General features: G+C 38.2%; 113 protein-coding genes, 2 pseudogenes and 3 riboswitches. Of the genes and pseudogenes, 69 read left to right on the forward strand and 46 right to left on the reverse strand.

Going from position 1 to position 115,343, the window contains the following annotated elements; translation table 11 throughout:
* Both rpsB and AAX15_RS02840 read right to left on the reverse strand, forming a co-directional pair.
* Nucleotides 1–552, reverse strand: a 552-nt coding sequence (gene rpsB / locus AAX15_RS02835; RefSeq protein ID WP_046939055.1) for a 30S ribosomal protein S2, incomplete at its 3' end; no start/stop codon positions are given.
* Between the two features lie 177 nt (nt 553–729).
* A complete protein-coding gene (locus tag AAX15_RS02840) occupies nt 730–1,494 on the reverse strand; it encodes a class I SAM-dependent methyltransferase (RefSeq protein ID WP_046939056.1) in 765 nt (254 codons plus the stop codon).
* A 236-nt stretch (nt 1,495–1,730) separates the two neighbouring features.
* On the opposite strand from AAX15_RS02840, the pseudogene AAX15_RS09585 reads away from it, so the two are divergent.
* A pseudogene (locus AAX15_RS09585) lies at nt 1,731–2,008 on the forward strand (IS3 family transposase); the annotation flags it as partial.
* Nucleotides 2,009–2,169: 161 nt separating this feature from the next.
* Here AAX15_RS09585 and raiA read toward each other — a convergent pair.
* From raiA to arcA, 3 genes are all read right to left on the reverse strand, one after another.
* Nucleotides 2,170–2,493, reverse strand: coding sequence for a ribosome-associated translation inhibitor RaiA (gene raiA / locus AAX15_RS02845; protein ID WP_005640177.1), 324 nt, complete (start codon nt 2,491–2,493; stop codon nt 2,170–2,172).
* 233 nt (nt 2,494–2,726) lie between these two features.
* Nucleotides 2,727–4,097, reverse strand: a complete 1,371-nt coding sequence (locus AAX15_RS02850; protein ID WP_046939057.1) for an alanine/glycine:cation symporter family protein — start codon at nt 4,095–4,097, stop codon at nt 2,727–2,729.
* 111 nt (nt 4,098–4,208) lie between these two features.
* A riboswitch (glycine riboswitch) is annotated at nt 4,209–4,319 on the reverse strand.
* A gap of 198 nt (nt 4,320–4,517) precedes the next feature.
* The gene (arcA, locus tag AAX15_RS02855; protein WP_005627543.1) at nt 4,518–5,228 is read right to left on the reverse strand and encodes a two-component system response regulator ArcA; all 711 of its coding nucleotides are present in this window, start codon (nt 5,226–5,228) and stop codon (nt 4,518–4,520) included.
* A gap of 190 nt (nt 5,229–5,418) precedes the next feature.
* Between arcA and AAX15_RS02860 the strand changes: the two genes are divergently transcribed.
* From AAX15_RS02860 to adk, 12 genes are all read left to right on the forward strand, one after another.
* Entirely contained in the window at nt 5,419–7,158 is a 1,740-nt protein-coding gene (locus tag AAX15_RS02860) for a protein-disulfide reductase DsbD (protein ID WP_046939058.1), read from the forward strand.
* A 111-nt stretch (nt 7,159–7,269) separates the two neighbouring features.
* Nucleotides 7,270–7,674 (forward strand): DoxX family protein, encoded by a 405-nt coding sequence (locus AAX15_RS02865; RefSeq protein ID WP_046939059.1) that lies wholly within the window; start codon nt 7,270–7,272, stop codon nt 7,672–7,674.
* 181 nt (nt 7,675–7,855) lie between these two features.
* Nucleotides 7,856–9,454, forward strand: coding sequence for a bifunctional phosphoribosylaminoimidazolecarboxamide formyltransferase/IMP cyclohydrolase (gene purH, locus AAX15_RS02870; RefSeq protein ID WP_046939060.1), 1,599 nt, complete (start codon nt 7,856–7,858; stop codon nt 9,452–9,454).
* Nucleotides 9,455–9,634: 180 nt separating this feature from the next.
* Nucleotides 9,635–10,924, forward strand: a complete 1,290-nt coding sequence (gene purD, locus AAX15_RS02875; protein WP_046939061.1) for a phosphoribosylamine--glycine ligase — start codon at nt 9,635–9,637, stop codon at nt 10,922–10,924.
* A gap of 124 nt (nt 10,925–11,048) precedes the next feature.
* Nucleotides 11,049–12,314: a serine hydroxymethyltransferase gene (glyA, locus tag AAX15_RS02880; RefSeq protein ID WP_046939062.1), complete on the forward strand. Its 1,266-nt coding sequence runs from the start codon at nt 11,049–11,051 to the stop codon at nt 12,312–12,314.
* A complete protein-coding gene (locus AAX15_RS02885; protein WP_046939063.1) occupies nt 12,311–12,607 on the forward strand; it encodes a DUF1294 domain-containing protein in 297 nt (98 codons plus the stop codon). Before glyA ends, AAX15_RS02885 begins: the two co-directional genes overlap by 4 nt.
* 107 nt (nt 12,608–12,714) lie before the next feature.
* Entirely contained in the window at nt 12,715–13,335 is a 621-nt protein-coding gene (gene coaE, locus AAX15_RS02890) for a dephospho-CoA kinase (RefSeq protein ID WP_046939064.1), read from the forward strand.
* On the forward strand, nt 13,328–13,534 hold the full coding sequence (gene yacG / locus AAX15_RS02895) for a DNA gyrase inhibitor YacG (protein WP_046939065.1): 207 nt from the start codon (nt 13,328–13,330) through the stop codon (nt 13,532–13,534). The genes coaE and yacG overlap by 8 nt, the downstream gene beginning before the upstream one ends.
* Nucleotides 13,535–13,650: 116 nt before the next feature.
* Nucleotides 13,651–14,898, forward strand: a complete 1,248-nt coding sequence (gene rhlB, locus AAX15_RS02900; protein WP_046939066.1) for an ATP-dependent RNA helicase RhlB — start codon at nt 13,651–13,653, stop codon at nt 14,896–14,898.
* A gap of 43 nt (nt 14,899–14,941) precedes the next feature.
* On the forward strand, nt 14,942–15,958 hold the full coding sequence (gene galE, locus AAX15_RS02905; protein ID WP_046939067.1) for a UDP-glucose 4-epimerase GalE: 1,017 nt from the start codon (nt 14,942–14,944) through the stop codon (nt 15,956–15,958).
* Nucleotides 15,959–16,101: 143 nt separating this feature from the next.
* Nucleotides 16,102–17,379 (forward strand): MFS transporter, encoded by a 1,278-nt coding sequence (locus tag AAX15_RS02910; protein WP_080950411.1) that lies wholly within the window; start codon nt 16,102–16,104, stop codon nt 17,377–17,379.
* A gap of 84 nt (nt 17,380–17,463) precedes the next feature.
* Nucleotides 17,464–18,108 carry an adenylate kinase gene (gene adk, locus AAX15_RS02915; protein WP_005625977.1) on the forward strand — a complete coding sequence of 215 codons (645 nt, stop codon included), beginning with the start codon at nt 17,464–17,466 and terminating at the stop codon, nt 18,106–18,108.
* A gap of 67 nt (nt 18,109–18,175) precedes the next feature.
* Here adk and acrB read toward each other — a convergent pair whose 3' ends face one another.
* The 6 genes from acrB to AAX15_RS02945 form a co-directional block, all read right to left on the reverse strand.
* Nucleotides 18,176–21,256 (reverse strand): multidrug efflux RND transporter permease subunit AcrB, encoded by a 3,081-nt coding sequence (acrB, locus tag AAX15_RS02920; protein ID WP_046939069.1) that lies wholly within the window; start codon nt 21,254–21,256, stop codon nt 18,176–18,178.
* Nucleotides 21,257–21,273: 17 nt separating this feature from the next.
* Nucleotides 21,274–22,470 carry a multidrug efflux RND transporter periplasmic adaptor subunit AcrA gene (gene acrA / locus AAX15_RS02925; RefSeq protein ID WP_046939070.1) on the reverse strand — a complete coding sequence of 399 codons (1,197 nt, stop codon included), beginning with the start codon at nt 22,468–22,470 and terminating at the stop codon, nt 21,274–21,276.
* A gap of 30 nt (nt 22,471–22,500) precedes the next feature.
* Nucleotides 22,501–23,064 carry an efflux transporter AcrAB transcriptional repressor AcrR gene (gene acrR / locus AAX15_RS02930; RefSeq protein ID WP_046939071.1) on the reverse strand — a complete coding sequence of 188 codons (564 nt, stop codon included), beginning with the start codon at nt 23,062–23,064 and terminating at the stop codon, nt 22,501–22,503.
* Nucleotides 23,065–23,260: 196 nt separating this feature from the next.
* Complete coding sequence (locus AAX15_RS02935) at nt 23,261–24,253, reverse strand: amidohydrolase family protein (protein ID WP_046939072.1); 993 nt, start codon at nt 24,251–24,253, stop codon at nt 23,261–23,263.
* A gap of 197 nt (nt 24,254–24,450) precedes the next feature.
* A complete protein-coding gene (locus AAX15_RS02940; protein WP_046939073.1) occupies nt 24,451–26,208 on the reverse strand; it encodes a DUF3413 domain-containing protein in 1,758 nt (585 codons plus the stop codon).
* Between the two features lies 1 nt (nt 26,209).
* Nucleotides 26,210–26,428: a YejL family protein gene (locus tag AAX15_RS02945; protein ID WP_046939074.1), complete on the reverse strand. Its 219-nt coding sequence runs from the start codon at nt 26,426–26,428 to the stop codon at nt 26,210–26,212.
* Between the two features lie 128 nt (nt 26,429–26,556).
* Between AAX15_RS02945 and yejK the strand changes: the two genes are divergently transcribed.
* The 4 genes from yejK (at nt 26,557) to cpxA (ending at nt 30,194) form a co-directional block, all read left to right on the forward strand.
* Nucleotides 26,557–27,573, forward strand: a complete 1,017-nt coding sequence (gene yejK / locus AAX15_RS02950; protein ID WP_046939075.1) for a nucleoid-associated protein YejK — start codon at nt 26,557–26,559, stop codon at nt 27,571–27,573.
* 64 nt (nt 27,574–27,637) lie between these two features.
* On the forward strand, nt 27,638–28,051 hold the full coding sequence (bamE, locus tag AAX15_RS02955; protein ID WP_005634176.1) for an outer membrane protein assembly factor BamE: 414 nt from the start codon (nt 27,638–27,640) through the stop codon (nt 28,049–28,051).
* A 54-nt stretch (nt 28,052–28,105) separates the two neighbouring features.
* Nucleotides 28,106–28,792 carry a response regulator gene (locus AAX15_RS02960; protein WP_046939076.1) on the forward strand — a complete coding sequence of 229 codons (687 nt, stop codon included), beginning with the start codon at nt 28,106–28,108 and terminating at the stop codon, nt 28,790–28,792.
* A 4-nt stretch (nt 28,793–28,796) separates the two neighbouring features.
* Complete coding sequence (cpxA, locus tag AAX15_RS02965) at nt 28,797–30,194, forward strand: envelope stress sensor histidine kinase CpxA (RefSeq protein ID WP_046939077.1); 1,398 nt, start codon at nt 28,797–28,799, stop codon at nt 30,192–30,194.
* A 39-nt stretch (nt 30,195–30,233) separates the two neighbouring features.
* Here the strand turns inward: cpxA and epmA are convergent, their stop codons facing one another.
* On the reverse strand, nt 30,234–31,205 hold the full coding sequence (epmA, locus tag AAX15_RS02970; RefSeq protein ID WP_046939078.1) for an elongation factor P--(R)-beta-lysine ligase: 972 nt from the start codon (nt 31,203–31,205) through the stop codon (nt 30,234–30,236).
* 216 nt (nt 31,206–31,421) lie between these two features.
* Between epmA and frdA the strand changes: the two genes are divergently transcribed.
* The 4 genes from frdA to frdD are packed head-to-tail and all read left to right on the forward strand — an operon-like array spanning nt 31,422 to nt 34,762.
* Nucleotides 31,422–33,221 (forward strand): fumarate reductase (quinol) flavoprotein subunit, encoded by a 1,800-nt coding sequence (gene frdA, locus AAX15_RS02975; RefSeq protein ID WP_046939079.1) that lies wholly within the window; start codon nt 31,422–31,424, stop codon nt 33,219–33,221.
* Nucleotides 33,214–33,984 (forward strand): succinate dehydrogenase/fumarate reductase iron-sulfur subunit, encoded by a 771-nt coding sequence (locus AAX15_RS02980; RefSeq protein WP_005639269.1) that lies wholly within the window; start codon nt 33,214–33,216, stop codon nt 33,982–33,984. The genes frdA and AAX15_RS02980 overlap by 8 nt, the downstream gene beginning before the upstream one ends.
* Nucleotides 33,985–33,994: 10 nt before the next feature.
* Nucleotides 33,995–34,405: a fumarate reductase subunit FrdC gene (frdC, locus tag AAX15_RS02985; protein WP_046939080.1), complete on the forward strand. Its 411-nt coding sequence runs from the start codon at nt 33,995–33,997 to the stop codon at nt 34,403–34,405.
* Between the two features lie 12 nt (nt 34,406–34,417).
* Nucleotides 34,418–34,762, forward strand: a complete 345-nt coding sequence (frdD, locus tag AAX15_RS02990) for a fumarate reductase subunit FrdD (protein WP_005631316.1) — start codon at nt 34,418–34,420, stop codon at nt 34,760–34,762.
* Nucleotides 34,763–34,867: 105 nt separating this feature from the next.
* Here frdD and mtgA read toward each other — a convergent pair.
* The 11 genes and pseudogenes from mtgA to AAX15_RS03045 all read right to left on the reverse strand — a co-directional run bounded on the left by mtgA (nt 34,868) and on the right by AAX15_RS03045 (nt 44,788).
* Nucleotides 34,868–35,607: pseudogene (mtgA, locus tag AAX15_RS02995) on the reverse strand (monofunctional biosynthetic peptidoglycan transglycosylase).
* Entirely contained in the window at nt 35,594–35,899 is a 306-nt protein-coding gene (gene trpR / locus AAX15_RS03000) for a trp operon repressor (protein ID WP_005629736.1), read from the reverse strand. The pseudogene mtgA and the gene trpR overlap by 14 nt, the downstream one beginning before the upstream one ends.
* A gap of 37 nt (nt 35,900–35,936) precedes the next feature.
* Nucleotides 35,937–37,718 (reverse strand): transglycosylase SLT domain-containing protein, encoded by a 1,782-nt coding sequence (locus AAX15_RS03005; RefSeq protein WP_046939082.1) that lies wholly within the window; start codon nt 37,716–37,718, stop codon nt 35,937–35,939.
* A 25-nt stretch (nt 37,719–37,743) separates the two neighbouring features.
* On the reverse strand, nt 37,744–38,040 hold the full coding sequence (locus AAX15_RS03010; protein ID WP_005636808.1) for a YciI family protein: 297 nt from the start codon (nt 38,038–38,040) through the stop codon (nt 37,744–37,746).
* Between the two features lie 15 nt (nt 38,041–38,055).
* Nucleotides 38,056–38,535, reverse strand: a complete 480-nt coding sequence (gene yciA, locus AAX15_RS03015) for an acyl-CoA thioester hydrolase YciA (RefSeq protein WP_005636811.1) — start codon at nt 38,533–38,535, stop codon at nt 38,056–38,058.
* Nucleotides 38,535–39,092: a septation protein A gene (locus AAX15_RS03020; protein WP_005636812.1), complete on the reverse strand. Its 558-nt coding sequence runs from the start codon at nt 39,090–39,092 to the stop codon at nt 38,535–38,537. The genes yciA and AAX15_RS03020 overlap by 1 nt, the downstream gene beginning before the upstream one ends.
* A 5-nt stretch (nt 39,093–39,097) precedes the next feature.
* Nucleotides 39,098–39,832 (reverse strand): hypothetical protein, encoded by a 735-nt coding sequence (locus tag AAX15_RS03025; RefSeq protein WP_046939083.1) that lies wholly within the window; start codon nt 39,830–39,832, stop codon nt 39,098–39,100.
* 160 nt (nt 39,833–39,992) lie between these two features.
* Entirely contained in the window at nt 39,993–41,003 is a 1,011-nt protein-coding gene (mglC, locus tag AAX15_RS03030; RefSeq protein ID WP_005645969.1) for a galactose/methyl galactoside ABC transporter permease MglC, read from the reverse strand.
* 18 nt (nt 41,004–41,021) lie between these two features.
* On the reverse strand, nt 41,022–42,542 hold the full coding sequence (gene mglA / locus AAX15_RS03035) for a galactose/methyl galactoside ABC transporter ATP-binding protein MglA (RefSeq protein ID WP_005633425.1): 1,521 nt from the start codon (nt 42,540–42,542) through the stop codon (nt 41,022–41,024).
* Between the two features lie 65 nt (nt 42,543–42,607).
* Nucleotides 42,608–43,603, reverse strand: a complete 996-nt coding sequence (mglB, locus tag AAX15_RS03040) for a galactose/glucose ABC transporter substrate-binding protein MglB (RefSeq protein WP_005628316.1) — start codon at nt 43,601–43,603, stop codon at nt 42,608–42,610.
* Between the two features lie 186 nt (nt 43,604–43,789).
* Nucleotides 43,790–44,788 carry a substrate-binding domain-containing protein gene (locus tag AAX15_RS03045; RefSeq protein WP_046939084.1) on the reverse strand — a complete coding sequence of 333 codons (999 nt, stop codon included), beginning with the start codon at nt 44,786–44,788 and terminating at the stop codon, nt 43,790–43,792.
* Between the two features lie 211 nt (nt 44,789–44,999).
* On the opposite strand from AAX15_RS03045, the gene galT reads away from it, so the two are divergent.
* From galT to pnuC, 16 genes are all read left to right on the forward strand, one after another.
* A complete protein-coding gene (galT, locus tag AAX15_RS03050; RefSeq protein WP_046939085.1) occupies nt 45,000–46,043 on the forward strand; it encodes a galactose-1-phosphate uridylyltransferase in 1,044 nt (347 codons plus the stop codon).
* Between the two features lie 70 nt (nt 46,044–46,113).
* Entirely contained in the window at nt 46,114–47,268 is a 1,155-nt protein-coding gene (gene galK, locus AAX15_RS03055) for a galactokinase (protein ID WP_046939086.1), read from the forward strand.
* 9 nt (nt 47,269–47,277) lie between these two features.
* Nucleotides 47,278–48,300 carry a galactose-1-epimerase gene (galM, locus tag AAX15_RS03060; protein WP_046939087.1) on the forward strand — a complete coding sequence of 341 codons (1,023 nt, stop codon included), beginning with the start codon at nt 47,278–47,280 and terminating at the stop codon, nt 48,298–48,300.
* A 127-nt stretch (nt 48,301–48,427) separates the two neighbouring features.
* A complete protein-coding gene (corC, locus tag AAX15_RS03065; protein ID WP_046939088.1) occupies nt 48,428–49,327 on the forward strand; it encodes a CNNM family magnesium/cobalt transport protein CorC in 900 nt (299 codons plus the stop codon).
* 122 nt (nt 49,328–49,449) lie between these two features.
* Nucleotides 49,450–50,988: an apolipoprotein N-acyltransferase gene (lnt, locus tag AAX15_RS03070; RefSeq protein WP_080950412.1), complete on the forward strand. Its 1,539-nt coding sequence runs from the start codon at nt 49,450–49,452 to the stop codon at nt 50,986–50,988.
* Between the two features lie 39 nt (nt 50,989–51,027).
* Nucleotides 51,028–51,822 carry a phospholipid ABC transporter ATP-binding protein MlaF gene (gene mlaF / locus AAX15_RS03075; RefSeq protein WP_046939090.1) on the forward strand — a complete coding sequence of 265 codons (795 nt, stop codon included), beginning with the start codon at nt 51,028–51,030 and terminating at the stop codon, nt 51,820–51,822.
* Nucleotides 51,819–52,604 (forward strand): lipid asymmetry maintenance ABC transporter permease subunit MlaE, encoded by a 786-nt coding sequence (mlaE, locus tag AAX15_RS03080; protein ID WP_046939091.1) that lies wholly within the window; start codon nt 51,819–51,821, stop codon nt 52,602–52,604. The genes mlaF and mlaE overlap by 4 nt, the downstream gene beginning before the upstream one ends.
* Nucleotides 52,605–52,613: 9 nt before the next feature.
* Nucleotides 52,614–53,120 carry an outer membrane lipid asymmetry maintenance protein MlaD gene (gene mlaD / locus AAX15_RS03085; protein ID WP_046939092.1) on the forward strand — a complete coding sequence of 169 codons (507 nt, stop codon included), beginning with the start codon at nt 52,614–52,616 and terminating at the stop codon, nt 53,118–53,120.
* 28 nt (nt 53,121–53,148) lie between these two features.
* Nucleotides 53,149–53,793 carry a phospholipid-binding protein MlaC gene (mlaC, locus tag AAX15_RS03090; protein WP_192877144.1) on the forward strand — a complete coding sequence of 215 codons (645 nt, stop codon included), beginning with the start codon at nt 53,149–53,151 and terminating at the stop codon, nt 53,791–53,793.
* Nucleotides 53,794–53,803: 10 nt separating this feature from the next.
* Entirely contained in the window at nt 53,804–54,130 is a 327-nt protein-coding gene (locus AAX15_RS03095) for an STAS domain-containing protein (RefSeq protein WP_046939094.1), read from the forward strand.
* A gap of 11 nt (nt 54,131–54,141) precedes the next feature.
* Nucleotides 54,142–54,399, forward strand: coding sequence for a BolA family protein (locus AAX15_RS03100; protein WP_005628347.1), 258 nt, complete (start codon nt 54,142–54,144; stop codon nt 54,397–54,399).
* Nucleotides 54,400–54,409: 10 nt separating this feature from the next.
* Nucleotides 54,410–55,684, forward strand: a complete 1,275-nt coding sequence (gene murA, locus AAX15_RS03105; protein ID WP_046939095.1) for a UDP-N-acetylglucosamine 1-carboxyvinyltransferase — start codon at nt 54,410–54,412, stop codon at nt 55,682–55,684.
* Between the two features lie 302 nt (nt 55,685–55,986).
* Nucleotides 55,987–56,760 (forward strand): amino acid ABC transporter substrate-binding protein, encoded by a 774-nt coding sequence (locus AAX15_RS03110; RefSeq protein ID WP_046939096.1) that lies wholly within the window; start codon nt 55,987–55,989, stop codon nt 56,758–56,760.
* Nucleotides 56,744–57,460, forward strand: a complete 717-nt coding sequence (locus AAX15_RS03115) for an amino acid ABC transporter permease (RefSeq protein ID WP_046939097.1) — start codon at nt 56,744–56,746, stop codon at nt 57,458–57,460. Before AAX15_RS03110 ends, AAX15_RS03115 begins: the two co-directional genes overlap by 17 nt.
* A 9-nt stretch (nt 57,461–57,469) precedes the next feature.
* Nucleotides 57,470–58,237, forward strand: a complete 768-nt coding sequence (locus AAX15_RS03120) for an amino acid ABC transporter ATP-binding protein (protein ID WP_046939098.1) — start codon at nt 57,470–57,472, stop codon at nt 58,235–58,237.
* A 165-nt stretch (nt 58,238–58,402) separates the two neighbouring features.
* On the forward strand, nt 58,403–59,080 hold the full coding sequence (pnuC, locus tag AAX15_RS03125; RefSeq protein ID WP_046939099.1) for a nicotinamide riboside transporter PnuC: 678 nt from the start codon (nt 58,403–58,405) through the stop codon (nt 59,078–59,080).
* 163 nt (nt 59,081–59,243) lie between these two features.
* On the opposite strand, the gene pssA is transcribed toward pnuC, so the two are convergent.
* Complete coding sequence (gene pssA / locus AAX15_RS03130; RefSeq protein ID WP_046939100.1) at nt 59,244–60,611, reverse strand: CDP-diacylglycerol--serine O-phosphatidyltransferase; 1,368 nt, start codon at nt 60,609–60,611, stop codon at nt 59,244–59,246.
* Nucleotides 60,612–60,757: 146 nt separating this feature from the next.
* Here pssA and AAX15_RS03135 point away from each other — a divergent pair, with 146 nt between their 5' ends.
* A complete protein-coding gene (locus AAX15_RS03135; protein WP_046939101.1) occupies nt 60,758–61,813 on the forward strand; it encodes a tRNA/rRNA methyltransferase in 1,056 nt (351 codons plus the stop codon).
* Nucleotides 61,814–62,063: 250 nt separating this feature from the next.
* Nucleotides 62,064–65,156, forward strand: coding sequence for a YadA-like family protein (locus AAX15_RS03140; protein WP_046939102.1), 3,093 nt, complete (start codon nt 62,064–62,066; stop codon nt 65,154–65,156).
* Nucleotides 65,157–65,198: 42 nt separating this feature from the next.
* Here the strand turns inward: AAX15_RS03140 and AAX15_RS03145 are convergent, their stop codons facing one another.
* Nucleotides 65,199–65,897, reverse strand: coding sequence for a tRNA1(Val) (adenine(37)-N6)-methyltransferase (locus AAX15_RS03145; protein WP_046939103.1), 699 nt, complete (start codon nt 65,895–65,897; stop codon nt 65,199–65,201).
* Nucleotides 65,898–65,966: 69 nt separating this feature from the next.
* Here AAX15_RS03145 and srmB point away from each other — a divergent pair, with 69 nt between their 5' ends.
* Complete coding sequence (gene srmB, locus AAX15_RS03150) at nt 65,967–67,292, forward strand: ATP-dependent RNA helicase SrmB (RefSeq protein WP_046939104.1); 1,326 nt, start codon at nt 65,967–65,969, stop codon at nt 67,290–67,292.
* Nucleotides 67,293–67,410: 118 nt separating this feature from the next.
* On the opposite strand, the gene rdgC is transcribed toward srmB, so the two are convergent.
* On the reverse strand, nt 67,411–68,319 hold the full coding sequence (rdgC, locus tag AAX15_RS03155; protein ID WP_046939105.1) for a recombination-associated protein RdgC: 909 nt from the start codon (nt 68,317–68,319) through the stop codon (nt 67,411–67,413).
* A 65-nt stretch (nt 68,320–68,384) separates the two neighbouring features.
* Between rdgC and proC the strand changes: the two genes are divergently transcribed.
* From proC to AAX15_RS03225, 14 genes are all read left to right on the forward strand, one after another.
* Entirely contained in the window at nt 68,385–69,200 is an 816-nt protein-coding gene (proC, locus tag AAX15_RS03160; RefSeq protein WP_046939106.1) for a pyrroline-5-carboxylate reductase, read from the forward strand.
* Entirely contained in the window at nt 69,200–70,366 is a 1,167-nt protein-coding gene (locus tag AAX15_RS03165) for a 3-phenylpropionate MFS transporter (RefSeq protein ID WP_046939107.1), read from the forward strand. Before proC ends, AAX15_RS03165 begins: the two co-directional genes overlap by 1 nt.
* 30 nt (nt 70,367–70,396) lie before the next feature.
* On the forward strand, nt 70,397–71,290 hold the full coding sequence (xerD, locus tag AAX15_RS03170) for a site-specific tyrosine recombinase XerD (RefSeq protein WP_046939108.1): 894 nt from the start codon (nt 70,397–70,399) through the stop codon (nt 71,288–71,290).
* A 186-nt stretch (nt 71,291–71,476) separates the two neighbouring features.
* Nucleotides 71,477–73,114 (forward strand): glutamine hydrolyzing CTP synthase, encoded by a 1,638-nt coding sequence (gene pyrG, locus AAX15_RS03175; protein ID WP_046939109.1) that lies wholly within the window; start codon nt 71,477–71,479, stop codon nt 73,112–73,114.
* A 190-nt stretch (nt 73,115–73,304) separates the two neighbouring features.
* Nucleotides 73,305–74,615, forward strand: coding sequence for a phosphopyruvate hydratase (gene eno, locus AAX15_RS03180; RefSeq protein WP_046939110.1), 1,311 nt, complete (start codon nt 73,305–73,307; stop codon nt 74,613–74,615).
* An 83-nt stretch (nt 74,616–74,698) separates the two neighbouring features.
* On the forward strand, nt 74,699–75,118 hold the full coding sequence (locus AAX15_RS03185; protein WP_046939111.1) for a DUF2251 domain-containing protein: 420 nt from the start codon (nt 74,699–74,701) through the stop codon (nt 75,116–75,118).
* Between the two features lie 12 nt (nt 75,119–75,130).
* Nucleotides 75,131–75,712, forward strand: a complete 582-nt coding sequence (locus tag AAX15_RS03190; protein WP_046939112.1) for a DUF1190 domain-containing protein — start codon at nt 75,131–75,133, stop codon at nt 75,710–75,712.
* Complete coding sequence (locus tag AAX15_RS03195) at nt 75,713–76,894, forward strand: glutathionylspermidine synthase family protein (RefSeq protein WP_046939113.1); 1,182 nt, start codon at nt 75,713–75,715, stop codon at nt 76,892–76,894. It abuts the gene before it with no gap.
* 284 nt (nt 76,895–77,178) lie between these two features.
* The gene (gene focA / locus AAX15_RS03200; protein WP_046939114.1) at nt 77,179–78,033 is read left to right on the forward strand and encodes a formate transporter FocA; all 855 of its coding nucleotides are present in this window, start codon (nt 77,179–77,181) and stop codon (nt 78,031–78,033) included.
* A gap of 48 nt (nt 78,034–78,081) precedes the next feature.
* Nucleotides 78,082–80,394 (forward strand): formate C-acetyltransferase, encoded by a 2,313-nt coding sequence (gene pflB, locus AAX15_RS03205; protein WP_046939115.1) that lies wholly within the window; start codon nt 78,082–78,084, stop codon nt 80,392–80,394.
* Between the two features lie 82 nt (nt 80,395–80,476).
* Nucleotides 80,477–80,767, forward strand: a complete 291-nt coding sequence (locus AAX15_RS03210) for a putative quinol monooxygenase (RefSeq protein WP_005636456.1) — start codon at nt 80,477–80,479, stop codon at nt 80,765–80,767.
* 212 nt (nt 80,768–80,979) lie between these two features.
* Nucleotides 80,980–81,861, forward strand: a complete 882-nt coding sequence (locus AAX15_RS03215) for a hypothetical protein (protein ID WP_046939116.1) — start codon at nt 80,980–80,982, stop codon at nt 81,859–81,861.
* A 13-nt stretch (nt 81,862–81,874) separates the two neighbouring features.
* Nucleotides 81,875–82,615, forward strand: coding sequence for a pyruvate formate lyase 1-activating protein (gene pflA / locus AAX15_RS03220; RefSeq protein ID WP_046939153.1), 741 nt, complete (start codon nt 81,875–81,877; stop codon nt 82,613–82,615).
* Between the two features lie 31 nt (nt 82,616–82,646).
* Complete coding sequence (locus tag AAX15_RS03225; RefSeq protein WP_046939117.1) at nt 82,647–83,129, forward strand: surface-adhesin E family protein; 483 nt, start codon at nt 82,647–82,649, stop codon at nt 83,127–83,129.
* Nucleotides 83,130–83,175: 46 nt separating this feature from the next.
* On the opposite strand, the gene dsbB is transcribed toward AAX15_RS03225, so the two are convergent.
* Both dsbB and nhaB read right to left on the reverse strand, forming a co-directional pair.
* The gene (dsbB, locus tag AAX15_RS03230; RefSeq protein ID WP_009500889.1) at nt 83,176–83,709 is read right to left on the reverse strand and encodes a disulfide bond formation protein DsbB; all 534 of its coding nucleotides are present in this window, start codon (nt 83,707–83,709) and stop codon (nt 83,176–83,178) included.
* Nucleotides 83,710–83,718: 9 nt separating this feature from the next.
* On the reverse strand, nt 83,719–85,263 hold the full coding sequence (gene nhaB / locus AAX15_RS03235; RefSeq protein ID WP_046939118.1) for a Na(+)/H(+) antiporter NhaB: 1,545 nt from the start codon (nt 85,261–85,263) through the stop codon (nt 83,719–83,721).
* A gap of 125 nt (nt 85,264–85,388) precedes the next feature.
* Between nhaB and fadR the strand changes: the two genes are divergently transcribed.
* The 4 genes from fadR (at nt 85,389) to ruvX (ending at nt 87,895) form a co-directional block, all read left to right on the forward strand.
* Entirely contained in the window at nt 85,389–86,114 is a 726-nt protein-coding gene (gene fadR / locus AAX15_RS03240; protein WP_046939119.1) for a fatty acid metabolism transcriptional regulator FadR, read from the forward strand.
* A gap of 61 nt (nt 86,115–86,175) precedes the next feature.
* Nucleotides 86,176–86,913: a 16S rRNA (uracil(1498)-N(3))-methyltransferase gene (rsmE, locus tag AAX15_RS03245; protein ID WP_046939120.1), complete on the forward strand. Its 738-nt coding sequence runs from the start codon at nt 86,176–86,178 to the stop codon at nt 86,911–86,913.
* Nucleotides 86,910–87,470 (forward strand): YqgE/AlgH family protein, encoded by a 561-nt coding sequence (locus AAX15_RS03250; protein WP_046939121.1) that lies wholly within the window; start codon nt 86,910–86,912, stop codon nt 87,468–87,470. Before rsmE ends, AAX15_RS03250 begins: the two co-directional genes overlap by 4 nt.
* Nucleotides 87,470–87,895, forward strand: coding sequence for a Holliday junction resolvase RuvX (gene ruvX / locus AAX15_RS03255; RefSeq protein WP_046939122.1), 426 nt, complete (start codon nt 87,470–87,472; stop codon nt 87,893–87,895). The genes AAX15_RS03250 and ruvX overlap by 1 nt, the downstream gene beginning before the upstream one ends.
* A gap of 141 nt (nt 87,896–88,036) precedes the next feature.
* Here the strand turns inward: ruvX and trhP are convergent, their stop codons facing one another.
* From trhP to efp, 9 genes are all read right to left on the reverse strand, one after another.
* The gene (trhP, locus tag AAX15_RS03260) at nt 88,037–89,416 is read right to left on the reverse strand and encodes a prephenate-dependent tRNA uridine(34) hydroxylase TrhP (protein WP_046939123.1); all 1,380 of its coding nucleotides are present in this window, start codon (nt 89,414–89,416) and stop codon (nt 88,037–88,039) included.
* A gap of 233 nt (nt 89,417–89,649) precedes the next feature.
* Nucleotides 89,650–90,330 (reverse strand): thiamine phosphate synthase, encoded by a 681-nt coding sequence (gene thiE / locus AAX15_RS03265; protein WP_046939124.1) that lies wholly within the window; start codon nt 90,328–90,330, stop codon nt 89,650–89,652.
* A gap of 10 nt (nt 90,331–90,340) precedes the next feature.
* Nucleotides 90,341–91,150, reverse strand: coding sequence for a bifunctional hydroxymethylpyrimidine kinase/phosphomethylpyrimidine kinase (gene thiD, locus AAX15_RS03270; protein WP_046939125.1), 810 nt, complete (start codon nt 91,148–91,150; stop codon nt 90,341–90,343).
* Nucleotides 91,143–91,937 (reverse strand): hydroxyethylthiazole kinase, encoded by a 795-nt coding sequence (thiM, locus tag AAX15_RS03275; protein ID WP_046939126.1) that lies wholly within the window; start codon nt 91,935–91,937, stop codon nt 91,143–91,145. Before thiM ends, thiD begins: the two co-directional genes overlap by 8 nt.
* Before the next feature lie 15 nt (nt 91,938–91,952).
* The gene (gene tenA, locus AAX15_RS03280) at nt 91,953–92,600 is read right to left on the reverse strand and encodes a thiaminase II (protein WP_046939127.1); all 648 of its coding nucleotides are present in this window, start codon (nt 92,598–92,600) and stop codon (nt 91,953–91,955) included.
* Nucleotides 92,601–92,609: 9 nt separating this feature from the next.
* The gene (locus tag AAX15_RS03285) at nt 92,610–93,554 is read right to left on the reverse strand and encodes an ABC transporter substrate-binding protein (RefSeq protein WP_046939128.1); all 945 of its coding nucleotides are present in this window, start codon (nt 93,552–93,554) and stop codon (nt 92,610–92,612) included.
* 25 nt (nt 93,555–93,579) lie between these two features.
* Nucleotides 93,580–94,317, reverse strand: coding sequence for an ABC transporter permease (locus AAX15_RS03290; protein ID WP_046939129.1), 738 nt, complete (start codon nt 94,315–94,317; stop codon nt 93,580–93,582).
* On the reverse strand, nt 94,314–95,039 hold the full coding sequence (locus AAX15_RS03295) for an ABC transporter ATP-binding protein (RefSeq protein ID WP_046939130.1): 726 nt from the start codon (nt 95,037–95,039) through the stop codon (nt 94,314–94,316). Before AAX15_RS03295 ends, AAX15_RS03290 begins: the two co-directional genes overlap by 4 nt.
* Nucleotides 95,040–95,113: 74 nt before the next feature.
* A riboswitch (TPP riboswitch) is annotated at nt 95,114–95,205 on the reverse strand.
* Nucleotides 95,206–95,420: 215 nt separating this feature from the next.
* A complete protein-coding gene (gene efp / locus AAX15_RS03300; RefSeq protein ID WP_005635150.1) occupies nt 95,421–95,987 on the reverse strand; it encodes an elongation factor P in 567 nt (188 codons plus the stop codon).
* A 37-nt stretch (nt 95,988–96,024) separates the two neighbouring features.
* Between efp and epmB the strand changes: the two genes are divergently transcribed.
* From epmB to rlmD, 5 genes are all read left to right on the forward strand, one after another.
* Entirely contained in the window at nt 96,025–97,041 is a 1,017-nt protein-coding gene (epmB, locus tag AAX15_RS03305) for an EF-P beta-lysylation protein EpmB (RefSeq protein WP_046939131.1), read from the forward strand.
* 84 nt (nt 97,042–97,125) lie between these two features.
* Nucleotides 97,126–98,472, forward strand: a complete 1,347-nt coding sequence (gene oapA / locus AAX15_RS03310; protein ID WP_046939132.1) for an opacity-associated protein OapA — start codon at nt 97,126–97,128, stop codon at nt 98,470–98,472.
* Between the two features lie 47 nt (nt 98,473–98,519).
* Nucleotides 98,520–98,924 carry a hypothetical protein gene (locus tag AAX15_RS03315; RefSeq protein ID WP_046939133.1) on the forward strand — a complete coding sequence of 135 codons (405 nt, stop codon included), beginning with the start codon at nt 98,520–98,522 and terminating at the stop codon, nt 98,922–98,924.
* A gap of 2 nt (nt 98,925–98,926) precedes the next feature.
* A complete protein-coding gene (gene recO, locus AAX15_RS03320; RefSeq protein WP_046939134.1) occupies nt 98,927–99,637 on the forward strand; it encodes a DNA repair protein RecO in 711 nt (236 codons plus the stop codon).
* Nucleotides 99,637–100,950 carry a 23S rRNA (uracil(1939)-C(5))-methyltransferase RlmD gene (rlmD, locus tag AAX15_RS03325; RefSeq protein ID WP_046939135.1) on the forward strand — a complete coding sequence of 438 codons (1,314 nt, stop codon included), beginning with the start codon at nt 99,637–99,639 and terminating at the stop codon, nt 100,948–100,950. Before recO ends, rlmD begins: the two co-directional genes overlap by 1 nt.
* A gap of 443 nt (nt 100,951–101,393) precedes the next feature.
* Here rlmD and AAX15_RS03330 read toward each other — a convergent pair whose 3' ends face one another.
* A complete protein-coding gene (locus AAX15_RS03330; RefSeq protein ID WP_046939136.1) occupies nt 101,394–101,939 on the reverse strand; it encodes a YggT family protein in 546 nt (181 codons plus the stop codon).
* Entirely contained in the window at nt 101,939–102,886 is a 948-nt protein-coding gene (gene corA / locus AAX15_RS03335; RefSeq protein ID WP_005641340.1) for a magnesium/cobalt transporter CorA, read from the reverse strand. Before corA ends, AAX15_RS03330 begins: the two co-directional genes overlap by 1 nt.
* Nucleotides 102,887–103,378: 492 nt before the next feature.
* On the opposite strand from corA, the gene AAX15_RS03340 reads away from it, so the two are divergent.
* Nucleotides 103,379–103,990, forward strand: a complete 612-nt coding sequence (locus AAX15_RS03340) for a hypothetical protein (protein ID WP_046939137.1) — start codon at nt 103,379–103,381, stop codon at nt 103,988–103,990.
* Between the two features lie 24 nt (nt 103,991–104,014).
* Here AAX15_RS03340 and AAX15_RS03345 read toward each other — a convergent pair whose 3' ends face one another.
* The 3 genes from AAX15_RS03345 to serB all read right to left on the reverse strand — a co-directional run bounded on the left by AAX15_RS03345 (nt 104,015) and on the right by serB (nt 106,104).
* Entirely contained in the window at nt 104,015–104,515 is a 501-nt protein-coding gene (locus tag AAX15_RS03345) for a hypothetical protein (RefSeq protein WP_046939138.1), read from the reverse strand.
* A 135-nt stretch (nt 104,516–104,650) separates the two neighbouring features.
* Nucleotides 104,651–105,142 carry a YajQ family cyclic di-GMP-binding protein gene (locus AAX15_RS03350; protein WP_005629625.1) on the reverse strand — a complete coding sequence of 164 codons (492 nt, stop codon included), beginning with the start codon at nt 105,140–105,142 and terminating at the stop codon, nt 104,651–104,653.
* A gap of 17 nt (nt 105,143–105,159) precedes the next feature.
* The gene (gene serB, locus AAX15_RS03355) at nt 105,160–106,104 is read right to left on the reverse strand and encodes a phosphoserine phosphatase (protein WP_046939139.1); all 945 of its coding nucleotides are present in this window, start codon (nt 106,102–106,104) and stop codon (nt 105,160–105,162) included.
* A 56-nt stretch (nt 106,105–106,160) separates the two neighbouring features.
* On the opposite strand from serB, the gene AAX15_RS03360 reads away from it, so the two are divergent.
* The 5 genes from AAX15_RS03360 (at nt 106,161) to AAX15_RS03380 (ending at nt 110,733) form a co-directional block, all read left to right on the forward strand.
* Nucleotides 106,161–106,799 (forward strand): YtjB family periplasmic protein, encoded by a 639-nt coding sequence (locus tag AAX15_RS03360; RefSeq protein WP_046939140.1) that lies wholly within the window; start codon nt 106,161–106,163, stop codon nt 106,797–106,799.
* A gap of 110 nt (nt 106,800–106,909) precedes the next feature.
* Complete coding sequence (gene tkt / locus AAX15_RS03365) at nt 106,910–108,907, forward strand: transketolase (protein ID WP_046939141.1); 1,998 nt, start codon at nt 106,910–106,912, stop codon at nt 108,905–108,907.
* Nucleotides 108,908–108,969: 62 nt separating this feature from the next.
* The gene (locus tag AAX15_RS03370) at nt 108,970–109,638 is read left to right on the forward strand and encodes a CsgG/HfaB family protein (RefSeq protein WP_046939142.1); all 669 of its coding nucleotides are present in this window, start codon (nt 108,970–108,972) and stop codon (nt 109,636–109,638) included.
* A gap of 10 nt (nt 109,639–109,648) precedes the next feature.
* Nucleotides 109,649–110,059, forward strand: a complete 411-nt coding sequence (locus AAX15_RS03375; RefSeq protein WP_046939143.1) for a DUF4810 domain-containing protein — start codon at nt 109,649–109,651, stop codon at nt 110,057–110,059.
* Nucleotides 110,056–110,733, forward strand: coding sequence for a DUF799 domain-containing protein (locus AAX15_RS03380; RefSeq protein ID WP_046939144.1), 678 nt, complete (start codon nt 110,056–110,058; stop codon nt 110,731–110,733). The genes AAX15_RS03375 and AAX15_RS03380 overlap by 4 nt, the downstream gene beginning before the upstream one ends.
* Nucleotides 110,734–110,786: 53 nt before the next feature.
* Here the strand turns inward: AAX15_RS03380 and bioB are convergent, their stop codons facing one another.
* The 4 genes from bioB to thiB form a co-directional block, all read right to left on the reverse strand.
* Nucleotides 110,787–111,791, reverse strand: a complete 1,005-nt coding sequence (bioB, locus tag AAX15_RS03385) for a biotin synthase BioB (protein WP_005634466.1) — start codon at nt 111,789–111,791, stop codon at nt 110,787–110,789.
* Between the two features lie 120 nt (nt 111,792–111,911).
* Nucleotides 111,912–112,559: a thiamine ABC transporter ATP-binding protein gene (thiQ, locus tag AAX15_RS03390; protein ID WP_046939145.1), complete on the reverse strand. Its 648-nt coding sequence runs from the start codon at nt 112,557–112,559 to the stop codon at nt 111,912–111,914.
* Entirely contained in the window at nt 112,543–114,159 is a 1,617-nt protein-coding gene (gene thiP / locus AAX15_RS03395) for a thiamine/thiamine pyrophosphate ABC transporter permease (RefSeq protein ID WP_046939146.1), read from the reverse strand. The genes thiQ and thiP overlap by 17 nt, the downstream gene beginning before the upstream one ends.
* 4 nt (nt 114,160–114,163) lie before the next feature.
* Nucleotides 114,164–115,162, reverse strand: coding sequence for a thiamine ABC transporter substrate binding subunit (thiB, locus tag AAX15_RS03400; RefSeq protein ID WP_046939147.1), 999 nt, complete (start codon nt 115,160–115,162; stop codon nt 114,164–114,166).
* 51 nt (nt 115,163–115,213) lie between these two features.
* Nucleotides 115,214–115,301, reverse strand: a riboswitch (TPP riboswitch).
* Nucleotides 115,302–115,343: the final 42 nt, after the last annotated feature.

Genomic DNA, 115,343 nt, shown 5'->3' on the forward strand with positions numbered 1-115,343 from the left:
AAATACAGGAATACCTAGGTTGTTTGCTTCTTTAACTGCGATATGTTCATGGTCTGCACCGATAACAAATAATGCATCTGGTAAGCCGCCCATATCTTTGATACCGCCAAGGCTTAATTCAAGTTTTTCCATCTCACGGCTACGCATTAACGCTTCTTTTTTGGTTAATTTATCAAAAGTACCGTCTTGAGATTGGGTTTCTAAATCTTTTAAACGTTTAATTGATTGACGAACGGTTTTCCAGTTAGTCAACATACCACCTAACCAACGGTGGTTTACGTAATATTGCTGACAATCTAATGCTGCTGCTTGAACTGCTTCAGACGCTGCACGTTTTGTACCAACGAATAATACTTTACCGTTGTTGCTAGCAATGCGAGTTAATTCCGCTAAAGCTTCGTTGAATAAAGGTAAAGTTTTTTCTAAGTTGATGATGTGAACACCGTTACGAGCACCAAAAATGAAAGGTTTCATTTGTGGGTTCCAGTAACGAGTTTGGTGTCCGAAGTGTACGCCTGCGTTGATCATGTCGCGCATTGAAACTTGTGCCATAATATTTTCCTTTTGTTGGGGTTGAGCCTCCACATATCAGCTAATCGACCGTTTGGCACCCCGATTAAGCCTTGTTGATATGTGTGTGTTGTTAGTAATTAAAAAGCTGCTTTTGAAAGGCAAAAACAGCGGGGCGATTTATACCATAAAGTGCGGTTAAAAACCAGTTTATTTTGTTTATTTCTCCACTTTTCTTGCTTTGACAAATAACAATGGTGGGCGGTGCGATAAATCTTTAAATTCATTATGCCATTGCGGTTGATCGGCAAGCATTGGTTCTTCCATTTGCTCGATTTGAAACCCTGCGAAAATTAAATTATTGATAATTGTCGCAGTTGTTCGATGATAGGTTTGAAAAGGCTGTTTGAACCAATTTCTATTGCGTTCACCCTCTTCTCGATAATGATTTAAACGATAAGCAACTTGCTGTTTTTTGTCATTTTTTTCCCAGCGTTCACCTTCTTTGTGGCAGGTGATTATCGGGTGTTCTTGTGAGAAAACCAATATGCCATTAGACGAGAGTTTGTTATGGATGGTTGATAATAAGGCTGGGAAATTTTCAATATAATGAAAGGCAAAAGAGCTAGTAATTACATCGAAATGACGTTCTGGTAACTCAGCTAATTTTTCCATTGGTAAGTGATATAAGGAAAAACGCCCTGAAAATTCACCGCACTTTTGCAGATCTTTTTCAGCTTGTTCAAGCATTTTTTCGGAAAGATCGGTTCCTATCACTTTAGCCGAGCCTCGTTCTAGGTAAAGTTGTAAATGCTCTCCGGTGCCACAGCCTAAATCGAGTAATTTTTTCCCTTTTAAATCAGGCAATAATGAGAGCATAGTAGGTTTTTCAATAATTTCATTCAGACTAATTGGATTTGCGCGGAGTTTCTGATAAAGCTCAAAGAAGTTTTCTTGGTCATAAACGCTAGTTTTATTATTCATCTCGTATCCTATATTACAAATAAAAAGGAGAATATTGATCTGGTGCCCCCAAATTTATATTAGACAACTAACTGATTAAAGTGTAGATTTTTTATGACTAACTACAAGCAACTCTTCAAACAATAAGTGCTCAATGTTTATCTTCAATGCAGTAAAAATCATTCTCTCCCCTAAGGCATCTTAAACGTCCCGAACAAACATTACATCGTTGAATGTAAACAATTTAATCTTGGTAGAATCAATGGTTACAAGTCTTTGAAAGACAAGGTATAAACAGCTTAATGCCTAAAAGGTATCCAACGGACTAAAATGCTACTTAAGTCCAAAATACGAGAAGAAACGTTGGAATTAGAGAAGCTCAAACTTTATGCGGAGAATGCTATTCTAGAAAAGTTATAAGTCTCAAATAACAGAAAAAGCCACAATCGTCAAAGCATTAAGGATGGACTTTCTAATTCAGATATTGCTTGATTTAACGGCGTTAGCACTCAATGTTTTCTTTTGTCATGAAAAGTGGATATTCATTATTACCACCATGAGAGTATTCAGTGTAAACTAAAAAACTAAGCCCTGTGAATCACAGAGCTTAGTCCTTGATTTAATAACTTAACTTTTTTTGGTAGGGATAAAATTTCACCGCTCTTTTGCTTTTCTTTGTTTAGTTTATTTTCAATACTAGTTTTCAAACGAATCTTTTAAGCGTTCATCTGCTCGTCGAGATTCACTTTTATGTTGAAGTTTATTAAGCTGGCGCTCTAATTTTTCTTCAACTTCATTAATTGCTTTATACATATCATCTGAGGTTGCACTTGCCAATAAATTGCCCAGTGGCGTGCCAATAGATGCCTCTACAGTAAATCCATTCGGTACTTTGTTTAAAACAAAATGGGGGTTAATTAACTGTGTTTGCCATTTACCTAATTTCGCGAGTCTTTCCTCCACGTGTTCACGAATTGCAGGGGTGATTTCCATTTGTTTGCTGGTGATATTAAGTGTCATAGCATTTACCTCTTTGTTGCGTGATTTATAGTTTTCTTTAACTACAAAATAGCTTTCTTAATTCGGGTTTTCAAGGGCTTTAAGAGAAAATGTCAAAGTAATTTTTAAAAATATGATCTATGTCTAATTTCTGAAAAAAGCTGCTTTTCTTTCCAAGATAAGTTGTTAAGATGGGAAATTGTGATAAGAAAAAGGTGTGGATATTGACTGTATCTACACCTTTTTTCATTTGATTATTCTACGATTTCATCTTGATCGTGATGATTTATTTTCAATCGTTGGAAATAATCTTTTGTTTCTTCAATCACAACTTTTCGCAATCCAATGAGTGCGATGAGATTTGGAAAGGCCATTAAACCATTTACGATATCGGCGATAATCCAGATTAAATTTAAGTGTAAGAATGAGCCTAACCCCACCAACACAATATAAGCTAAACGATATAATTTTACGCCACGAATACCAACGAGGTAAACAAAGCACCGTTCACCGTAGTAACACCAGCCTAAAATAGTTGTGAATGCAAAAAATAATAAACCGACGGTTACAATCGTTGCGCCAATTGATGTCCCTAAACCTTGTGCAAAGGCGTAGTTTGTGACTGTAGCACCCGCTAATTCAGGATTGCTCCACGCTCCAGTTAATACCAATACAATCCCAGTCATTGTACAAACGATGATGGTATCCAAGAATGTTCCTGTCATAGAAATTAAACCTTGACGGACAGGTTCACGAGTTTGTGCTGCTGCGGCTGCAATTGGTGCGCTTCCTAAACCTGATTCATTGGAGAAAATACCTCGAGCGACGCCTGATTGAATAGCCTTCATTACGGTAAAGCCAACAGCCCCGCCTAGCGCAGCCTGCGGATCAAAAGCACTATAAATAATTAATGAGATCGCATCTGGTACTTTTTCTATATTTAAAAGGATAATAACCAGTGAAGTAGTGACGTATAAAATCGCCATAAACGGTACAATTACCGATGATGCGGTTGCGATACGTTTTACACCACCAAGAATGATTAAGCCGACTAAAAGCGTCACAATAATTGCAGTAACTAAAACAGGAATATTAAAAGTATCTTGCATTGCATGGGTAATCGCATTGACCTGAGGGAATGTACCGATTCCGAAAAAGGCAACCATTACACCCAATAATGCAAATAATTTTGCTAGCCACTTGATACCTAGACCGCGTTCAATGTAATACATTGGACCGCCAGCCATAAAGCCATTTTTATCGCGAACACGGTATTTAACTGCGAGTAAACATTCGGCATATTTTGTTGCCATTCCTAACAAGGCGACTAGCCACATCCAAAAAATGGCACCAGGTCCACCAGCTTGTACAGCAGTTGCAACGCCCACAATATTTCCAGTTCCGATTGTTGCTGCTAATGCGGTACAAAGTGCGGCAAAAGATGACACATCGCCTTTTCCGCCTTTATCTTTTTTAAATAAATAACCCAGCGCACGTGGTAAATAGCGAATTTGAATAAAGCCTAAACGTAAGGTTAAGTAGAGCCCTGTGCCCGATAAGAGTATGAGTAGCGGAGCGCCCCAAATAAAGCTATCAATAGCTGAAAGAATTGACTCAATTGTCATGTGATTCCTCGTCGTTTAAATCAAAAATAAACACGACAAGAAGACGAAAAGATACAATGGAAAAGAAAGTGCGGTGAAAAGATAGATAATTTCCACACTTACGATAGATTGTCTTTTGCCCCTGTCCTTTTGCCTGAGCGTTTGAAAAACGATTGAAAAATTAACCGCTCTTTTGCGCCTTCGGCGTCCATTTCTAAAATGGATCTCTCCAAGGGTTCGTCCAGTAACAGTCCCTGCCATCGCACCTGAAAGATTTTACATCGTCGGTGTGGGGTCAATTCCCCGCTCTCCAGCTACCTTCATCCGAACTCACTTTTCATTGTGACAATCACAATTAAAGCGTATGGATTCTATCAAAATGGGAAATTAATTTCAAAAAGGAATTTTAAAATAGTCTCTCAGTTGATAGAAATAATGACTTTATTCTATATCCCCACAAAAACGATATCCTTCACCATGCACCGTCATAATGATATTTGGAGTATTAGGATGATCTTCAAAATGTTTTCTAATGCGTCGAATTGTGACATCTACGGTACGATCTTGAGGTTTCAATTCACGTCCCGTCATTTTTTTTAGTAATTCTTCGCGAGTTTGTAATTTTCCTGGATTTTCACAGAAATGTAGCATTGCACGAAATTCACTGCGCGGAAGTTTAAATTCTTGACCTTCTGGCGTAATTAAACTGTGGCTATTTAAGTCTAATTTCCAGCCATTAAAACGATAGAATTCTCGACCAAATGTATTTTCTTTTTCTTGATGCGGCATTGTACGATGCAATAGATTACGTGCACGGATAGTCAATTCTCGAGGGTTAAAAGGTTTGGTTAAATAATCGTCGGCACCGATTTCTAGCCCTAGAATTTTATCGACTTCATTATCACGACCAGTTAGGAATATTAGTGGCAAGTTGAGTTCTTCGCGAAGCTCTCTTGCTAATAATAAACCGTTTTTACCTGGTAAATTAATATCCATCACCACCAAATTAATATTGTGGTTTTCCAACATATGATGCATCTCTGCGCCATTTTCTGCTTCAAGCACATCATACCCTTCCGCTTCAAAAATCCCTTTAAGCGTATTTCGGGTAACGATTTCATCTTCAACAACGAGAATTTGTGGAGTAGCCATTTTCCATCCTTATACTTATTTTGGTGTATGCTATCATGATTCCATTCTAGCGGTGTAACATTGTTGTAACAATAAAAAAGTGCGGTTATTTTTTATAAGATTTTCATTTTTATGATCTAAATCATAGTTTTAGATATTCAAATTTCTTTGTGATAGAATTTTGCGCATTTTTACTTTTCCTTTCAATTCTATGAAAAAACTTTTTCTTTTTTTTACACTGATTTTTACCGCACTTGCAGCTAACGCAGGTTTATTTGATAAGAAACAATCTTTCTTGAAAGTTGATGATGCTTTTGCATTCTCTGCCACTTTATCTACGGATAAAAGTCAATTACAGGTTCATTGGGACATTGCCGATGGCTATTATTTATATCAAGATAAGATTAGTGCTGAATTAGTGGGTAAATTGGATGCTCTCACTTTGCATGCTCAACAAGCCGCTGAATTACATCAAGACCCTTATTTTGGTGAAGTGAAGGTGTTTACTCGCTCAATTGATGGCGTATTTAGCGGCGCATTTAGTCATGCTGATGATCAGGTTGAAATCACTTATCAAGGATGTACCGAAGGTTTTTGCTATCCGCCTGAAACTAAAGTATTACGAATTGGGGATTTAACCGTTTCTCAAGAGAAAACTGTCGAAAAAACAGTTGAAAAAAATACCGCACTTTTATCTGAACAAGATCGTTTAGCTGATGGTTTATTCCATAGTAAATGGGCAATTTTCGGTTTCTTTTTATTGGGATTGGGACTGGCTTTTACGCCTTGCGTATTGCCAATGTTACCGTTGCTTTCTGCTATTGTTATCGGTCAGCAACAACGTCCAAATATGATGCGTGCGTTTAGTTTGGCTTTTCTTTACGTTCAAGGTATGGCACTGACTTACACTTTGTTAGGGCTCGCAGTAGCAGCTATCGGTTTACCGTTTCAAATCGCTTTGCAACATCCTTATATGATGATTGGCCTTTCTATTTTATTTGTTGTGCTTGCCCTTTCAATGTTTGGCTTATTTACTATTCAATTGCCAAATAGTTTACAAAATAAATTGAATACATGGAGCCAAAAACAAACCTCGGGTGCTTTTGGCGGAGCCTTTGCAATGGGAATGATTGCTGGGCTGGTGGCATCGCCTTGCACATCTGCGCCACTTTCTGGTGCTTTACTTTATGTGGCGCAAAGTGGCGATTTATTCACAGGCGCAGCAACCCTTTATTTGCTCGCACTTGGTATGGGCGTGCCGCTAATGTTAATCACATTGTTTGGTAATAAAATTTTGCCAAAATCAGGTGAGTGGATGAACACAGTGAAACAAACATTCGGCTTCGTTATGTTAGCGTTACCTGTGTTTTTACTTTCTCGTATTTTGCCTGAAGCGTGGGAGCCACGCTTATGGGCTGGATTAGCGACAGCATTCTTTATTTGGTTTGCGTTGCAGATGCCTAAGAGCGGTTTTGGCTATGCCATTAAAATTATTAGTTTTGCGTTGGCTATGGTTTCCGTACAACCTTTGCAAAATTGGATTTGGCAAACTCAGGCAACAACAGAAAGTGCGGTAGAAAATAAGCCTGTTTCTCAGGTTAAATTTAAGCAAATTAAAAATATTGAAGAACTTGACCGCACTTTAGCGGAAAATCCGCATTCGATCGCAATGTTGGATTTATACGCGGATTGGTGTGTTGCTTGTAAAGAATTTGAAAAGCTGACTTTTTCAGATCCAAAAGTGCAACAGCAATTTCAAAATATCTTATTGTTACAAGTGAATATGACAAAGAATAGCCCAGAAAATAAAGCATTAATGGAGCGCTTTAATGTGATGGGATTACCCACAATTTTATTTTTTGATAAGCAAAATAATGAGATTCAAGGAAGTAGGGTAACGGGCTTTATGGATGCTGATTCTTTTTCTAGTTGGATTGAAAAGCTACTTTAGTTATTTTTTACTTTTGGTGAAAAGTATTTTTCAATTTTGATTATTGTTTAACTATCCGTTAAAGATTAATATGACGCCGTTTTAATTCATCTTTAAACAAAAGGAAAGCAAATGAACAATCTTGAAAAATATCGCCCTTATGTATTGGCTCTATTACGCATCACGGCTGCTTACATGTTTATTTTGCATGGTACAGCAAAATTTTGGGAGTTCCCAATTTCTATGACGGGTGGAAATGGTCCAGTCGGTGACTCTATGATGATTGTAGGTGGCGTGATTGAAATTGTCGGCTCAATCTTATTAATTTTAGGATTATTTACGCGCCCAGCTGCGTTTATTTTATCTGGCCAAATGGCTTTTGCGTATTTCTTTATGCATGTGGCTGGAAAAGGGAATTTACTATTCCCAATTGCAAATGGCGGTGAGCTTGCGTTACTTTACTCTGTACTCTTCTTATATTTTGTATTTTTTGGTGCAGGTGCTTGTGCCTTAGATAACAAGTTTTTTAAAAAGTAGTTTAGTTGTAGTTTCATAATTTAATCCTTTTATTTGCCCACATTTATGTGGGCTTTTTTATGCTTGAAATTTACCGCACTTCATTCTGATTACATTTTATTTAATCTTTTCTATATTTGCGCAAACGATTGCGCTATAATTCACTCCGCTTATTTTTAACCATTTAATGAAGGAAAATGTAATGACAGATCGTCCAATTCGTCAGGCTTTACTAAGTGTTTCTGATAAAACCGGTATCGTAGAATTTGCTCAAGGCTTAGTACAGCGTGGTGTAAAACTACTTTCCACAGGCGGTACCGCAAAATTGTTGGAGCAACATGGTTTGCCAGTGACTGAAGTGTCTGATTATACGGGATTCCCAGAAATGATGGACGGTCGCGTGAAAACCTTACATCCAAAAGTGCATGGTGGGATTCTTGGTCGTCGTGGTACAGATGATACCATCATGCAGCAACATGGCATTGAAGGCATTGATATGGTGGTGGTGAATTTATATCCATTTGCAGCCACTGTGGCTAAACCAGATTGTACCTTGGCTGATGCGGTAGAAAATATCGATATCGGTGGACCAACCATGGTGCGTTCTGCAGCGAAAAACCATAAAGATGTGGCGATCGTAGTGAATAATCAGGATTTTGATGCCATTCTTACAGAGATGGATAAACATCAAAACAGCCTAACGCTTGAAACTCGTTTTGACCTTGCGATTAAAGCATTTGAACATACCGCTCAATATGACTCCATGATTGCCAACTATTTTGGACAAATGGTGAAACCATATCATGTGGCGGAGGAAGAAGATACGGAGGCGAAGTGCGGTCAATTCCCACGGACTTTAAATTTGAACTTCGTGCGTAAACAAACCATGCGTTACGGTGAAAATTCCCATCAAAATGCCGCGTTTTATGTAGATCTCAATGTAAAAGAAGCGAGTGTGGCAACAGCAAACCAACTGCAAGGTAAAGCCTTGTCTTACAATAATATTGCCGACACCGATGCAGCCCTTGAATGTGTGAAAGAATTTGATGAGCCGGCCTGCGTGATTGTTAAACACGCCAATCCGTGTGGTGTGGCTTTAGGCAAAGACATTTTAGAGGCCTACAACCGTGCCTATCAAACAGACCCAACCTCAGCCTTTGGCGGCATCATTGCGTTTAACCGTGAATTAGACGAAAAAACGGCAAATGAAATTGTAGAACGCCAATTTGTTGAAGTGATTATTGCACCGAAAGTTTCTGCTGAAGCGCAAGAAGTCGTGAAACGTAAGAAAAATGTTCGTTTGCTTGAATGTGGTGAATGGACTTCTCGTTCCGAACGTTTGGATTTTAAACGTGTAAACGGCGGTTTATTAGTACAAGATGCGGATTTAGGCATGGTTGGTTTGGATGATTTAAAAGTGGTGAGTAAACGTCAGCCAACCGAACAAGAACTAAAAGACTTATTGTTCTGCTGGAAAGTGGCAAAATTTGTGAAATCAAATGCGATTGTTTACGCCAAAGATAATCAAACCATCGGCATTGGTGCAGGTCAAATGAGCCGCGTGTATTCGGCTAAAATCGCAGGCATTAAAGCGCAAGATGAAGGCTTGGAAGTAGCAGGTTGTGTGATGGCATCTGATGCATTCTTCCCATTCCGTGACGGCATTGATGCAGCGGCGAAAGTGGGCATTCAATGTGTGATTCATCCGGGCGGCTCAATGCGTGATCAGGAAGTGATTGATGCAGCAGATGAACATAATATGGTGATGGTATTGACTGGAATGCGTCATTTTAGACATTAATTTATGCAGTAACTTCGCTCCATGAGCGACTTACTTATTCCCCTTCTTTTGTAAAGAGGGGGCTAGGGGGAGATTTAAACGATGCTAAATGTACTATGAGGTTGAAATAACTTCTGCCAAATCTCCCCTACCCCTCTTTGCTAAAGAGGGGGTTGAATTCAAAAAGATACAAGGAGCATTATGAACATCCTCATCATCGGAAACGGCGGTCGTGAACACGCTCTGGCTTGGAAAGCTGCACAATCTCCAGTAGCAGATAAAGTTTTTGTCGCACCTGGAAACGCAGGTACAGCATTGGAACACAAAGTAGAAAACGTGAATATTTCTGCAACAGATATCCCCGCATTAGTGAAATTTGCTCAAGATAAGCAAATAGGGCTGACAATTGTGGGGCCTGAAGCCCCGTTAGTGATTGGAGTAGTTGATGCATTTCGTGAAGCTGGATTGAAAATTTTTGGTCCAACGCAAGCGGCAGCGCAATTGGAAGGTTCAAAAGCTTTTACCAAAGATTTTTTAGCGCGTCATAAAATCCCAACAGCGGAATATCAAAACTTTACTGAAGTCGAACCAGCATTGGCTTACTTGCGTGAAAAAGGTGCACCAATTGTCGTTAAAGCGGATGGCTTGGCGGCAGGCAAAGGCGTGATTGTGGCGATGACGTTGCAGGAAGCGGAAGAGGCTGTACGTGATATGCTTTCTGGCAATGCCTTCGGTGAGGCCGGCAGTCGGGTGGTCATTGAAGAATTTTTAGATGGCGAAGAGGCGAGCTTTATCGTCATGGTGGACGGCAAAAATGTCGAACCTATGGCGACTAGTCAAGATCATAAACGCGTAGGCGAAAATGATACAGGCTTAAATACCGGCGGTATGGGCGCCTATTCGCCAGCGCCTGTAGTAACACCTGAAATTCATGATCGCATCATGCGAGAAGTGATTTATCCAACGGTTAACGGAATGGCTGCGGAAGGTAATATTTACACAGGTTTTCTGTATGCTGGATTAATGATTATGCCGAACGGTCAGCCGAAAGTGATCGAATTTAACTGTCGTTTCGGTGATCCGGAAACTCAACCGATTATGTTGCGTTTGGAATCGGATTTGGTGGAACTTTGTCTTAAAGCCTGTGATGGCAAATTGGACGAAGTGAAATCCCAATGGAACCCGAAGGCTTCTTTGGGTATCGTATTAGCAGCAGAAGGTTATCCGGGAGATTATCGTAAAGGCGATGAAATCAGCGGTTTGCCTCAAAGTGCGGTCGAAAATGAGAAAGTTTTTTTGGCCGGCGTAGAGGCTAAAGCGGGCAAGTTAGTCACCAACGGTGGCCGCGTGCTTTGTGTGACTGCATTAGGTGAAAGCGTATTTGAGGCACAACAAAAAGCCCTGAAACTGGCTGAACAAATTCAATGGACTGGGCGTTTTTATCGTCGAGATATTGGTTACAGAGCTGTGGAACGAGAGTTGCAAAAATAATTCATCATCATTATGATGAATTAATTTCATTTAAGTGATGAAAATTTAGGAATGAAATTTTAATTAAGTTTTTATCCATAAACAGTTAAACTATCTGCCATAAATTACATAACAGGAGAACACAATGTTTACTAGAAATATGACTATCGCTGATTACGATCCAGTATTGTGGCAAGCGATCCAAGATGAAAATCGTCGTCAAGAAGAACATATCGAACTAATTGCATCTGAAAACTATGCTAGTCCGCGTGTGATGGAAGCTCAAGGTTCACAATTCACTAATAAATATGCTGAAGGCTATCCAGGTAAACGTTATTACGGTGGTTGTGAGTATGCAGACATTGTGGAACAGTTAGCAATTGACCGTGCGAAGGAATTATTTGGTGCAGATTACGTGAATGTTCAACCGCACTCTGGCTCACAAGCAAACGCTGCAGTGTATGGTGCATTGATTAATGCGGGCGATACTATTTTAGGGATGGATTTAGCACACGGTGGCCACCTAACCCATGGGGCGAAAGTAAGCTTCTCCGGTAAAATCTATAATTCTGTACTTTATGGAATCACAGCGGATGGCTTAATTGATTATGAAGATGTTCGTCAAAAAGCATTAGAATGTAAACCAAAACTTATCGTTGCGGGTTTCTCAGCTTATTCACAAGTTGTGGATTGGGCGAAAATGCGTGAAATCGCAGATGAAGTTGGTGCGTATTTATTCGTTGATATGGCTCACGTTGCTGGCTTAATCGCAGCAGGTTTATATCCAAATCCATTACCATACGCACACGTTGTGACAACAACCACCCATAAAACTTTAGGTGGTCCACGTGGTGGTTTAATCCTTTCTTCTTGTGGTGATGAAGAGATTTATAAACGCTTACAATCTTCAGTTTTCCCTGCAAACCAAGGTGGTCCATTGGTTCACATTATTGCGGCGAAAGCGGTATGTTTCAAAGAAGCATTAGAGCCTGCTTATAAAGAATATCAAGCAAACGTGATTAAAAATGCGAAAGCAATGGTGGAAGTATTTAAACAACGTGGTTATGACGTTGTGTCAAATGGTACTGAAAACCACTTGTTCTTAGTAAGTTTCATTAAACAAGGATTAACTGGTAAAGCAGCAGATGCAGCTTTAGGCAAAGCAAACATTACCGTGAATAAAAATGCTGTACCAAACGATCCGCAAAAACCATTTGTTACTTCAGGTATCCGTGTAGGTACACCATCTGTGACTCGCCGTGGTTTCAATGAAAATGATGTGCGTGAATTAGCTGGCTGGATGTGTGATGTGTTAGATGCTTTAGGCAAAGAAAATGAAGAACAAGTGATTGCTGCAACTAAAGAAAAAGTATTAGCAATTTGTAAACGTCTTCCAGTTTATCCGAAATGATTTATTTTCTTTCGTTGATTATATGGTTAGCGGCGATCAATATCGCCGCTTATTTTTTTATGTGGAAAGATAAAATTCGGGCTGTGCATAACGAGTGGAGAATTCCTGAAAAAACATTTTTTCTTTTAAGCCTTTTAGGTGGTTTTATGGGAATGCATTTAGCCATGAAACATTTTCGCCATAAAACGCTGCATTTTAGTTTTAAATTTATTGTTGTTATTAGTGCATTTCTTTGGGTTGTCGTTTTTCCATGGTTATATTTTTCTTTTATTTTTCAATATATAAAAGCATGATAATGTAGATAAATTAATTTGTTATAGTTCACTAACCATTGGTTTGGAGAGCTGATTTTTACTAGCGTTATTTTGTATAATATTGGAAATTTTTTATGGGAAATCATATGAGTTATATTGTTGGCTTAACTGGTGGTATTGGTAGTGGTAAAACAACGATTGCTAATTTATTTGCCGATCTTGGCGTACCTCTAGTGGATGCGGATGTGGTTGCTAGAGAAGTCGTCGCGAAAGATTCCCCCTTATTGTCAAAAATTGTTGAACATTTTGGTGCTCAAATTTTAACGGAACAAGGCGAACTTAATCGTGCCGCTTTACGAGAACGAGTGTTTAGTCATGATGAAGATAAATTGTGGTTAAATAATCTTTTACATCCCGCTATTCGTGAACGAATGAAACAACAATTAGCTGAACAAACTGCGCCTTACACATTATTTGTCGTCCCTTTATTAATCGAAAATAAATTGACCGCACTTTGTGATCGTATTTTGGTGGTAGATGTGAGTCCACAAACTCAACTTGCTCGTTCATCGCAACGAGATAACAATAATTTTGAACAAATTCAACGAATTATGAATTCTCAAGTTTCTCAACAAGAGCGTTTAAAATGGGCGGATGATGTGATTAATAATGATGCTGAACTGGCCCAAAACTTACCGCACTTGCAGCAAAAGGTGCTAGAATTTCACCAGTTTTATTTACAACAAGCGGAAAATAAAAATGTCTGACGAAATTATTGAAGTACCTTGTCCGATTTGCCAAAAATCTGTGCCTTGGACAAATGAAAGTACTTTTCGACCTTTTTGTAGCAAACGTTGCCAATTAATCGATCTTGGCGAATGGGCGGCTGAAGAAAAAACGATTCTAAGTGATACTGCTGATTTTGCGATGGATCCAAATGTGAGTGATGAATGGAGCATTAAATAGAGATTAACCGATAGGAAACCCTATCGGTTAATTTTTATAAGTGCGCTCCTTTTTTGAGGATTTTCCCTAAGCATGCTATGCTAAACGTAATTTTATTATTCTAAAATGTGATTTTTATGCAACAAGATTATTTAAGCCAAAAACGATTCTCCGATCTTCCTCTACACCCGATTGTACGAGATGCTTTGGCAAAAAAAGGCTTTGATTTTTGTACCCCAATTCAGGCTTTATCCTTGCCTATCAGTTTAAATGGACGAGATGTCGCAGGACAAGCTCAAACTGGTACAGGCAAGACAATGGCTTTTTTAACGGCTACTTTTCACCATCTTTTAACTCACCAAGATCCTAATCTTGAATATCCTCACCCAAGAGCTTTGATTTTAGCACCTACTCGAGAATTAGCGGTGCAGATTAGTAATGACGCAGAATTTCTTGCAAAAGTAAGTGGATTAAAGACCGCACTTGCCTATGGTGGCGATGGTTATGACAAACAGCTACAAGCGATTGAGCGTGGCGTCGATATTTTGATTGGTACGACTGGGCGAGTCATTGATTATGTGAAGCAAGGCGTAATTAGTTTAGATGAAATTCAAGTTGTCGTGCTAGATGAAGCAGATCGAATGTTTGATCTTGGGTTTATCCGTGATATTCGTTATTTATTGCGTAAATGCCCCGCTCCACAAGCTCGTTTAACGATGTTATTTTCAGCAACGCTTTCTTATAAAGTGCGTGAATTAGCATTTGAAGATATGAATGACCCTGAATATATCGAAATTGAACCAGAACAAAAAACAGGACATCGCATTAAAGAAGAACTTTTTTATCCATCTAATCAGGATAAAATGGCACTTCTCTTAACCTTAATGGAAGATGAATGGCCTGAGCGCTGTATTGTGTTTGCGAATACGAAACATCGTTGTGAAGAAATTTGGGGTTATTTGGCGGCTGATGGGCATCGTGTTGGTTTACTGACTGGCGATGTGGCACAGAAAAAACGTTTGTCGCTATTGAAACAATTTACTGATGGTGATTTGGATATTTTAGTGGCAACAGATGTGGCTGCTCGTGGCTTGCATATTTCTGATGTGACGCATGTTTTCAATTATGATTTACCCGATGATAGAGAAGATTACGTTCACCGAATCGGCCGTACTGGACGAGCAGGGGAAAGTGGTGTTTCTATTAGTTTCGCTTGCGAAGAATATGCGATGAATTTACCCGCTATTGAAGAATATATTGGCCATTCTATCCCAGTGAGCCAATATGAAACAGAAGCCTTGCTTGAACTGCCGAAACCATATCGGTTAAAACGTACGGCGCCACCGCAAGGGCATACAAGACATCGTTCTTATCACACAAAATAGTGATATAATTTTTTTAGTCTCAATAATTAATAAGGAAATCATTATGGCCATTTTAGTGACAGGTGGCGCCGGTTATATCGGCTCTCATACAGTTGTAGAATTATTAAATGCTGGCAAAGAGGTGGTGGTATTAGATAATCTTTGCAATTCATCGCCAAAATCCCTTGAACGAGTAAAACAAATTACGGGTAAAGAAGCAAAGTTTTATGAAGGCAATATTTTAGATCGTGCTTTGTTACAAAAAATTTTTGCAGAAAATGAGATTAGCTCTGTTATTCACTTTGCAGGGTTAAAAGCCGTAGGGGAAAGTGTTCAAAAGCCGACAGAATATTACATGAACAATGTCGCTGGCACCCTTGTATTAATTCAAGAAATGAAAAAAGCAGATGTTTGGAACTTTGTATTTAGCTCATCTGCAACGGTTTACGGTGATCCAAAAATTATTCCAATTACAGAAGATTGTGAAGTCGGCGGTACAACCAATCCTTATGGTACATCTAAATATATGGTTGAACAGATTTTACGTGATACAGCAAAAGCGGAACCAAAATTTAGCATGACCATCTTGCGTTATTTTAATCCGGTTGGGGCGCATGAAAGTGGCTTAATCGGTGAAGATCCAAATGGTATTCCAAATAATTTATTACCTTATATTAGCCAAGTTGCTATCGGTAAATTAGCACAACTTTCTGTATTTGGTAGTGATTACGACACCCATGATGGAACAGGTGTGCGTGATTATATTCATGTAGTGGATTTAGCTGTGGGGCATTTAAAAGCGCTTCAACGTCATGAAAATGATGCTGGTTTACATATTTATAACCTTGGTACAGGCCATGGTTATTCCGTATTAGATATGGTAAAAGCCTTTGAAAAAGCCAACGACATTACCATTGCATATAAACTTGTAGAACGCCGCCCTGGTGATATTGCGACATGCTATTCTGATCCAAGTTTAGCTGCAAAAGAGCTTGGGTGGGTGGCAGAACGCGGTCTTGAAAAAATGATGCAAGATACGTGGAACTGGCAGAAAAATAATCCAAAAGGGTACAGAGATTAATATTCTCTAATATTTGTTTTTCTTTTTTAGGAAGAAGAATGCTAAACATTGGGGGATATGATTAAAAATCCCCCTAATTTTTACACTTATCCTTTAATTGAAAGGAGAAGTTTCTAAAATACAACCAAAATTAACCGCACTTTATGTCAAATTCCCTTTCTTCCCAAATTTTTACGCGCAAGATGTTGATTTGCGTATTCACAGGTTTTAATTCTGGTTTGCCATTATTTGTGTTATTGCAAATGTTGCCTGTTTGGCTAACAGATAAACATCTTTCAATTGAGCTTATTGGTGCGGTAACTGGTGTGATGTTGCCTTATGGATTAAAATTTTTGTGGGCACCATTATTGGATCGTTATTTCCCAAGTTTTTTAGGGCGTCGTCGTAGCTGGATGTTGCTTTCACAAGTGGCATTATTGATCTTACTTTACATCATTAGCCTTTTTGATCCGCTCACACAACTGAGCACGGTGGCAAATATTGCGTTGCTTATCTCCTTTTTTTCAGCCACACAAGATATCGTGTTGGACGCTTATCGTCGTGAAATTTTGAGTGATCATGAATTAGGTTTAGGAAACACTATTCATATTAATGCTTATCGAATTGCGGGATTAATTCCTGGTGGATTATCGCTCTATTTGGCGGCGATTTATCCTTGGGACACAGTCTTTTTATGGACCGCACTTTGTATGTTAGCGGGCATCTTCATGACGTTATTTTTAGCAAAAGAGCCCAAAATAGACATACAGCAAACTAATCAGCCGTTCTATCAAGCATTTTGGATTCCATTACAAGAATTTTTCCAGCGTAAGGGCGTCATTCAAGCTATCGGTTTTTTACTGTTTTTGTTTTTATATAAATTCGGGGATTCTTTTGCCACAACGCTACAAACCAAATTTATTTATGATATGGGCTTTAGCAAAGAGGATATAGCCATTGTTGTAAAAAGTACCGCACTTTGGTCAAGCATTTTATCTGGGCTTGCTGGTGGTGTGATAATGCTAAAACTGGGTATTAACCGTGCATTGTGGCTATTTGGGCTTGTACAAATGGTAACAATTGGTGGGTTTATTTGGTTGGCAGCTTTCGGTCATTTTGATGTTATTACATCAGCCGAGTTATGGAAACTGGGTGTTGTGATTGCAGCAGAATATATCGGCGTTGGACTTGGTACCGCAGCTTTTGTGGCTTTTATGGCGCGTGAGAGTAATCCTCTTTATACCGCAACACAGCTTGCACTTTTTACAAGCCTTTCAGCTTTGCCAAGTAAAGTGTTAGGTATGCTTTCTGGTTATGTTGTAGGAGCAGTGGGGTATTATCAGTATTTTTGGTTTTGTTTATTTTTAGCGATTCCAGGCATGCTTTGTTTATTTTGGGTAGCACCTTGGAATCAAGATAATAATACGGCCAATTCACTATAAAAGTGCGGTAAAAATTATAAAAAATTTGACCGCACTATGCTTTATCAGTATCTTAATCACGTTTTTTATTAATGGAGATTTTTTATGAAAATTATTCTTTTAGGTGCACCAGGCGCTGGTAAAGGCACTCAAGCACAATTTATTATGAACAAATTTGGTATCCCGCAAATTTCAACTGGCGATATGTTTCGTGCTGCAATCAAAGCAGGGACTGAACTTGGCAAACAAGCCAAAGCATTAATGGATGAAGGTAAATTAGTACCAGATGAATTAACCGTTGCGCTTGTAAAAGATCGTATTGCTCAACCTGACTGCGCAAATGGTTTCTTGTTAGATGGTTTCCCTCGTACTATTCCTCAAGCGGATGCATTGAAAGATTCAGGCGTTAAAATTGACTTTGTTTTAGAATTCGATGTGCCAGACGAAGTGATTGTTGAACGTATGAGTGGTCGTCGCGTACACCAAGCGTCTGGTCGTTCTTACCATATAGTTTATAATCCACCAAAAGTGGAAGGTAAAGATGATGTGACAGGTGAAGATTTAATTATTCGTGCGGACGATAAACCAGAAACTGTGTTAGATCGTTTAGCCGTATATCATAAACAAACCAGCCCATTAATTGATTATTACCAAGCAGAAGCGAAAGCGGGGAATACTCAATATTTCCGTTTAGATGGTACAAAAAAAGTAGAAGAAGTTAGCCAAGAGTTAGATAAAATCTTAGGCTAAAAATAATCTAAAAAAATAAACCGCACTTTGGGTGACCTAAGTGCGGTTTGTTTTTTCTATGTTTTAATTAGTGGGTTGTTTTATTTTCATCAAAAACTGGTAATGGTTTATGTTCGGTTGCTACATAGCTATATACCACAGGCAATACGAACAAGGTGAAAATAGTACCAATGGATAATCCCGCTACAATCACTATCCCCATACTAAAGCGAGATACTGCTCCCGCACCTGTTGCATAGAGTAATGGAATTAAGCCTGCTACCATTGCAGCGGTTGTCATTAGGATTGGGCGTAAACGTACTTTTGCAGCATGAGTGATTGCCTCAATTCGAGTTTTACCATGGTTTAGCTGCTCTTCTTTTGCCACTTCACACATTAATATACCGTGTTTGGTGATTAATCCCACGAGAGTAATTAACCCGACTTGAGAGTAGATATTTAATGTTGTTCCCGCGATGCTAAAGAAGGATAAAATATTTAAACTCACTAATGCACCACTTACGGCTAATGGTACGGAAATCATAATTACCATTGGGTCACGTATAGATTCAAACTGAATCGCAAGTACCAAGAATATGATGATAACAGCCAATGCAAAAGTGACGGCTAATGCATTACCTTCTTGTACTAATTGACGTGCTTCAGATTTAAAGTCAAACGTATAGCCTTGCGGTAAATTGTCTGTTGCATGTTGTTGTAGCCATGAAACGGCATCGCCCGTTGATGAACCTGGCATTGGTACTGCGCTAATTTGTGCTGAGTTTAATTGGCTAAAGCGCGATAATGAAGTAGGCTGTGTTTCTAGCTTCATTGTGATTAAACTGCTTAATGGCACAGATTGCCCATTACTTGCCGTTAAGTAATAGTTTTTGAATGCTTCGGGTGATAAACGGTCATCACGTTTGACTTGCGAAATGACTTTATAAGCTCGTCCATCCACATTGACTCGCGTAATCGTTGCTCCAGATAAGAAACTCCCTAAAGTATTACTAATTTGTTGCATCGTAATACCGTAAGTCCCAGCTTTCTCTTTATCTACCGAAATTGTCATTTGCGCCGTGTCATAGGTCAAATCTAAATTTGTATAAATAAATTTGCCAGAGGCTTTCATCGCACTTAGGAATTTCTCTGCGGTATTTGCCAAAGATTTATAATCTTGAGCAGTTTTCAACACGATAGAGACTGGAGGGCCTTGTTCCCCTGTATCAATTTCAGGAAAGTTAAATGCAGATACGGAGACTTCTGGAATTGATTTCGCTTTTGCATTGATTTCATTCATTACGGCAGATTGCTTGCGTGAGCGTTCTTTCCAGTCTTTCAATGTGATGATGTTTAACGAACCATTAGAATTTGGCGCGCCAGCAATACTCATCCCAAAAGAGACTTCAGGTGTTTCCATTACATTTTTCATGTATGGCTGCATTGCATTTTGAATGTAATCCACATTTACGCTAGATGGCGCATTACCAATCGCAATAAATGCACCTTTATCTTCATTTGGTGTTAATTCATTAGAAAGTGAATTAAATAAAAATGGGAGCGTTGAGAAAATCACCACAGCAAAAGTCAGCATTGATTTACGATTGAGCATAACGAGATCAAGCATGTATTCGTAAATACGATTTACTTTACCTAAGGTATGTTCTACGCGTTCTTCCATCCATGTTGGTTTAGCATTGGATTTAAGTAATTTACTACTCATCATTGGCGATAACGTTAATGCCACAACACCAGAAATAAATACCGCACCAGCTAGAGTTAAAGCAAACTCTTTAAACAATGTGCCAGTAATCCCCCCCATTAAAGCCATTGGTGAGTAAACCGCGATCAATGCGATAGTCATGGAAATTACAGGTACGGCAATTTCACGAGTACCAATAATTGCAGCGCGGAATGGTGTTTCCCCTTCTTTAATATGGCGATCTACGTTTTCTAAGACCACAATCGCATCATCTACGACTAAACCGATAGCAAGAATAAGCGCTAATAATGTCATTAAGTTAATAGAAAAATCTAAACTTTGTAGCATCATTAAAACACCGATCAAAGAAATCGGAATGGTGAGAACTGGAATTAAAATTGCGCGAAGCGATCCGATAAACATCAAGATAACCACTAATACAATAACAGTTGCTTCCACAATAGTTTTAATTACTTCATGGATTGAACTATTAATCGCAATAGTGCGGTCATAAAGAATGTCAGTTTCCATGCTATCCGGTAGTTGTTTTTTAATACTTTCAAAGAGCGGTCGGATTTTTTCTGCAACGGTTAATGGGTTAGCTGATGAAGTTGGATTGATGCCTAATACGACAGAATCTGCACCGTTTGCCGTTGCACGAGAATTATCACTTTCTTTGTTCAATTCAATGGTGGCAATATCGCGTAGGCGTACTAAATCATCACCACGAGAAGCAACAATTAAGTTACCTAATTGTTCAACCGATTTGGTCGTTGTTTCAACTTTGTTGCGGTAAGTGACGTAGTAGCCGTTATCATTACCAGCTGCAGTTTGTACATTATTTGCAGAAAGGGCAGACATCACTGTTGGTGCAGAAAGATTTTGTGACGCCATTTTTTGAGGATCTAGCCAAATACGTAATGCATATTCAGCCGCACCAAATACTTGTACTTCTGCCACACCTTCAATCGTAAAGAATTGAGGTTTGACTACGCGGTTAATGTAGTCTGTTACTTGACTTGAGTCGAGTTTGTTGGAGCGGAAACTTATATACATAATCCCCGTACCACCTGATGAAGAGGCTACGGTTGGCGCTTCAATTCCGCTTGGTAATTTTGAGCGCACAGCATTTACTTTGGCCAATACATCGGCAAGCGCACCAGCAGGATCGGTATTCAGTTTCATTTTGACTGTAATAGTCGATGTATTTGGTGCGCTGCTAGATGACATATAGTCAATGTTATCTGCTTGGGCGATAGATTCTTCTAATGTAGAAGTAACAAATGCTTGAATTAGATTTGCATCAGCACCAGGGTAGGCGGTTGTTACCGTAATTACCGTGGTGGTCATTTTAGGGTATTCACGCACTGCCAATTTCGAAATAGCTTGTAAACCTAAAATAATAATAAGCAAGCTAATTGAAATCGCTAAAACAGGACGACGAATAAATATGTCGGTAAATTTCATTCGTATTTCCTAGTTAATTAAAGATTAGTTTTATTTACTGGCTCTGTTGCACCTACAATGTCTTTTTCAATCCATTCTACAAGACTGCCATTGCCGATACCTTGTTGACCACCAGTGATAATCTTATCACCCGGTTTTACTTCATTACCTTGTAATTGAGAATAAATACCTTGGCGATCTTTAGTAAATACGGTGATTTGTTTTGCTCGATATAAACGATCTAATTTTTTATTCTCAGCCATTTTCTCTTTGTCTTCATCAGATAATGGTGTGAGTAAATAAGCAATTTCACCATACATGTTGTAGCTAATGGCTACTTGTGGAACGACAACTTGATTTGTTTCAGTTGGAAGCGCAATGCGTAAACGTGAGAACATGCCTGAAAGCAATTTACGTCCATCTTCAGGATCAAAAGTAGCTTGAACATCAACTAAACCAGTTGATGAATTAATGGCGGGTTCAATAGCTGTGATTCGAGCTGAAAATGTTTCGCCCAAGCGAGCATCGGTTGTTGCTGTGACGCGTTGACCGATATGCAATTTATCTAAATCATTTTGTGAAAGAGCAAAATCCACTTTCATTGAGCTAGTATCTTCTACACGCACAATTTCTGTTCCAACATTCACATACTGACCAACGTTTACTTTCACAATACCTGCTTTGCCATCAAATGGCGCAACGATTTTACGGCGTTCAATTGCTGCTTTGATAGATTCTATATTGGCTAGTTGAGCATCATAAGCCGCTTTTGCGTTATCCATTTCTTGTCGTGAAACAGCATTGCTTTTCAATAAATTAGCATAACGTTGATAAGTTTGACGAAGAGCTGGGAGTTGTGCCTGTGCAGCTTGAAGGCTTGCATGTTCTACTGAACTATCGAGTTCAATGAGTAAATCGCCTTTTTTAACTTGTTGTCCATTTTGCACGAGCACTTGAGAAATCGTACCTGCATTTTGTGTACTGAGCATTGCGCCTTGATTTGGACGCACAAGACCTGTTGTATTGATAACAGGCGTCCATTCTCTAGGTTGAACTTCAAGTGCGGTCACTGGGCTTGAAGGTTCTGGCATTCCTGCAATTGCTCGGCTTATCATTACGCCTTTTATCATATTAAAACCGATGACACCGGCAAAAATTAAGACAAATACCACTAAAATTATTTTCATAAAGAAAATATGTGAGCGTTTTGGTCTTTGATGTTGAGTTTGACTCATGTTTAAAGCTCCGTTATAAAATAATAACTATTATTTCTGAATTGCACGCCAAGAGCGTTCAATCACAGATTCTAAAATTTCAGGTTTAAGATCGAAATCGATAAATTTTGCATCAGAGGCTAAATTTATCGCCGTTTTCAAACTTAATAAAAAGAGAATATCTTCAGATAATTCCGCTAATAAGCCAGCTTTTTGTGCTTGATGACAAAATAAATCCCAACGGCAATTTTTTACGTTTTTACAAATATCCTTGAAATTATGCAAAGATTCATATTGCTTTAAATTGGATAAGATAATGGGATTTTCTTGTAAGAAATACCAAATGTTTTTCCACATTTGTCGATACTGTTCGAAAAAAGGCTTAGATTCATCAAAATCTTTTTCAAGCGTTGCCATAAACATTGAAAACACTCTGTGTGCAAATTGTTCAAGCAACTCATCTTTGTTTTTGAAATAAAGGTAAATCGTTCCTGCGGCTACATTCGCTTCTTTCGCAAGTTTGTGCATAGAAAGTTGATTCAACCCTTCTTTTGCCATTAAACGATCTGTCGCTGAAAAAATCTGTTCAGCTAAGTCTGTTTTAGCTTGTCGCATAAGATCCTTGAGTAAAATAAGGAGCAATTATTGCTCAAAAATGAATGAGCGTTCATTTTATTTGTTTTTTGTTTTTTGGCAAGTTAAAAAACACAAAAGCACAACGAAAATGGGCAATATTTAAAAGCTAGATTTTGTAATCAACTTTTAAATATTGCCCATTTTGACCGCACTTTTGATTGGGCGGAATAAAAAGCTAAATTGGATCTAGTCCTAACACTTTACGACCGTTAATACTTGCAATATTGACCATTTCATCTAAGTGAGGGAAACGGCAGCCCGCAGCCAATAGGCTTAATTCTTGCCATAAATCGCCTTCACATAAAGGAACCATGTAATCACAAATATTATCAGTGCCGAGGGCAACAGTGATACCTTCGGGGATCATTTCATCTGCTGGCGTGAGCGCATTATGGAATGGCATAAGATCTTCTTTGCGATTACTGTCAATCCATGCCATTGGACAGGCGATCATCATCATTTTGGCTTTACGCATTTTTTCATAAAGTTTGTAGCGATATTCTTTTGAATGTGAGCCAATGGAAATACCGTGGATACCAACAACGCGTCCCTCCATTCCGTGTTCAATGGTTTTGTCGCAAAGTTGCTCAGTTTCTTTTTCACTTGGGTTATTGAATTGGTCTACATGTACATGACACATAATCCCAAGAGATTTGGCCTTATCTAATAAAATATCCATCGCCTCTAGGCCCCGTCCATAATCCAATTCATCACGATATGGTAAGCCACCAATCATATCTACCATTTCTGCACCAATATCAAACCATTTACGCGCAGTGGGTTCGATTACCCCTTTTAAAGTTTGATTGGCAAATTTCAAAATAATGTCATGTTTATACACTTCGCGGGCTTTGTGTGCGGCAATAATTGCACGATCTTCACAAATTGGGTCTATATCGACAAAAGTACCAAATGCGGTTACACCTTGGGATATCATTAATTCAATAGATTGGCAAAAACGTGCGTAATAATCATCAACACTGGAAGTGCGTTTTACTTCATCCACTAAATCCCATTTTTGTTGCAAATTACTACTATGATAAATCCCAATTTTCTCTGGCGTCATCGTAAAAGCGCGGTCAGCATGAGCATGGGCATTTACCCACCCGCCTTTTTTGATAATTTCATCGCGAATATAGGTTTTAAAACTACGAACGTGGCTTTTCATACAAACTCCGTAAAAAAGAAAGGATAAAAAGACGAGAATGTATATTAATTGAAAGGTGCTGTAAGTACGGCGAGAAGCATTATGATAATGTTATGAAAAACTCACGGATTTTCATTAATAACATTTTTCAGTCTTAAACTGAGTCGTGAGTATAAAGGCTTAAGGGCAAAAAATCTATTCTTTTATGCCCTTATAGACTATTTTTCAAAGAAGAAATTTTGTAATTGGAAGGCTTCTAAGAAGATTCCAAGTGGCGGTCTGTCTGACGATTGCTCGATATAATCTTTATCGAATTTTTTGTAATTACCTTTGCGATCAATATGGTATTGCGTTCCATCAGGTTGAATCACTACATTCCAATGGAAATTAGAGGCAAGTACCCAGTCATCCCCCTTAAGATCAAAGAGATTGCGTCCTTGACTATAATCCATCAACGAGTTTTCTACGCCGAACACTGTTTGCATTAATGCAGAGAAAATATCCGCATGATTACTTAATCCATTTTGTTTGCCTACTGGTAAATCTTTCCAATATACAAGCAATGGCACTTGAACTTCATCGCGCCCAAAGTAGTTTTCTCGCTCTTTTTCATTCATTTCATTAAAGGTTAAGCCATGCTCTGACGTGATAATGACTAATGTATTTTCAAGCGGTGTAGCTTCTAACGCTTTTGCTAAAAGATAATCAATATCCTGCAAAGTGCGGTCATAGTCTGATGGGTTTTTAGCCTCCAAGGCTAAATCCAAATAAGCAAACCAAGGTGAGTCTGTGTTTTGTGCTTTAATAAAATCATTGAGATTTTTTACCGCACTTTCATTATTTGGTTTGTTGGTTTTATTCGATGAAAGTTTTATTTCACGAAATAATGCTTGGCGGAATACGCTATCTTTGAAATTAGTAGCAGAAAATAAACCCAGTTGATAATTTTCAGCACGTAATTTTTCAATTAAAACAGATTGGGTATGATTGCTTAAAATGCTATCGGTGTAATTTGCATTTAGCCCGTAAAATAACCCAATTAAGCCTGCGTTGTTACTGTTACCTGTGCTGTAATGATTAGTGAATTCCGTTGAACTTGTTGCAAATTCAGCAAGTTTTGGCATTTTTTCATTAGAAACCGCATCATGGCGTAAACCCGAAACCGTTACGATCAGAATATTAGGTTTGTGCGTAATTGGTGCGTAAGTGAGTTCTTTTTTCGGATAATCAATTTTTAAGGCATCTAAACGACCTTCTTGCGCCAATTTTTGCGTATATTCTTCTCCATCCAAGAAACCGTGTTTTTCTAAAAAAGAACGAGCTGTCATTGGATAAGATAAAGGGAAATTAGATCGTTGCATGGTGATAGGACGATACAAATAAGCATCTGCCCAAGCATAAATTAAATGTGTCGCAATGAATGTTGCGGTTAAGAATATACCGGTGCCTTTTAGCCATTTTTGGCGTTCAAGACTACGTAATTTTTCCCAACTCCAGCGAGAAAATAACATTTGTGCCAGTAAAATTATTGGCATTGGTGCAAAGAAAATTTGCCAATCGCGTGACATTTCACCATTTTCTGGATTGACCAGCAAATTCCATACAACAGAGGATAAATGCAGATTAAAACGATTGAAAATAGCGGTATCAAATAATAATAAGGTTGTACAAATGGTGGAAAAAATTACCGTTAATCCGCGAAAAGTGCGGTGATTTTTAACAATAAAACTCAATGGAAAGACCACGAGTAAGTACAACGCAAAAACGTTGAAACTGAAATGCCCGAGCAAACTCACAAAGAAATAAAGTTTTCCTGCGAGAGTATCTGGCCAGTCAATGATAAAGGCATAACGAGTGCCAATAAGAATAGCAACAATGATATTAAAAAAGGCAAACCAATGGCCCCACGAAATTTTTCGTGAAACGTCATCGCGGTATTGTTTGCCGCTGAAGGTGCCTTTTTTAATCCATTTCATATTAACGTGTTTTTACCGCATTAATTAAGGAATTCGAAAACGCTTGGGCTAATGCCTCACGTTGAGTTTGCGGCACACTGGTGGTTAATAAATTACTCGCCATGTTACCCAGTGCGATTAACGAAAGATCTACAGGGGCTTTATGCTTTTCTAGTACTGCGATCATATCGTTTACAATCACACTTAATTGAGCATCAGAATATTTAGAATGTTGAGCCATAATGTTAAAAATAAAACAAAAAATTTGGCTTATGATACCCGATTATTTGGTAGAACCTAAATAATTTCTTTTTTCTTGCTTAAAAAGTGCGGTTATAATTTGCGACAAATTTTTCAAAGGTGACAAAAATGAGTATTACCGTTAATCAAATTGTTTTGCATCAGTTAGTCAAAAATGTGGATGGCGACAGCATAAAAATGGAAAGTGTATTACGCGATGAGCTGTTGTCAATTACGCCAGAAGTAGAACAAATGATGTTGCAACTTCATCAAGGCTATCAAAATAAAGCGAAGGCTTTTGGCGTGTTTCAGGAAAAGTCTATCTTTGCACAACATTTAAATCGTTTATTGGAACAAGAAATTGAGTTTTTAGGTTTTAGTCAACACTCAACAAAATTGCTTGCAGATGAGCTAGGTAAATATAACTTTGCAGAAAGTGGTACTTTGATTTTATGTCAATATAATTTCTTAGCGACAGATTATTTGTTTATTGCATTGCTTGATAGCCGTCATAGTATGTTAGTGGATGAGCATTTAGATATTCGCCGTACAGAATATCTTGATATTACTCAGTTTGATATTGCGGCAAGAGTGAATTTGACGGATTTACAGGTGAATGCAAACTCTAATCGTTATTTAACTTTCATAAAAGGCCGTGTCGGTCGCAAAATTAGTGATTTTTTCATGGATTTTTTAGGTGCCGAAGAAGGATTAAATCCACAAGTCCAAAACCAATGTTTATTGCAAGCAGTGAGTGATTATTGTGATCAAGGTGAACTCAATAAAGAGCAAACTCAAGCAGTAAAAAAACAAGTGTTTAAATATTGTAAAGCTCAACTTGCAGGCGGTGATGAAATTGAATTGCAGGAACTTTCTGATTCCTTACCCACTCTAAACGAACAGTCTTTTGTTACCTTTGCGGGAGAACAGAATTATGGCTTGGAAGACAGCATTCCGCCAGTACGTTCAACCTTAAAATCCCTAACAAAATTCACGGGTTCAGGAAAGGGGGTGAGTATTAGTTTCGATGCTGATTTATTAAATACTCGAATTCAATGGGAACCAATGACGGATACGCTTACTATCAAGGGTTTACCGCCGAATTTAAAAGATCAATTACAAAAGGCTTTAAAATCAGAGAATTAATTTGGAAATATGCTCAAACTTGGGTATTATTTGACAGTACTTTTGCACAAATAAGGTAAAGAAAATGCAAGTTAAAACACTTTTAGGCGCAACCTTTTTAGCATTAAGCGTCGCTTCTTGTTCCACCGTTGAAAAAGTTGTATATCGAATTGATGTACCACAAGGCAACTATTTAGAAGCGACTACCGTTGCTCAAGTTAAAGAAGGCATGACTGCTCAACAAGTACAATATTTGTTGGGTACGCCAGTATTAATCGATCCTTATAATAGTCAGACTTGGTACTATGTGTTCTTACAACAACGTGCTTATGAAACACCTGTTCAACATACTTTCACTGTAAAATTTGATCAACGTGGTATTGTGACAGAAACCAATCTTGATAAACCTTTGCCAGAAGTTTCGCAACAAGGCGAGAACAACACCATTATTCAAACTGGTGAGAAAGCAAAATCAAGCTGGTGGCAATTCTGGAAATAATCTTTCTATTTTCACCGCACTACAACAAGAACGATTGATAAAAAGGAATCCCCAATGTCAAAACTCTTGCTCGTTGATGACGATGTTGAATTGACGGAATTACTTTCATCCCTTTTAACGTTAGAAGGGTTTGATGTTCAAACAGCAAATAATGGATTAGAGGCATTACAAAAACTGGATGAAAGGCATGAGTTGGTTTTACTTGATGTGATGATGCCGAAGCTAAATGGTCTTGATACATTAAAAGAAATTCGTAAAGTCTCTAATGTGGCAGTGATGATGCTTACAGCAAAAGGCGATGATATCGATCGCATATTAGGCTTAGAATTGGGTGCGGATGATTACTTGCCTAAACCATTTAATGATCGTGAATTAGTTGCAAGAATTAGAGCGATTTTGCGTCGAAGTGTGTCACCATCAAATAATGTTAACGATAAAAAAGAAATATTATCTTTTGAGAACGTAACCTTATATTTGACTCGCCAAACTGCGATGTATGGTGAGGAAAACTTAAATCTAACGGATTATGAGTTTAAGATCCTTCAGCGATTAATAGAATTAAAGGGGGATATTGTTACTCGTGAAGAATTAAGTTTAGAAGTGCTAGGAAAAACATTAAGTCCGTTCGACCGCTCTCTTGATATGCATATATCTAATTTAAGACGAAAGCTACCAGAGCGAGAAAGCAAATTGCCTTGGTTTAAAACTTTACGAGGAAAAGGATACCTTTTAGTCACTTAGTTTTATGAAATTGCGTAGTTTTTTCTGTTTCAATCAACTTGCAATCAGAATATTTGCTCTGTTCTGGTTTTCTTTTTTTATCATGATGAGCCTTGTGATCATGGTACCCAATCTCGATCTTAGACTCTATTCCCCTCTAGAAGAATCAGATATTGTTAATTATCAAAAAGAAATCCTGAATATCGTTCGTAATGGTCGATTACAAGGACTGATTTCAGAAGTTCCTGTTTTACATTCAGATAAATTTCAACCTTCTAGACCTGTTCTGATTAATTTAAAAACTAAAAATATTCTCGGTGAATTACCAGAGGAAGCGCCTTATATCCGAAGATTTGCAGATGTATCTGGCGATTTTTCAGAACCTAAACGTAAAAATTTTAATGAGCTTCAGCTTTCAGGGCCGTTCCAGGTTTATTTAGGGGATACAGCCTCTTATGCCTTGTATTTTATTTCTTACGTTAACCCACAGCGTGAGATCTTTAATTATGTTTTTGATAGACCCATTATATTGATTTTGATTATTCTTTTAATCACTAGCCCATTGCTTTGGTGGTTTACAAGAATGCTGATTAGACCTATTTCTCTCTTGCAAAAAGCAGCGAATTCAGTGGCATTAGGTAATTTTAAAATTGATAAGAGCTTAGTGGCTAATGGTCCATTAGAGCTACGTCAAGTTGGTCAAAGTTTTAATCGAATGGCAGCTTCTATTGAGCATCTAATCTCTAATCAGCAAACCCTACTTTCATCTATTTCACATGAATTAAAAACGCCACTCACTCGTTTACAGTTGGCTACAGCGCTTGTTCGTCATGAATGTGGCGAAACAGAGAGCGTAAAACGCATTGAAAGAGAAATAGGGCGAATGGATAAAATGATTAGTGAGCTACTTCTACTTTCACGCCATCAAATGAATAGTCAAGTTGAACGGGATATTTTTTATGCCAATACGCTTTGGACTGATATTATCAACGATGCCAAATTTGAGGCAGAGCAACGAGGTATAACGTTTCTCACAAATATTCGTTTACCCAAAAATGAATTACAACTTAACGGCAATTTTAGATTGCTGGAAAGTGCGGTTGAAAATATCGTGACAAATGCACTTAAATACACCAAGGATAAGATCGAACTTCATATTTTTATACAAGAAGAAGAAGAAGAATTTCTCAGGATCCGTATAGATGACAACGGATCTGGAGTCCATCCAGATGAATTTAAAAAAATCTTTAAACCATTTTATCGAGTAGATGAGACGCGAACTAGAACGACTGGCGGCACAGGACTAGGATTGGCGATTGTGTATAATGTTATTCAGGAGCATCAAGGGAAGGTCTGGGCTGAAAAAAGCCCACTAGGCGGGCTTGCTGTTACTATACTATTGCCATTATGGATCAGTCACTAAAAATCAAAAGTGCGGTAGATTTTTTACCGCACTTCTCGTCTAGGCATTATCCACGGAAAAAGAAATCACTTCATTAATTTTCTCACAACCTAACGCAACCATAATTAGGCGATCGACTCCCAGCGCCACGCCAGAAGAATTTGGTAAACCTGCTTCTAATGCAGCTAGAAAACGTTCGTCAACGTCTCGAATTGGCAATCCATGTTTCTTCCTTTGCTGATTATCTAATTCAAAACGATGTCTTTGTTCTCGTGCATCTGTCAATTCATGGAAACCATTTGCCAGTTCTAATCCTTTGTAATAAAACTCAAAGCGTTCTGCAACCCGCTGATCTTCTGGGCTCACTTGTGCTAGGGCGGCTTGTGTTGAAGGAAAATGATAAACCGCAACAGGTCGATCTTTTCCTATTTGAGGTTCAACGACTTCACTAAATAAGAACTGTAATAAAGTATCGCGCTCTTCATTATCTTCAGCCATAAAGTTATGTTTACGCGCCGCTTCGATTAATTCTGAACGTTCTGCAGATAAAGGATCTAAACCTACATATTCTTGGAAAACAAATTGGTAGCTTAAACTTTCTGCAGATGGGCAATCTAAAATTTGTTGGAGTAAATCATCTACTTCATTAATTAAACGATGCATATTAAAGTGCGGTCGATACCATTCCAACATAGTAAATTCTGGATTGTGGCGATTACCAGCTTCTTCATTACGGAACACTTTACTAATTTGAAATATCGGTCCACTGCCTGCGGCAAGCAAGCGTTTCATGTGATATTCAGGGCTTGTAGAAAGCCAAAGTGTTTTCGATTGTTCACCAAAAGGCGCGAGAAATTCTGTGCTAAATGTGGAAAGGTGCAAATCAGTGACGCCAAATTCACTTAGAACAGGCGTCTCAACTTCAAGCAAGCCTCGTTCTGTAAAAAATTGACGAATTTCAGCAATAATTTTTGCACGTTTAAGCAGATTTTTTATATCGGCAGAAGGTTGCCAATGAGTAAATGCGGTCATTTTTATTCCCATTTTTAAATTTGCATCATTGTAAACGAGAGCCCTTCTCAACTCAATCTAAGCTTTTTTGAGGTAGATCACAAAATCATACTTTTTCCCCTTTTCCTACATAAAAAACGTTATTAATTTGTAACAAAAAATGGCAGAATGGCCTTACTAGATTACCCTTTTAGGGTGATTTCTATTTTTTACTTTCTATATTTATTGGAGGATATCGTGCAAACAGTTAATGTCGATATTGCGATTGTTGGCGCTGGTGGTGGCGGTTTACGTGCAGCGATTGCAGCAGCGGAAGCAAATCCTAACTTAAAAATTGCATTAGTTTCAAAAGTGTACCCAATGCGTAGCCATACTGTAGCAGCAGAAGGTGGCGCAGCGGCAGTTATCAAAGAGGAAGATTCTTACGATAAACACTTCCAAGATACCGTTGCGGGTGGTGACTGGCTTTGCGAACAGGATGTTGTGGAATATTTCGTACAACATTCACCGGTGGAAATGACTCAATTAGAACGTTGGGGATGTCCTTGGAGCCGTAAAGCTGATGGCGATGTAAACGTACGTCGTTTTGGTGGAATGAAAATTGAGCGTACTTGGTTCGCTGCCGATAAAACGGGTTTCCATTTATTACACACGCTTTTCCAAACTTCTATTCAATATCCACAAATCCAACGTTTTGATGAACACTTCGTATTAGATATTCTTGTTGATGATGGCCATGCTCGTGGTATGGTTGCAATGAACATGATGGAGGGTTCACTTGTTCAAATCAATGCAAATGCGGTTGTGATTGCAACAGGTGGTGGTTGTCGTGCATTTAAATTCAATACCAACGGCGGTATTGTAACAGGTGACGGCTTATCTATGGCGTATCGTCATGGTGTACCACTTCGTGATATGGAATTTGTTCAATATCACCCAACAGGTTTACCGAATACCGGCATCTTAATGACTGAAGGTTGTCGTGGTGAAGGCGGTATCTTAGTGAATAAAGATGGCTACCGTTATCTTCAAGATTACGGTCTAGGACCAGAAACCCCAATTGGTAAACCGCAAAATAAATATATGGAACTTGGTCCTCGCGATAAAGTTTCTCAAGCATTCTGGCAAGAATGGAAAAAAGGTAATACCTTAAAAACTGCGAAAGGCGTAGATGTTGTGCATTTAGATTTACGTCATCTTGGTGAAAAATATTTACATGAGCGTTTGCCATTCATTTGTGAATTAGCAAGTGCTTATGAAGGTGTAAATCCAGTGAATGAGCCGATCCCAGTTCGTCCAGTTGTTCACTACACTATGGGCGGCATTGAAGTCGATTTCAATAGCGAAACTCGTATCAAAGGTTTATTTGCTGTAGGTGAGTGTGCATCTTCAGGTTTACATGGTGCAAACCGCTTAGGCTCTAACTCTTTAGCTGAACTTGTTGTGTTAGGTCGTGTTGCAGGGGAATATGCGGCACAACGTGCAGTTGAATCTCAATCTGTAAACCAAAGTGCGGTTGATGCTCAAGCAAAAGATGTTGTCGCTCGTTTAGAAGCCCTTCATAAACAAGAAGGTAACGAATCTTGGTCTGAAATCCGTGACGAAATGGGTTCTGTAATGGAAGAAGGCTGTGGTATTTACCGTGACCAAGCAAGTATGCAAAAAGCAGTAGATAAAATTGCAGAATTAAAAGAACGTTACAAACGTATTCGCGTAGCAGATAACTCAAGCGTGTTCAATACGGATGTACTTTATACAGTTGAGTTAGGCTACATCCTAGATGTTGCACAATCTATTGCAAATTCAGCGATTGAACGTAAAGAATCTCGTGGCGCTCACCAACGCTTAGATTACACTGAACGTGATGATGTAAATTATTTAAAACACACACTTGCTTTCTACAATGAGAATGGTGCACCGCGCATTGAATACAGTCCGGTGAAAATTACGAAATCTCAACCTGCAAAACGTGTTTACGGTGCTGAGGCAGAGGCTCAAGAAGCAGCTGCGAAAGCTAAGGAGCAAGCAAATGGCTAATTCACCAGTAATGAATGTTGAAGTATTACGCTACAATCCTGAAATCGATCAAGAGCCGCATTTAAGTACTTATCAAGTACCTTATGATAATCAAACCTCATTACTTGATGCGTTAGGTTATATTAAGGATAAACTTGAACCATCTCTTTCTTATCGTTGGTCTTGCCGCATGGCGATCTGCGGTTCTTGTGGGATGATGGTAAATAACAAACCGAAATTGGCTTGTAAAACGTTCTTGCGTGATTACAGTGGCCATATGCGTATTGAGCCGTTAGCAAACTTCCCAATTGAACGTGACTTGGTGGTTGATTTAAGCCACTTTATCGAAAGTTTAGAGGCAATTAAACCTTATATTATTGGTAACGAAGCACCTGCATTAGATGGTAAACCACATCCATCGAAAGAATTGCAAGTAAGCCGTACTAAACAAACGCCAGCACAACTTGAGAAATATCGTCAATTCTCAATGTGTATCAATTGTGGTTTATGCTATGCCGCTTGCCCTCAATTTGGTTTAAATCCTGAATTCTTAGGCCCTGCAGCGATTACAATGGCTCATCGTTATAATCTTGATAACCGTGATCATGGTAAAGCAAAACGTATGTCATTATTAAATGGTAAAAACGGGGTTTGGAGTTGTACTTTCGTTGGCTATTGCTCAGAAGTTTGTCCAAAACATGTGGATCCTGCTTCTGCAATTAACCAAGGAAAAGTGGAAAGTGCCAAAGATTATGTTATCTCTATGCTAAAACCAAAAGGCTAAGGGGGAAGGAATGTCTGTAACAGTTAGTAAACGTAAAAAATATGTTCGTCCAATGACAGCGACTTGGTGGCAAAAATTGGACTTCTACAAAGCTTATATGCTACGTGAAGCGACTTCAATCTTTGCTGTATGGTTTTGTATTGTATTGCTTTATGGTGTTCTTTGCCTCGCAAGCAATCCAATGCCAGGCTTAGGCATCTTGAGCTTTATTGAGTTTTTAAGAAACCCAATTGTGGTGTTCTTAAATATTATTACGCTTATCGCAACGCTTTATCATACGGTGACATATTTCTTAATGACACCAAAAGTGATGAATATCATTGTGAAAAATGAACGCTTACCACACACTCTTGTAAGAAATGCACTTTGGGCGGTAACCGCATTAGTTAGCGTGATTGCTTTAGTTTTAGTTTATATTTAAGGGAGAGAAAAAATGGTTGATCAAAATCCAAAACGCTCCGGCGAACCGCCAGTATGGTTAATGTTCGGTGCAGGCGGCACAGTGAGTGCAATTTTCTTCCCTGTCGTTATTTTAATTATCGGTTTGTTATTACCATTTGGTTTAGTCGATGCGCATAATTTAATTACTTTTGCTTATTCTTGGATTGGTAAATTAGTTATTTTAGTGCTTACTATTTTCCCAATGTGGTGTGGTTTGCACCGTATTCACCACGGTATGCACGATCTTAAAGTGCATGTGCCAGCAGGTGGATTTATCTTTTATGGTTTAGCCACAATTTATACTGTTTGGGTGTTATTTGCGGTAATAAACCTGTAATAAAAATGCTATAAATAAAAAACGAGTCTAAGACTCGTTTTTTTATTTTATGTATCAAGTAAATATTTTTTAGTTTGTTTTACTTTATAAATTTGATTGAATTTTTTATAAATGGCTCAAGTATTCAGTACCTAAATTTCCCATTTGTCTCAAAATCCAAGCTTGTTTTTTACGAACTAATAAGCTTGGCTTATTTACTTTATAAATGATTGGATTGGGTAACACAGCAGCTAAAAGTGCGGCTTCATTTTGAGATAAATTTTTAGCTGATTTTTTAAAGTAATAGCGACTTGCCGCTTCCACACCAAAAATGCCGTTCCCAAATTCTGCAATATTTAAATACACTTCTAAAATACGTTTTTTTGACCAAGTCAGCTCGAGTAACATAGTTGCTGGAACTTCTAAACCTTTTCTTAGCCAATTTTGTCCGTGCCAAAGTATTAAGTTTTTAGCGGTTTGCTGGGAAATGGTTGATGCCCCTCGGATTCCTTTTTTAGATTTTTCGTTATACTGAATTGCTCGTTGGATAGCCTCAAAATCAAAGCCTAAATGTTCAGGAAAACGCTGATCTTCTGATGAAATCACAGCTAATTGAATGTTTGGGGAGATATTTTCTAGGCTGACCCAGTTATATTGGATTTGATATCGAAAATCGCCTTGTAAAAGATTAGCGATTTTTTGTTGTACCATATAAGCGGAAAATGGAATAGGGACAAAGCGAAAAAGCAGCAACAAAGCAAAAACGGCGAAAAAAAACGAAAGACAACTCGCTGCCAGTTTTTTTTCCACCATTTAGGACTAAATAAGCGTGAAAGTGCGGTAAAAATTCGATTAGTTTTTTTCAATGAGATCAAGATGTTGTTTCATCCATTGCATAAAATCAGGATCCATCGTTTTAATCATATTGGAACCTCGAGTGATTGTGGCGGCACTTGTATTCAGATTTTGTTGAATTTCACGCTGAGGCATATTTTTATCGATCAGCTGAGAGACAATCTGTAAGCGTAATCCCACTGCATCCCGTTCGTCTGCCGTTAATAATAAGGTTAGAAACTCCTGTGCTTTATTTTCTTCAAAGGCGATTTTTAGCATTTGAAGAAATGCATTCCATTGTTCTAAATTGCGGCTGATATACATAATTACGCTCCCATTCCACACTATTAAACTAGTGCGTTTAGTATAGCCGATTCAATTCTTCTTGGCTAAATATTTGTGGGTTTTCTTTATTTTGTAAAATTTGATAGTAAAAATCATAAGTGACTACATTTTGCACATAACCACGAGTTTCGTAAAAAGGAATGGAGGCAACAAATTCGTCTAATGCAAGTTTTCCATTAGCGCGGCTTAACCATTTTTCTACTCTATTTGCCCCTGCATTGTAAGCTGCTGCAATCAATATTCGATTATTAGGATATTTTCCATTGAGTTCATTCAGATGTGCTGTACCTAGTAAAATATTATTCAATGGTTTGAATAAATCTTGTTCGCCTTGATAAGGTAGTTGATTATTCTCTGCAGTCAATTTTGCTGTGCTTGGCAGAAGTTGCATTAAGCCCCGCGCATTTGCAGAAGATTGTGCCATTGGATTCCAAGCACTTTCTTGACGGGCGATTGCCATTGCAAAAGTTTTGCTGATATTCAAATTCTGTAATGCTGCATTGAAGTATTCAGGATAAGCATTTGGCAGTCTAAGAGAAAGGTAATCCCACGCTTTTGCAACAATAGAAGCATCAACAGCTAATTCAAACCATTGTTGGTTTTCAGCATATTCTGCAAGTTTTAGCTGTGTTGTGAAATCAGCATTATCAAGTAAAATTCGCCAACGTTGTTTTGCTAAACCATTTCGTCCAAGTTCTCTCAGTTCTCGAATCATGGCGAAAACTTGCTCGAAAGGAAGTTGTTCTGCCACGGTAAAACTTGGTGCTACTGGAAAATCGACTTTATATGCTTGCTTTAATTGTGCAGCAGCTAACATTGGATAGAATCCCCGCTCTTTTGAAAGTGCGGTCAGTTTTTCTATATTTTTTGATATATCTTGTTTAGCTTCCCAATAACGCCATTCTTGTTTTGCTTTTCCTTCAGTAGTAAGTGAATTAAGCCACGGAGAAAGATCTGTCTTCTGCCAAATTGCCATTCGTAAACGGCGTTCAGTTAGATTATCTGTTTTTAATTGTTGGATTTGTTCATCACGCCATTTTTGAAAACCAGCGTTTTCATTATCAAAAAAGCGATTTAAAAAGGCTGTTTTCCACTGTTTGATTTCATCTTCTGAGAGTTGCCAAGTTTCAGCCCATTGCTGATAGAGCTCAAAATTTGGATTCTCTATTTGTTCCGATAATGTTTTTAGATAACGAGGAAAAGCATCGATTAATGCATTTTTATCTAAAGTGCTAGGATTACTGTTCTTTATAATCTCAGCAAGTTGTTTAGGATTTTCTACTTGATTTTGTTCTTCTTGAACCCTGTTATTTTCTTTAGCATTATCCGACGTTGCTGCTGTTTGTTGTTCCTCTAACGTGGATAGTTTTTGTAATAAGGCTTGAAATGCTGGCGTTATAAAAGGGTAATTTTGTTGCTCTAATGAATTGAGTTCATTTATTGCTTGTTGTTTGCCTTGAATGTCATCACTTTTTAAAAAGGCGATTTTGGTTTCCCAAAAGCGTGCTAGCAAATCATATTGCAAAGGATAGCCTTGCAATGAGCCGATTAAGGTTTTTGTGATATTTTGAGTCGCTTCAGAAAATTGTTGGTTTTTTACCGCACTTTTTAGCATTCCTTCAACTTGCAAAAAGATTTCACGTTGCTTCAAACGTTTTAAGTAGTCTTGATGCTGTGCAGACGCCCAGTTTTGTTTTTCTTGCTCAAGATTGATGGATGCTGTTGCCGTGTTAGGTGAATCGGCAAAAGCAGAAAGAGCGGTCAAAATGCTGAGAGAAATTAAAGCGACTTTTTTCATGTTAGCTTATTAGAATTGAGGATGGCTAAAATACTTTTTTAAATGGTTTTACAATAACATCACCATATACGCCAGCTTCTACATAAGGATCTTGTGCAGCCCAGTCTTTTGCTGCTTGTAAGTTTGCGAATTGTGCAATTACGGTTGAACCAGTAAAACCTTCCTCTCCAGGATTTTCATCGTCAATAGCTGGATTGGGACCAGCCGTAAGTAAACGGTTTTCTGCTTGCAGTTGTTTTAAACGAGCTAAGTGTTGCTCGCGTACGGCAAGACGTTTTTCTAATGTATTTGGAATATCTTGAGCAAAAATCACATAGAACATCATCATTTCCTTCTATTAACAGGCGTTTTGTTCAGCCTCAAACTCTGCAATTGAGGCCAATGCTTTTTCTAATTCGTGGTTATTTTCACGAGGAATCATGCGTGAGCGACTATTATTATCTACTGCGACGAAGGTAAATACTGCATCAGTCACGCAATAGCGTTCACCAATTGGCTCACTCGCTACTTTTTTCACCCATACTTCTACTTTAATTTTAATGGAAGAACGTCCTACTTTTAAACATTGACCGTAGCAACAAACCACATCACCTACAGAGATTGGTTTGATAAAATTCATACTTTCAACGGCAACAGTAACTACGCGCCCATGTGCGATTTCTTTTGCTAAAATCGCACCGCCCATATCCATTTGAGACATGATCCAACCGCCGAAGATATCTCCGTTAGCATTGGTATCAGAAGGCATTGCTAAGGTTCGTAGTAATAGAATCCCTTTGGAATGACGGCCATTTTTATCAGTAAAATTGGAAGACATTATTTTTCTCCATCTTTTGAATTTGAATCATCTTTAGGTAAATAGCGATAGATATAAGCACCTGAAATAATCGTTGCAATCACCGTCATACCAATAATTCCGAAAGATTTGAAATCAACCCAAGCTTCTTCCGACATATTATGGCTGATATAAATATTCACCAACATACAAATAATAAAGAATACTGCCCAACCGAGGTTAAGTGTATTCCAAGCCTTTTCGGGCAGTTGTAGCTCTTTACCAAGTAATTTTTTGATTAATGGCGTTTTAAATTGAAATTGTGCGACGAGCAAAACAATGGCAAACAAGGCATTGATAATTGTTACTTTCCATTGCAAATAACGGATTTCATTAAAGTAGGCAGTTAAAAGTCCAAAAAAAACGACCGCACTTGCCATAATTTTTTGTTGTTTTTCAACGGTTCCGTATTTCCATTTTAAAATCACGATCTGCAAAATTGTTGCAACCACTAATACGATGGCTGCTTCACGTACACCACCGAGTTTGTAAGTGACAAAAAATAAAATTAAAGGGATAAAGTCAAGGAGTTGTTTCATATTGATTAATCCTTCATAAATAAGCTGTAGAAACGATAAGTCACTACTAGCATAAAAATATTAAGTAATGCGGTGAAAATGCCTATTACCATATCAAACACTGCATTATTGGAAAATGCGCTTAATTGGAAAATGAGAACTGGCACTAGAAAATAAACCAGTAGAGTGTAAATAAACAATACGCCTTTTCGAGTATTTCCTCGCATCCAAATTTTTCGGATAGTTTGTGAAAGTGTATCTTGAGTCGAAAGATAATGTACTGCCGTCAAATTTAAACGGACGAAGAACCAAACTCCAACAATCATCGCGATAAGAGACATAATAGAAGGCGATTTTTTTGTGAGCAATGCAGCAAAGGCTTCACCAAGACCAAGTAACATTGGTGCAACCATTAATAGATCTAACAGAATTACACCTGCAAAACGACGCAAGGTAAGTGAGAAGGTTTCACCTAAAGTGCGGTAATTTTGTAAGCTAATTTTATGGATTGAGGTTAATCCCCAAGCTGCAATAAAGCTCGTTAGAATTTGAGTGATTGCAACTGAAAAGATAAAACTAGTGATATCTGTATTGGCGAGATTTAATACATCATTTTTATTTTCATCATTAACTGGAAAACTTAAAAGTGCACTCACGCTTTGCACAATAAATAAAATTGCGACAAATTGCAGCATGATTTTTTGTTGATTACGGAAGAAGTTCCAACTGTCTTGCAATACTTGTGTAAAGTTAATTTGCATGATTATCTCTCTATAAAAATGGTGGCGTAATTATACAAGGTTTACTGATTATTGCATAAATATCGTTAGTGAGGTTATGAATTCACGCTGAATTGAGTATATAAAACAAAAGTGGGCAAGTATGCCCACTTTTTTGTTATCTTTAGAGAGATTATTCGTATTATTTTTTCTTCGCGTATTTTAATGAGTCGATAGCAACCGCGAGAATAATAATGCTACCTTTAATGATGTATTGCCAGTAAGGGTTTACACCGATGTAAGTTAAACCGTAGTTGATAACTGTAAAGATGATAACCCCAGTGATTACACCAATTACGGTACCTACACCACCAGCGAAGGATACGCCACCAACCACGCAAGCGGCGATAGCATCTAATTCATACATGAAACCTAAGTTGTTAGTTGCAGAACCGATACGACCAGCTTCCAGCATACCACCGAATGCATAGAACATACCTGCAATCATGTAGATGACAACTAAGTTTCGCGCAACGTTTACACCTGATACTTTCGCTGCTTCTGGGTTACCGCCGATAGCAAATACGTTTTTACCGAAACGAGTTTTGTTCCACATAATCCATACTAATAATGCTGCGATGGCTGCATAGATAGTGATGTAAGAGAGTTTAAAGCTGCCGACTCGGAAGAATCCTTGAGCAAATGTTGAGAAATTTTCACTAAAACCAGCGATTGGAGAACCACCTACAGCATCATAGTATAGTGAGTTGAAACCATATACGATGATCATTGTACCCATGGTTGCGATGAATGGCGTTACATTTAAGTAAGCAATAACTAAACCATTCACTAAACCAATTACTGCACCGATAGCACAAACTGCAAGAATTACTACAGGAATTGGAATTTCACCCATTTCAGGGAATACGCGGTTCATATTTTCCATTGATTGCAACATGGTTGCAGAGATAACCGCAGCCAAACCAACTTGGCGACCAGCAGATAAGTCAGTCCCTTGTGTAATCAACAACCCTGCAACCCCGAGTGCAATAATTAAGCGCACAGAAGATTGGGTTAAGATGTTACTGAAGTTGATTAAATTTAAAAAGGTTGGATCTTGCGCAATAATAATGCCGAGCAAAATCAGCAAGACAAAATAAATCGCATTTTGTTTTAATAAATCAAAGGATTTGTTTTTTTGTAAGGCACTCATGATTTGTTCCTTTTATCTTTATAAATATTTCGCAGCGAGTTGCAAGATTTCTTCTTGTGAAGTTTTTGCAGTTTCCACAATACCCGCCAATTTACCGTTACTCATCACTAAAATACGGTCAGTTACACCTAGTAATTCGGGCATTTCTGATGAAATCATAATAATGCCTTTGTCTTTTTTAGCGAGTTCCTGAATGAGTTGGTAAATTTCAAATTTTGCCCCGATGTCGATACCACGAGTTGGCTCATCAAGCATCAGAATTTCAGGTTGAGTTAAAAGCCAACGACCGATAATGACCTTTTGTTGGTTACCGCCAGAAAGAGAACCAATTGTTGTTCTGTGTGATGGCGTTTTAACATTCATTGAATCAATTACCCACTGGGTATCACTTTTCATTTTCTTCGTGCTAAGTAATTTCCATGGTGTGAGATAAGATTTCATATTTGAAATCAAAGAGTTAAATTCAATGCTTAAATTAGAGTAAATACCTGTTGAACGACGCTCTTCAGTTACCAATGCAAAGCCATTATTAATCGCTTCAAGTGCGGTATGATTTTTCACGGTTTTTCCGTGTAACTTGATAGTTCCTTCGGTTAATTCACGTACGCCAAAAATAGCTTCAACGATATCAGTACGTTTAGCCCCCACAAGGCCTGCAATACCGAGAATTTCACCTTTTCGTAATTCAAAAGATACGTCTTGAATGGATGGTTGGTTTTTAGCAGTAAGATTTTCTACCTGTAAAATTACTTCTTTTGGCGTGTTTGTCTTTTCAGGGAAACGCTGTGTTAATTCACGACCTACCATCATTCCGACAATTTGTTCCATGCTGGATTCTTTCACGTTTACTGTGTTGATCCATTTACCGTCGCGTAAAATAGTAATTTCATCACAGATTTTGAAGATTTCATCCATTTTGTGAGAAATATAAATAATTCCGCAACCGCGTTGTTTTAATTTGTCGATAATTTTAAACAGATGCTCAACTTCTTTTTCAGAAAGTGAGGATGTTGGTTCATCCATGATTACGATTTTAGCGTTATATGAAAACGCCTTCGCAATTTCGATCATCTGCATTTGAGAAACTGAAAGTTTGGCAACTTTTTCTTTAGGATCTACATCAATATCCAATTCATCAAAAATCGCTTTAGTATCACGGTACATTTTGGCGTGATCGACAAAAGGTCCTTTAAGTGGATAGCGTCCAAGCCACAAGTTATCCATTACGCTAGTTTGGCGTACGAGGTTGAGTTCTTGGTGTACCATTGAAATACCATTCTCAAGGGCTTCTTTAGATGTTTTAAAGTTGACGGGTTGACCTAAGAAAAGGATTTCACCTTCATCTTTGGCATAAATACCGAATAAACATTTTAGTAATGTAGATTTGCCCGCACCGTTCTCACCCATTAAAGCATGAACAGAATGTGAACGAACCGTTAAGTTTGCGTTATCTAAGGCTTTTACGCCTGGAAAGGACTTGCAGACATTGGTCATTGTGAGCAGCACTTGGCTGTCTTGACTTTGAGTTTGAGATGTCATATCCAACCTCGTTAAAAAGGGGAAGGGCAACTTCCCCTTGGATTACAACAAAAATTGATGAGAAATTATTTTAAGAAGTCGCCTAAGTTGTCTTTATCTACACCAACATAAGGGATACGTACAACACGATCTTTTAATTCCCATTTTGTGCCTTCAGTTGCTGCTTTGCCTTGTGCTAAGTTGTTAGATAATTGAACAACTGCTTTACCTTGGTTCACACCATCGTTTAACACAGTACCAGCAAGTTCACCTTTTTTGATGAGTTGTAATGCTTCTGGTAATGCATCCACACCGAAGATAGGGAGTTTTTTACCATGTGCTTTGGTTGCTTCTAATGCGCCTAATGCCATACCGTCGTTGTTAGAAATAATTACTTCAATGTCGTTCGCTTTAGAGCTAGATAACCAAGCATCTACTTTATCTTTCGCCATTGCAGCATCCCACATACCAGTATCAATAAATAATTGTTCAGTTTGGATACCTTTCGCATTAAGTTCTTCAACTACGAATTTTGTACGAGCTTCGGCATCTGGGTGACCTGGTTCACCTTTTAATAATACGAATTGGATTTTACCATCTTTATTTAAGTCTAGAGCTGGATTCGCTTTCCATTGTTTTGCAATTAAATCCCCTTGAATTAAGCCAGATTCTTTTGGATCAGTACCTACATAGTAAGCGTGTTCATAAGAACCGATAGCTTTTGCACCTGGGTCTTTATTAAAGAATACAACAGGAATGTTATCTGGTTTTGCTTTGCTAATAATGGTTGGTGCAGCAGCAGGGTCAACTAAGTTAATTGCAAGAGCTTTCACACCTTTGGAAAGTAATACATCAACTTGGTCATTTTGAATTGATTGTGCATTTTGGGAGTCATTCATTAATAAGTTAATGCCACCAAGTGCTTTAGCTTCTTTATCAATTTCTTTACGCATTAAAGACATGAAGTTGTCATCGTATTTGTAAATGGTTACACCAATTTTGTTACTTGCTGCGAAGCTAGAAGATGCTGCACCTAAACCGATAGCTAAAGCAACCGCACTTAATACTGCTGTTTTTTTCATAATAACGCTCCTATTTTGGAATGTTGATGTTAGAGATAAATATTGCATTACATCCTGCAATTGATGCCATATTAGCGAATAATCTGCTTGGAATCTGTGATCAAACTCACATAAATGAAAACGATTACATTAAAAATTCGGATTTGTGATCGCTATCACATTTTATGAGTGTATTCACCTTCGAATTTAGATAGATTCCACAGAAAAACGACGCACTAATGTTGGGTTAAATTGAATTGTTGATGGCGTTCTCACCTCATTATCGACAAGGCTTAATGCAAGGTTAGCTGCATAAGTTGCCATTAAATCAATAGGATAGCGAATGGTTGTCAATTTAGGAATTAAATAACGAGCAATTGGCATATCGTCAAAACCAATGATTGAAAATTGGCTTGGTACACTAATATTGTTTTCATTGAGAACTGAAATGGCTCCCGCAGCCATTGAATCGTTATAAGCTACGACTGCAGTGAGATCTTTGTTATAACTAAGCAAATCAATCATTGCTTTTTCACCCCCTTCGAAGTCTGGTGAATTGTGCGTTATGGCATGCTCAACAATTGGATAATTGTGATCTTTTAATGCCGTAAGATAACCATCTCGACGCTCAATTTCATCGAAAATTGCATGATTAGAACCAATATAGGCGATATGTTTATGCCCACAACGGATAAGCATTTCCGTTGCTAAGTAGGTTCCTTTCTTATTATCTAAACTTACACAACGATTTTCATAGCCTTGAATGACTCGGTTGATAATCACCATTCCTGGTACTGTTTTCAAATAATGGCTAAGTTCATCGTCAGATAACGCTTTGGAATGCACAACTAAACAACTACAACGCTTGCGAAGTAAAGTATCAATAGCTTCACGTTCCTTCTCTGCATGGTGATAGCCAATACCAATCAAGATTGTTTTATGGTGGGCCTCAGCGACTTTATCTACGGCTTTCACTAAAATAGCAAAAAATGAGTCTGTTACATCCGTGACAACCACACCAATGGTATCGGTGTTTTGTATCGCAAGGGCTTTGGCATTTGCATTTGGCTGGTAATTAAGTTGTTCAATTGCTTGTTTTACTGTAAGGCGAGTTTCTTCACTTACAGAGGGATGTTGATTTATAACACGAGAAACAGTAGCAATGGATACATGGGCTAGCTCGGCTACATCATGAATGGTGCTCATAGAATACTTTCCATAATGGAATTACGTTTCTTAATTATGTTCTTTCTAAATAAAATTGAAAGCGATTACTTTCTGATTTGTAACTGAGATCACAAAAAACTTTCAGAGATTTTCATATTATGTGATACGGATCACGGTTTATTTTTGTGAATTTGCTATCTTATGCACAGCATTTTGTGTAACCGTTTACAATTTAGAAAGGGAGCCAATTATGAGTGATATTTTTGAACCAACAGAGCATCCACATCGTCGCTATAATCCGTTAATTGATCAATGGGTTTTGGTATCACCACATCGTGCTAAGCGTCCATGGCAAGGGCAACAAGAAAAAGTGAATGAAGAACAAAAACCAAGTTATGATCCAACTTGTTATCTTTGCCCGAGTAATAAGCGTATTACAGGTGAATTAAATCCAGACTATCGTAAACCTTATGTGTTTAAAAATGATTTTTCCGCGCTTTTAGAAGATACGCCAGCCCCTGAAAAATCCTCAGATCCACTTTTCCAGAGTTCTCAAGCTCGTGGTGAAAGTCGAGTTATTTGTTTCTCTCCGGATCATAGTAAAACATTGCCATTATTGACCGCACTTGAGATTGAAGAAGTGATTAAAGTATGGCAAGAGCAACTTCGTGAACTTGGTGCAAAATACCAATGGGTGCAAATTTTTGAAAACAAAGGGGCAGCAATGGGCTGTTCGAACCCACATCCACATGGCCAAATTTGGGCGAATAGTTTCTTACCAAATGAAATTGCTCGTGAAGATCGTACACAACGTGATTATTTATTAAAACATGGTTCAGTAATGTTAGTTGATTATGTGAAACGAGAACTTGAGTTAAAAGAACGTATTGTCGTTGAAACTGAGCATTGGGTAGCTTTAGTGCCTTATTGGGCTGTTTGGCCATTTGAAACATTGCTTTTACCAAAAACTCATGTAAAACGTTTAACTGAATTAAGTGACGAACAATCAAAAGATCTTGCGGTTATTTTGAAAAAATTGACGACCAAGTACGACAATCTATTTGAGACCTCTTTCCCATATTCAATGGGATTCCATGCTGCACCCTTTAATGGTGAAGATAACGAACATTGGCAGCTACATGCTCATTTTTATCCTCCTCTTTTACGCTCAGCAACCGTGCGTAAATTTATGGTGGGATATGAAATGTTAGGCGAAAGCCAACGCGATTTAACGGCAGAACAGGCTGCTGAGCGATTACGTGCGTTGAGTGAAATTCACTATAAACTGAAATAATGCGCCCAATTCTCCTCTTTACAAAAGAGGGGTGCTGATTGAGCAATACTTGAAGATAAAGGACACAAACATGACCCCAATCCAAAAATCCCAACACATTTTCACCCAAAAATACAACAAACAACCTGAATTGACCGTCTATGCGCCTGGCCGAGTAAATATCATCGGCGAACATACCGATTACAACGACGGCTTTGTTATGCCTTGTGCGATTAATTTTGGTACGGCCGTTTCTGGTACAAAACGAGATGATCACATTTGGAATGTTTATGCGGCGGATCTTGATGAAACAGATGAATTTTCTCTCAATGTAGAAATTCCTAAGAGTGAACACAAATGGGCTAATTATGTGCGTGGAGTTGTAAAATTTATCCAAGAACGTTACCCGCACTTTCAACAAGGTGCAAATTTAGTGATTTCTGGAAATGTGCCGCTTTCTTCTGGATTAAGTTCATCTGCAGCGTTAGAAGTTGCGGTGGGTAAATTCTGCCAACAACTTGGCGATTTACCACTTTCTCACACGGATATTGCATTGAATGGGCAAAAAGCGGAGAACCAATTTGTTGGAGCAAATTGTGGCAATATGGATCAGTTAATTTCCGCACTTGGGCAGGAAAATCACTTACTGATGATCGATTGTCGTAGTCTTGAAACCACTCCAACACCCGTGCCACAAGATGTCGCCGTTATTATTGTGAATTCAAATGTACCGCATGATTTGGTAACGGGTGAATACAATACTCGCCGTCAGCAATGTGAAGAGGCAGCAAAATTTTTTGGAGTAAAAGCATTGCGTGATGTTTCAGTTGAACAATTCCGAAAAAGAGAAGCGGAATTGGCCGCACTTTCTCCGTTAGCAGCAAAACGTGCTCGTCATGTCGTCACAGAAAATCAACGAGTACTCGATGCAGTGGAAGCATTGAAGAAGAATGATTTGACCCGTTTAGGTGAGTTAATGGGAGAGTCTCATGATTCAATGCGTGATGATTTTGAAATCACCGTGCCACAAATTGATTATTTAGTTGAATTGGCTCAACTTGTTATTGGCAAAAGTGGTGGTGCACGTATGACGGGCGGCGGTTTTGGCGGTTGTATTGTCGCACTTGCGCCGCATGATAAAGTCGATGCAGTTCGTAAAATTATTGCGGATAATTACGAGAAAACGACTGGTTTAAAAGAAACTTTTTATGTGTGCACTGCATCACAAGGTGTTCGAGTGATTTAATAGAAAATGATGTTAGAACAAACCACTTTTAATGCGCCTGATGGTGCACCTTATCAGCTTATAACCCTGCAAAATGAAAATGGAATGCGTGTTCAATTTATGGATTGGGGCGCAACTTGGCTTTCTTGTAAAGTGCCAGTAAATGGCACTTTACGCGAGGTTTTATTGGGGTGTAAGGTAGAGGACTATCCCACTCATCAAAGCTATTTAGGCGCAAGTGTAGGGCGTTATGCAAATCGTATTGCAAATGCACAATTTGAATTGAATGGTGAACTCATTCAATTGAGAAGTAATCAAGGTAAACATCAGCTTCATGGTGGAGAGGGCTTTGATAAACGCCGTTGGAAAATTCAAGAGTACGGTGAGAATTTTGTGTGTTTTTCATTACATTCAGTAGATGGTGATCAAGGTTTTCCTGGTAATGTGGATGTCTCTGTAACCTATACGCTAACAGATGATAATAGTGTAAAAATTGAATATGCAGGGATGTGCGATAAGGATACCGCATTGAACCTAACGAATCATGCTTATTTCAATTTAGAAAATGCAGAGCAAGGCAGTGACGTGCGTGAACATACATTACGTTTAAATGCTGATTTTTATCTGCCTGTAGATAATGAGGGGATTCCTAATTCTCCATTAAAGCACGTAGTGAATACGAGTTTTGACTTCCGTATTGCTAAACCCATCAAGCAAGATTTTTTACAAGGGGAGCAGCAAGCAACAAAAGGTTACGATCATTCCTTTATTGTCAATAAAGCTTGGCAAAAGCCTTGCGTGTTACTGACTTCTCCAACTGGAGATTTAAGTTTGGAAGTAAGAACCTCGCAAGCCGCATTGCAGGTTTATACGGGTAATTATCTTGCAGGTACACTAACGAGAAATTGCGAATTATATGCCGATTTTTCTGGCGTAGCACTGGAAACCCAATGTTTGCCAAACACCCCAAATCATCCCGAATGGCAAAATTACGGTGGCATTCAAAAAGCAGGCGAGCGATATTATCAATGGACGGAGTTTAAGTTCTTATAGAATTGAAGTGCGGTAGAAAATAAAGAGATATTTCACCGCACTTTTCTTTTTCCTTGCTTTATCTTTGCGAAGATGCTCAAAATATGATACTTTTTCGACGTCAATAAGACATCAACTACAAACCAATATGAACGACGAACAGCAAAATTCAAACCAATCTGAAAATACGAAAAAACCTTTTTTCCAATCTTTATTTGGTCGCTTTTTTCAAGGTGAACTAAAAAATCGTGAAGAACTTGTGGAAGTAATTCGCGATTCAGAACAAAACGATTTAATTGATCAAAATACGCGTGAAATGATTGAAGGCGTAATGGAAATTGCGGAGCTTCGTATTCGCGATATTATGATTCCTCGTTCACAAATTATTTTTATTGAAGATCAACAAGATTTAAATACTTGTTTAAACACAATTATTGAATCCGCTCATTCTCGTTTTCCTGTGATTGCCGATGCGGATGATCGCGATAATATCGTGGGTATTTTGCATGCAAAAGATTTATTGAAATTTTTACGTGAAGATGCGGAAGAGTTTGATTTATCTTCATTATTGCGCCCAGTGGTGATTGTGCCAGAAAGCAAAAGAGTGGATCGTATGTTGAAAGATTTCCGTTCTGAGCGTTTCCATATGGCTATTGTGGTGGACGAATTTGGTGCGGTATCAGGTCTTGTTACCATTGAAGATATTTTGGAACAAATTGTTGGCGATATTGAAGATGAGTTTGATGAAGAAGAAGTCGCGGATATTCGTCAGCTTTCTCGTCATACTTATGCTGTGCGTGCGCTCACCGATATTGATGATTTCAATGCGCAATTTAATACGGATTTTAATGATGAAGAAGTCGATACCATTGGTGGGCTGATTATGCAAACTTTTGGTTATTTACCAAAACGTGGTGAAGAAATTATGTTGAAAAATCTTCAATTTAAAGTCACCTCGGCAGATAGTCGCCGATTGATTCAACTTCGAGTGACTGTGCCAGATGAACATTTGGCAGAAATGGATGATGTGGAAGAAAAAGCCGAATAGCATTTTATCATCCTTAATGATGGCGCGCGTTTTATAACGCGTGCTTTTTATTTACTTGAAATGGAATTTTAAATTTCAACACACAAGACGCTCGTGAGGGCGTGCAAAATATAATTGAATCTATGAATAAATATTTTACTTATCTTATCGCGATTACGTCTGGTTTACTCGGTGTTTTTGCCTTTTCGCCATTTGATTATTGGCCTTTAGCCTACGTTTCTTTATTCGGTTTACTTTATGTCGCTAAAAATTCTAAAAAATCCACCGCACTTTTAGCGACGTTTTTGTGGTCGATGGGATTTTTCTGCTTTGGGGTGAGTTGGCTTAATGTCAGTATTCACCAATTTGGTGGTGCGTCTTTAGGTGTGAGTTATTTCCTTGTCGGGTTACTTGCGGCTTATCTTGCACTATACCCGATGCTCTTTACCTATTTGGTTCAGCGTTTCCAAGTTCAAAGTGCGGTAATTTTTGCCGTGATTTGGACATTGACAGAATTTTTACGAGGTTGGATTTTTACCGGTTTTCCTTGGCTTCAGTTTGGTTATACACAAATTGACAGCCCATTTTATGGCATCGCCCCGATTTTTGGGGTAACAGGATTGACGTTCTTTACTGTTTGGGCAAGTGCGGTAATTTTTAATCTCATTTCATCTTTGTTTAAAACGAAAAATCTTAAATTAGTCTTGGCGAATGTTTTGTTATTGATCGTCGTGGGGGGATTAAGTGCTTATTCATCCCGAATTCACTTTGTAAAATCTGTTAAAGATAAGGCAATTTCAGTCACGCTTGCTCAAGGAAATATTGAACAAAATCTCAAATGGGATCCAGCTTATTTCTATTCTACTTTGGAGATTTATCAAAAATTAATTGCAGAAAATCTTGGTAAAACAGATTTAATTATTTTGCCTGAATCAGCGTTACCAACTCTTGAAAATGCGATTACCCCATTTTTTGAAGGATTAGATCGTGCTGCTAAAGAAACGAAAACGGAGATAATGATTGGCACGGTATTCCAAGATACGAAATCTGGTAAATTGCTTAATTCTATTATGGCTGCTGGAAACCCAGATTTTCCTTATCAGCCAGATACATCAAATCGTTATAGTAAGCATCATCTCGTGCCGTTTGGTGAATATGTTCCGCTAGAAAGTATTTTGCGACCACTTAATTCCGTATTTAATTTGCCGATGTCTGCATTTCAAAGTGGGGAGGTGATTCAGCCATCTTTAATGGCAAAAAAACGCGCTTTTTCGCCAGCAATTTGCTATGAGATTATTTTCGGTGAGCAAGTGCGGCAAAATTTGAAACAAGATACGGATTATTTGCTCACAATTTCTAATGACGCTTGGTTTGGTGATTCGATTGGACCTTGGCAACATTTACAGATGGCAAGAATGCGCGCTTTAGAATTGGGTAAACCGCTTATTCGTGCAACGAATACGGGGATTTCAGTCTTTGTTGATGCTCAAGGTAAGGTGTTAGCGCAGGCACCGCAGTTTATTGAAACAACGTTGACGCATAAAATTGCACCTGCGGAAGGTAAAACACCTTATTCTGCGTTGGGAAATATGCCTTTATATGCTTTATCATTGTTGTTTTTAGTATTACACGGCATGATGGCGTTTGTTCGTCGTAAGATGAACCTTTCACAAAAACGCTAGTCAAAACGACCGCACTTTTTATTTATAAACGAGATTTTAATGAATCAAAATCTAATTGAAGTTAAGAATCTCACCTTTAAACGCGGTGATCGCGTGATTTACGATAACCTGAATTTGCAAGTAAAAAAGGGAAAAATCACTGCGATCATGGGGCCGTCAGGGATTGGTAAAACCACTTTACTTAAATTGATCGGTGGGCAACTAATGCCAGAGCAAGGTGAAATTTTGTTTGATGGACAAGATATTTGTCGTCTATCTAATCGTGAACTGTACGAAGTACGTAAGCGGATGGGGATGTTATTCCAATCAGGTGCGCTTTTTACGGATATTTCTACTTTTGATAATGTCGCTTTTCCAATTCGTGAACATACGCATTTGCCTGAAAATTTAATTCGTCAAATCGTATTGATGAAATTGGAGGCGGTTGGGTTGCGAGGCGCTGCCACATTGATGCCTTCAGAACTTTCTGGTGGTATGGCTCGTCGAGCTGCATTAGCACGCGCTATTGCGCTTGACCCTGATTTAATTATGTTTGATGAGCCATTTACGGGACAAGATCCAATCAGTATGGGCGTGATTTTAAGCTTGATTAAACGATTAAATGAAGCGTTAAATTTGACTTCTATCGTGGTGTCACACGATGTGGAGGAAGTATTGAGTATTGCAGATTATGCCTATATTATTGCAGACCAAAAAGTCATCGCAGAAGGAACATCTGAGCAGCTTTTACAAAGCCAAGATCCGCGCGTGGTGCAATTCTTAAAAGGTGAATCTGATGGTCCTGTGCGCTTTAAGTACCCAGCGCAAGATTATGTGAAGGAATTGTTTGAATGATCGTCAATTTTATTTCTGCTTTAGGAAAACAGGTGATCGACTTTTTCCGTGCATTGGGGCGAGCAGGCTTTATGTTATTTGGCGCATTGCTCGGGAAGCCACAAATTCGTAAGCATTTTCCTTTGCTTGTAAAGCAAATGCATGTTTTAGGTGTCCAATCGCTACTCATTATTTTGTTGTCCGGTTTATTTATTGGAATGGTATTAGGACTACAAGGTTATGTCGTGTTAGTCGATTTTTCTGCTGAAACAAGTTTAGGTCAGCTTGTGGCGCTTTCTCTTTTGCGAGAACTAGGCCCTGTTGTTACCGCACTTTTATTTGCTGGTCGAGCAGGTTCTGCATTGACGGCTGAAATAGGCTTAATGAAAGCCACTGAACAACTTTCTAGTCTTGAAATGATGGCTGTTGATCCTTTACGTCGAGTGATTGCACCTCGTTTTTGGGCAGGCGTTATTTCCATGCCAATTTTGTCAATCTTGTTTATTGCGATTGGTATTTGGGGCGGTTCCTTAGTAGGTGTGGATTGGAAAGGTGTTGATTCAGGCAGCTTTTGGTCTGTGATGCAAAATTCCGTGAGTTGGAGCTATGATATTTTAAATGGTTTTATTAAATCGGTTTTCTTTGCTGTAGCTGTAACTTGGATTGCGCTTTTTAATGGTTATGATTGTATGCCAACATCGGAAGGTATCAGCCAAGCTACGACACGAACAGTTGTGCATGCCTCTCTTGTTGTTCTAGGATTAGATTTTATTTTGACTGCTATTATGTTTGGAGCAGGTTAAGGATTTTTTATGAGACAAACAATTAAATATGAATTTTGGGTTGGATTATTTTTATTACTTGGTATTGGTGCCTTAGTTTTTTTAGGTTTACGTGTAGCCAACGTACAAGGTTTTGGTGAGACGAAATCTTATACTGTGACGGCAACTTTTGATAATATTGGTGGACTTAAAGTACGTGCACCATTAAAAGTTGGTGGAGTGGTTATTGGGCGTGTGAGTGCAATTACGCTTGATGAAAAAAGCTATTTACCAAAAGTCAGTATTGCAATTAACCAGGAATATAATGAAATCCCAGAAAACAGTTCTTTATCAATTAAGACATCGGGCTTATTAGGTGAGCAATATATTGCATTGACAATGGGATTTGATGATGGTGAGTCGGCTATGCTTAAAGAGGGTAGCCAAATTCAAGATACAAAATCTGCTATGGTGTTGGAGGATTTAATCGGCCAATTCCTTTACGGCGATAAAAAATCTGATGGTAACAGTGAAAAGACTGAGCCTACAGTACAATAACAACTAACATTTATTTAGGAGATTTATGATGAAATTTTTCCAAGTGAAAAAATGGTTTGCAATTTTAACCTTAGTATTTACCGCACTCTTTACTGCTAGTACTGCTATGGCTGAAACAAGCCCTTATGTATTGATGCAACAAGCGTCAGATAAATTGTTTTCTGATATTCAGGCAAATCAAAGCCAGATTAAAAAGAATCCAAATTATTTACGTACTATCGTTCGTAATGATTTACTGCCTTATGTTCAAGTCAATTATGCAGGTTCTTTAGTTTTAGGTTCTCATTTCAAATCTACTACACCTGAACAACGCGAAAAATTCTTTAAAGCTTTTGGTGATTTTATTGAACAAGCTTATGCACAAGTATTAACAGCATATTCAAATCAACAAATCCAAATCGAGCCAGAAAAAGCATTAGGTGATAAAAACTTAGTAAATATTCGTGTGAACATCATTCAAGTTAACGGAGCTGCGCCAATTAAATTAGATTTTAAATGGCGTAAAAATAGTAAAACTGGCGAATGGCAAGCTTATGACATGGTTGCTGAAGGTGTTAGCATGGTTGTGACAAAACAACAAGAATGGAGTGGTATCTTGCGTCAACATGGCATTGATGCATTAACTGCACAAGTACAAAAATCAGCTGCCCAACCTGTAACATTAAGCAAATAATCTTGTTGCCATGTTAAATTGGGATTTAAAGAAAAATGATGATAAGATAGCGCTCCTTTTGTCAGGGGAACTATCTCGCAACACGTTGTTGCCTATGTGGCAGCAACGTGACGTTTTTTTATCAGCTAATGCGCTTGATAAAACGGTTGTTGAATGGGATTTGTCTGGTATTCAAAATATTGATTCAGCTGGTTTTGCAGCTCTTTGTGATTTTTTACGAGAGTGCCAAAAGCTTAACAAAACAGTGTGGTTAGTTTATCCACCAAAACAATTATTAACCCTTGCAGATCTTGTTGGTTTGTCTGATTGGATCGCAAATTTTACAGATCTTAATTAAACGGAAATCTGATGGAACTTCAAGAAATTGAACGAATTTTAAAAGAAGCGCTAAACGTAGAAGAGGTTTACGCTCAAGGTGAAAATGCGCATTTTGGTGTGATTGTAGTGAGTGATGAAATTGCTGCACTTTCTCGCGTAAAACAACAACAAACAATTTATGCTCCGTTAATGGCTTATTTTACTACTGGCGAAATTCACGCGTTAACAATTAAAACTTATACCACTGAAAAGTGGAAACGTGATCGTGCATTAAACCAACTTAATTAAGGATTCAAAAATGGAAAAATTTCGTGTTTATGGGCAATCTCGTTTAAGTGGAACAGTGAATATTTCAGGTGCAAAAAATGCCGCACTTCCAATTCTTTTTGCCGCTATTTTGGCAACAGAACCCGTTAAGCTCACGAATGTTCCTGCGCTTAAAGATATTGAAACCACGTTGAAAATTTTACGTAAATTAGGCGTGGTGGTAGATCGTGATGAAACTGGTGCAGTTTTATTAGATGCATCGAATATTGATCATTTCACTGCCCCTTATGAATTGGTTAAAACCATGCGTGCTTCAATTTGGGCATTGGCGCCTTTGGTTGCTCGTTTTCATCAAGGCCAAGTATCGTTACCTGGTGGTTGCTCTATCGGTGCTCGTCCAGTTGATCTCCATATTAGTGGTTTAGAAAAATTAGGCGCAGACATCGTTCTTGAAGAAGGATATGTAAAAGCACAAGTATTAGATCGTCTTGTCGGAACTCGTATTGTAATGGAAAAAGTGAGCGTAGGTGCAACTTTATCTATTATGATGGCAGCAACGCTTGCGAAAGGAACCACCGTGATTGAAAATGCGGCTCGTGAGCCTGAAATTGTAGATACCGCTGACTTCCTCAATAAAATGGGCGCGAAAATATCTGGTGCAGGTTCTGATCACATTACGATTGAAGGTGTTGAACGTTTAACTGGTTGTGAACATAGTGTCGTGCCAGATCGTATTGAAACGGGGACATTCTTAATTGCCGCAGCAATTTCGGGCGGTTGTGTTGTTTGTCAAAATACTAAGGCTGATACTTTAGATGCAGTGATCGATAAGCTTCGTGAAGCTGGCGCTCAAGTTGATGTTACCGAGAATAGTATCACTTTAGATATGCTTGGAAATCGCCCTAAAGCAGTAAATATTCGTACTGCACCACATCCTGGTTTCCCTACTGATATGCAGGCTCAATTCACCTTATTAAATATGGTAGCAGAGGGCACAAGTATTATTACTGAAACGATTTTTGAAAATCGTTTTATGCATATTCCTGAATTAATTCGCATGGGCGGAAAAGCTGAAATTGAAGGGAATACTGCCGTATGTCATGGTGTTGAACAGTTATCTGGTGCAGAAGTGATGGCGACAGATTTACGCGCATCAATCAGTTTGGTTCTTGCAGGTTGTATCGCAACAGGTGAAACCATAGTAGATCGTATTTATCATATCGATCGTGGTTATGAACGTATCGAAGATAAATTACGTGACCTAGGTGCGAAAATTGAACGTTTTTCTGGAAGTGACGAAGCGTAATTAGGTACGCTACTTTTCTATTAGACATTACAAGTTTATTTATAATCTTAAATTTCTACTAATGCCTTTCTTTAGAAAGGCATTTTTTTACCGAAATTTTATAAGAGTAGATTGATTACATTGTTTAGAAACCAGTTTTTCTACAAGAAAGTACGGTAGATTATTTTCTTGTTTTGATAGTAATTGGTCATATCTCACTTTGTTATAACTAAAATTCATAAACTATAAATAAATAATCTTGTTTTTTCATAAGTTTGGTTTTTATAATCACGCTTAGACAAACACAACACAAGGAAGAAAAAATGAAAAAATTATTTTTTACAACCGCACTTTTAAGTGCTGGTATTGCTTTCTCAACATTTTCTCACGCTGGTGAAATTGCTGACCGCGTTGAAAAAACTAAAACTTTATTAGTGGGAACTGAGGGAACTTATGCTCCATTTACTTTTCATGGTAAAGACGGCAAGTTGACAGGCTTTGATGTAGAAATCATTGAGAAAGTGGCAGAAAAATTAGGTTTGAAAATTGAATTTAAAGAAACCGCTTGGGATGGAATGTATGCAGGTTTGAATGCAAAACGATTTGATGTTATTGCAAACCAAACGAATCCAAGTCCAGAGCGCTTAAAAAAATATGATTATTCTGCGCCCTATAATTATTCTGCTGGCGTTATTGTGACGAAAGAAAATAATAACAGTATTAAAACTTTCTCTGATTTAAAAGGTAAAAAATCAGCTCAATCAGCAACGAGTAACTGGAGCAAAGATGCTCGTGATAATGGCGCGATTATTGTGACAGTGGATAGCCTTGCGCAAAATCTTGAAGCAGTCAAACAAGAACGTGTTGATGCAACAGTGAATGATAAATTAGCTGTGCTTGATTATTTCAAAAAACAACCAAATGCAGGTTTAAAAATTGCCGTTGAGAGCGATAAGAAAATTCCAACAGGTTTTGCATTTTTGAAAGGTGAAGAAGAACTCATTGCAAAAGTGAATAAAGCACTAGATGAATTACGCCAAGACGGTACATTAAAACAACTTTCAATTAAATGGTTTGGTGATGACATTACTCAATAATTTGTTAGCGAGTCTTCCATTTATGAGTGCAGAACGAGCTGATTATGTAATCAGCTCGTTTTGGCCTATGTTGGAAGGCGCAATTTTATATACGATTCCCTTAGCCGTTATTTCCTTTTTTTGTGGCTTATTTATTGCGGTAATTGTTGCCATAATTTGTACGCTTCCTCATCCAAATTTTATGACTAAACTTTTGCAAAGTATTTGTCGCGCTTATATTTCTATTATTCGTGGTACGCCAATGCTTGTGCAGATTTTTATTATTTTCTATGGATTGCCTGAAGTCGGCATTAAACTCGATCCTTTCCCAACTGCAATTATTGCCTTCTCAGTTAATATCGGTGCTTATGCTGCTGAAACTGTGCGTGCATCAATTATTGCGATCCCGAAAGGGCAGTGGGAGGCTTCTTATGCTATAGGAATGAATTATCAACAGGCATTTATTCGAACGATTATGCCACAGGCATTACGCATTTCCGTCCCATCGCTTTCTAACACTTTTATTAGTACGGTGAAAGATACTTCTTTGGCTTCCTTAGTATGGATTGCAGAACTATTTCGTGTCGCACAAAATATTACAGCTGAGAATTATGAGTTTATCTTGATTTATAGTGAGGCTGCATTGATTTATTGGGTTTTCTGCCTTGTGTTATCTATTGGTCAAATGCGTTTAGAAAAACGTCTTTCTCGTCACTTGTAAGGATTGTCTATGTTAAAAGTAAGTAATATTCAGAAAAGCTTTAATGGCAATCATGTGTTAAAAGGCATTGATTTTGAAATTAATAAAGGTGAAGTAGTAGCAATTTTAGGACCTTCTGGTTCTGGAAAAACCACCTTTTTACGTTGTTTAAACTTGCTTGAACGACCAGAGCAAGGCATTTTAGAATTTACTGATGGTAGTCTAAAAATTAATTTTAGCCAGAAAATTAGTAAAGCAGATGAATTGAAGTTGCGCCGACGTTCATCAATGGTATTTCAACAATATAATTTATTTCCTCATCGCTCCGCCCTTGAAAATATCATGGAAGGAATGGTTGTCGTGCAAAAACAAGATAAGGCTCAGGCTAGAGAAAAGGCTCTTAGCTTGTTAGAGAAGGTAGGACTAAAAAATAAAGCGGATTTATTTCCATCCCAACTTTCTGGTGGCCAGCAACAGCGAGTCGGGATTGCCCGAGCCCTTGCGGTTAAACCTGATATTATTTTATTAGATGAACCTACATCGGCGTTAGATCCAGAATTGGTTGGCGAGGTGTTACAAACACTAAAAATGCTCGCTCAAGAAGGCTGGACAATGATTATTGTTACTCATGAAATGCAGTTTGCGAAAGATGTTGCGGATCGTGTAATTTTGATGGCGGATGGGCATATTGTAGAACAAAATACAGCAGATAAATTCTTTTCTTGCCCACAACACGAGCGAACTAAACAGTTCTTGCTACAAGCAAAAATACCACTTGAGCCAGATTATTGTATTTAAAGTGCGGTAAATTTTTAGAGAGTTTTCTGAATAATGGATTATTTAGGATTTGATTGAAATGTGATGAATTTCACAAGTTGAGAATTAAATGTCTCTGAATCTTTACATTATCAACGCACAATGCAAGAATGCTCGCATTCAAATTCAAGTCAACAGGAGTAAATCATGACTTTGGCAGAACGTTTAAAACAAGAATTTGTTTCTGGTTGGAAACCTTTTGAGGTCGTTTGGCTTGCGCTTTTCATCATCGCGCAGATTTGGGCTTATGTACAAGCGCCAGATTCTTGGTTAGCAATGATTTCTGGTATTTCCGGTATTTTGTGTGTGGTATTGGTAAGTAAAGGTAAAATTAGTAATTATTTCTTTGGATTAATTTTTGCTTACACTTATTTTTATGTCGCTTGGGGATCAAATTTCTTAGGCGAAATGAATACCGTACTCTATGTATATTTGCCATCTCAATTTATTGGTTACTTCATGTGGAAAGCCAATATGCAAAATAGTGATGGTGGAGAAAGCGTGATTGCAAAAGCGTTAACTGTTAAAGGATGGATGACATTAATTGTTGTGACTACAGTTGGTACTTTGCTTTTTGTTCAAGCATTACAAGCGGCTGGCGGAAGTTCAACTGGTTTAGATGGTCTAACAACAATTATTACGGTTGCTGCACAGATTTTAATGATTTTGCGTTATCGTGAACAGTGGTTGTTATGGATTGCTTTAAATATCCTTTCTATTTTCTTATGGGCAGAAACACCAGCCATGTACTTAATGTACTCAGCCTACTTACTTAACTCGTTGTATGGTTATTATAACTGGACGAAATTGGTTAAACATAGCTAAACATACTTAAGCAAAATTAGAAACAAAAAGAGTGATAATAATGAAGCTGTTCCTCCAAAATTAGATAGTTTAATCAAGGTCCAGCTCTTGATTAAACTGTCTGATTTTTGGGGATAGATCATTTTTACAAGGCTTTGTTATCAGATCTAAATATTATCTAGCACTACAGAATCATTTTCACTAATTTATCCGCTTTAATTCGTGCAAATTTTTTCAAAAGTTTTTGCACTGGTTCTGGGTATTGATTCAATTCTTCTAATTCAGTGTAATGTTTTAATACTTTTGTATGTTGGCGAATTTGGTTTTGCTCTTTTTCCACTTGGGATAAAAGCTGTTGTTGAGGATCGTAAATTAATAAGCCATTTTCTGCATCCAAACGCCATGCTCGAGGGTTAAGATTATTGCCCGTAAGTAAAATATAGCGGTCATCAACCCACACACCTTTTAAGTGGTAGGTATTATCGCCATCACGCCACAAACGCACCACAAGCTGACCATTTTCAATTTGTGACTCAAATTTTTCACAGAAACGGCGAAGATTACTTTCATAAAGATAAGGTAACGCTCCCGCCATTTTGAATGGTTGTTCTGGTGGAATGTAAAAATCGTTTGCGACTTTATCGCCAACAATAATTTCTACTCGTTTACCATTTTCCAACAACGTTGCTATTTTATGTTGCAATGTGCGTGGGAAATTAAAGTATGGCGTACAAATCACCAATTTTTCTTGTACTTGTAAGAATAAATCTTCAATTACTTGATTTAATTCATTGCCTGATGCCCCTAAGCCAAACAGTGGCGATACGCTTAAAACATTCGGTAATTTCACCGCACTTTTTAATGAATATTCACCATTTTGAGCAAGGTCTTTACGATAAGCGCGAATATTGCCGCGGATCTCTTTGGTGCGAGGGCGGTTGGTGACATCAAGTGGATAAACTGCACTGAAATCTAACAAATAATCATTGATGAAATTCACCATCGAATCAGCTAATTCGGCATGAGTGATTTTTTGATAGCGATCGTAACGATATTTTTCAAATTGATGCAGATAGACATTATTAATGCTTGCACCGCTATAAAGCACTGTATCATCAAATACAAAGCCTTTGACATGCAATACACCAAAAACTTCTCGCGTGTTAATTGGCACGCCAAAGAACATATTCGGATCATCAGGCAACTGATAAATTTGGCGCTGCTCGCAATACCAATCTGCATTGGTGGCTGATTTTTCCGCACCTAATAAATTGCGTTGTGCGCGATGCCAATCTATGAGAATTTTTACATCCAAGTGTGGATTTTCTTGCTTCACGCGATAAATTTCATCGAGAATTTCCTGTCCCGCTTCATCTTTTTGCCAATAAAGTGCGGTGACATAAATACGTTTTTTTGCGTTTCTGATTAATTCAATAATTTGAGTTTTAAATTCAGCCGGGCTACCCAAAAATTCAATTTGCTCAGCTTGCAAAGCAAGGAATGGCAAATTATTTAAATTTTGTTCAGCTCGTTTGGTTTTATTGATTAACATAATCTATCTCGTGATTAAAGACTAGTACGTTAGTTTACAATATTTCACGCGCTTATTAATAGAAAAAAGGCTTTTTTTCGTTATAATGCTCACGAATTTTAGCATTTTTTGCCTAAAAAATATTCATTTTTACTCAGGGAAACCCTATGAACGACAAACGCAAACCGTCTTTTCAATCCGCCGGCAGATCCTTTCAAGAACGCTCAGTAGGTGAAAAATACAGAGAAAAACCAACTCAAAATCGACCGCACTCTAATGATAAATTTAATGGAAATAGAAACGAAAAATCTCGTTTTTCTCGTGATAAACAAGAAGTGAAAGAAACTAAAATTACGCAACTTTCTTTATCTCGTGCGCCATCAAATAAAAATGTAGAACAACCTAAGGTTCAAGTGACGATAAAAAGTACGGGTACGGTTTATAAAACAAAAGAAAAGAAAACGGGTGCGCTTTCTCCTCGTGCTCCTGAAAAAATTAAGAAAAACCGTGCAGAAGAAATGAAGGTTTACGGTGAGAATGCCTGTTTAGCCTTATTTGCTGAACGCCCTGAAAGTATTGTTCGATTGTGGGCAACCGTACAAATGTCACACAAAATTGGCGAGGTATTGAGTTATTTAGCCGAAAACAAGAAGGCTTATCATGTTGTAGATAATGAAGAATTAGCTCGAGTGAGCGGAACGGAACATCATGGTGGCATTTGCTTATTAGTGAAGAAACCGCATGCTTTCACGTTGCAAGGATATTTGGATATTCCTCGTGAAGAGGATTGTTTAGTGCTATTAGACAACGTGAATAATGCGCAAAATATTGGTGGCGTATTGCGTACTTGTGCTTATTTTGGCGTGAAAAATATTGTCGCCGATAAGGTGGAAAATCTGTATTCGGCAGCCTCAATGCGCGTAGCAGAAGGTGGCGCGGAATATATTCGTGTGTTAGAAACGGATTATATTGATTCGGCTTTAATGCAATTGCGTAAGTCAGGCTATCAAATCATACATGTATCGCACAATAAACAAGGCGAGCCGTTGGATAAAGTGCGGTTAAAAAATAAAGTGGTTTTTGTGCTAAGTGAAAGTTCTACGGAAGGTTTAGCCAATCCAGAAGACACACAAGTGCGTTTAACGCTCGCAAGTCCAATTAAATCAGGCTTAAACATTGCAGTGAATACTGGTGTGTTGTTAGCGAAGTGGTATTTTAGGTGAGCTTTTAGTTTGGCATAGGTATATTTATTGCTAACTATGGTAATAGTTTAACCTTTGGTGAAGTGCATATCCCCCTTAAAGTATGGAATTAAAACTAGCCTAGAATATATTTATTCTTGATATAGATCATGCAGTTTTTATATTTCTAATGACTTCATTGATTTCTATTAATAGAGCTGTGTACAATTTGTCTGTTTTTATATAAAAACAGTGCAAATTGTAACAAATATTATTAAATAAGGAATAATCAGTGATATACAGTCCTACAGGCAATAATTTTGCAAAACACAATAAACATCAACCACACTTTAGTGCAAAAATTTCTCTTGTTTCCCTTTCTCTCTTTTCTGCTTTAAGTGCTCCAGCATGGGCAGATAATGTCACTCTCACACAAGAAGAATACAATACATTAATTAATCGAATTACCCAATTAGAACAAAAAATGGGCGAAAATACTAACGGTAGTACAACTGTGGGAAAAAACTCTCAAGCGGTGTTATTTGGTACTGCTGTAGGTATGAATGCACAAGCAACAGGTAAACAATCAACTACTGTGGGAGTGAATTCAGAAGCCAGCGGCAGTAATTCAGCTGCGATAGGCTTAGGCTCCAAAGCCACTAAAACTGACACAATAGCGATGGGGACAAATTCTCAAGCCACTGAAATTAATACAACTGCGTTAGGTGCATACGCGGAGGCAACTAATCAATATGGTATTGCAGTTGGCGCAGATGCTTATTCTGTAGGACAACGTGCAATTGCGATTGGTGTGCATACTAGTGAAAAAGAAATGAAGAAATTCTATGATGACCCAAATAAATTAAGAGAATCTCTGAATTATGATAGTACAATTAAAAGCAATATCACCGATCAAGCGGTCATTTCTGAACTTACTAATGCGACACAGGGTGAAACAAAACTAGCAGAACTTATTAAAGATGACGCCCGACTCAAACAACTTATTCCAGATCAGAAAAAACGTGATGCTTTTATTGCTTATGCAAAAAGTGTCGCGGAGGCTCGTGCAACATTAGATAAGCAAAAAGCGTTATATCCAAATAATCCAGAATTAGCTCGTTTAGGCTTTGCTAATCCATTCGGTGCAACTGGTGGGCAAGCGGTTGCAATTGGTAATGAATCATTAGCCTCTGGTGCATATTCTGTCGCGCTAGGTGCTGAATCAAAAGCAACTAACTATGCAAGCATCGCAACAGGATATAAGGCGAAGGCGACGGGAGAACAAGCATTAGCAAATGGTTTTGCTGCTGAGGCTGGAGGAAATTATAGTCTTGCTATTGGTACCGCAGCTAAGGTTGAAGAAAGTTCTCAAACTGAACGTTCTATAGCTATTGGATATGGTGCTCAGTCAAAAGTTGGATTGTCCATTGCTATTGGTGCTGGAGCTAAAAATGATTCTATTAAACAAGGTTCTCCATTCCACTCAGCAGCTACTGCTATTGGTTATGATTCCTATACTGGAGGTGTAGGTTCTGTTGCATTAGGTAATCTTGCTAAAGCGAATGTGGATCATAAAAACTATGGTATCGCGTTAGGTACGGGATCTATTGCTAATGGTACAAGAGCTGTTTCTATTGGTACTAACGCTGAAACAGGAGGAGAAAATAGTACTGCTGTTGGTGACCGTGCAAAAACTATAGGGATTTACTCAACTGCATTAGGTGCAACATCACTGGCTTGGGGACATTACTCTATTGCTATTGGCACGCAAGTTGATCAGCAGGGGCGTAATACTGCGTATGGTACACGTGGCTTTGGCAGTATGGCTATTGGTTTATATACCTATTCACACGGAATATATAGTATTGCTCAAGGGCAAGAAGCTCGAGCAAATTATAATAGCTCTATTGCATTGGGCTATCAAAGCCAAGCTAATGCCGTAAAATCTATTGCTATGGGGGATAATGCTCAAACAACAGGCGTTAATTCTGTCGCACTTGGTCCAAGTGCTATGGCTACATTTGATTCGACAGTAGCTCTAGGAGATAACTCCTTAGCAAATACAAAAAGCGATGTAATTGGTTTTGATCCATTAGGCTATGCATCTACAGCATATAATGCGACTAAACCAGAGACGCTACTAAAAGATATGAGTACTGTTCTATCAACTGAGAAATTAGAAGCTTATAACAACTTACGAGCAAAGATTATTGAATTAGACGAGAAGATTTTTTCGTATAATGAAATCTTAAAGGTATCGGAATATGACCGTTTATATGGCAAAACTGAAGATATTCGTAATAAGGCTTCTGAAACGACGACAAAGATACGTAAGAATCGTGATGATGCCATTGCAGCTAAAAAATTGGCACTAGCAGAGATTCAAGCCAACTACAATGATGCCAACACTTGGAGAAGTTCAGCCGGTGCAGTATCCGTGGGTAATTCTGATTTAGGCATCACTCGCCAAATCACAAATGTCGCTGCGGGTTCAGAAGATACTGATGCAGTGAATGTGGCACAATTAAAAGCCTTAGCCACTGCTCCAGTGTTATTTTATAACGGTGGAAGTAGTAGTGGTGCCAACTTTAATATTGGCACACAACTCGGTACACCGTTTAATTTAACAAATCTTCGTTTTTCTTTTGGCAATGGCTTAAAAGCATCGCTACAAAAGGATGGAAATAATAATCAGGTTCTATTTATGGAATTAGATAGCGATGCCATTAAAACTAATCCTGATCTGAAAGGGCAAAATGGTAGAGACGGCAGAGATGGTAAAGATGGACAAAATGGTAAAGATGGACAAAACGGTAGAGATGGCAGAGACGGCAGAGACGGCAGAGACGGCAGAGATGGTAATAGCCTTACACCAAATGACATTGTTAATGTTAAAGAAGTCCACACGGGCAATACAGTTATGAATACCAATGGCGTGACTATTAATAAAGGCGGTAAAACAGTTTCAATTACTGAAAACGGCTTAGATAATGGCGGAAATAAAGTAGTAAATGTAGCTGCTGGTGAAATTTCTGCAACATCAAAAGAAGCGGTAAATGGCCAGCAATTATATGAAACTAATCAATCTGTGGCACAAAATACACGTTCAATTAATCAATTAAACAATAGAATGGATGAAGTTGATCGTCGCGGACGTCGAGGAGTTGCTATTGCGGGTGCAATGGGTTTACTACCTCAGCCACATACTTCAGGTAGATCATCTATAAGTACTGCCACCACGCATTATCGTGGAGAACAAGCCTTAGCAGTTGGATATTCTCGTTTGGCAGATAATGGTAAACATATTGTTAAATTCAGTGGAGCATCCAATATGTCAGGTAAGAAAGATGTTATGGTTGGGGCTGCTTATGGTTATGAATGGTAATTAAGCGTTTTTTATCAGTTCAAGGGGAGAATTTTCTCCCCTTTAAAATTTCAAATAAAAGTCTTTAGTCAATTCAATAAACGCTTCAGTGTATTGGTTATCCTCATCATAAATCACTAATTGATCTTGCATTAAAACTTCTGGCTGTTTGGCAAAGGTAAGTAGCATTCTTTGGGGCGTTTTTCCTACTTTAGTAATGACATTCGTCTGTTTGATACAAAAAAGTGTGGTGGATTTTATGAGCGTTTTCCCCGCATCATAAGGCAAAACAAAACTTATTCTCCCATTTTCCGATAAGCGTGTGGCTGCCCATTCTAACCAATTTAAGTGGCTTTGCTTGGTATAACGAGCCAATTCTCTTTCCTCATTTTTGCAGGCAATACCTTGTTCAAAATAAGGTGGATTTGCCACAATTAAATCAAAGGTTTGTTCAGTGGTTTGTAAAAAATGTTGTATATCTGTTTGAATAAGTTGGATACGATTTTTCCACACTGAATTATTGATGTTTTCTTGTGCTTGTTTTGCTGCAATGGGATCCAACTCAACCGCTTGAATTTGGCAGTTTTCTTTTGTTCGTTGCGCCAACATTAAAGCTAACAATCCTGTGCCACTGCCCATATCTAAAATATTTTTACAATATTTTACATCTGCCCAAGCACCTAACAAAATGCCATCAGTGCCGACTTTCATGGCACAAGAATCTTGATTGATATGGAATTGTTTAAAGGTAAATCCGCTCATAAATTTTTCGTAAATTGACCGCACTTTCAGGTATAATCCCCACTAATTTTAACAAAGAACCGCACAATAATGAATTTATCCCAATTTGAACAATTCGATCTTTCTCCTGAACTTTTAAAGGCACTAGAGAAAAAAGGTTATTCCCGCCCAACAGCTATTCAAATGGAAGCCATTCCTGCCGCAATGGAAGAGCGTGATGTATTAGGCTCTGCACCAACGGGAACAGGGAAAACTGCTGCTTTTTTATTACCTGCGCTACAACATTTATTGGATTATCCACGCCGTAAACCGGGCCCACCGCGTATTTTGGTCTTAACGCCAACCCGTGAATTGGCAATGCAAGTGGCAGAACAAGCGGAAGAATTAGCGCAGTTCACCCATTTAAATATTGCGACAATTACAGGTGGTGTGGCGTATCAAAATCACGGTGATGTGTTCAACACTAATCAAGATTTGGTGGTGGCTACGCCAGGTCGTTTATTGCAATACATTAAGGAAGAAAATTTTGATTGCCGTTCAGTTGAAATATTGATTTTTGACGAAGCCGATAGAATGTTACAAATGGGATTTGGGCAAGATGCAGAAAAAATTGCGGCTGAAACCCGTTGGCGGAAACAAACCTTATTGTTTTCTGCAACCTTAGAAGGAGAGCTATTGGTCGATTTCGCGGATCGTTTGTTGAATGATCCTGTGAAAGTAGATGCGGAACCAAGTCGTCGAGAAAGAAAAAAAATCAATCAATGGTATTACCACGCAGACAGTAATGAACACAAAATCAAATTGCTTGCGCGTTTTATTGAAACTGAAGAAGTGACGCGTGGAATAGTGTTTGTTCGCCGTCGTGAAGATGCGCGTGAACTTTCTGAAACATTGCGTAAACGAGGCATTCGTTCCGCGTATTTAGAAGGTGAAATGGCACAAACTCAACGTAACAATGCGATTGATAAGTTGAAATCAGGTATTGTGACGGTATTGGTTGCAACCGATGTAGCTGCGCGTGGTATTGATATTGACGATGTAAGCCATGTTATGAATTTTGATTTACCGTATAGTGCGGATACTTATTTGCATCGAATTGGACGTACAGCACGAGCAGGTAAAAAGGGCACGGCAGTCTCTTTTGTCGAAGCCCATGATTACAAGTTACTTGGTAAAATCAAACGCTATACCGAGGAAATTTTAAAGGCACGCATTTTAGAAGGTTTAGAACCTCGCACTAAGCCGCCAAAAGAGGGGGAAGTGAAATCTGTAAGCAAAAAACAAAAGGCTCGTATTAAAGAAAAACGTGAAGAAAAGAAAAAAACAGAGGCGAAGAAAAAAGTGAAATTACGTCATAAGGATACGAAAAATATCGGAAAACGACGTAAGCCAAGCAACTCAAATACTGAACAATAATTTAATGATAAGAAAGCCTTTCCTAAGATTTTGGAAAGGCTTTTTGTCTATGCTTAATTTGACCTCTTTCTAGGCAAACATTGTTCAAGCAAAAGTGCGGTAAATTTATAATATGATTTTATAGTCTAGTTTTTTCGCCACCAAATTCATCTAATAAATTTTCGGTTAGTTTGGCTAAAATACCGGTCATCAGTACAAAATCTGCATCGAAACGCTGTGCAAAATCTTCTTTCAGAATATCATCATTTTTTTCCCGTACACTATCTGCAAATTTTAAACGTTTGAGGGTGCAATCCTCGTTAAAAATGAAAGTTAAGGTATCTTCCCATTCTAAGGCTAATTTACTTACTACTTTTTTGCCATCTTGCAGAAGGGCGAGAATTTCTTCATTTTCTAAGGGTTGTTTTTTACAACGGATAACGCTGTCTTCCTGACTGCCACGAAGCTCGGCTTCTTCTAATGCAAGTAACCAATGCGGTAAGCTATCTTGAAGGATCCAATTGGTTAAAATCGTGCTGGGTTCATTAGCAAAGGTTAAAGGCACGACAGGAAGCGAACCTAAGGATTTGCGCAGTAATGCGAGCGCATCTTCCGCGCGTTTACTCGATGCGGCATCAACATGAACAAGATTATTTTCCGTATCAATCCACAGTGCCGTATGCTGATTTTTACTAAATGCACGAGGCAATAAATTCATAACAACATCATCTTTTAATGTCTGTTTTTCTACCTTTTTAAGTTTGCGATTTTCTTTTTGTTCAAGACTTTCAATGCGTTCATCTAATTCACGTTTGACTACATTTGCCGGCAAGATTTTTTCTTCTTTTTTGGCGATTAATAGAATTTGTTTTCCAACAGAAAAATAGAGTAAATCAGAACCTCTTAATGGGGCTGACCATCCAAATTTACTTTGATCTTGAGCACCGCAAGGGTGGAATTGACAATCTTCCAGTTGAGTTTGTAGCGGTGCAAGATCCCAATCTAGCGGTTTCGTCAGTCTATAAGTCATTAAATTTTTGAACCACATCGTAACACTTCCTTCAATATAGGGTAGAATGTGCTGCATTATAGCCCATAAAAGTAGGAAAAACGATGCAACACAAATTGATTGCCTTTATTGGCGGCGGCAATATGGCGCAGGCTATTATTCTTGGATTATTGAAACAAGGTTATCCTGCCGAGCAAATTATTGTGAATGATCCGAATGAGGAAAAAAGAGCATTTTTTGCCAATATTGGCGTGGCAACTTCAGAAAATAATGTGGAAAGCGTAATCAAAGCGGAAGTTGTGTTGCTTGCGGTAAAACCTCAAATGATGGCTGATGTTTGTTCGCCACTAAGTGCGGTGGATTTTTCCGATAAATTGTTAATTTCCATTGCTGCGGGTATTTCAACTGAACGTTTGAACGTATTAATTCCAAGTATAAAAGCGATAGTGCGTGTCATGCCAAATACGCCGGCATTGGTGGGGGAAGGCATGGCGGGGTTATTTGCACCGAAAAATACGAGTGAAAATTACCGCACTTTTGCACAAGATTTATTGGGCGCTGTGGGAAGAACGGTTTGGGTGGATGATGAAACTCAAATGCACGCAGTAACCGCCGCGTCAGGAAGTAGTCCAGCCTATTTCTTTTTGATGCTGGAAGCGATGCAGCAAGCCTTAATCAAAATGAATATTGATGAAAAAACTGCGCGTGAATTAGTGCAGCAATCCATGCTTGGTGCAGCAAAAATGGTGGCAGAAAATCCGCAAATTGCACTTTCAACTTTGCGTGAAAATGTTACCTCGAAAGGTGGCACCACTGCGGCAGCGTTAGCGGTATTTGACGCTCAACATTTTAATCAAACAATAGAGCAAGCTATGCAGGCTTGTTTGTCTCGTTCACAAGAAATGGAAACTTTATTCTGATGCAAGTTCGTCCTTTTTATTGGCTCGCACTGAGCTTTCTAGGTTACTACTGCGCTTATGGCGTATTTTTGCCATTTTTCCCCGCATGGTTGAAATCACAACAATATGGTGAAGAAATGATTGGTTTAGTTATCGGGAGTGCTTATATTTTCCGATTTGCGGGCGGATTATTTTTTTCATCGCTAATTAAAAAAGCCAATCATATTATTAGTTCCTTACGTCTATTGGCGTTAGCATCGGCCATTATTATGGCGGCTATGAGTTTAGTTGCACATAATTTTTGGCTGTTATTTATTGCTATCGGTTTATATGCCTCTGTGAATTCAGCGGGAATGCCGATTGGGGATTCGTTGGCATCCACTTGGCAACGCCAAATCGGCTTGGATTATGGCAAAGTGCGTTTAATTGGCTCTTCTGCCTTTATTCTTGGCGTAGTGGTGTTTGGTGGCATGATTGGCTGGGTTGGTGAGCAAAATATCGTGTGGATTTTAACCGCACTTTTATCTTTCTATACCATCATTCAGCTTTTAAAACCAACTATTCCCCCAAAAGATGAAATACCTGAAGGTGGCGCTCCAAATGATGTTGGTTTTATTGCTTTACTGAAAAATCCCATTACATTGCGAGTCATGATAGCAGTAGGGCTCATTCAAGGCTCTCATGCGGCTTATTATGTTTATAGCACGATTTATTGGACAAGTATTGGGATCTCCGTTTCTCAAACGAGCTTACTTTGGGGCATTGGCGTATTAGCGGAAATTGTATTATTTTTCTTTTCTCGTCGCTTATTTCAAAATATTTCTATTAGTATGCTGCTTTATATTTCTGCGCTTGCGTGCATTGGACGCTGGGCTGTAATGGGATATATTGAAGATTTTTGGTTGATATTCTTATTGCAACTTATGCACAGTTTAACTTATGCCGTGTGCCATTATGCGATTGTTCGCTATATCACCACCCAGCCGCAAAGCCATATTGCGAAGTTACAAGGTTTGTATAATGGTTTATCGAATGGGGTGCTCATTGCTATTTTCACTGCGATTGCAGGTATGATTTATCCAACGTCGCCAGCGATGACATTTGTATTTATGAGTATTATTGCGGCGGCAGCATTTTTTGTGATTCCACGCAAGTTAAATGCTTTTTTGATTGTTCAGCATAAATAGGACGCATCGCTTTCCTTGTAGAAAAGTAATATGAAAAATCTAGCGCTCATTGATTTGTTTCTTAACGAATATTGGATTGAAAAAGGGCTTTCAGAAAATACCGTTCAATCTTATCGTTTGGATTTAACCGCACTTTGTGATTGGTTGGATAAAAACGACTTGTCTTTGGAAACCTTAGATGCTGTTGATTTGCAAGGTTTTCTAGGTGAGCGCTTGGAGAAAGGTTACAAAGCCACGAGCACTGCGCGAATGTTAAGTGCGATTCGTAAACTTTTCCAATATTTATATCGGGAAAAATACCGAGTGGATGATCCAAGTGCGGTGCTAAGTTCGCCTAAATTACCCAGTCGCCTACCAAAATATTTAACTGAGCAACAAGTGTCAGATTTGCTCAATACGCCAGATGTGGAAGTGCCTTTGGAGCTGCGTGATAAAGCAATGTTAGAATTGCTTTATGCAACGGGACTTCGTGTAACGGAGTTAGTTTCGCTTACGATTGAAAACATGAGCGTGCAACAAGGCGTGGTGCGAGTGATTGGTAAAGGGAATAAAGAGCGTATTGTGCCAATGGGAGAAGAGGCTGCCTATTGGGTTCATCAATTTATACTTTATGGTCGCCCTGTTCTATTAAATGGTCAGAGTTCTGATGTTGTGTTTCCAAGTCAGCGTGCACAGCAAATGACTCGTCAAACTTTCTGGCATCGTGTAAAACATTATGCCATTCTCGCGGATATTGATGCTGATGCACTTTCCCCTCACGTTCTTCGCCATGCTTTTGCCACCCATTTAGTAAATCACGGTGCGGATTTACGCGTGGTGCAAATGTTGCTAGGGCATACAGATTTATCCACAACACAGATTTATACTCATGTGGCAAAAGAGAGATTGAAACGATTACATGAAAGATTTCATCCTAGAGGATAGATAAGTCTAACAAGGCTTTACATGCTAATTGTGGTTTTCTAATTGAGTTCATTAATCAAATCAGGTAAACTACCGTCCCGTCTTTGATAGCTAGTTATCTTCGATTTTTGACCGCACTTTTGGTTGATTTTGTCTGTAAGATGATTAGCTATAATCATTTATATCCCAATACAGATTAGGTTCCCTATGGCTACAAATTATATTTTCGTCACTGGCGGTGTGGTTTCATCGTTAGGTAAAGGCATTGCGGCAGCATCATTGGCGGCAATTTTAGAAGCTCGTGGTTTAAATGTAACCATTATGAAATTGGATCCATATATTAATGTGGATCCAGGTACGATGAGCCCAACCCAGCATGGGGAAGTTTTCGTTACACAAGATGGCGCAGAAACTGATTTGGACTTAGGTCACTATGAGCGTTTTATTCGCACGAAAATGACTAAACGTAATAACTTCACTACAGGTAAAATTTATTCTGAAGTATTGCGTAAAGAGCGTCGTGGCGATTATCTTGGTGCAACAATTCAAGTTATTCCACATATCACCAATGAAATTAAAGATCGCGTTATTGCTGGTGCTCAAGGTCACGACGTTGTGATTGTTGAAGTGGGCGGCACTGTTGGGGATATTGAATCACTTCCATTCTTAGAAGCATTACGTCAATTAGCCGTTCAAGTTGGTCGTGAACATACGTTATTTATGCACTTAACCTTAGTGCCGTACATTCCAACAGCGGGGGAAGTAAAAACTAAACCAACCCAACATTCTGTAAAAGAATTACTTTCTATTGGTATTCAACCTGATGTGTTGATTTGCCGTTCAGATCGTATGATTCCACCAAATGAACGTGCAAAAATTGCTTTATTCTGTAACGTACAAGAGCGTGCAGTCATTTCGTTAAAAGATGTAAATTCGATTTATCAAATCCCCGCATTATTAAAATCTCAAGGTTTAGATGATTTCGTTTGTGATCGTTTTCGTTTAACTTGCCCTGAAGCAGATCTTTCTGAATGGGAACAAGTGCTTTATAAACAAGCAAATCCAGTGGGAGAAGTGACCATTGGAATGGTAGGTAAATATACTGAATTACCAGACGCCTATAAATCTGTAAATGAAGCGTTGAAACACGCAGGTTTAACGAATCGTTTAAGTGTAAACATTAAATATATTGATTCCCAAGATGTTGAAACCAAAGGTGTTGAAGTATTAAAAGGCGTTGATGGAATTCTTGTTCCAGGTGGATTTGGTTATCGTGGTGTGGAGGGTAAAATTCGTACCGCACAATATGCACGTGAAAACAAAATTCCTTACTTGGGCATTTGCTTAGGTATGCAGATCGCATTGATTGAATATGCACGTAATGTAGCGGGTTTAACTAAAGCAAATTCATCTGAATTTGATAAAGATTGTGAACAACCCGTGGTTGCATTAATCACGGAATGGCAAGATGCGGATGGAAATACAGAAGTGCGTACCGATGAATCTGATCTTGGCGGAACAATGCGTTTAGGTGCACAACAATGTCATTTGGTGTCAGGTAGTCGCGCTCGTGAGCTTTATGGCAAAGAAACCATTGAAGAACGTCATCGTCATCGCTATGAGGTGAACAATACCTTGCTTCCACAAATTGAAAAAGCAGGATTGAAAGTAACAGGTTTATCTGCAGATAAAAAATTGGTAGAAATTATTGAAGTACCAAATCATCCTTGGTTTGTCGCTTGCCAATTCCATCCAGAATTTACTTCTACACCTCGTGATGGTCATCCGTTGTTTGCAGGTTTTGTAAAAGCAGCCTATGAAAATCACAAACAATCTGTGAAGTAATGGATTAAATTAGAGTAAAAAGAGCGGTGAGAAACGACAAATTTTTTCACCGCTCTTTTATTTTGTAAAAATAGATAAAGATCAAAGCATACGCATTTTTTACAAGACAAAATCTCAAAATAGCTTTATCATATCGCCTGTTTTAGGCTCGCCTAACCCGTTTTAATTAACTTAATTGAGGAAAATAAAAATGGCAAAAATCGTTAAAGTGATTGGTCGCGAAATCATCGACTCACGCGGTAATCCAACTGTTGAAGCTGAAGTTCATCTTGAAGGTGGTTTTGTTGGTTTAGCAGCAGCACCATCTGGTGCATCAACTGGTTCTCGCGAAGCATTAGAATTACGTGATGGTGACAAATCTCGTTTCTTAGGTAAAGGCGTATTAAAAGCTGTAGCAGCAGTAAATGGCCCAATTGCTGAAGCAATTCTTGGTAAAGATGCGTCTAACCAAGCTGAAATCGACCAAATCATGATCGATTTAGACGGAACCGAAAACAAATCTAACTTTGGTGCAAACGCAATCTTAGCGGTATCTTTAGCAAATGCAAAAGCCGCTGCAGCGTCTAAAGGTTTACCTCTTTACGCTTACATTGCAGAATTAAACGGCACACCAGGCGTTTACTCTATGCCATTACCAATGATGAATATCATCAACGGTGGTGAACACGCAGACAACAACGTTGATATCCAAGAATTTATGATTCAACCAGTTGGTGCGAAAACATTACATGAAGCACTTCGTATCGGTGCTGAAGTATTCCACAACCTTGCTAAAGTATTAAAAGCTAAAGGCATGAGCACTGCTGTTGGTGACGAAGGTGGTTTCGCGCCTAACCTAGCATCTAACGCTGACGCTTTAGCATGTATCAAAGAAGCGGTAGAAAAAGCAGGTTACGTATTAGGTAAAGACGTAACTTTAGCGATGGACTGCGCATCTTCTGAGTTCTACAACAAAGAAACTGGCAAATACGAAATGAAAGGCGAAGGCCGTTCATTCACTTCTCAAGAGTTCACACACTATCTTGAAGAATTAACTAAACAATACCCAATCGTGTCTATCGAAGATGGTCAAGATGAATCTGACTGGGAAGGTTTTGCATACCAAACTAAAGTGTTAGGCGACCGCGTTCAATTAGTGGGCGACGACTTATTCGTAACTAACACCAAAATCTTAAAAGAAGGTATCGAAAAAGGTATCGCAAACTCTATCTTAATCAAATTCAACCAAATCGGTTCTTTAACTGAAACTTTAGCTGCAATCAAAATGGCTAAAGATGCAGGTTACACAGCGGTTATCTCTCACCGTTCAGGTGAAACCGAAGATGCAACTATCGCTGATTTAGCGGTTGGTACAGCAGCAGGTCAAATCAAAACTGGTTCTATGAGCCGTTCTGACCGTATTGCGAAATACAACCAATTAATCCGTATCGAAGAAGCATTAGAACGCGCTGGCACTCCAGCAGCATTCCCTGGCTTAAAAGCGGTTAAAGGTCAAGCGTAATTCACACTGAATTTACTGTAAAATCTCACCGCACTTTGTATAAAAGTGCGGTGTTTTTATATCTAATATTTAAAGGAAAGGGAATGTTACATTTAACTTTAGAGGACGAACTCTTTTTAGGAACGCCAAAGCAAGTAGGGACGCATTCTACAGTGTTTGAACATTTTGCTGTAATGTTTGAAGATGACGGCGAAACAGGCTATTTTTATGCGCTTGATATGCGTCAAAATGCTCAACCGATAGTGGATGTGTTGCACGTGTATAATGTTGATTCAACTTCTAATCATCATGAGGCTCGCAAACTTGAAATTTGTTGGGATGAGAGTGGTTACTTAGCCTTGTTGCTTATTAATGGCTATCCTCATGCCGTATTTGATTTTGCCCGTTTAATCGGCTATAACAGCAATAAATATCCACAACCAGATTTAATGAGCATGTGGACTCGTGAAGAAATTACTAATAAACAGGCCGAGCAGTGGCTAGGCGTGAAAACCATTCGATAAAAATTGAGAACAATGAAAAAGAAAAATCAGATTTTAGTTAGCTTATCTATTGTGGCCTTATTAGGAGGCTGTTCAGAAGAACAAGTACAACGCGATGTATATCAGTCTTTAGACGATTGTTTAGCGGATTGGAAAAAAATTGAGCTTTGTGAGGCAGATAAAAATACCGAGAGTACTCAGAAAACTGAAACCACACCACAGCAGGGGCTTGGTTTAAATATTCGTGATAATGGTAATTCAGAAAGTGAGGTAAAAAATTCAGCTGAAAATAATGTGCAAGCTAATCAAAGCGAGAACAATGCTGAATCAACTGCAAAAGCTGAAAGTACCGATCCTTCTTTAGGGGCTGCGATTGCTGGTGGCGTTATGGGGTATATGGCAGCACGTGCAATTAGTAGTTTCCTTGGCCCAAGTTATCATCCTGGAAATCGAGCTGTCACCACGCCAACAGGGCAAGTTGTGCAACCGCAAACAAATCGTTCTGTCGGAAAACCAATGCTTGTGAAAGGAAATGCAGGAAGCATGAATAGCAAACCTGTATCTCGCGGTGGTTTTAGTAGCCCAAATAATACTAATCGTAGCAGTGGGGGCTAAATGAAACGTGTAACAGGGTTTCCTACTCGACCAGATATGGTGCAACAGCTACTTAATGTTGGATTTGATTATTATAACTTGCCTTCTAGTGATGGATCTCATTATTGGTCTGATAATGTTGCCTATGAATTTACCTTAGCGGAAATTGATCGCATTGAGGATACAACTAACGAATTACATTCAATGTGTTTAGATTTTGCGGCGGATGAAATTAAAAAAGGCGATTATGAAAATTATCGTTTTACGGAGTTGCAAAAACAGCTTATTGAAACCTCTTGGCGTAATCAAGATCCTTATTTATATGGACGCTTTGATTTTGGCTATGATGGTGACAACCTAAAAATGTTTGAATATAACGCCGATACGCCAACATCCTTGTTGGAGGCTGCGGTTGTTCAATGGCAGTGGTTGGAGCAAATTGAGGGCTTAAAACATCGTGATCAATTTAACTGGATTCATGAAGAATTAATAAAACATTTCCAATTTTTGAAACAACAAAGTGGCAAAACAGATTTCCATTTGAGTGCCATGCAAGATGCTGGCCGTGAAGATTGGGCTAATGTGGATTATTTAGCTGATGTGGCTTATAACGCGGGTTGGAATATTCATCAATTAGCGGTAGAGGATATTGGCTACAACAGCGAAACAAAAAAATTTGTAGATTTAAATGATCAGCCTATTGAAATGTTATTTAAATTGTATCCACTGGAATGGCTAAGCCACGCTGAGTTTGCTCGCCATATTACAACGGCTGAAACACGATTTATTGAACCAGCCTGGAAAATGCTGTTAAGTAATAAAGCACTATTGGCAAAACTTTGGGCGCGTTATCCTAATCATCCGAATTTATTGCCAGCTTATTTTACGCCCTTCGAATTACCAAAAGATTTATCAATGTGGGTGAAAAAACCGTTGTTAGGTCGAGAAGGTGCCAATGTCTTCTATTATGAGAAAAACCATGGCGTAGAATTTGCAGCGAAAGGAAGCGAACACTCTACGTTTTATGCTAATTCAGGTTATGTTTATCAACAAAAATTTGAATTGCCGAGTTTTGATGGAATGTATCCAATTATCGGCTCTTGGGTTGTGGGTGATGTGGCTTGTGGTATGGGATTACGCGAAGATTTTACTGCAGTGACAGGAAATGATAGCCATTTTATACCTCATTATTTTGTACCTTAATGGGTCCTGAGTATTGCTAAAATAATCAGAAAACTAACCGCACTTTTGTCTTTTTTGATAAAAGTGCGGTTATTTTTTACCTAAAAACTATTACTAAAGAGTTATGGTTATTTTATCTGAAAAAATCTTGCAAAATATCAAATTTTGTTAGAATAAATCGTAGCATTTCTTTGAAATGAAAAATTAAAAGAGTAAAATGTCCTCGGTGGTAGAAGTATTTGAAGTTGTAAACATATTAGAAGTATTAAATTTTCATCAAATTTTTTAATATTTGGAGTTTGATTATGGCATCAGAAATTCAAAAACTGTCTTCTGTTGCGCTCACACCTGTTGAAGCAACGGATTATGCAGAAAGTACAGCTACTTATAAAGCAAATAAACGTCCATTTTTATCGTTTATGTCTGGCATTAGTGCTGGAGCTTGTATTGCTTTAGCTTTTGTATTTTACACGACGACACAAGCTGCTAGTGCCGGAGCACCTTGGGGGCTGACCAAATTAGTGGGTGGGTTAGTTTTCTCATTAGGTGTGATTATGGTGGTGATATTAGGATCTGAATTATTCACCTCTTCTACTTTAACATTCGTTGCCCGTGTTAGTGGTAAGATAACCACAACGCAAATGATCCGAAATTGGATTGTAGTATATTTAGGCAACTTTGTGGGCGGTTTATTTATTGCTGCAGTGATTTGGTTTGGGGGGCAAACCATGGCAGCAAATGGCCAATGGGGTTTAACAATTCTTGCAACCGCCCAACATAAAATTCATCACACGTGGTTTGAAGCATTTAATCTAGGTATTTTATGCAACATTATGGTGTGTGTGGCGATTTGGATGTCTTATTCTGGTAAGACTGTTACAGACAAAGCTTTTATTATGATTATGCCGATTGGTTTGTTTGTTGCGTCAGGATTTGAACACTGTGTGGCTAATATGTTTATGATTCCGATGGGAATTATTACCGCACATTTTAGTACTCCTGAATTTTGGCAACAAATCGGCGTTGATCCGATGAAATACGCAGATTTAGATTTGTATCATTTCATTGTGAAGAATTTAATTCCCGTAACGTTGGGAAATATTGTCGGCGGGGCAATTTGCATGGGGGTATTCCAACGTTATTTAACCAAAACGCATTAAAGATTAAAGATTTATTTACTTATTTATTAATTAACAAAGGAAATGACTATGTCAGAACTTAATGAAGCGCAAAAATTGGCGTGGGCTGGTTTTACTGGTGGTGATTGGCAAGAAAATGTCAATGTACGTGACTTTATCCAAAAAAACTACACCCCATATGAAGGTGATGATTCTTTCTTAGCAGGTCCAACTGAAGCGACAACAAAACTTTGGGAGACCGTAATGGAAGGAATCAAAGTTGAAAACCGCACACATGCACCATTAGATTTTGACGAGCATACGCCTTCAACAATTACTTCTCACGCACCAGGTTATATTAACAAAGACTTAGAAAAAATCGTTGGTCTTCAAACTGATGAACCTTTAAAACGTGCCATTATGCCATTTGGTGGTATTAAAATGGTGGAAGGGTCATGCAAAATTTACGGTCGTGAATTAGATCCTGAAGTGAAAAAAATCTTCACTGAATATCGTAAAACCCACAACCAAGGTGTATTCGATGTTTATACGCCAGACATTTTACGTTGCCGCAAATCAGGTGTATTAACCGGTCTTCCTGATGCTTATGGTCGTGGCCGTATCATCGGTGACTACCGTCGTGTAGCGCTTTATGGTGTAGATTTCTTAATGAAAGATAAATACGCACAATTCTCTTCTTTACAAAAAGATTTAGAAGATGGCGTAAATCTTGAAGCAACAATTCGTTTACGTGAAGAAATCGCAGAACAACACCGTGCATTAGGCCAATTAAAACAAATGGCAGCAAGCTATGGTTATGATATTTCTAACCCAGCAACTAATGCTCAAGAAGCAATTCAATGGATGTACTTTGCTTATCTTGCTGCAATCAAATCACAAAATGGTGCTGCTATGTCATTCGGTCGTACTGCAACGTTTATTGACGTGTACATCGAGCGTGATTTAAAAGCAGGAAAAATTACTGAAACTGAAGCGCAAGAATTAGTTGACCACTTAGTCATGAAACTCCGTATGGTTCGTTTCTTACGTACGCCTGAATACGATCAATTATTCTCAGGCGACCCAATGTGGGCGACTGAAACCATCGCGGGTATGGGGTTAGATGGTCGTACATTAGTAACCAAAAATACATTCCGTATTTTACACACTCTTTACAACATGGGTACTTCTCCAGAACCAAACTTAACCATTCTTTGGTCTGAACAATTACCTGAAAACTTCAAACGTTTCTGTGCGAAAGTATCGATTGATACCTCATCAGTTCAATACGAAAACGATGATTTAATGCGTCCAGACTTCAACAATGATGACTACGCAATCGCATGTTGTGTATCACCAATGGTTGTGGGTAAACAAATGCAATTCTTCGGTGCGCGTGCAAACTTAGCGAAAACATTGTTATACGCAATCAACGGCGGTATCGATGAAAAATTAGGTATGCAAGTAGGTCCGAAAACTGCACCAATCACTGATGAAGTGTTAAATTTCGACACAGTCATGACCCGTATGGACAGCTTTATGGATTGGTTGGCAAAACAATATGTGACTGCCTTAAACGTAATCCACTATATGCACGATAAATATTCATACGAAGCAGCATTAATGGCATTACATGATCGTGATGTATACCGTACCATGGCTTGTGGTATCGCAGGTCTTTCTGTTGCGGCTGACTCACTTTCAGCAATCAAATATGCGAAAGTTAAACCAGTTCGTGGCGACATCAAAGATAAAGATGGCAATGTTGTTGCAACTAACGTAGCAATCGACTTTGAAATCGAAGGTGAATATCCACAATATGGTAACAACGATAACCGTGTTGATGACATCGCTTGTGACTTAGTTGAACGTTTCATGAAGAAAATTCAAAAACTTAAAACTTACCGCAATGCAGTGCCTACACAATCTGTATTAACCATTACTTCTAACGTGGTTTATGGTAAGAAAACTGGTAACACCCCAGATGGCCGTCGTGCTGGTGCGCCATTCGGACCAGGTGCGAACCCAATGCATGGTCGTGACCAAAAAGGTGCGGTAGCATCATTAACTTCTGTGGCTAAACTTCCATTTGCTTATGCGAAAGATGGTATTTCTTATACCTTCTCAATCGTACCAAATGCGTTAGGTAAAGATGCAGAAGCACAACGTCGCAACCTTGCTGGCTTAATGGATGGTTATTTCCACCACGAAGCAACAGTTGAAGGTGGCCAACACTTAAACGTGAACGTGTTAAACCGCGAAATGTTGTTAGATGCAATGGAAAATCCGGATAAATATCCACAATTAACCATCCGTGTATCTGGTTACGCAGTACGTTTCAACTCTTTAACTAAAGAGCAGCAACAAGACGTCGTAACTCGTACATTTACTGAGTCTTTCTAAGTAAATAATATTATGTTTTAATATAAACCACTCACAGACTAGTTTTGTGAGTGGTTTATTTTTATATATAGGAGAGCAAATTATGCTAACAGTTATTGCCCAATTTTCAGTAAAAGCGGACAAAATTAATGATTTTCTAACTCAATGCCAAGAATTAATTAAGCATACTCGTCAAGAAACAGGATGCGTATCTTATGAATTACAACAAAATAGCGAGCAGGCTAATCATTATGTTTTCATTGAGCAATGGAAAAGCAAAGCTGACTTAGAACAACATTTTGCAACGCCACACTTTACCTCAATTGTACCTGTATTGGTCGAGTATTGTGAACAAGCGCCAGTGGTGCAAACCTTTCAAAAAGTCAGCGAATAATGACCGCACTTTGATAAATATATCTTAATAATGAGCCTGATTTAAATCAGGCTCATTTTTTATAAACTAAATCTTTGGTAAAATTTAGCTATGTCTAGTTTTAGGAAATTTATGTATGTCAGTTCTTGGACGAATTCACTCTTTTGAATCTTGTGGCATGGTAAATGATTTGAGGATTTTCATTATTTTGTTTTTATTGAGGGCAATATAAAGTGATATTAGGTATTATAGTATTCTTTGCTTTGCTTAGTTTGTGGATGCATGATTATGGTTCTCAAAATTTAGAAAATTTACTATGTATATTGAGAAAAAGGCCATCCTCATTTATTCCTTTCTTAATACTAATACCTACACTATTCTGGTATGAGTATAGGTTTCATCTTCCTTATATTAGTTCATTATTATTTATTCCACATGAGCTAAATATTAGCAATGAAATTCTAGATATATTGACTCCTGCAATATTGTTGTTTTTATCATCCTTTTATATTTTTCAGGTTTTACTGGTTAAGGTAAGGAGATTTGGTGAGAAAATTAATTTAAATAAAAATATTTCATTATTAAATAAATTAATAACAATTCTTGTTGCTGTTGTTTTTTTTCCTATGGTAAAGTCTTTTGTTGGGGCTAGTATAAATACAACAATTATTGGTATTGTAGGGTATTCCTCTGAGTATTTCCCTTATTTTCAAAATGTAGTGCTCTCTATTTGTTTAATTCTTCAGTTTGTGTTTATTATTTTTTTAATGAATATTTTATTTATATATTCTTACTTTATTATTTTAAAAAAATATTTTATTAGTTTGTTTCGTTTATTAAGTTTTTTTATATTTTTGGCAATTTTAGGTAATAATATATATTTAACTTGGATTGTCTTTGACCGAATACAATTCATTTTGTCTGAAAATGGAGATAGTAAAGAAATTAGGGAACTTCTATTGGTTACCTCATACAATGAAATACCAAATAGGTGTAATTTATTATTAGATAGTTATGGAAAAAAAGAAAATGCATTATTGGCTTTTATAGATAAAGATTCTGTTTCTCTCTATATAATAAAAGAAAACAAATTTATTAATGAGTCATGTAGATAATATTGGAGATGTCATGTCTGTTTTAGGAAGAATTCACTCTTTTGAATCCTGTGGCACTGTAGATGGGCCAGGTATTCGTTTTATTTTATTTATGCAAGGCTGCTTGATGCGCTGCAAATATTGCCACAATCGTGATACTTGGGATCTTGAAGGTGGTAAAGAAATCAGTGTCGAAGATTTAATGAAAGAAGTCGTGACTTATCGCCATTTTATGAATGCTACTGGCGGTGGTGTCACGGCATCTGGTGGTGAGGCTGTGTTACAAGCTGAGTTTGTGCGTGATTGGTTCCGTGCTTGTAAAGCAGAAGGGATTAATACTTGCTTGGATACAAATGGTTTTGTGCGTCATTATGATCATATTATTGATGAATTATTAGATGTAACAGATCTTGTTTTACTCGATTTAAAAGAGCTTAATGATCACGTTCATCAAAATCTTATTGGAGTACCAAATAAACGTACCCTTGAATTTGCAAAATATTTGCAAAAACGTAATCAACGTACATGGATTCGTTATGTCGTGGTTCCTGGTTATACTGATAGCGATCACGATGTGCATTTATTAGGTCAGTTTATTGAAGGTATGACCAATATTGAAAAAGTTGAACTTCTTCCTTATCATCGATTAGGTGCGCATAAATGGAAGACTCTTGGGTTAGATTATGAGCTTGAAGATGTATTACCGCCTACCAAAGAATCGTTAGAGCATATTAAAACAATCCTAGAAGGTTACGGGCACACTGTGAAATTTTAGAATGAATGTCAGCTAACATAAGGAGTGAATAATGAAAAAACTGATTTTAATATTATCATTTGGGTTGCTTAGCGCTTGCTCTGCTCAAACTCAAAAGGCAGAACAAAGTGATGTGAAGCTGACACCGCCGACTGATGTGCGCAGCGGATATGTACGTTTGGTGAAGAATGTAAATTATTACATCGATAGTGAGTCGATCTGGGTGGATAATCAAGAGCCACAAATTGTGCATTTTGATGCAGTGGTGAATTTAGATAAGGGATTGTATGTTTATCCGGAGCCTAAACGTTATGCACGTTCTGTTCGTCAGTACAAGATTTTGAATTGTGCAAATTATCATTTAACTCAAGTACGAACTGATTTCTATGATGAGTTTTGGGGACAGGGTTTGCGTGCAGCACCTAAAAAGCAAAAGAAACATACGTTAAGTTTAACACCTGATACAACGCTTTATAATGCTGCTCAGATTATTTGTGCGAATTATGGTAGAGCACAACCTTCAGATAAAAAATAACAAAATCTAGCAAATAAAAAATACGGTGAAATTTCACCGTATTTTTTTAATTAAATATTCTTCTTTGTTTTCGTGTTTTGACTACTTGCACTATTAATAATAAAGCAAGAATTATCACATATACTGCAAAAATAAATACCAACCATTGCACCATCGTCACACCAAATAATGACCATTGACTTTCGTTACAAGAGCCGGTCGGGCTAAACATAAATGGAAACCATTGGTGAAACGGTAAAGTTTCAGGAAAGTTTGGAATAAATTCACATTGTTTCCAAGGGGCTGGATTCATTTGTAAATCAAGATGACGGAATGAAACCAATAATCCCTTAATGCTACTAAATAAGCCTAATGCCAAAGCGATTAATCGAATGATTAAAGCGCGAGGTTGAAGTAAACCGATAATGCCCGCAATAAATAACCCAATTATTGCTAAACGTTCATACACGCAAAGTACGCAAGGTTGTAATCCCATTCCATATTGGAAGTAAAGTGCGGTAGATTCTAGTGCTAAACTTGAGAATGCCAGCAGGAACCATGCAGAACGTTTTTCAGAAAATCGTTTTAAAAGTGCGAGCATTTCTTCTCCTTAGATTGGCAAAATTAAGCCTAAACTTGCTAGCCAAATAGTGGCGGCTGGTAAGATAAATTCAATAGCTAGTAAACCAATGAGTGAAAGTATAATCGTGTAAGGTAAAGCCATATAAACCATTCTTCCGTAAGAAAGACGAATTAATGGTGCTAGAGATGAAGTCAATAAGAATAAGAATGCAGCTTGTCCATTTGGTGTTGCTACTGATGGCAAGTTTGTACCTGTATTGATTGCAACAGAGAGTAATTCAAATTGGTGCGGAGCAATTACGCCATTCGTTAATGCTGCTTTGGCTTCATTGATGTAAACCGTTGCGACGAATACGTTATCAGAGATAGAAGAAAGCAAGCCGTTAAATACATAGAATAAGGCAAGCTGTGTATTTTCTTCTGAAGACAGAACGAAGTGAATGATTGGCGCAAAAAGTTTTTGATCAATAATTACGGCAACCACTGAGAAGAATACCACGAGCAATGCAGTGAAAGGTAAGGATTCTTGGAATGCTTTACCGATAGTGTGCTCGTCAGTCACACCAGTGAATGCAGTTGCAAAAATGATGATACTTAAACCAATTAAGCCTACTGCCGCAAGATGAAACGCCAATCCAAGAATTAACCAAATTGCGATTAACGCTTGGACGCCTAATTTAATTTTGTCTTGTTTAGACATTTTCTCTGAATTAGTGCGGTCTAAATCTGACAGGATTTTCCATACGTCTTCAGGTAATTTTTCACCATAACCGAATAATTTGAATTTTTCGACTAAGAAGCAAGTGAGCAATCCGCAGATAAATACTGGAACAGTAACTGGCGCCATACGGAAGAAAAATTCGATAAAGTTCCATTTGGCTTGTTCGGCAATGATTAAGTTTTGTGGTTCACCTACCATTGTCATTACGCCACCAAGTGCGGTTCCGACGCCAGCATGCATCATCAAACTACGTAAGAATGAACGGAATTTTTCTAAGGTTTCGTGGTGTTGTGTTGCAATTTTTCCATCATCAGCAATATCAACGACATCAATTAAATTATTACCTGATGCGACTTTGTGGTAAACACCATAGAATCCCATTGCTACGCTGATAATTACGGCAACAACCGTTAATGCATCAAGGAAGGCTGATAAGAAGGCTGCGCTAAAACAGAAAGCTAAAGAAAGTGCGATTTTTGAACGAATTTTGACAAGTAGTTTCGTGAATACGTAAAGAAGCAGTTGTTTCATGAAGAAAATCCCTGCCACCATGAACATTAATAGCAATACGACTTCAAAGTTTGCCATAATTTCCGTCTTTACGTGTTCTACATTAGTCATCCCTATAATAATAGCTTCAATTGCTAATAAGCCACCAGGTTGTAACGGATAGCATTTTAATGCCATTGCTAACGTAAAAATGAATTCAGCAACGAGCAACCAACCCGCAAGAAAGGGACTGATAAAAAAGAAAATAATTGGATTAACAATGAGAAAAACGACAATGGCGAGCTTGTACCAATCTGGGCTCGCTCCAAGAAAGTTTTTCATAAAGGCTTGTGTGTTTGTCATAGAGCACTCCATTATTTTTTATTGCGCTAACATTGTAATATATCCCCCTTTAAAGGATAATAAAAAGTGAGTAATTTTTTTATAAAATTGCATTTTTTTTGATTTTTATCTGATTTTTTTAATATATGCAACATGATAATGACATTTTGAAAGCCCAAAGCCCCGCCGCTTTAGCTGAAGAATATATAGTGAAAAGCATTTGGCAAGATGTTTTCCCTGCGGGCAGCAATTTACCCTCAGAGCGTGATTTGGCTGATAAGATTGGTGTAACGCGTACAACTTTACGTGAAGTTTTACAACGTTTGGCTCGTGATGGTTGGTTGACAATTCAGCACGGTAAACCCACAAAAGTAAATAATATTTGGGACACAGCAGGGCCGAATATTATTGAAACGCTAATCGGTTTAGATATGCAGTCAGCACCCTTGATTATTGATAATATGTTGTCTTTACGCAGTAAAATGTCTGAATCTTATATTTATGAGGCAGTAAAAAATTCTCCTCAACAATCTGCCGCACTTTTTACTGAATTAGATCAATTACAAAATACGGCGCAAGGTTACACAGAATTTGATTATAAATTATTTCGTCAATTTACCGTAGTGGCTAATAAGCCCTTTTATCGTTTAATTTTTAATAGTTTGAAAGGGGTTTACCAACGAATTGGTTTTTTATTTTTTAAAGAAGAAAAACATCGAGAACTTACAAAAACATTCTATTTAGAAATGCAACAAATTTGCCTTGCCGGAAATGCTGATGCAGTGGTGGATTGTATTCGTAAACATAATTTACGTTCTTCAACTTATTGGAAAGCTATTCTAGAGCGATTGCCGCAGAACCTTTCGGATTAATTTCAACATCAAAAGTGCGGTGAAGTTTAACCGCACTTTTTCATTAATATAGATAAACATTATGCGCATACCAAGAATTTATCATCCTGAATCCCTTGAGAATCAAACTCAATGTCAGCTTTCCGAAGACGCGGCAAACCATGTAGGGCGCGTGTTAAGAATGATAGAGGGCGAGCAAATCGAGCTTTTTGATGGTTCTAATCATATTTATCCAGCCAAAATTATTGAGTCGAATAAAAAAGCGGTAAAGGTAGCAATTTTGGGGCGTGAGCTTGCGGATAAAGAATCCAATTTAAAAATTCATTTGGGACAAGTGATTTCTCGCGGAGAGCGAATGGAATTTACCATTCAAAAATCGGTGGAATTGGGTGTGAATGTGATTACGCCATTATGGTCAGAACGCTGTGGCGTAAAGCTTGATGGCGAACGCATGGATAAAAAAATTCAACAATGGCAAAAAATTGCGATTGCTGCTTGTGAACAGTGTGGCCGCAATATTGTGCCAGAGATTCGTCCACTGATGAAATTGCAAGATTGGTGTGTAGAAAATGATGGAGCGCTAAAATTGAATTTGCATCCACGCGCGCAATATTCGATTAAAACGTTACCGAATATTCCTGTTGAAGGTGTTCGCTTATTAATTGGCTCAGAAGGTGGATTATCTGCACAAGAAATTGAACAAACTGAACAGCAAGGATTTACTGAAATTTTATTAGGAAAGCGTGTTTTGCGTACTGAAACTGCATCGCTTGCGGCGATTAGTGCGCTACAAATTTGTTTTGGAGATTTAGGTGAATGATGGAGTTACAAGGGAAATTTTTGATCGCGATGCCACACTTAGACGATTATTTTAATCGTACTGTGGTGTTTATGTGTGAGCATAATGAGCAAGGCTCGATGGGGTTAGTGATTAATCAGCCAACTGATTTAAGTATTGCGGAACTTTATTCAAAACTCAATTTTATGATGAAAAATGACCGCACTTTTAGCAATGAAATGGTGGTAGCGGGTGGTCCTATGCATAGTGAAAGAGGTTTTATTCTACATAAGAATACACCTAATGAATTCCAGCATACTTATAAAATCACGGATGCTCTTTCAATGACAACCTCTGCTGATGTGATAGAGACGATAGGTTCTGAACTTGCACCAGAAAAATATCTTATCGCTCTTGGGTGCTCTAGCTGGGAGGCGGGGCAATTAGAAAAAGAAATCACTGATAATGCTTGGTTAGTCGCGACTGCGAACGATCAGATTTTATTTGATATGCCTTATGATGAGCGTTATGTTGCGGCGAATCAATTGCTTGGTATTCACCCACATAATTTTGTGTTTGCACAAGTGGGGCATAGCTAATGGGGATTACTGCACTTGCTTTTGATTTTGGTACCAAAAGTATTGGCTGTGCTGTAGGACAAAGTATTACTGGCACCGCACAAGTCTTGCCTGCTTTTAAGGCACAAGATGGTATTCCAAACTGGGATGCAATCGAAAAATGCTTGAAAGAATGGAAACCAGATGTTGTCGTAGTTGGTTTGCCTTTAAATATGGACGGAACAGAGCAAGAACTCACTTTGCGTGCTCGTAAATTTGCAAATCGTTTACAAGGGCGTTTTGCCGTTAATGTTCAGTTGCAAGATGAACGTCTAACAACAACAGAGGCGCGCAGTGAAATTTTTGACAGAGGCGGTTTTCGTGCCTTAAAAAAAAGCAAAGTAGATGGGATCTCTGCTTGTTTGATTCTAGAAAGTTGGTTTGAGGTTGCAGAATATTCGGAATAAAAAAAGCCCTTTCAAAAGCTGAAAGGGCAAAAATATTTGGAGTCATACTATGAGTTGTTGAATTAACAAATCAGGTATGTGGCGTATTATAATAATAAAATACAAAAATGCAACATTTTTTTAACAAATAATTTTTGTCATTTAATTATGTGGATTTCTTGTATTGCTATTGACTAAATTACGCATTAGTAAAGTATAGTCTAAGTTGATATCTTGTGGTACGTCTAAGAACACAAAATGCCCATCACCTAGTGCTGCATCAACCGCTTCATTTTTACGATTTATCATTTTTTCAATTTTGAAATTGATATTACCTTGAGGTGTCATCATTTCTACATCATCACCAAGTAAGAATTTATTCTTCACTGCCACTTCAGCCATACCTTGTTCGTTACGTTTACCAGTAAATTCACCGACAAACTGTTGACGATCAGAAATAGAATAACCGTATTCGTAATTTTGGTATTCATCGTGCGTATGACGACGTAAGAAACCTTCGGTATAACCACGATGTGCAAGGGACTCCAACGTATCCATTAAGCTTTCATCAAATGGTTTGCCAGCAGCTGCATCATCAATGGCTTTGCGGTAAACTTGAGCGGTTCTTGCGCAGTAATAGAAGGATTTAGTACGGCCTTCGATTTTTAAAGAATGCACACCAAGTGCGGTCAATTTTTCTACGTGTTGTACGGCACGCAGATCTTTTGAGTTCATAAAGTAGGTGCCGTGCTCATCTTCAAAAGCGGTCATTTGTTCATCTGGCTTTTGTGATTCGGTATAAAGGAATACTTTATCTGTTACCGCACCTTCGCCCAAAGTTGGCGCTACATTTTTTACTTCAATTTGTTGAGCGGGATCGATTTTAGGTACGATGTTGCCCACGTCATCCGTGGTGCCTTCTTCCATTTTGTATTCCCAACGGCAAGCATTGGTACACGTGCCTTGGTTTGGGTCGCGTTTGTTGATATAGCCAGAAAGCAAGCAACGGCCAGAATATGCCATACATAACGCACCATGTACGAAAATTTCGAGTTCGATATCGGGTACGTGTTGGCGAATTTCTGCGATCTCTTCAATGGACAATTCACGCGATAAAATCACACGAGTTAACCCCATTTGTTTCCAGAATTTTACCGTTGCCCAGTTTACGGCATTTGCTTGTACAGAAAGGTGAATATCAATATCTGGGAAGTTTTCACGTACCAACATAATTAAGCCTGGGTCAGACATAATTAAGGCATCAGGGTCCATGTCGATCACAGGTTGTAAATCTTTGATAAAGGTTTTGAGTTTGGAGTTATGCGGTGCAATGTTCACCACTACATAGAATTTTTTGCCAAGTGCATGGGCTTCATCGATCCCGATTTTTAAATTGGCATGATTAAATTCATTGTTACGCACACGTAAGCTGTAACGTGGTTGGCCTGCATAAACGGCATCTGCACCATAGGCAAAAGCATAGCGCATATTTTTGAGAGAGCCAGCAGGGGAAAGTAATTCTGGTTTGAATTGGGTTGTCATAATATTCTCTTTTGTCTGATTTCAGGTCAGGGATTTGCGCTAGGCAAATCATTAGGTGGAGTATTGTAGAGAAAATATTTGGCTTGTAAAGGAAAGTGCGGTCAAATCCTAATTAGAAATTCAGTTTATGTTGTTCTGATATAAAGATTTAACCGCTTGAAATTACTCTATATTAAATAAAATTATGGGCTCCTAAATTTTGCCCTATGACAATTGCTTGTCTTTTATTTTGATTATAAGTTGGCTGCATTATTTTCTTCCTTTAAAGCTTGCGTTGCTGATTTTATATCATTTGACTGAGTTATGGCTGTGATTACAGCAACACCATCAGCACCATATTTCCGTAAAGTTTTCACATGTTCTAGTTTTACCCCGCCAATCGCCACAAGAGGTTTGGTAATACCTTCATTTCTCAAAGTTTGAATAAATTCTATTCCTAGGGTCGGGGAAGGATTCTCTTTTGACTGGGTCGTGAAAATTGGGCCAACACCAAAATAATCAATTTCAGCTATTTCCTCACCGATTTTTGCTTCATCTAAGCGGTTAATTGACCAACCAATAATCAGTGGTTTATTAGTTTTTGCTCGAATCGTTTTTACAGGCGTATCGCTTTGTCCAACATGAATTCCATCCGCTTCAATTTCCAATGCTAAATCAACATTGTCATCAACAATAAATGGCACATTATATTGGCGGCATAAGTCTCGACACTTAATAGCTAAGGCTCGTTGTTCATCTAGTGAATTTTCTAATGAGAATTTGCCTTTATCGCGAAATTGAAAACAGGTAATGCCACCTTCTAAAGCTTGTTTAAGAACAGAAAGCAAGTTATCTGCTGGATTATCACCTAAATGTCGGCAATCTTGTGTGCCTGCTACAAAATAGAGCGGTAAAATTTCTTGAATATTTTTCATCTTTCAATCCTTAAAGGCGACTGTAAGCCCAATGATTTGTTGGTCCATGTCCATGACCAATATTCAATGGGTGAGAGATGGCTGCCGTAATAAAATCTTTAGCAGTTTTTACCGCACTTTTTAATGGCGCGCCTTTGGCTAATTCTGCTGTTAAGCAAGCTGAAAAAGTACAGCCTGTGCCGTGAGTATGTGGTGTATCGAAACGTGGGCTTTCTAAAACAAGATGCTCCCCATTTTGTAAAAGGATCCAATCTTGGCATTGCTGGCTTTGTGAATTGAGCGAATGTCCACCTTTAATAATCACATTTTTTGCGCCTTGTTTTTGCAAGTCTAACGCGGCTTGTTGAATGCTGGCTGTATCAGAAATTTTGATGCCTGTTAAAGCTTCTGCTTCGGGAATATTAGGTGTAATCACATCGGCAAGTGGCAATAAATATTTGCTTAATGCGGAAACCGCTTGTTGTTGCAATAAAGGCGTCCCACCTTTCGCAATCATCACGGGATCAACCACTAATGTGCCAAATGGACGATGACTTAAAAAATCAGCAACACATTCAATAATATCTGCTGTGCCAAGCATACCAATTTTGGCACTTACAATCTGAAAGTCATTTTTGACCGCTTCCAGTTGTGCTTGAATCGTGTTCAGTGGAATTGGGTGAATATCAAATACGCCAAGTGTGTTTTGAGCAGTGACTGCAGTAATCACTGAAGTGCCAAAAACACCCTGCATTTGAAAGGTTTTGAGATCGGCTTGAATTCCAGCTCCACCACCGCTGTCAGAACCAGCAATAGTCAATACTTGTGCGATGTTAGACATATTTCACCTCCGCATTTTGTTCTATTACATTAGGTGTTAAAGCAGACAATTCATCAAGTAAGCGAATTTGGAACTGCCCAACTTGTGTGGTTAAGTTTTTAGCCGCAATCTCTCCTGCAATGGTGTAAGCAGCACAAGCTTCGAGTGTTGCTGAAAAATGTTTACCTTCATCAACGGCTAAAAATGCTGCGCATACTGCACTTAATAAACAACCCGATGCGGTGACTTTTGGAAATAGCGGCGTACCGTTATGGATTGTGGCAGTTTGCTGACCATCACTGATAATATCGACCTCGCCACTAATTAGCACCGTACATCCATAGCGTTGTGCAACACGTTGAGCAACCTCTTGTAGATTTGTTTTTCCTTGTCCTGCATCGACGCCTTTTGCTTGCCAGTTTGCACCTGCAATTGCTGCAAGTTCACCCGCGTTACCTCGGATTAAGGTAAATTTCACTTCAGCCAATAATTGACGGATAGTTTCGCGTCGGTAGCTAGTCGCGCCTACTCCAACAGGATCAAGCACCACAGGAATACCTATTGAATTCGCTGTTTTACCCGCTAGTAACATGGCATCTCGCTCTTGACCAATGACTGTCCCGATATTGATGACTAATGCTTGGCTGATTTTTGGTAGTTCAATCATTTCTTCAATATTAGCAGACATCAACGGTGATGCACCCAAAGCAAGTAGACCATTGGCACTAAAATTTGCCGCAACAATATTGGTAATATTATGAATCAACGGATTTTGGTCACGAATTTTTGATAAATAAACTGCTTTCATTTTACCCCTCCATTTTTATGCTAAATCTAATCCCATTTGCCAAAATCCGATTTCCATTCGAGTGGCTGTGGTAAAAATCTGTTGGATATTAGCTATTTGAGAATCATTAAGTGGCTCACAAAGTGCGGTAAGAAAATCAACAGTTTCTTGTGCGGCTTGTTGATATTCTGGTGCCGAGTATGCGTCAATCCATGCTTGATAAGGATTGCTTGGTAGTTTTGGATAATTTTCTGTGATGTAGCGGGCGACTTGTGCGTAACCTAAAGCACAAGGCGTAACAGCTGCATATAGCTCTGGTAAGCCGCCCATCATTCCACAATCAAGCAGGTAACGAGTATAGGAAATACATGCCGCACTTTCTGGTGTTTGGAATATTTCCAGTTCACTTATTTCCCATTGTTGGCAGTAATCCAAATGTAATTGGATTTCTTGGCAAAGAATGTCGAGCGTTTTACGCGGCATGTCCATTTCGGCAAAATTTCTTGCCTTGAACACACCCAAAGCAAAAGCACGACTGTAATGGAAAAGATAGATGTAATCTTGTTTTAAATAGTGTTGAAAACAAGCTTTTGGCAAGGTGCCTTTTGCAAGTTGTTGCACAAATTCATGCTCAACATATTGCTTCCAATAAGGTTGCGCTTGCTGAATGAGTTGGTTGATCATCATTTTCCCTTACTGTAATTCGACAGCATAGTCTTTCAATTCAAGTGCTTTTGGAATCAAGCCTTTTTGATGCATAAATTCTGCCATTTGTTGATAACGTTTGGCATCCAATTGACGAGGTTTCGTTGCTAATAAAGGCAAGGTGTCTTTCCACGCTAATTGATTTAATTCTGTATTGAGTTCTTTTGGCTTATGGTTCACAAATGCTTGCCATGCTTCACCTGGATGGCTTTGTAGATAGGCTGTGGCTTGTTCAAGTGCGGTCAAAAAAGCGGAAATTTTTTTAGAGGCAAGATTGTTTTTGTTTGCGACTAAAATCAATTCATCATAAACCGGCACACCATATTGTTCTGGGAAAAATGCCACGCCTTCTTGTTTTTCTAAGTGGATTTGATTGAGTTCGAAATTACGAAATGCCCCGATGACCGCATCGACTTGCCCTGTTAAAAGAGAAGGAGAAAGCGACCAATTCACATTCACCAATTTTACGTCTTGGTTGCTGAGTCCGATGGCGTGGAGCATGGTATCGAGTAATACATCCTCAAAGCCACTGACGGAATAGCCTACTTTTTTCCCTTTCAGATCGGCAAGCGTTTTGATCTTGCTATTTTTGAGTACTACTACGCTATTTAATGGGCTGGAAATCAGAGAGCCTACACGCACTAAAGGCAATCCTTCTGCGACTTGTTGATAAAGTTGAGGTTGATAATTAATGGCTAAATCCACTTTTCCTGCTGCAACTAATTTAGGCGGTAATGATGGATCGGCTGGTTCGATAATTTCGACGTCTAAGTTATTTTTTTCAAAAAAGCCTTTTTGTTGCGCCACAATGATTGCGGCGTGATCAGGGTTCACATACCAATCAAGCATTAAGCTAATTTTCTCTTTTGCCAAGCTGGTAAAACTGGCGGTGAGTCCAATTAAAATACTGAAATAACGGATGATTTTCTTCATTTTTGTCTCCTTTTGTCATGAAGTGTTAAACGTGCCAAATAAAACGGCGTAGTAGCCAATCAATGCTGAAATATAAACAAAGTGAAATTGCCACTAAGATCAGCAATGCGGCAAACATTAAATCTACCTGCATACGAGCGTTGGCATGGATCATTAAATAGCCAAGCCCTTCTGATGAACCTACCCATTCTCCGATTACAGCGCCAATTAGGGCGACTGAAACGGCAATACGAAAGCCTGATGCAAATGCAGGCAATGCAGCAGGTAATCGCACTTTGAGTAATAAACGCAAAGGGGAAGGATTGAACGTTTTGGCGAGATCAATCCAAGCTTTAGGCGTGTTGCGCAAGCCATCGTAACAAGCTGCAGTTACAGGGAAATAGATAATGAGAATAGCCATAACAATTTTTGATGGCATTCCATAACCTAGCCAAAGTACTAGTATCGGGGCGATAGCAAAAACAGGAATCGCTTGAGAAATCACTAAAACCGGTAACAGTAAGGACGATGTTTTAGGTGAAAAAGAGAGTAACAGGGCTGATGACAATCCAAAAAGAAAACCTAGTAACAGCCCTAAGCCAATTTCAATTAAGGTGATTAGTGTATGTTGCCAAAGTAGTTCTGAATGAGAAGTTAATTGCCGCCATACAGCTTGTGGAGAAGGAAATATGTAATGGGGAAAATCACCGAATACACCAATAATTTGCCAAAGACACAGCAATATAATTCCAATAAAGGGCGGTTTAAGAAGGCTAAGTTTCATCTTTTTCCCTCTAATAACTCGTTCAATAATTGCTGTTGAAGCATCCACAAATTTTCTTGGTTAAGTTCTCGCGGTGCGTTACCTTCAGGTTTTATGACATCGGATAATGCTGATTGATTAGGCTGCGGTGAACGTAATACAAAAATACGTTGGCTTAAGCGTAATGCTTCTTGAGGATCATGGGTAACTAATAACACTGATTTATCTTTTAATAGTTCATAGGTCAAGTTTTGTAATTGGTAACGACTAATCGCATCAAGGGCAGAGAATGGTTCATCAAGTAAAATTAAATCAGCGTTTTGCATTAATACTCGAGCGAGAGCCACTCTTTGTTTTTGCCCTCCAGATAATTGAGCACAGTTTTTATGCAGATGTTCTGACATGCCTACTTGTTCAAGTAGTGCTTTTGCTTGAAGAGTTGTTTTTGCAGATTTATTCCCAAATAGTACGTTTTCTAATTGGACGTTATCAACAATTGAAAGCCAAGGATAAAGGGTATCTTTTTGTGGAAGCCAAGCCACTCGAATATTTGGATGAGAGATAATATTGCCTTGAACTTTTCCCTGTGTATCAAGCCCTGCAATTAATCTCAAAAGCGTTGATTTACCTACACCAGAGCAGCCAAGTAAACTGACCCATTCATTCGGTAAAAGGGTTAAATCAAGGTGTTCAAATAGTACTTGCTCTCCAAAAGCAAGACTAAGATCCTGAATATGCATCATCGCATTAACCTAAGGATTAATGACTAAAGGTAACGACAGAAAAGGAATGAAAATAGGTATGAAGAATGAGAAAATATTTTGGCATATTAGTTTCCTACGTCAGTGCTAACTGTTTCAGGTTCACGGGTATCATCTCAGCCATCTTGTGGCACCCCGACTAAAAGTAGGAAAAATTCTATACTGCAATGAAAAATAAAACAAGGCTGAATTTTATTGGCTTTGATTTATGATTTTTTAGAAAAACTAAATTTATAAAAAATGCCTTTCCGATTTTATACTTCGGAAAGGCATTGAAATTGAATGCGGCTTTATCCATTTTAGATATTTACACTATTTCTAAATAATACCGTGGAAATTAACCGCACTTTTTTATCTAAATGATTATTTTACGCGAGATACGTATTCGCCAGAACGAGTATCTACTTTGATTACTTCACCGATTTGAACGAAAAGAGGTACTTTTACTACTGCGCCAGTGCTTAATGTTGCTGGTTTACCGCCAGTACCTGCTGTATCGCCTTTAAGACCTGGGTCTGTATCGACGATTTCTAATTCAACAAAGTTTGGTGGAGTAACAGTAATTGGCGCACCATTCCATAAAGTCACGATACAATCTGCTTGGTCTAATAACCATTTTTCTGCATCACCTACAGCTTTTGCATCAGCAGAGTATTGTTCAAATGTTTCTGGGTGCATGAAGTACCAGAATGCATCGTCTTTGTATGAATAAGTTAAGTTAAGATCCATAACATCAGCAGCTTCAACCGAAGTACCAGATTTGAAGTTTACGTCTAATACTTTGCCTGAAATTAATTTACGAATACGAGTACGGGTGAAAGCTTGACCTTTACCCGGTTTTACGAATTCATTTTCAACGATTACGCAAGGTTCACCGTCTTGCATAAATTTTAGACCTGGTTTGAAATCACTGGTAGTATATGTAGCCATATTTTTAATATCCTAAAAATTAGAGATGGTTTGAAAAGTGCGTATTTTAACCCAAGAACCCGTCATTAGAGAAGAACAAAATTGGCTCACAATTCTAAAAAATGCGATTTCAGATCCTAAATTATTGCTAAAAGCCTTAAATTTACCAGAAGATGATTTTGAGCAATCTATTGCTGCGCGGAAACTTTTTTCGCTTCGCGTACCACAACCTTTCATTGATAAAATAGAAAAAGGTAATCCGCAAGATCCTCTTTTCTTGCAAGTGATGTGTTCTGATCTAGAGTTTGTACAAGCCGAAGGATTTAGTACGGATCCCTTAGAAGAAAAAAATACCAATGCCGTGCCAAATATTCTTCATAAATATCAAAACCGCTTGCTCTTTATGGCGAAGGGCGGTTGTGCGGTGAATTGTCGTTATTGCTTCCGCCGACATTTTCCTTACGACGAAAACCCAGGGAATAAAAAAAGCTGGCAACTAGCATTAGATTACATTGCGGTGCATCCTGAAATTGAAGAAGTGATTTTTTCAGGAGGCGATCCTTTAATGGCGAAAGATCATGAATTAGCGTGGTTAATAAAACATTTGGAAAACATACCGCACTTACAACGTTTGCGTATTCACACCCGTTTGCCTGTTGTAATTCCGCAACGGATTACTGATGAGTTCTGTACTTTATTAGCAGAAACTCGTTTGCAAACAGTTATGGTGACACACATTAATCACCCAAATGAAATTGATCAAATTTTTGCTAATGCGATGCAAAAATTAAAAGCCGTGAATGTCACGCTTTTGAATCAATCCGTTTTGCTAAAAAGCGTGAATGATGACGCACAAATTCTAAAAATATTGAGTGATAAACTTTTCCAAACCGGAATTTTGCCTTATTACTTGCATTTGCTAGATAAAGTGCAAGGGGCGAGCCATTTTTTGATTAGCGATATCGAGGCTATGCAAATTTATAAAACCTTGCAATCTCTTACATCTGGCTATCTTGTTCCCAAACTCGCACGAGAAATTGCCGGCGAACCAAATAAGACTTTATACGCGGAATAAGATCCGATAAAATATCGGCTAATTTTTTCGCCGCACTTCCGCGGCTAATTAACATGAATAACAACAAGTATCAGGAGTAATCCAGTGGATTCTATGAATAAAAATCAAAATGAACAATCATCTCAAGATGAATTAGATTTAGGTCTTAATCAAGTTGAGCCAATTACACCAAAGAAAGTGGTGCAACCTAGCGAGTCAATTTTTGATAAAGCAAAAGGTTTATTTGCTAAAAAAGATCATGTAGAAACAAATTTTCATGAGCGTAAAGAACCCACTTTTGGCCATACTCCAGCTCAAGAAAGCGCGCCTTTTATTTCTAGCGAAACATTGAGAACAGAACAAGAGCCAGTTATTCAGACTGTATCTTCAGAAGAGACAATATCTGCTGTTGAAGAAGAAATTAAAACTGAAACGATTGCCACAGAAACTGTTGAGCAAGCGGAAAAACGTACTTTAAGTCAACCAGAAAAATGGAAAGTGTTGCAAGTATTACCAGCAAAACATCGCCGTTTATTTATGGCTATTTTGGCGTTGGTCATTTTATTAATTATTTTCTTTGCATTAAAACCAAGTTCTGACACCGTTGAGTCTTTCACTCAATCTAACAGCAATGAAATCCCAGTGCAGTTCCAATCTTTAGATCAAAATCAACCAGTTGAAACCACGATTTTAGATAATCCTCCTGCACAAAATCAGATGGCTGCAGAGCAAGCTAACCAACCTGAAAATGCGCCAAAAGCAGATGAATCGGCTAATAGTGCGACTGCTCAAAATCAACCTGCAGAAAACATGGCTGCTCCACAAAACATGGCTCAAGCTCCAGCTCAAACCTCCAATACAATGGATTCAGCTTCAGCTAAACCTATGCAAGCAGCTCAACCTGAGCAATCACAAACTCAAGCTCAACAAGCTCAAGCGGAACAGCCAAAAGCGCCAACTGTTGTAGCTCCAGTTCAACCAGTGAAAAAAGTAGTAGAACAACAAGTTGCACATAAAGATGTCGCGAAGAAAGAAGTGAAGGTTGCTGAAAAAGCACATGTACCAGCAAAAGCAACTGAACAAACCGTCGCTAAAACAGCAGGAAAAGCACCAATTGTTGAAGCCAAACCGATTCAAGTTAAAAAAGAAACTAAAGTTCAAATTGTTGATGCAAAACCTGCAACGAAAGCAGCACCAACTGCATCGGCGAAAACATTAACTGTGCCTAAAGGCGTTTCTCTTATGCAAGTATTCCGTGACAATCAACTTAATATTTCGGATGTTAATGCAATGAGTAAAGCAGCGGGCGCTGGAAATGTTTTAAGTAGCTTTAAACCAGGTGATAAAGTTGCAGTATCCGTAAATAGCCAAGGGCGAGTAAATGAAATGCGTTTATCTAACGGTGCGCGATTTGTTCGTCAGCCTGATGGTTCTTATGAATATAAAAAATAATTTTTAGGGCGAGCAATCGCCCATTTTTCTTTTGCAAGTAGGATTTTATGTTTAAAAAAACGTTTCTAATTTTAACCGCACTTTGCCTAGTAGGTTGTGCTCAAAGTGGTTTACCAAAGAAGCCAGAGCCGCAAAAGATGCAGGTGGAAAAAGTAGATAAGGCTTTGCAAAAAGGTGAGGCTAAGGTTTATTTGTGTAAAGATGACAAGCAAGTTCGTATTGTTCATTCCACTCAAAAAAAACGTAAAAAATCATTGCATCACATTACGGTGACCTTTAATTCTATGTCAGAAAAATTGACATTAATGATTTCTGAGCGCGGTAAAAATTACGGCAATATTCGTTGGACGTGGCAAGAGCGCGAGGATTTCAGTGTGCTAAAAACTAATTTAGGTGAAATTTTAGCGGAACAATGTGTATTACAACCCGTAGAGCGTTTATCCGGTAATTAATTGTGCAAACCGAACTCCAACGAGGCTTTATTCTTCATCGTCGCCCTTATAGTGAAACGAGTCTTTTAGTCGATTTGTTTACTGAAGAAAGTGGTCGTTTAACCGTGATCGCCAAGGGCGCACGAGCAAAGCGTTCATCTTGGAAGTCGGTTTTGCAACCTTTCACACCTTTATTGTTGCGTTGGACGGGAAAAAGCTCATTGAAAACCCTCACTAAAGCTGAACCCGCCGCAATTACACTTCCTTTACAACAAACCGCACTTTATAGCGGTTTTTATGTGAATGAGTTATTGACTCGAGTCATTGAGCCTGAAACGCCGAATCCTTCGCTGTTTCAACATTATTTAAAATGCTTAACAGGCTTGGCAACTGAAACCAACGTTGAGCCAACTTTGCGTCTTTTTGAATTTCAACTTTTACAAATTCTCGGTTACGGCGTGGATTTTCTTCATTGTGCGGGTTCTGGCGAGCCAATCGATTTCTCAATGACATATCGTTATCGTGAGGAAAAAGGTTTCATCGCATCCTTAGTGAAAGATAATCTCACTTTTTACGGAAGAGACTTGTTAGCCTTTGAAGCCCTCGATTTTTCTGATAATGCGGTACGTCAAGCAGCAAAACGTTTTACGCGTATTGCACTGAAACCTTATCTTGGTGATAAACCCTTAAAAAGCCGAGAATTATTCACTCAAAATATTTTACTTTTAAAATAATGGTTCTTCTTTATACCCCAAAGCAAAAAACAAAAAATGTTCAAACCATTACGGCTGATATTCTTGATTTAGATTATCAAGGTTTAGGCGTAGCGAAAATTAATGGTAAAACTTGGTTTATTGAAAATGCGCTTCCGCACGAAAAAGTGGAATGTCGGATTCTGGAAGATAAACGCCAATATGGGCATGCTACGGCAAAAAAATGTCGAGTAAAAAGCCCTGAACGTTTAGAACCTAAATGTGCTCATTTTATGCGTTGTGGTGGTTGCCAAGGGCAACATATTCCTATTGAAATGCAGAGGAAAGCGAAAGAATCTGCATTGTTTAAACGATTAAGCAAATTACAGTCAGAACCGATTTCATTCCAACCTATGATTTGTGGCGATGCTTGGGCATATCGCCGTCGTGTGCGTTTGAGTTTATGGTTTAATCCAAACACAAAACAAATCGAAATGGGCTTTCGTCAGAAAAATGCCAATGATTTAATACCCGTTCAATCTTGCGAAGTGGCAGAACCTGCAATTAATTATTTACTGCCTAAATTAACCGCACTTTTAGAACAATTCTCTGCACCGAAACAGCTTGGACATATTGAACTTGTGGCTGCCGATAATGGCATCACAATGTTGTTACGTTACACGAAAAACCTTGCGGAAATTGACCGCACTTTATTGCTTAAATTTGCTGAACAAGAAAAGTTAATGTTGTTTTTACAAAGTGATGAAGGCATTGAACAAATCCATGGCGATTCACCTTATTATCAATTTTCTGATGGCATAAAATTACATTTTGATATTCGTGATTTTATCCAAGTAAATCGTGCATTAAATGAACGCATGGTCAATACAGCATTGGATTGGCTTGAATTGAGCCAACAGGATTGTGTGTTAGATTTATTTTGCGGCATGGGAAATTTTACGCTTCCTCTCGCCAAACGCGTGAAAAGTGCGGTAGGAATTGAAGGCGTTTTTGAAATGGTCCAAAAAGCGGCGCAAAATGCCGCAAGAAACCAAATCAAGAATATTGAATTTTTCCAAGCCGATCTTGACCAATCCTTTGTTGAACAACCTTGGGCACGTCAGTCGTTCAATAAAATTTTGCTTGATCCTCCACGCAGTGGTGCAGCGTTCGCGTTAAATGCGTTATGCGAGCTGAAAGCTGAGAAAATTTTATATGTGTCTTGTAATCCTGCAACATTAGTGCGTGATGCGGAAATTTTACGCGATTTTGGCTACAAGATTGAAAAAAGTGCGGTGATAGATATGTTCCCTCATACTGGGCATTTGGAATCGATAACGTTGTTTGGAAAATAACGTAGAGTGGGCTTTCTAATCCACCGAAATATCATTGATTTCAATGGTAGGTAGGAAGTCCCCTAAGTTCCCATCCTTTGCTATTAATTTCTTCTGTCTGCTGAATTAATTTGCTTGCTGAAACACTTCAATCCATTCGCTAATTTAAAAATTGTTGTTAAAGACAGTTGTTACTGAGCAAGCTCTAATTTACTCACATAAATACGTTAAATATCCGCTTCAAATTCAAGTTGTTCTTGCGTTAAACTCTGCTCTTTTCTGAGCTTGCGGATGGCTTTACCAAAAGAAAAAAATAACGTTGCCCCAAATTGCTCACTTAATTCAATTCCTACTATTGTAGGAATTTCACCAGGACGCTAGACTTTAACCTACATATAACTATATTAATTTAAGGGGCTGACGTAGATTAGTCCCTAAATTATTATTCAATAATCTATTGGTCTCTAACCAGCAATCATCCAAAGTCCACCTAACATATCAAGAATTAGGTTATTTAAGAACAATAAGATAAATACAACGACCATAGGGGAAAAATCAATCATGCCTAATGTTGGTAAGAATCGACGGATAGGTCTTAAAAGTGGTTCTGAAAGTTGATAAAACGCATAAATCACAGGGCTATTGCCACGATTAAACCAACTTAAAACAGCCCCAATAAAAAGGACATAAAAAATGGCTAAACCGATGCTTTTCAATACAGTTAACACACCCAATACTAAGAGTACATTTACTGATAAACCAAAATAAATAATACCTTTCAACATACCGATAATAAATACTAGCAGTAAAGCAGAAGTATCGATATTTTTCACAGTAGGCGCAATTTTACGCAGAGGTTTTAATACTGGATCAGTCATTTTTACTGCAAATGTTGAAACAGGATTGTAATAATCCACTTGAGCAAACTGTAACCAAGCCCGTAAGATTAAGACAAGTGCGTAAAGATTAATAATTGACCCGATAAATAATGCGGTTTGAGATAATTCCATCATAACCATCCTTTTCTTTTAAAATAAATATATGGCGTCAGTGCGGCTGCGATCATTAATCCAATTGCCATTGGATAACCATATTTAAAATGTAATTCAGGCATAAAATCAAAGTTCATACCATAAGTGGATGCAACTAATGTTGCAGGAAGGAACATCACAGAAACAACGGAGAAGAATTTCATAATTTTGTTCTGTTCAATATTGATGTAACCCATTGCAGCTTGCATTAAAAAGTTTACTTTTTGGAACAAGGATTCATTATGCGGCTGTAAAGATTCAATATCTCGTAAGATTTCTCGTGCTTGTTCTAACTGGTTTGTTGGTAAGCGCGTTTTGCGAACCAAGAAACCTAGCGCGCGTTGAGTATCCATCAAGCACAAACGAACTTTTGAGCTAGTATCCTCTTGTTCCGTGAGTGTATTTAATGCTTCATCAAAGGCTTCATCTTGTTTTCCATTTAAAATAACACGACTTAATTCTTCCAAATCTGCATAAACATTTTCAATCACATCCGCTAATTGCTCAATTTTCGTTTCAAATAAATCCAGTAAAACTTCATAGGAATTACATTCTAACAAACGCTGGCTACGTGAACGCATACGATATAAACGAAATGCTGGTAGCTCGCGATCACGCAACGTAAATAAACGACCATCACGAATAGTAAAAGCGACGCTCGCTAAATCAGCATAATTGTCTTCATCTTCACAATAAAAAAATGAGTGAAGGTGTAAACCATCTTCATCTTCAAAGAAACGGGCGGAAGCTTCGATATCTTCCAATTCTAGAAAAGATGCTAAGCTCTGGCCTAAGCCTTCTTGTAGCATTTCACGCTCTTCGCCTGTCGGCTCAAGTAAATCAAGCCAAATGGCAGTATTGAGATCAGTTTGGTCTTCGTCAATACGAACCAAGCGGGAATCATTGATAGCAAACGCGTTGATCATTTCATACTCCTTATAGGATTATGAACAGCTAACAGTGAACAAATTAAAGAAGAAACGAAAGTGCGGTGAAAAATCGCAAAGTTTTCGTTAAGAGATGCCGAAACAACGGTAAATTTACCGGCGAACGCGCGCCGATAATAAAAGGCGGGCGTCTAGAGCGATATTCGGTATCGACTATGACTGTCCAAAGTGTGTGTCCTTCTCGTTAAAAAATCGGGCGAATGTTACGCTTGAAAGCGGTGTTCGTCAAGTTTTATCAAAAAACTATGACAACATTTCGCCCTTATTTGAAAACTAATCTCTGAAGTGATTAAATTGGAATGGTTGGACTAATTCAGCGCCTTTCACTAATTTAGCGATTTTCTTCGCCATTTCCATTCCTTGATTGAATTTGATTTATTGAGTGTAACGTTTACCACAATTTATGCTTGTTATTACACTTTCAGCTTAGCATAAAATGCTACACCAACTCACTCAGGCAAATTTATTGAAATGCAGGTATATACAAATGAACCTGGTAATAGTACAGAAGCGACGAGAAAGGTTTTCACAACAGTGGCTAATAAATATCTAACAACGGCCTTAGATCCTGAAATTTTGGGTTTATCAAGAAATGGTAAAGAATATATTGGTTTTGTGAACAGTTATCTTTCTCAATATTTATCTGATGATCCGAAACTGGTTATCCTGCCAAATTCAACTAATGGGGAAGAGGTGGTAATAAATAAGCTTAATGCTGCTTTAATGAAATTAACATCAGTTAATGCTTTTATTAAGGAGAATCCTGATATTGCTGATCGTATTAATATAGAGCATCTGTTAAATAATGAAAATTTGCGTAGTCAATTAAAAGAAGGGTTGGTTGCGCAAATTCAATATAGTCGAAATGAGACACCGACTGAAGATTATTTAAATTCAGTTATCGATAATTTATTGACTGGCAAGTTTAAATCTACGATCGAATTCTATAAGCAAGAATATGAGTTTTATGAAGAGTATAAGATCGGAAATGTAAATATAAATAAAGAAAATGTTCAGGATAAAGAAAAAACTGCTGAATTGGCAAATAGTGATGATTTTAAAAATATTAGTGCAACAATATAAAAAAGGCGGGATATCCCGCCTTTACTATTTATAATAGTTTGGGTTGTCAGTCACGAATCTTAAAATTGCTGATGAATCTAAAAATCTAGCTTTGGCTTCTAGCGACTTTTTAGCCTGCTCTGTTTTTAATTCATTATATACTGATAAATAATAATCAGTAGTAATTTGCGCAATCTCGCGAAATAAGGTTACATACTCTTTGTCATATATATTTTTAAACGCTGTGTTTCTATATACATCAATAAATTTATTAAACATATCATCATAATAGTGAACTGCTGATGATGGTTTTTTATTTTTTTCTTTGATAACCGCATCAATTTTCTTATAATAGGCGATGATATTTCTGAATTTTTGTTTATCTTCCTCAAGTAAACGACGATCTTCTTCGGTATTCACTTGTGGTTTCTTCACACGGAAAGTATCTTCGTCAGTTGTGGTTAAAATAGGATCTTTCCAATAATAGACATCTTCCGCCATAGTGATATTCGCTGTCGCTAATGTTAAAACTGCAACGATGGCCATTAAAATTCTTTTCATTGTAACCTCTAAGTAAGTTTAGTTAAGTTGATGTTCTCAATATCATGTTTTGAGAACATCGAGACCAATAAAATAATTATATCGTGTTATAAAAAACAAAGTAGATTATACCTAGATTTTTTAATCTCTGAAGTTATTAAATTGGAATGGTTGGCCTAATTCAGCGCCTTTCACCAATTGAATAACGGCTTGTAAATCATCACGTGATTTACCAGTTACGCGCACTTGTTCACCTTGAATTTGAGTTTGAACTTTGATTTTAGAATCTTTTACTAATTTAGTAATTTTCTTCGCCATCTCTGTTTCAATACCCTGTTTAAGTTTGATTTCTTTACTGTAAAGTTTACCGTGGTGTTCGCTTTCTGCTGGAATATCTAAAGAACTGTGCTCAATACCACGTTTAATACAAGATCCAATTAAAATCTCAATTAATTGTTCAAGTTGGAAATCAGATTCAGTGGTGATTTTAATCGTTTCATTTTTTTCATTTAATTCAATTACCGCTTCTACACCACGAAAATCATAACGCGTGCTAAGCACTCGGTTTGCATTTTCCACTGCATTACGGACTTCGTGTAAAGTAATTTCAGAAACAATATCAAAAGATGGCATAGTCTTCTCCCATTTTATTAAATTCGATCATTGGCACTTAACAGGCATAAAAGTGCGGTTAAGTCGGCGAAGTTTACCACAATTTGCGCTTGTTGTTGCACTTTAGGTTTAGCGTGGAACGCAACACCTAGCCCTGCCACTTTCATCATTGCCAAGTCATTCGCACCGTCGCCGATAGCAATAGAATGTTGGGAATCAATACCGTATTCCTCTAACAAACGTTGTAATGTTTTAGCTTTATATTGGGCATCAACCACATCGCCTTTAACTAAGCCAGTGAGTTTTCCATCTTCAATATCAAATTGATTTGATGCAGCAAAATCAAGCTGTAATAACGCTTTCAAATAATCCGCAAAATAAGTAAATCCACCTGAAGCAATTGCGGTTTTCCAACCATATTTCTGTAAGGTTTGGATCGTTTCAACTAATCCAGGCATTAGCGGTAAATTCTCTCTAACTTGCTGCAAAATGCTTTCTGGCGCACCTTTTAAGGTAGCAACTCGACGACGCAAACTTTGCTCGAAATCTAATTCACCTCTCATTGCACTTTCAGTAATCGCAGAAACAAGTTCACCGACTCCCGCTAATTTCGCAATTTCATCAATACACTCAATTTGAATAGCGGTAGAATCCATATCCATCACCAACAATCCAGCTTGAGACAATTTAGGGCTAAAATCTAATTTAGCAATATCCACTTCAATATCATGAGCAAAGTTAACGAAATCAACAAACCACTGACCTTTCAATAAAACGACAATATTTTGCTCTACCATCCAAACATCAAAAATCTGAAAATTTTGACCGCACTTTTGTTGAAATTTTTCCAACGTAATCATGTCCAACTTTGTGCCGTATAAGATAAAAGGTTCCCCATCCTGTATAGGCTCCTTATTAGCTAAAAGTGCGGCAGGAAATTGTGGGTATTTTTGTGTAATACTTTTGAAACGTTGAATTTGCATAAAAATCCTGTAAATTGTGGCGACTGAAAAGATTTTAACCGATGTGAGTTGAAAAAGTGCAAATAATTAAAGAAAAACTAATCAAATCAACTATGCTTGCAACGATTATTGTGCTAAGCCTAACTGCACTTGGCGTTATCTTATTTGGTGTAAAACAATTTAAACTGAGTTCACAATTTGCTAGCATAAACCAAGTGACGAACATCTCACATATTTTGGTTCGTCAACAAGCCAATTTATTTTCAGTTTTACTCACAAATAATGCCAAAACAGAGCAATTAACAGACAATCTTGATCAAATAGTCAAAGAAGACTTTATTTTAGATGCTAGCTTATACGATGGTGAAGGAAAATTACTGGCTCAAAGTCGCGAGACTCGCAATTCACCCGATGCAAACAATCAACAAATTGTAGAGCCACTTTACGCCCAAAGCGGCATTAAAGGATTTTTACGCGTCACTATTGATACGCAATATACGCAATCTAACCAATCAAAAATTAATCAAATTTTTCACCAATTATATGGTGAGCTTATTATTGTCTTTTTACTTGGCGCGGTAATGGCAAGCTCTATTCATTATTTTTTAAGTCACTATCGACGGACTTATCGCAAACCCAAAGAGAAAAAAAGTTCGGTAAATTTGAAAGTAAAATCGAGTAGCACGCGTTTTCACCAGCGTCGCCGTAGAATTTGATTATTGTCACAAACTATTAAATTGAGTGCGGATTTTTGCTAAATTTCCTTCAGAAATAAGGTAGAATGCGCAAGATTATTTTTTAAAGCGAATTATAACAGGAGAACAAAATGGCAACTCGTAGACAATTAGCCAATGCAATTCGTTTCTTATCAATGGATGCTGTGCAAAAAGCTAAATCTGGTCACCCTGGCGCACCAATGGGGATGGCGGATATTGCAGAAGTATTATGGCGTGACTTTTTAAAACACAATCCGACCAATCCTAAATGGGCTGATCGCGATCGTTTTGTACTTTCTAACGGCCATGGTTCTATGTTGATTTATAGTCTTTTACATTTAACTGGCTATGATCTTTCTATCGACGATTTAAAACAATTCCGTCAATTACATTCTAAAACCCCAGGTCACCCAGAATATGGTTATGCGCCCGGTGTTGAAACCACGACAGGTCCATTAGGTCAAGGTATCACTAATGCAGTAGGGATGGCGATTGCAGAGAAAACCTTAGCGGGACAATTTAACCGTGAAGGTCATGAAATAGTTGATCACCACACTTACGTGTTCTTAGGCGATGGCTGTCTAATGGAAGGGATTTCTCACGAAGCCTGCTCTTTAGCGGGAACCTTAGGTCTTGGCAAATTAATCGCATTCTACGATGACAACAATATTTCGATTGATGGTCATGTAGATGGTTGGTTCAGCGATGATACCGCAGCACGCTTTGAAGCTTATGGCTGGCAAGTAATCCGTAATGTGGATGGCCACGATGCAGAACAAATTCGTCAGGCTATTGTACTTGCACAATCAGAAAAAGAAAAACCAACTTTAATTATTTGTAAAACCATCATCGGTTTCGGTTCACCAAATAAATCAGCATCACATGATTGTCACGGTGCACCATTAGGCGATGAAGAAATCGCATTAACTCGTAAAGCGCTTGACTGGGAATATGCTCCATTTGAAATTCCAGCTGAATACTATGCTGAATGGTCTGCAAAAGAGAAAGGCGCTGCAGCAGAAAAATCTTGGGAAGAAAAATTTGCTGCTTATGCAAAAGCATATCCTGAACTTGCAGCAGAATTTACACGTCGTGTAAACGGTGAATTACCAGCAAACTGGGCGGCTGAATCCAAAGCGTTCATTGAAAAATTACAAGCAAATCCAGCGAGTATTGCAAGCCGTAAAGCATCACAAAATGCAATCGAAGCGTATGCTCATGTGTTACCTGAATTCTTAGGTGGTTCTGCAGACTTAGCAAGCTCTAACTTAACGTTATGGAGTGGTTCTAAACCTATTCGTGCGCATGAAAACGTAGGCGGTAATTACATCAACTACGGTGTGCGTGAATTCGGTATGTCAGCGATTATGAATGGTATTGCTTTACATGGCGGTTTCATTCCTTACGGCGCAACCTTCTTAATGTTCTACGAATATGCACACAACGCAGTACGTATGGCTTCATTAATGAAACAACGCTCATTATTCGTTTATACTCACGACTCTATCGGTTTAGGTGAAGATGGTCCAACTCACCAACCGGTCGAGCAAACAGCATCACTACGCTTAATTCCAAATCTTGAAACATGGCGTCCATGTGATCAAGTGGAATCAGCTATTGCATGGCAACAAGCGGTTGAGCGTCAAGATGGCCCAAGTGCGTTGATCTTTACTCGTCAAAACTTAGCACAAATGGACCGCACTTCTGCACAATTAGATGCGGTTAAACGTGGTGCTTATGTGTTAAAAGACTGTGATGGCACACCTGATTTAATCTTCATCGCGACAGGTTCCGAAGTGGAATTAGCAGTAAAAGCAGCGGATGTATTAACCGCTGAAGGTAAAAAAGTGCGCGTTGTCTCTATGCCAAGCACTAACCGTTTTGATAAACAAGACCAAGCATACCGCGAAAGCGTATTACCTGTAGCGGTAACCAAACGTGTTGCGATTGAAGCGGGTATTTCTGACTTCTGGTATAAATACGTTGGTTTCAACGGCCGTGTTGTCGGTATGAATAGTTTCGGTGAGTCTGCACCAGCGGATCAATTATTCAAACTCTTTGGTTTCACTGTTGAAAACGTGGTAGCGAAAGCGAAAGAAATTCTTTAAAATGGAAGCTCCTTGATAACTCAAGGAGCTTTTTTATCACTTTATATTATAAGGATTCTGTAATGAAAAAACTCTATCCAATCTTATTATCTGTCAGCGTTTTAGCTTTATCTGGTTGTGCAACCGAGGGTTCTCGTACTGTTGAAGTTCAAAAAGTAACGAGCTATAACACCGCGTATAACGGTGTGAAAGCCCCTATTTCTGTGGGTAAATTTGATAATCGTTCAAGCTATAACAATGGCGTATTCTCTGACGGCGTAGATCAATTAGGTAATCAAGCCAAAACCATTTTAGTGTCTCACTTACAACAATCAGGTCGTTTTAGTGTGTTGGATCGCACCAATATGTCAGAATCGGCGACAGAAGCAAAAATCAAAGGTCAAAAACAAAAATTAAAAGGCGCGAATTATGTGGTGACTGGCGATGTGACTGAATTTGGTCGTAAAACAGTAGGCGATCAGCAATTATTTGGTATTTTAGGTCGCGGCAAACAACAAGTGGCTTATGCAAAAGTAACATTGAATGTGGTGAATACTCAAACTTCAGAAGTGGTTTATTCTGTTCAAGGTGCTGGTGAATATAATCTTTCAAACCGTGAAGTGTTAGGTTTTGGTGGCACCGCAGGTTATGATTCAACTCTTAATGGTAAAGTATTAGATTTAGCCATTCGTGAAGCCGTAAATAACCTTGTTTCTGGTGTTGAATCAGGTCAATGGAAGCCTTCAAATTAAGGATTTTATTATGAATAAACTAAAACTTTTTATTTGTTTATCAGCTGTTGCTGTGGTGACTGCCTGTTCATCAGGCAGTAAACCAAATACATTGTATACTTGGAATGGAGATAGCTATCCAGCTTCCGTATACCAATATCTAACTCAAGACGGCGATCCACAAGAACAGCTTCAGAAATTAGAAGAAATCGCTCAACTTGATAGCGGTAAAAAAGTACCACCTGGTCTGTATGCGCAGATTGGTCTTTTATATGGTCAATTAGGCAATGCAGGCAAAATGGCAGAAGCCTATCAAAAAGAAATGACTTTATTTCCTGAATCAACTCAATATATTAACTTCTTGTTAAATAAAGGAAAAAAAGTGGATACGAGTACAGAAAGCACTGGAAATAAAAAAGTGAAAAAAGGAGCGAAAAAATGAAAAAAATCTCTCTCTATTTGGTAATGGCTTGTACCCTTTTGCTTTCTGCCTGTTCAACAATGAAGCCTACGCCTTATGACTATACAAACTATCAAGAAAGTAAACCACGTTCTATCTTGGTATTACTTCCTACGGATACAACAAATGATGTTAAAGGTTCTCCTGCTGTATTGGCACATACAATTTCTCCATTAGCAGAAGAGGGGTATTATGTTTTCCCTCCTGCGCTTGTGTATGAAACTTTTAAGCACAATGGTTTAACACAGGCTCAAGAAATCCATAATGTAAATCTACAAAAATTACGTGATATTTTTGGTGCTGATGCAGTTCTTTACATTAATGTAGATGATTACGGTGTGAATTACCAAGTATTTGATAGTGTTACTAAAGTAAGAGTAAGTGGTAAACTTGTTGATTTACGTAGTGGTAAAATCTTATGGGAAGGTACAGGCTACGCAGACGATGCAGATCGCAATAACAACGGTAATGCCATCGCAATGCTAATTACTGCTGTAGTAAAGCAAATTGCGAACAATGTATCCGATAAAGGCTACAAAGTTGCTGCGTGGGCGACAGGAAATATGCTTAATGGACCTTGCAATGGTTGTTTGCTTTATGGTCCGAGACATCCATTGTATGGACAAGATCCACAATTACAGCCTCAACAAAAATAAAAAAGTTAGGGGCTAATCTACATCAACCCCTTAAATAATTAGCTTCTTGATATTCAAGAAGCTTTTTTATTTTCCGCATTTTCCGGCTCTAAATCTAATTTTGCCATCAATAACTGATCGCCATCTTCTTCTGGGTTACCTGTGACAAGTAATTTATCGCCATAAAAAATCGAATTTGCGCCAGCCATAAAACACATCGCTTGCATTTCTTCACTCATTCCACTACGGCCTGCTGAAAGGCGAACATAACTTTTTGGCATGGTAATACGTGCAACAGCAATCGTTCGCACAAATTCCGTCCAATCTAATTCTTCAGCATCGGCTAACGGTGTACCTTCAACCTTAACAAGTTGATTAATCGGCACTGATTCAGGTTGCGGATCAAGATTTGCAAGGCTCGCAATTAATCCTGCCCGTTCTTTGCGGGTTTCATTCATCCCCACAATGCCACCACAACACACTTTTAATCCAGCTTTGCGCACTTTTCCTAATGTGCTAAGGCGATCATCAAAACGGCGAGTGCCAATCACTTCTGCATAATGTTCTGGTGCGGTATCAAGATTATGATTGTAATAATCTAATCCCGCTTCTTTTAAATCTTCTGCCATACCGTCTTGCAATAAACCAAAAGTACCACAGGTTTCTAAACCAAGCGATTTCACTGCTTTAATAATTTCTGTGACTTTCTCAATATCTTTTGGTTTCGGGCCTCGCCAAGCTGCGCCCATACAAAAACGCCCCGCACCACGTGCTTTCGCAATTTTTGCTTTCGCGACGATCTCATCAACATCTAATAACTGCTGATTTTGCACACCAGTATGATAACGGGCTGATTGAGGGCAATAACCACAATCTTCTGGGCATCCCCCCGTTTTGATAGACATTAACGTGGATAACTGAATCGCTCGAGGATTAAAATGCTTACGATGAACTTGCGCGGCGCGGTAAACCAATTCCAAAAATGGCGTTTCAAATAACGCCTCAACTTTGCAAACAGACCAATATTCAACGCTTGGATGTGGTGTAATGGAGTTAATTTGTAGTTTTTCAGTTAACATATTTTTCCTTTGAAAGTGCGGTGAATAATCACCGAATTTTTGTATCTTATCTTTATTCAGTTTATAGGCAGGTATCGATAGCCATTGAATCGATTCATCAGTTATAAAATCTATATAATTTTACGTCTCTTTTTGCAATTGACTTATCTGACCATTTTCCACCAACAATACTCGATCTATCGTACCAACTAATTCCGATGGTTGGTGAGTAACAAGTAACAACGTCAGATGTTTCTCATCACAAAGTTTGTCGATTAATGCGAGCATTTCTACACGAAGTTTTTGATCTAATGCGGAAAAAGGCTCATCTAATAACAAGATGGGTTTATCTCGCAACAAACAACGCGCCAATGCCACTCGTTGTTTTTGCCCCCCTGAAAGAGAATTCGGTAAACGTTGTAAATAATCACCCAATCCTACAGAACAAGCGACCTGTTCAATTTTTTCCTGTTCAAGTGCGGTTAATTTTAAAGAGGGTTTTAACCCCAAGGCAAGATTTTGTTGTACGGTTAAATGAGGAAATAAATTATTTTCTTGAAATAGCATGGAAACCGGACGCTCGTAAGGTGCACTACTAGTATGATTTTTATCGTTTAACCAAATTTCTCCTTGATGAGGAAATTCAAATCCAGCGATTAAATTCAATAACGTACTTTTCCCTGCCCCACTTTCGCCAATAATTGCGACACGCTCGCCAGCATTTACGCTCAAATTAAAGCACATCGGTAAGGTTTTATCGTTCAAAATCACATTATTTAGATAAATCATCAGCATCCCTATGTGTGTGAATAAAGGCAAACAATATGCCACAAAGCAATAATAGAATCCCTGCGGTTACAGCTGCATCTTGATTACGATAATTCCCTAGCTGCTGATATAACAAGTGCGGTAGAGAAGTAAACTCTTGATTGCCGAACAACGCAATAGCCGTAAAATCCCCTAAAGATAGTGCCAAGGCTAAAGCAAAAGCATAGCGCAATGGTGCACGTAAATTTTGCCACTCAATCAGATAAAAACGTTGCCAGCCCACAATTCCCATACTATTACACAGATTTTCGTAATAACGCATATTATTATGAAAAGGTGCGCTCAAAATACGTAAAACAAAAGGCATTGCACTTAACGCATTGCAAAATACAACAATGACAAACAAATCAATATTCGAAAAATCGCGCTCTTGTAATAATAAAAATAACCCCATTGCGAGTACTAAAGTCGGAATTGCCAAAATAACCATTCCAGCATTAATAATAAATTGAGCAATTTTCTGATAATGCAACCATTCTAAACGGCGTGATAAAAGTAGCAAGGCAATTGCCATCATTAATGCAATCAATGCGGATAATGGCGCGATAGAAAGAGAATAGCCTAACGCACGCCAGAGCTGAGAATTATACCAAACTGTGAGTAAACTTGGTGAATTCAATGCGCTAATAAGAATGTTCAATACAGGCGAAAAAAGGAAAAATACAAAAACCAGTAAGACAAAAATATGGAAAATTTTGACCGCACTTTTAGGTTTTTCAAACCAAGGATTACGATTACTCAAGCCATTTTGATTAGAAGGTGAAAAACGCGATGTTAAGCTGAATAAAACTAAGCAAAATACAAATTGCAACATGGCAAAAAGTGCTGCTTTTGGCAGATCAAATTCAAATAAAATCGCTTGGTAAATTGCGGTTTCTAACGTTGTATATTGAGGTCCTCCGCCTAGTGTAAGAACAACGGTAAAACTAGTGAAGCAAAGCATAAAAATCAAGCTAAATGTGGGCAAACATTGCTGACGAAAAACGGGCCATTCCACCAATTTAACGAATTGCCAACCTTGTAAATTGAGTTGCGCCGCAAGCTGACGTTGCTGATAAGGTATACTTTGCAAACTTTGTAAGAAAAGCTGCGCTGCCAGCGGGATATTGAAAAAAAGATGGGCAATTAAAATTCCCGAGAGCCCGTAAATATGCCCCTGCCAAGGCATTCCCAAAAGATTCGCAAACCAAGCTAACCAACCGCTTGAACCATAAATGCCGATCAAACCAAAAATTGCCACTAAAACAGGTAAAACAAAGGTCAGCGACATTAATTTTAATAGCCACTTTTTTCCTAAGAATGGTTGATAAAACAATGCTCGAGCGAGGAGCAGACCAAAAAAAATAGATAAAACGGTAGAAAGTAAGGCTTGTCCAAAACTGAAAAGAATTAGATGCTGTAGATAATCATCCGTGAACCAAGATCGCCATTGCAATTCATCGCCCAATGCAAAGATCGAACTTAACGCGCCACCATAAAAAAGTGTAATCACGCCAATGACAACAACACCGCCCACATAATGACGAGGGCGGAGTTGTGGATGATGAAATAACGAAAACATCAAACTATTTTGTTAATGTGGTTTGCCAAGTGCTAATCCAATTTTTTAATTGTTCGGCATTCACCATTGGATTAATTGGAGTTTGAGTTTTTTGTTGAGCTTTAAGCGCATCAAAGTGCGGTTCAATTTCACCTTGAATGACTGGCAACATAATATTGGATGTCACAATATGTTTTTGTGCCGTAGGTGAAATTAAAAATGCCATAAAATCATCCGCACATTGATTTGGATGGTTTGCGACTCGAGCCGCTAATTCCACTTGAGTGATATGTCCTTCCGAAAAATCTGTCGCTACATAATTATCTTTTTTCTCAAAAAGTTGGTGATAAAGTGGTGATGTGCTGTAACTTAACACTAAATCCGCTTCTCCTTTTAAGAATGCACCGTAAGTATCCGACCAACCTTTACCCACTGTCACTGTGTGCTTATCTAAATCTTTCCAAGCGGATTGAATTTTATCGGCAGGGTAAATGGCATTCATCCAAACCAACAAACCGCGACCCACACTGCTGGTGCGAGGATCTTGATAAATTACACGGATATCTTGGCGTTCAACCAATTCTTTCAAACTTTTCGGCGGGTTTTGTAATTTAGTTTTATCGTACACAAAAGCATAGTTACCGAAATCGAAAGGCAAGAATGTTTTATTTGTCCATTTTGTTGGCAGATCAAGTTGAGTTAAATCTACTTTATTTGGCGTGAAAATGCCTGTTTTTTCAGCTTGTTCTAAAACAAAGTTATCTAAACCTAATACAATATCCGCTTTTGTTTTCTTTCCTTCCAAACGAACACGGTTGAGCAACACACCACCACTTTCAAAAGGCGTAAAATTAATAGCGCATTGTGGGTGCGCTTTTTCAAAATCTTGTTTTACTTTTGGACCTGCGCCCCACTCAGAAGTGAAAGAATCATAGCTATATACGTTAACACTTTGCTGTGATTGAGCTAATGCAGCTGTAGAAAAAAGTGCGGTAGAAATTAAGGTTAATTTAAGAAGTTTCATTATTACATCCTTATTTATATCAAAAGGCAGCAACAATGACGGGAAGGAGATAAGGTTGTATTCCTAGTTTCCTACGTCAGTATTAACTGTTTCAGGTTCACGGGTATGATCTCAGCATATTGCACCCCGACTAGGCTTTTTAGTTTATTAAAATTTACTAAGATTGCCAACGGATTTTTCA

Origin of the sequence: Haemophilus haemolyticus, from assembly GCF_001008275.1 — a bacterium.
In the GTDB taxonomy this organism is placed as follows: domain Bacteria; phylum Pseudomonadota; class Gammaproteobacteria; order Enterobacterales; family Pasteurellaceae; genus Haemophilus; species Haemophilus haemolyticus_P.

Bases quoted from the DNA above. Each gene is read 5' to 3' on its own strand.
- AAX15_RS02840 (WP_046939056.1), bottom strand. From the start codon at position 1,494: ATGAATAATAAAACTAGCGTTTATGACCAAGAAAACTTCTTTGAGCTT.
- raiA (WP_005640177.1), bottom strand. From the start codon at position 2,493: ATGACACTTAATATCACCAGCAAACAAATGGAAATCACCCCTGCAATT.
- AAX15_RS02850 (WP_046939057.1), bottom strand. From the start codon at position 4,097: ATGACAATTGAGTCAATTCTTTCAGCTATTGATAGCTTTATTTGGGGC.
- arcA (WP_005627543.1), bottom strand. From the start codon at position 5,228: ATGGCTACTCCACAAATTCTCGTTGTTGAAGATGAAATCGTTACCCGA.
- AAX15_RS02860 (WP_046939058.1), top strand. From the start codon at position 5,419: ATGAAAAAACTTTTTCTTTTTTTTACACTGATTTTTACCGCACTTGCA.
- AAX15_RS02865 (WP_046939059.1), top strand. From the start codon at position 7,270: ATGAACAATCTTGAAAAATATCGCCCTTATGTATTGGCTCTATTACGC.
- purH (WP_046939060.1), top strand. From the start codon at position 7,856: ATGACAGATCGTCCAATTCGTCAGGCTTTACTAAGTGTTTCTGATAAA.
- purD (WP_046939061.1), top strand. From the start codon at position 9,635: ATGAACATCCTCATCATCGGAAACGGCGGTCGTGAACACGCTCTGGCT.
- glyA (WP_046939062.1), top strand. From the start codon at position 11,049: ATGTTTACTAGAAATATGACTATCGCTGATTACGATCCAGTATTGTGG.
- AAX15_RS02885 (WP_046939063.1), top strand. From the start codon at position 12,311: ATGATTTATTTTCTTTCGTTGATTATATGGTTAGCGGCGATCAATATC.
- coaE (WP_046939064.1), top strand. From the start codon at position 12,715: ATGAGTTATATTGTTGGCTTAACTGGTGGTATTGGTAGTGGTAAAACA.
- yacG (WP_046939065.1), top strand. From the start codon at position 13,328: ATGTCTGACGAAATTATTGAAGTACCTTGTCCGATTTGCCAAAAATCT.
- rhlB (WP_046939066.1), top strand. From the start codon at position 13,651: ATGCAACAAGATTATTTAAGCCAAAAACGATTCTCCGATCTTCCTCTA.
- galE (WP_046939067.1), top strand. From the start codon at position 14,942: ATGGCCATTTTAGTGACAGGTGGCGCCGGTTATATCGGCTCTCATACA.
- AAX15_RS02910 (WP_080950411.1), top strand. From the start codon at position 16,102: ATGTCAAATTCCCTTTCTTCCCAAATTTTTACGCGCAAGATGTTGATT.
- adk (WP_005625977.1), top strand. From the start codon at position 17,464: ATGAAAATTATTCTTTTAGGTGCACCAGGCGCTGGTAAAGGCACTCAA.
- acrB (WP_046939069.1), bottom strand. From the start codon at position 21,256: ATGAAATTTACCGACATATTTATTCGTCGTCCTGTTTTAGCGATTTCA.
- acrA (WP_046939070.1), bottom strand. From the start codon at position 22,470: ATGAGTCAAACTCAACATCAAAGACCAAAACGCTCACATATTTTCTTT.
- acrR (WP_046939071.1), bottom strand. From the start codon at position 23,064: ATGCGACAAGCTAAAACAGACTTAGCTGAACAGATTTTTTCAGCGACA.
- AAX15_RS02935 (WP_046939072.1), bottom strand. From the start codon at position 24,253: ATGAAAAGCCACGTTCGTAGTTTTAAAACCTATATTCGCGATGAAATT.
- AAX15_RS02940 (WP_046939073.1), bottom strand. From the start codon at position 26,208: ATGAAATGGATTAAAAAAGGCACCTTCAGCGGCAAACAATACCGCGAT.
- AAX15_RS02945 (WP_046939074.1), bottom strand. From the start codon at position 26,428: ATGGCTCAACATTCTAAATATTCTGATGCTCAATTAAGTGTGATTGTA.
- yejK (WP_046939075.1), top strand. From the start codon at position 26,557: ATGAGTATTACCGTTAATCAAATTGTTTTGCATCAGTTAGTCAAAAAT.
- bamE (WP_005634176.1), top strand. From the start codon at position 27,638: ATGCAAGTTAAAACACTTTTAGGCGCAACCTTTTTAGCATTAAGCGTC.
- AAX15_RS02960 (WP_046939076.1), top strand. From the start codon at position 28,106: ATGTCAAAACTCTTGCTCGTTGATGACGATGTTGAATTGACGGAATTA.
- cpxA (WP_046939077.1), top strand. From the start codon at position 28,797: ATGAAATTGCGTAGTTTTTTCTGTTTCAATCAACTTGCAATCAGAATA.
- epmA (WP_046939078.1), bottom strand. From the start codon at position 31,205: ATGACCGCATTTACTCATTGGCAACCTTCTGCCGATATAAAAAATCTG.
- AAX15_RS02980 (WP_005639269.1), top strand. From the start codon at position 33,214: ATGGCTAATTCACCAGTAATGAATGTTGAAGTATTACGCTACAATCCT.
- frdC (WP_046939080.1), top strand. From the start codon at position 33,995: ATGTCTGTAACAGTTAGTAAACGTAAAAAATATGTTCGTCCAATGACA.
- frdD (WP_005631316.1), top strand. From the start codon at position 34,418: ATGGTTGATCAAAATCCAAAACGCTCCGGCGAACCGCCAGTATGGTTA.
- trpR (WP_005629736.1), bottom strand. From the start codon at position 35,899: ATGTATATCAGCCGCAATTTAGAACAATGGAATGCATTTCTTCAAATG.
- AAX15_RS03005 (WP_046939082.1), bottom strand. From the start codon at position 37,718: ATGAAAAAAGTCGCTTTAATTTCTCTCAGCATTTTGACCGCTCTTTCT.
- AAX15_RS03010 (WP_005636808.1), bottom strand. From the start codon at position 38,040: ATGTTCTATGTGATTTTTGCTCAAGATATTCCAAATACATTAGAAAAA.
- yciA (WP_005636811.1), bottom strand. From the start codon at position 38,535: ATGTCTTCCAATTTTACTGATAAAAATGGCCGTCATTCCAAAGGGATT.
- AAX15_RS03020 (WP_005636812.1), bottom strand. From the start codon at position 39,092: ATGAAACAACTCCTTGACTTTATCCCTTTAATTTTATTTTTTGTCACT.
- AAX15_RS03025 (WP_046939083.1), bottom strand. From the start codon at position 39,832: ATGCAAATTAACTTTACACAAGTATTGCAAGACAGTTGGAACTTCTTC.
- mglC (WP_005645969.1), bottom strand. From the start codon at position 41,003: ATGAGTGCCTTACAAAAAAACAAATCCTTTGATTTATTAAAACAAAAT.
- mglA (WP_005633425.1), bottom strand. From the start codon at position 42,542: ATGACATCTCAAACTCAAAGTCAAGACAGCCAAGTGCTGCTCACAATG.
- mglB (WP_005628316.1), bottom strand. From the start codon at position 43,603: ATGAAAAAAACAGCAGTATTAAGTGCGGTTGCTTTAGCTATCGGTTTA.
- AAX15_RS03045 (WP_046939084.1), bottom strand. From the start codon at position 44,788: ATGAGCACCATTCATGATGTAGCCGAGCTAGCCCATGTATCCATTGCT.
- galT (WP_046939085.1), top strand. From the start codon at position 45,000: ATGAGTGATATTTTTGAACCAACAGAGCATCCACATCGTCGCTATAAT.
- galK (WP_046939086.1), top strand. From the start codon at position 46,114: ATGACCCCAATCCAAAAATCCCAACACATTTTCACCCAAAAATACAAC.
- galM (WP_046939087.1), top strand. From the start codon at position 47,278: ATGTTAGAACAAACCACTTTTAATGCGCCTGATGGTGCACCTTATCAG.
- corC (WP_046939088.1), top strand. From the start codon at position 48,428: ATGAACGACGAACAGCAAAATTCAAACCAATCTGAAAATACGAAAAAA.
- lnt (WP_080950412.1), top strand. From the start codon at position 49,450: ATGAATAAATATTTTACTTATCTTATCGCGATTACGTCTGGTTTACTC.
- mlaF (WP_046939090.1), top strand. From the start codon at position 51,028: ATGAATCAAAATCTAATTGAAGTTAAGAATCTCACCTTTAAACGCGGT.
- mlaE (WP_046939091.1), top strand. From the start codon at position 51,819: ATGATCGTCAATTTTATTTCTGCTTTAGGAAAACAGGTGATCGACTTT.
- mlaD (WP_046939092.1), top strand. From the start codon at position 52,614: ATGAGACAAACAATTAAATATGAATTTTGGGTTGGATTATTTTTATTA.
- mlaC (WP_192877144.1), top strand. From the start codon at position 53,149: ATGAAATTTTTCCAAGTGAAAAAATGGTTTGCAATTTTAACCTTAGTA.
- AAX15_RS03095 (WP_046939094.1), top strand. From the start codon at position 53,804: ATGTTAAATTGGGATTTAAAGAAAAATGATGATAAGATAGCGCTCCTT.
- AAX15_RS03100 (WP_005628347.1), top strand. From the start codon at position 54,142: ATGGAACTTCAAGAAATTGAACGAATTTTAAAAGAAGCGCTAAACGTA.
- murA (WP_046939095.1), top strand. From the start codon at position 54,410: ATGGAAAAATTTCGTGTTTATGGGCAATCTCGTTTAAGTGGAACAGTG.
- AAX15_RS03110 (WP_046939096.1), top strand. From the start codon at position 55,987: ATGAAAAAATTATTTTTTACAACCGCACTTTTAAGTGCTGGTATTGCT.
- AAX15_RS03115 (WP_046939097.1), top strand. From the start codon at position 56,744: ATGACATTACTCAATAATTTGTTAGCGAGTCTTCCATTTATGAGTGCA.
- AAX15_RS03120 (WP_046939098.1), top strand. From the start codon at position 57,470: ATGTTAAAAGTAAGTAATATTCAGAAAAGCTTTAATGGCAATCATGTG.
- pnuC (WP_046939099.1), top strand. From the start codon at position 58,403: ATGACTTTGGCAGAACGTTTAAAACAAGAATTTGTTTCTGGTTGGAAA.
- pssA (WP_046939100.1), bottom strand. From the start codon at position 60,611: ATGTTAATCAATAAAACCAAACGAGCTGAACAAAATTTAAATAATTTG.
- AAX15_RS03135 (WP_046939101.1), top strand. From the start codon at position 60,758: ATGAACGACAAACGCAAACCGTCTTTTCAATCCGCCGGCAGATCCTTT.
- AAX15_RS03145 (WP_046939103.1), bottom strand. From the start codon at position 65,897: ATGAGCGGATTTACCTTTAAACAATTCCATATCAATCAAGATTCTTGT.
- srmB (WP_046939104.1), top strand. From the start codon at position 65,967: ATGAATTTATCCCAATTTGAACAATTCGATCTTTCTCCTGAACTTTTA.
- rdgC (WP_046939105.1), bottom strand. From the start codon at position 68,319: ATGTGGTTCAAAAATTTAATGACTTATAGACTGACGAAACCGCTAGAT.
- proC (WP_046939106.1), top strand. From the start codon at position 68,385: ATGCAACACAAATTGATTGCCTTTATTGGCGGCGGCAATATGGCGCAG.
- AAX15_RS03165 (WP_046939107.1), top strand. From the start codon at position 69,200: ATGCAAGTTCGTCCTTTTTATTGGCTCGCACTGAGCTTTCTAGGTTAC.
- xerD (WP_046939108.1), top strand. From the start codon at position 70,397: ATGAAAAATCTAGCGCTCATTGATTTGTTTCTTAACGAATATTGGATT.
- pyrG (WP_046939109.1), top strand. From the start codon at position 71,477: ATGGCTACAAATTATATTTTCGTCACTGGCGGTGTGGTTTCATCGTTA.
- eno (WP_046939110.1), top strand. From the start codon at position 73,305: ATGGCAAAAATCGTTAAAGTGATTGGTCGCGAAATCATCGACTCACGC.
- AAX15_RS03185 (WP_046939111.1), top strand. From the start codon at position 74,699: ATGTTACATTTAACTTTAGAGGACGAACTCTTTTTAGGAACGCCAAAG.
- AAX15_RS03190 (WP_046939112.1), top strand. From the start codon at position 75,131: ATGAAAAAGAAAAATCAGATTTTAGTTAGCTTATCTATTGTGGCCTTA.
- AAX15_RS03195 (WP_046939113.1), top strand. From the start codon at position 75,713: ATGAAACGTGTAACAGGGTTTCCTACTCGACCAGATATGGTGCAACAG.
- focA (WP_046939114.1), top strand. From the start codon at position 77,179: ATGGCATCAGAAATTCAAAAACTGTCTTCTGTTGCGCTCACACCTGTT.
- pflB (WP_046939115.1), top strand. From the start codon at position 78,082: ATGTCAGAACTTAATGAAGCGCAAAAATTGGCGTGGGCTGGTTTTACT.
- AAX15_RS03210 (WP_005636456.1), top strand. From the start codon at position 80,477: ATGCTAACAGTTATTGCCCAATTTTCAGTAAAAGCGGACAAAATTAAT.
- pflA (WP_046939153.1), top strand. From the start codon at position 81,875: ATGTCTGTTTTAGGAAGAATTCACTCTTTTGAATCCTGTGGCACTGTA.
- AAX15_RS03225 (WP_046939117.1), top strand. From the start codon at position 82,647: ATGAAAAAACTGATTTTAATATTATCATTTGGGTTGCTTAGCGCTTGC.
- dsbB (WP_009500889.1), bottom strand. From the start codon at position 83,709: ATGCTCGCACTTTTAAAACGATTTTCTGAAAAACGTTCTGCATGGTTC.
- nhaB (WP_046939118.1), bottom strand. From the start codon at position 85,263: ATGACAAACACACAAGCCTTTATGAAAAACTTTCTTGGAGCGAGCCCA.
- fadR (WP_046939119.1), top strand. From the start codon at position 85,389: ATGCAACATGATAATGACATTTTGAAAGCCCAAAGCCCCGCCGCTTTA.
- rsmE (WP_046939120.1), top strand. From the start codon at position 86,176: ATGCGCATACCAAGAATTTATCATCCTGAATCCCTTGAGAATCAAACT.
- AAX15_RS03250 (WP_046939121.1), top strand. From the start codon at position 86,910: ATGATGGAGTTACAAGGGAAATTTTTGATCGCGATGCCACACTTAGAC.
- ruvX (WP_046939122.1), top strand. From the start codon at position 87,470: ATGGGGATTACTGCACTTGCTTTTGATTTTGGTACCAAAAGTATTGGC.
- trhP (WP_046939123.1), bottom strand. From the start codon at position 89,416: ATGACAACCCAATTCAAACCAGAATTACTTTCCCCTGCTGGCTCTCTC.
- thiE (WP_046939124.1), bottom strand. From the start codon at position 90,330: ATGAAAAATATTCAAGAAATTTTACCGCTCTATTTTGTAGCAGGCACA.
- thiD (WP_046939125.1), bottom strand. From the start codon at position 91,150: ATGTCTAACATCGCACAAGTATTGACTATTGCTGGTTCTGACAGCGGT.
- thiM (WP_046939126.1), bottom strand. From the start codon at position 91,937: ATGAAAGCAGTTTATTTATCAAAAATTCGTGACCAAAATCCGTTGATT.
- tenA (WP_046939127.1), bottom strand. From the start codon at position 92,600: ATGATCAACCAACTCATTCAGCAAGCGCAACCTTATTGGAAGCAATAT.
- AAX15_RS03285 (WP_046939128.1), bottom strand. From the start codon at position 93,554: ATGAAGAAAATCATCCGTTATTTCAGTATTTTAATTGGACTCACCGCC.
- AAX15_RS03290 (WP_046939129.1), bottom strand. From the start codon at position 94,317: ATGAAACTTAGCCTTCTTAAACCGCCCTTTATTGGAATTATATTGCTG.
- AAX15_RS03295 (WP_046939130.1), bottom strand. From the start codon at position 95,039: ATGATGCATATTCAGGATCTTAGTCTTGCTTTTGGAGAGCAAGTACTA.
- efp (WP_005635150.1), bottom strand. From the start codon at position 95,987: ATGGCTACATATACTACCAGTGATTTCAAACCAGGTCTAAAATTTATG.
- AAX15_RS03315 (WP_046939133.1), top strand. From the start codon at position 98,520: ATGTTTAAAAAAACGTTTCTAATTTTAACCGCACTTTGCCTAGTAGGT.
- rlmD (WP_046939135.1), top strand. From the start codon at position 99,637: ATGGTTCTTCTTTATACCCCAAAGCAAAAAACAAAAAATGTTCAAACC.
- AAX15_RS03330 (WP_046939136.1), bottom strand. From the start codon at position 101,939: ATGGAATTATCTCAAACCGCATTATTTATCGGGTCAATTATTAATCTT.
- corA (WP_005641340.1), bottom strand. From the start codon at position 102,886: ATGATCAACGCGTTTGCTATCAATGATTCCCGCTTGGTTCGTATTGAC.
- AAX15_RS03340 (WP_046939137.1), top strand. From the start codon at position 103,379: ATGCAGGTATATACAAATGAACCTGGTAATAGTACAGAAGCGACGAGA.
- AAX15_RS03345 (WP_046939138.1), bottom strand. From the start codon at position 104,515: ATGGCCATCGTTGCAGTTTTAACATTAGCGACAGCGAATATCACTATG.
- AAX15_RS03350 (WP_005629625.1), bottom strand. From the start codon at position 105,142: ATGCCATCTTTTGATATTGTTTCTGAAATTACTTTACACGAAGTCCGT.
- serB (WP_046939139.1), bottom strand. From the start codon at position 106,104: ATGCAAATTCAACGTTTCAAAAGTATTACACAAAAATACCCACAATTT.
- tkt (WP_046939141.1), top strand. From the start codon at position 106,910: ATGGCAACTCGTAGACAATTAGCCAATGCAATTCGTTTCTTATCAATG.
- AAX15_RS03370 (WP_046939142.1), top strand. From the start codon at position 108,970: ATGAAAAAACTCTATCCAATCTTATTATCTGTCAGCGTTTTAGCTTTA.
- AAX15_RS03375 (WP_046939143.1), top strand. From the start codon at position 109,649: ATGAATAAACTAAAACTTTTTATTTGTTTATCAGCTGTTGCTGTGGTG.
- AAX15_RS03380 (WP_046939144.1), top strand. From the start codon at position 110,056: ATGAAAAAAATCTCTCTCTATTTGGTAATGGCTTGTACCCTTTTGCTT.
- bioB (WP_005634466.1), bottom strand. From the start codon at position 111,791: ATGTTAACTGAAAAACTACAAATTAACTCCATTACACCACATCCAAGC.
- thiQ (WP_046939145.1), bottom strand. From the start codon at position 112,559: ATGATTTATCTAAATAATGTGATTTTGAACGATAAAACCTTACCGATG.
- thiP (WP_046939146.1), bottom strand. From the start codon at position 114,159: ATGTTTTCGTTATTTCATCATCCACAACTCCGCCCTCGTCATTATGTG.
- thiB (WP_046939147.1), bottom strand. From the start codon at position 115,162: ATGAAACTTCTTAAATTAACCTTAATTTCTACCGCACTTTTTTCTACA.